This window comes from Chelativorans multitrophicus (genome assembly GCF_011317445.1).
Classification (GTDB): Bacteria; Pseudomonadota; Alphaproteobacteria; order Rhizobiales; family Rhizobiaceae; genus Chelativorans; species Chelativorans multitrophicus.
In genome coordinates this window covers 1,812,672-1,928,014 of sequence record NZ_JAAAPL010000001.1, presented here as the reverse complement: position 1 = coordinate 1,928,014, position 115,343 = coordinate 1,812,672, and the positions used below count along the sequence as shown (strand labels likewise).

84 protein-coding genes and 6 pseudogenes (2 of these 90 cut by a window edge) are annotated in these 115,343 nt (G+C 60.7%); 57 read left to right on the top strand and 33 right to left on the bottom strand.

Annotation, left to right across the window (positions count from 1 at the left end; genetic code table 11):
• The 7 genes in view from GNP00_RS09105 to treY are tightly spaced (at most 29 nt apart) and all read left to right on the top strand, a layout consistent with a single transcriptional unit that may run on beyond the window.
• A protein-coding gene (locus tag GNP00_RS09105) for an alpha-1,4-glucan--maltose-1-phosphate maltosyltransferase (RefSeq protein WP_041544779.1) crosses the window boundary here: on the top strand, positions 1-1,091 show its 3' portion. The gene continues 904 nt to the left of window position 1, outside the view; 1,091 of the gene's 1,995 nt are visible here — the last part of the coding sequence; its start codon lies off the left edge, out of view; the stop codon is at positions 1,089-1,091.
• A 29-nt stretch (positions 1,092-1,120) separates the two neighbouring features.
• Positions 1,121-4,435: a maltose alpha-D-glucosyltransferase gene (gene treS, locus GNP00_RS09100; protein ID WP_041545533.1), complete on the top strand. Its 3,315-nt coding sequence runs from the start codon at positions 1,121-1,123 to the stop codon at positions 4,433-4,435.
• A complete protein-coding gene (gene glgB / locus GNP00_RS09095; RefSeq protein ID WP_011581995.1) occupies positions 4,432-6,648 on the top strand; it encodes a 1,4-alpha-glucan branching protein GlgB in 2,217 nt (738 codons plus the stop codon). Before treS ends, glgB begins: the two co-directional genes overlap by 4 nt.
• A 14-nt stretch (positions 6,649-6,662) precedes the next feature.
• Positions 6,663-8,738 carry a glycogen debranching protein GlgX gene (glgX, locus tag GNP00_RS09090; RefSeq protein ID WP_011581994.1) on the top strand — a complete coding sequence of 692 codons (2,076 nt, stop codon included), beginning with the start codon at positions 6,663-6,665 and terminating at the stop codon, positions 8,736-8,738.
• Positions 8,735-10,558, top strand: a complete 1,824-nt coding sequence (gene treZ, locus GNP00_RS09085; RefSeq protein WP_011581993.1) for a malto-oligosyltrehalose trehalohydrolase — start codon at positions 8,735-8,737, stop codon at positions 10,556-10,558. The genes glgX and treZ overlap by 4 nt, the downstream gene beginning before the upstream one ends.
• On the top strand, positions 10,555-12,378 hold the full coding sequence (gene malQ / locus GNP00_RS09080) for a 4-alpha-glucanotransferase (RefSeq protein WP_011581992.1): 1,824 nt from the start codon (positions 10,555-10,557) through the stop codon (positions 12,376-12,378). The genes treZ and malQ overlap by 4 nt, the downstream gene beginning before the upstream one ends.
• On the top strand, positions 12,375-14,945 hold the full coding sequence (gene treY / locus GNP00_RS09075) for a malto-oligosyltrehalose synthase (RefSeq protein WP_011581991.1): 2,571 nt from the start codon (positions 12,375-12,377) through the stop codon (positions 14,943-14,945). Before malQ ends, treY begins: the two co-directional genes overlap by 4 nt.
• Before the next feature lie 58 nt (positions 14,946-15,003).
• On the opposite strand, the gene GNP00_RS09070 is transcribed toward treY, so the two are convergent.
• Positions 15,004-15,282, bottom strand: a complete 279-nt coding sequence (locus GNP00_RS09070; RefSeq protein WP_011581990.1) for a DUF2934 domain-containing protein — start codon at positions 15,280-15,282, stop codon at positions 15,004-15,006.
• 129 nt (positions 15,283-15,411) lie between these two features.
• Positions 15,412-16,539 carry an S-(hydroxymethyl)glutathione dehydrogenase/class III alcohol dehydrogenase gene (locus GNP00_RS09065; RefSeq protein WP_011581989.1) on the bottom strand — a complete coding sequence of 376 codons (1,128 nt, stop codon included), beginning with the start codon at positions 16,537-16,539 and terminating at the stop codon, positions 15,412-15,414.
• A gap of 290 nt (positions 16,540-16,829) precedes the next feature.
• Between GNP00_RS09065 and GNP00_RS09060 the strand changes: the two genes are divergently transcribed.
• Positions 16,830-18,698: an ABC transporter transmembrane domain-containing protein gene (locus GNP00_RS09060; RefSeq protein WP_011581988.1), complete on the top strand. Its 1,869-nt coding sequence runs from the start codon at positions 16,830-16,832 to the stop codon at positions 18,696-18,698.
• On the top strand, positions 18,698-20,611 hold the full coding sequence (locus GNP00_RS09055) for an ABC transporter ATP-binding protein (RefSeq protein WP_011581987.1): 1,914 nt from the start codon (positions 18,698-18,700) through the stop codon (positions 20,609-20,611). Before GNP00_RS09060 ends, GNP00_RS09055 begins: the two co-directional genes overlap by 1 nt.
• Before the next feature lie 105 nt (positions 20,612-20,716).
• Here the strand turns inward: GNP00_RS09055 and GNP00_RS09050 are convergent, their stop codons facing one another.
• Entirely contained in the window at positions 20,717-22,342 is a 1,626-nt protein-coding gene (locus GNP00_RS09050) for an MFS transporter (RefSeq protein WP_011581986.1), read from the bottom strand.
• 229 nt (positions 22,343-22,571) lie between these two features.
• Between GNP00_RS09050 and GNP00_RS09045 the strand changes: the two genes are divergently transcribed.
• Together GNP00_RS09045 and ilvD are read left to right on the top strand one after the other, a co-directional pair.
• Entirely contained in the window at positions 22,572-25,112 is a 2,541-nt protein-coding gene (locus GNP00_RS09045; protein ID WP_166015944.1) for a heavy metal translocating P-type ATPase, read from the top strand.
• Between the two features lie 347 nt (positions 25,113-25,459).
• Positions 25,460-27,295 carry a dihydroxy-acid dehydratase gene (ilvD, locus tag GNP00_RS09040; protein ID WP_011581984.1) on the top strand — a complete coding sequence of 612 codons (1,836 nt, stop codon included), beginning with the start codon at positions 25,460-25,462 and terminating at the stop codon, positions 27,293-27,295.
• Positions 27,296-27,392: 97 nt separating this feature from the next.
• On the opposite strand, the gene GNP00_RS09035 is transcribed toward ilvD, so the two are convergent.
• Entirely contained in the window at positions 27,393-27,614 is a 222-nt protein-coding gene (locus GNP00_RS09035) for a hypothetical protein (RefSeq protein ID WP_011581983.1), read from the bottom strand.
• Between the two features lie 202 nt (positions 27,615-27,816).
• Here GNP00_RS09035 and hydA point away from each other — a divergent pair, with 202 nt between their 5' ends.
• Positions 27,817-29,274, top strand: a complete 1,458-nt coding sequence (hydA, locus tag GNP00_RS09030) for a dihydropyrimidinase (protein ID WP_011581982.1) — start codon at positions 27,817-27,819, stop codon at positions 29,272-29,274.
• A gap of 273 nt (positions 29,275-29,547) precedes the next feature.
• Here hydA and GNP00_RS09025 read toward each other — a convergent pair whose 3' ends face one another.
• From GNP00_RS09025 to GNP00_RS09015, 3 genes are all read right to left on the bottom strand, one after another.
• Positions 29,548-30,534 carry a LysR family transcriptional regulator gene (locus GNP00_RS09025; protein WP_011581981.1) on the bottom strand — a complete coding sequence of 329 codons (987 nt, stop codon included), beginning with the start codon at positions 30,532-30,534 and terminating at the stop codon, positions 29,548-29,550.
• Between the two features lie 177 nt (positions 30,535-30,711).
• Positions 30,712-31,704 carry a substrate-binding domain-containing protein gene (locus GNP00_RS09020; protein WP_011581980.1) on the bottom strand — a complete coding sequence of 331 codons (993 nt, stop codon included), beginning with the start codon at positions 31,702-31,704 and terminating at the stop codon, positions 30,712-30,714.
• A gap of 127 nt (positions 31,705-31,831) precedes the next feature.
• Positions 31,832-31,996: a hypothetical protein gene (locus GNP00_RS09015; protein WP_157038095.1), complete on the bottom strand. Its 165-nt coding sequence runs from the start codon at positions 31,994-31,996 to the stop codon at positions 31,832-31,834.
• 141 nt (positions 31,997-32,137) lie between these two features.
• On the opposite strand from GNP00_RS09015, the gene GNP00_RS09010 reads away from it, so the two are divergent.
• From GNP00_RS09010 to GNP00_RS08985, 6 genes are all read left to right on the top strand, one after another.
• Positions 32,138-32,923 (top strand): VOC family protein, encoded by a 786-nt coding sequence (locus tag GNP00_RS09010; RefSeq protein WP_011581979.1) that lies wholly within the window; start codon positions 32,138-32,140, stop codon positions 32,921-32,923.
• 133 nt (positions 32,924-33,056) lie between these two features.
• Complete coding sequence (locus tag GNP00_RS09005; protein WP_011581978.1) at positions 33,057-34,823, top strand: ABC transporter permease; 1,767 nt, start codon at positions 33,057-33,059, stop codon at positions 34,821-34,823.
• Positions 34,820-35,944, top strand: coding sequence for an ABC transporter ATP-binding protein (locus tag GNP00_RS09000; RefSeq protein WP_011581977.1), 1,125 nt, complete (start codon positions 34,820-34,822; stop codon positions 35,942-35,944). The genes GNP00_RS09005 and GNP00_RS09000 overlap by 4 nt, the downstream gene beginning before the upstream one ends.
• A gap of 66 nt (positions 35,945-36,010) precedes the next feature.
• Positions 36,011-37,063, top strand: a complete 1,053-nt coding sequence (locus GNP00_RS08995; protein WP_011581976.1) for a substrate-binding domain-containing protein — start codon at positions 36,011-36,013, stop codon at positions 37,061-37,063.
• 69 nt (positions 37,064-37,132) lie between these two features.
• Positions 37,133-38,647 carry an MmgE/PrpD family protein gene (locus GNP00_RS08990; protein ID WP_166015942.1) on the top strand — a complete coding sequence of 505 codons (1,515 nt, stop codon included), beginning with the start codon at positions 37,133-37,135 and terminating at the stop codon, positions 38,645-38,647.
• A 38-nt stretch (positions 38,648-38,685) separates the two neighbouring features.
• Positions 38,686-40,002, top strand: coding sequence for a CapA family protein (locus GNP00_RS08985; protein ID WP_011581974.1), 1,317 nt, complete (start codon positions 38,686-38,688; stop codon positions 40,000-40,002).
• Positions 40,003-40,069: 67 nt separating this feature from the next.
• On the opposite strand, the gene GNP00_RS08980 is transcribed toward GNP00_RS08985, so the two are convergent.
• The 8 genes from GNP00_RS08980 to GNP00_RS08945 form a co-directional block, all read right to left on the bottom strand.
• Positions 40,070-41,014 (bottom strand): 3-hydroxyacyl-CoA dehydrogenase, encoded by a 945-nt coding sequence (locus tag GNP00_RS08980; RefSeq protein ID WP_041545529.1) that lies wholly within the window; start codon positions 41,012-41,014, stop codon positions 40,070-40,072.
• Positions 41,011-41,775: an SDR family NAD(P)-dependent oxidoreductase gene (locus GNP00_RS08975; RefSeq protein ID WP_011581972.1), complete on the bottom strand. Its 765-nt coding sequence runs from the start codon at positions 41,773-41,775 to the stop codon at positions 41,011-41,013. The genes GNP00_RS08980 and GNP00_RS08975 overlap by 4 nt, the downstream gene beginning before the upstream one ends.
• On the bottom strand, positions 41,775-43,019 hold the full coding sequence (locus GNP00_RS08970; RefSeq protein ID WP_011581971.1) for an iron-containing alcohol dehydrogenase: 1,245 nt from the start codon (positions 43,017-43,019) through the stop codon (positions 41,775-41,777). Before GNP00_RS08970 ends, GNP00_RS08975 begins: the two co-directional genes overlap by 1 nt.
• Positions 43,016-44,518 (bottom strand): NAD-dependent succinate-semialdehyde dehydrogenase, encoded by a 1,503-nt coding sequence (locus GNP00_RS08965; RefSeq protein WP_011581970.1) that lies wholly within the window; start codon positions 44,516-44,518, stop codon positions 43,016-43,018. Before GNP00_RS08965 ends, GNP00_RS08970 begins: the two co-directional genes overlap by 4 nt.
• Positions 44,519-44,604: 86 nt before the next feature.
• A complete protein-coding gene (locus tag GNP00_RS08960; protein WP_011581969.1) occupies positions 44,605-46,386 on the bottom strand; it encodes an ABC transporter ATP-binding protein in 1,782 nt (593 codons plus the stop codon).
• Between the two features lie 8 nt (positions 46,387-46,394).
• Positions 46,395-47,267: an ABC transporter permease gene (locus GNP00_RS08955; protein WP_011581968.1), complete on the bottom strand. Its 873-nt coding sequence runs from the start codon at positions 47,265-47,267 to the stop codon at positions 46,395-46,397.
• Positions 47,264-48,184, bottom strand: a complete 921-nt coding sequence (locus GNP00_RS08950) for an ABC transporter permease (protein ID WP_011581967.1) — start codon at positions 48,182-48,184, stop codon at positions 47,264-47,266. The genes GNP00_RS08955 and GNP00_RS08950 overlap by 4 nt, the downstream gene beginning before the upstream one ends.
• 72 nt (positions 48,185-48,256) lie before the next feature.
• Entirely contained in the window at positions 48,257-49,831 is a 1,575-nt protein-coding gene (locus GNP00_RS08945; RefSeq protein WP_011581966.1) for an ABC transporter substrate-binding protein, read from the bottom strand.
• Positions 49,832-50,291: 460 nt separating this feature from the next.
• Here GNP00_RS08945 and GNP00_RS08940 point away from each other — a divergent pair, with 460 nt between their 5' ends.
• The 28 genes from GNP00_RS08940 (at position 50,292) to GNP00_RS08810 (ending at position 86,691) form a co-directional block, all read left to right on the top strand.
• Positions 50,292-52,328: a hydantoinase/oxoprolinase family protein gene (locus GNP00_RS08940; protein WP_011581965.1), complete on the top strand. Its 2,037-nt coding sequence runs from the start codon at positions 50,292-50,294 to the stop codon at positions 52,326-52,328.
• 2 nt (positions 52,329-52,330) lie between these two features.
• Positions 52,331-54,274, top strand: coding sequence for a hydantoinase B/oxoprolinase family protein (locus GNP00_RS08935; protein ID WP_011581964.1), 1,944 nt, complete (start codon positions 52,331-52,333; stop codon positions 54,272-54,274).
• 58 nt (positions 54,275-54,332) lie between these two features.
• Positions 54,333-56,648 carry a molybdopterin guanine dinucleotide-containing S/N-oxide reductase gene (locus tag GNP00_RS08930; protein ID WP_011581963.1) on the top strand — a complete coding sequence of 772 codons (2,316 nt, stop codon included), beginning with the start codon at positions 54,333-54,335 and terminating at the stop codon, positions 56,646-56,648.
• On the top strand, positions 56,632-57,822 hold the full coding sequence (locus tag GNP00_RS08925; RefSeq protein ID WP_011581962.1) for an NAD(P)/FAD-dependent oxidoreductase: 1,191 nt from the start codon (positions 56,632-56,634) through the stop codon (positions 57,820-57,822). The genes GNP00_RS08930 and GNP00_RS08925 overlap by 17 nt, the downstream gene beginning before the upstream one ends.
• 5 nt (positions 57,823-57,827) lie before the next feature.
• Positions 57,828-59,372, top strand: coding sequence for a PatB family C-S lyase (locus tag GNP00_RS08920; RefSeq protein WP_011581961.1), 1,545 nt, complete (start codon positions 57,828-57,830; stop codon positions 59,370-59,372).
• A gap of 29 nt (positions 59,373-59,401) precedes the next feature.
• The gene (locus GNP00_RS08915) at positions 59,402-60,262 is read left to right on the top strand and encodes a sulfurtransferase (protein ID WP_166015941.1); all 861 of its coding nucleotides are present in this window, start codon (positions 59,402-59,404) and stop codon (positions 60,260-60,262) included.
• A 380-nt stretch (positions 60,263-60,642) separates the two neighbouring features.
• Positions 60,643-62,001, top strand: coding sequence for a dihydroorotase (locus GNP00_RS08910; protein WP_011581959.1), 1,359 nt, complete (start codon positions 60,643-60,645; stop codon positions 61,999-62,001).
• A 76-nt stretch (positions 62,002-62,077) separates the two neighbouring features.
• Complete coding sequence (locus GNP00_RS08905) at positions 62,078-63,346, top strand: Zn-dependent hydrolase (RefSeq protein WP_011581958.1); 1,269 nt, start codon at positions 62,078-62,080, stop codon at positions 63,344-63,346.
• On the top strand, positions 63,331-64,416 hold the full coding sequence (locus GNP00_RS08900; protein ID WP_011581957.1) for a thiohydantoin desulfurase: 1,086 nt from the start codon (positions 63,331-63,333) through the stop codon (positions 64,414-64,416). Before GNP00_RS08905 ends, GNP00_RS08900 begins: the two co-directional genes overlap by 16 nt.
• Before the next feature lie 119 nt (positions 64,417-64,535).
• Positions 64,536-66,200, top strand: coding sequence for a thiourocanate hydratase (locus tag GNP00_RS08895; RefSeq protein WP_011581956.1), 1,665 nt, complete (start codon positions 64,536-64,538; stop codon positions 66,198-66,200).
• 269 nt (positions 66,201-66,469) lie between these two features.
• Positions 66,470-67,429, top strand: a complete 960-nt coding sequence (locus GNP00_RS08890; protein ID WP_246259271.1) for an ABC transporter permease — start codon at positions 66,470-66,472, stop codon at positions 67,427-67,429.
• On the top strand, positions 67,429-68,280 hold the full coding sequence (locus tag GNP00_RS08885) for an ABC transporter permease (protein ID WP_166015939.1): 852 nt from the start codon (positions 67,429-67,431) through the stop codon (positions 68,278-68,280). Before GNP00_RS08890 ends, GNP00_RS08885 begins: the two co-directional genes overlap by 1 nt.
• Positions 68,273-69,250: an ABC transporter ATP-binding protein gene (locus GNP00_RS08880; protein ID WP_011581953.1), complete on the top strand. Its 978-nt coding sequence runs from the start codon at positions 68,273-68,275 to the stop codon at positions 69,248-69,250. Before GNP00_RS08885 ends, GNP00_RS08880 begins: the two co-directional genes overlap by 8 nt.
• Positions 69,243-70,187 carry an oligopeptide/dipeptide ABC transporter ATP-binding protein gene (locus GNP00_RS08875; RefSeq protein ID WP_011581952.1) on the top strand — a complete coding sequence of 315 codons (945 nt, stop codon included), beginning with the start codon at positions 69,243-69,245 and terminating at the stop codon, positions 70,185-70,187. The genes GNP00_RS08880 and GNP00_RS08875 overlap by 8 nt, the downstream gene beginning before the upstream one ends.
• Positions 70,188-70,236: 49 nt before the next feature.
• A complete protein-coding gene (locus GNP00_RS08870; RefSeq protein WP_011581951.1) occupies positions 70,237-71,784 on the top strand; it encodes an ABC transporter substrate-binding protein in 1,548 nt (515 codons plus the stop codon).
• A gap of 65 nt (positions 71,785-71,849) precedes the next feature.
• Positions 71,850-73,457, top strand: a complete 1,608-nt coding sequence (locus GNP00_RS08865; protein ID WP_011581950.1) for an aromatic amino acid ammonia-lyase — start codon at positions 71,850-71,852, stop codon at positions 73,455-73,457.
• Entirely contained in the window at positions 73,444-74,700 is a 1,257-nt protein-coding gene (locus GNP00_RS08860) for an NADH:flavin oxidoreductase/NADH oxidase (RefSeq protein ID WP_011581949.1), read from the top strand. Before GNP00_RS08865 ends, GNP00_RS08860 begins: the two co-directional genes overlap by 14 nt.
• Before the next feature lie 24 nt (positions 74,701-74,724).
• A complete protein-coding gene (locus tag GNP00_RS08855; RefSeq protein WP_011581948.1) occupies positions 74,725-75,885 on the top strand; it encodes a LysR family transcriptional regulator in 1,161 nt (386 codons plus the stop codon).
• A 48-nt stretch (positions 75,886-75,933) separates the two neighbouring features.
• Positions 75,934-77,433: an argininosuccinate lyase gene (locus GNP00_RS08850; protein ID WP_011581947.1), complete on the top strand. Its 1,500-nt coding sequence runs from the start codon at positions 75,934-75,936 to the stop codon at positions 77,431-77,433.
• 321 nt (positions 77,434-77,754) lie between these two features.
• A complete protein-coding gene (locus GNP00_RS08845) occupies positions 77,755-79,305 on the top strand; it encodes an aromatic amino acid ammonia-lyase (protein WP_011581946.1) in 1,551 nt (516 codons plus the stop codon).
• A gap of 56 nt (positions 79,306-79,361) precedes the next feature.
• On the top strand, positions 79,362-80,594 hold the full coding sequence (locus GNP00_RS08840) for an MFS transporter (protein WP_011581945.1): 1,233 nt from the start codon (positions 79,362-79,364) through the stop codon (positions 80,592-80,594).
• 249 nt (positions 80,595-80,843) lie between these two features.
• Entirely contained in the window at positions 80,844-81,827 is a 984-nt protein-coding gene (locus GNP00_RS08835; RefSeq protein WP_157038093.1) for an ABC transporter permease, read from the top strand.
• 2 nt (positions 81,828-81,829) lie between these two features.
• On the top strand, positions 81,830-82,696 hold the full coding sequence (locus GNP00_RS08830) for an ABC transporter permease (RefSeq protein ID WP_011581943.1): 867 nt from the start codon (positions 81,830-81,832) through the stop codon (positions 82,694-82,696).
• Positions 82,689-83,219 (top strand): ATP-binding cassette domain-containing protein, encoded by a 531-nt coding sequence (locus GNP00_RS23135; RefSeq protein WP_198139694.1) that lies wholly within the window; start codon positions 82,689-82,691, stop codon positions 83,217-83,219. The genes GNP00_RS08830 and GNP00_RS23135 overlap by 8 nt, the downstream gene beginning before the upstream one ends.
• On the top strand, positions 83,201-83,659 hold the full coding sequence (locus tag GNP00_RS23705) for an ABC transporter ATP-binding protein (protein ID WP_198139693.1): 459 nt from the start codon (positions 83,201-83,203) through the stop codon (positions 83,657-83,659). The genes GNP00_RS23135 and GNP00_RS23705 overlap by 19 nt, the downstream gene beginning before the upstream one ends.
• On the top strand, positions 83,656-84,642 hold the full coding sequence (locus GNP00_RS08820) for an oligopeptide/dipeptide ABC transporter ATP-binding protein (RefSeq protein WP_166015937.1): 987 nt from the start codon (positions 83,656-83,658) through the stop codon (positions 84,640-84,642). Before GNP00_RS23705 ends, GNP00_RS08820 begins: the two co-directional genes overlap by 4 nt.
• 278 nt (positions 84,643-84,920) lie before the next feature.
• Positions 84,921-86,231 carry an ABC transporter substrate-binding protein gene (locus tag GNP00_RS08815; RefSeq protein WP_166015935.1) on the top strand — a complete coding sequence of 437 codons (1,311 nt, stop codon included), beginning with the start codon at positions 84,921-84,923 and terminating at the stop codon, positions 86,229-86,231.
• Positions 86,232-86,313: 82 nt separating this feature from the next.
• Entirely contained in the window at positions 86,314-86,691 is a 378-nt protein-coding gene (locus tag GNP00_RS08810) for a DUF427 domain-containing protein (RefSeq protein WP_011581940.1), read from the top strand.
• On the opposite strand, the gene GNP00_RS08805 is transcribed toward GNP00_RS08810, so the two are convergent.
• A complete protein-coding gene (locus tag GNP00_RS08805) occupies positions 86,686-86,850 on the bottom strand; it encodes a hypothetical protein (protein WP_157038092.1) in 165 nt (54 codons plus the stop codon). The two genes, GNP00_RS08810 and GNP00_RS08805, sit on opposite strands and share 6 nt — an antisense overlap.
• Positions 86,851-87,044: 194 nt before the next feature.
• Entirely contained in the window at positions 87,045-87,542 is a 498-nt protein-coding gene (locus GNP00_RS08800; protein WP_246259273.1) for a TetR/AcrR family transcriptional regulator, read from the bottom strand.
• 166 nt (positions 87,543-87,708) lie between these two features.
• Here GNP00_RS08800 and GNP00_RS08795 point away from each other — a divergent pair, with 166 nt between their 5' ends.
• The 3 genes and pseudogenes from GNP00_RS08795 to GNP00_RS08785 all read left to right on the top strand — a co-directional run bounded on the left by GNP00_RS08795 (position 87,709) and on the right by GNP00_RS08785 (position 92,488).
• Entirely contained in the window at positions 87,709-88,926 is a 1,218-nt protein-coding gene (locus tag GNP00_RS08795) for an efflux RND transporter periplasmic adaptor subunit (RefSeq protein WP_011581938.1), read from the top strand.
• A complete protein-coding gene (locus GNP00_RS08790; RefSeq protein WP_011581937.1) occupies positions 88,923-91,997 on the top strand; it encodes an efflux RND transporter permease subunit in 3,075 nt (1,024 codons plus the stop codon). Before GNP00_RS08795 ends, GNP00_RS08790 begins: the two co-directional genes overlap by 4 nt.
• Positions 91,990-92,488 (top strand): annotated as a pseudogene (locus GNP00_RS08785) (RES family NAD+ phosphorylase). The gene GNP00_RS08790 and the pseudogene GNP00_RS08785 overlap by 8 nt, the downstream one beginning before the upstream one ends.
• A gap of 38 nt (positions 92,489-92,526) precedes the next feature.
• Here the strand turns inward: GNP00_RS08785 and GNP00_RS08780 are convergent.
• Positions 92,527-92,677: pseudogene (locus tag GNP00_RS08780) on the bottom strand (integrase); the annotation flags it as partial.
• Positions 92,678-92,681: 4 nt separating this feature from the next.
• Here GNP00_RS08780 and GNP00_RS23860 point away from each other — a divergent pair.
• Positions 92,682-92,778 (top strand): annotated as a pseudogene (locus GNP00_RS23860) (IS6 family transposase); the annotation flags it as partial.
• Here GNP00_RS23860 and GNP00_RS23855 read toward each other — a convergent pair.
• The 6 genes and pseudogenes from GNP00_RS23855 to GNP00_RS08755 all read right to left on the bottom strand — a co-directional run.
• Positions 92,773-92,862, bottom strand: a pseudogene (locus tag GNP00_RS23855) (IS6 family transposase); the annotation flags it as partial. The pseudogenes GNP00_RS23860 and GNP00_RS23855 overlap by 6 nt on opposite strands.
• 196 nt (positions 92,863-93,058) lie before the next feature.
• Positions 93,059-93,211: a DNA-binding domain-containing protein gene (locus tag GNP00_RS23850; RefSeq protein WP_166015933.1), complete on the bottom strand. Its 153-nt coding sequence runs from the start codon at positions 93,209-93,211 to the stop codon at positions 93,059-93,061.
• A 516-nt stretch (positions 93,212-93,727) separates the two neighbouring features.
• A complete protein-coding gene (locus GNP00_RS08770) occupies positions 93,728-94,540 on the bottom strand; it encodes an ABC transporter permease (RefSeq protein ID WP_011581935.1) in 813 nt (270 codons plus the stop codon).
• Between the two features lie 46 nt (positions 94,541-94,586).
• Positions 94,587-95,837 carry an ABC transporter substrate-binding protein gene (locus GNP00_RS08765; protein ID WP_011581934.1) on the bottom strand — a complete coding sequence of 417 codons (1,251 nt, stop codon included), beginning with the start codon at positions 95,835-95,837 and terminating at the stop codon, positions 94,587-94,589.
• Positions 95,830-96,816, bottom strand: coding sequence for a PQQ-dependent catabolism-associated beta-propeller protein (locus GNP00_RS08760; RefSeq protein ID WP_207634021.1), 987 nt, complete (start codon positions 96,814-96,816; stop codon positions 95,830-95,832). The genes GNP00_RS08765 and GNP00_RS08760 overlap by 8 nt, the downstream gene beginning before the upstream one ends.
• A 28-nt stretch (positions 96,817-96,844) precedes the next feature.
• Positions 96,845-97,273: a cupredoxin domain-containing protein gene (locus GNP00_RS08755; protein ID WP_011581932.1), complete on the bottom strand. Its 429-nt coding sequence runs from the start codon at positions 97,271-97,273 to the stop codon at positions 96,845-96,847.
• Between the two features lie 138 nt (positions 97,274-97,411).
• Between GNP00_RS08755 and GNP00_RS23330 the strand changes: the two are divergent.
• The 3 genes and pseudogenes from GNP00_RS23330 to GNP00_RS08745 form a co-directional block, all read left to right on the top strand.
• A pseudogene (locus tag GNP00_RS23330) lies at positions 97,412-97,857 on the top strand (ATP-binding cassette domain-containing protein); the annotation flags it as partial.
• Between the two features lie 45 nt (positions 97,858-97,902).
• Positions 97,903-98,172, top strand: a complete 270-nt coding sequence (locus GNP00_RS23325; RefSeq protein ID WP_246259314.1) for a hypothetical protein — start codon at positions 97,903-97,905, stop codon at positions 98,170-98,172.
• A 328-nt stretch (positions 98,173-98,500) separates the two neighbouring features.
• Positions 98,501-99,172 (top strand): pentapeptide repeat-containing protein, encoded by a 672-nt coding sequence (locus GNP00_RS08745; protein WP_166015931.1) that lies wholly within the window; start codon positions 98,501-98,503, stop codon positions 99,170-99,172.
• 14 nt (positions 99,173-99,186) lie between these two features.
• On the opposite strand, the gene GNP00_RS08740 is transcribed toward GNP00_RS08745, so the two are convergent.
• From GNP00_RS08740 to GNP00_RS08725, 4 genes are all read right to left on the bottom strand, one after another.
• Positions 99,187-99,885, bottom strand: a complete 699-nt coding sequence (locus GNP00_RS08740; RefSeq protein ID WP_011581930.1) for a hypothetical protein — start codon at positions 99,883-99,885, stop codon at positions 99,187-99,189.
• Positions 99,882-101,516 (bottom strand): pyrroloquinoline quinone-dependent dehydrogenase, encoded by a 1,635-nt coding sequence (locus GNP00_RS08735; RefSeq protein WP_166015930.1) that lies wholly within the window; start codon positions 101,514-101,516, stop codon positions 99,882-99,884. Before GNP00_RS08735 ends, GNP00_RS08740 begins: the two co-directional genes overlap by 4 nt.
• Positions 101,517-101,648: 132 nt before the next feature.
• The gene (locus tag GNP00_RS08730) at positions 101,649-103,529 is read right to left on the bottom strand and encodes a methanol/ethanol family PQQ-dependent dehydrogenase (protein ID WP_157038091.1); all 1,881 of its coding nucleotides are present in this window, start codon (positions 103,527-103,529) and stop codon (positions 101,649-101,651) included.
• 50 nt (positions 103,530-103,579) lie between these two features.
• Complete coding sequence (locus GNP00_RS08725; RefSeq protein ID WP_049764791.1) at positions 103,580-104,179, bottom strand: QcrA and Rieske domain-containing protein; 600 nt, start codon at positions 104,177-104,179, stop codon at positions 103,580-103,582.
• A gap of 319 nt (positions 104,180-104,498) precedes the next feature.
• Here GNP00_RS08725 and GNP00_RS08720 point away from each other — a divergent pair, with 319 nt between their 5' ends.
• The 3 genes and pseudogenes from GNP00_RS08720 to GNP00_RS23320 all read left to right on the top strand — a co-directional run bounded on the left by GNP00_RS08720 (position 104,499) and on the right by GNP00_RS23320 (position 106,400).
• The gene (locus GNP00_RS08720) at positions 104,499-105,494 is read left to right on the top strand and encodes an SMP-30/gluconolactonase/LRE family protein (protein ID WP_011581926.1); all 996 of its coding nucleotides are present in this window, start codon (positions 104,499-104,501) and stop codon (positions 105,492-105,494) included.
• 209 nt (positions 105,495-105,703) lie between these two features.
• A complete protein-coding gene (locus GNP00_RS08715; RefSeq protein WP_246259274.1) occupies positions 105,704-105,907 on the top strand; it encodes an ABC transporter permease subunit in 204 nt (67 codons plus the stop codon).
• A 107-nt stretch (positions 105,908-106,014) separates the two neighbouring features.
• Positions 106,015-106,400: pseudogene (locus GNP00_RS23320) on the top strand (XRE family transcriptional regulator).
• Between the two features lie 77 nt (positions 106,401-106,477).
• Here the strand turns inward: GNP00_RS23320 and GNP00_RS08705 are convergent.
• The 4 genes from GNP00_RS08705 to GNP00_RS08690 form a co-directional block, all read right to left on the bottom strand.
• The gene (locus GNP00_RS08705) at positions 106,478-107,812 is read right to left on the bottom strand and encodes an HlyD family type I secretion periplasmic adaptor subunit (RefSeq protein WP_011581925.1); all 1,335 of its coding nucleotides are present in this window, start codon (positions 107,810-107,812) and stop codon (positions 106,478-106,480) included.
• Positions 107,813-107,820: 8 nt separating this feature from the next.
• Positions 107,821-110,079 (bottom strand): type I secretion system permease/ATPase, encoded by a 2,259-nt coding sequence (locus GNP00_RS08700; protein ID WP_246259275.1) that lies wholly within the window; start codon positions 110,077-110,079, stop codon positions 107,821-107,823.
• A 17-nt stretch (positions 110,080-110,096) separates the two neighbouring features.
• A complete protein-coding gene (locus GNP00_RS08695; RefSeq protein ID WP_157038090.1) occupies positions 110,097-112,064 on the bottom strand; it encodes a hypothetical protein in 1,968 nt (655 codons plus the stop codon).
• Positions 112,065-112,185: 121 nt separating this feature from the next.
• Positions 112,186-113,904: a hypothetical protein gene (locus tag GNP00_RS08690; RefSeq protein WP_011581922.1), complete on the bottom strand. Its 1,719-nt coding sequence runs from the start codon at positions 113,902-113,904 to the stop codon at positions 112,186-112,188.
• Between the two features lie 494 nt (positions 113,905-114,398).
• Between GNP00_RS08690 and GNP00_RS08685 the strand changes: the two genes are divergently transcribed.
• The gene (locus GNP00_RS08685; RefSeq protein WP_011581921.1) at positions 114,399-114,884 is read left to right on the top strand and encodes a hypothetical protein; all 486 of its coding nucleotides are present in this window, start codon (positions 114,399-114,401) and stop codon (positions 114,882-114,884) included.
• 10 nt (positions 114,885-114,894) lie between these two features.
• On the opposite strand, the gene GNP00_RS08680 is transcribed toward GNP00_RS08685, so the two are convergent.
• On the bottom strand, positions 114,895-115,343 hold the final stretch of the coding sequence (locus GNP00_RS08680; protein WP_041544772.1) for a hypothetical protein. Its footprint extends 544 nt past the window's final position; the window shows 449 of its 993 coding nt (coding positions 545-993); its start codon lies beyond the right edge, outside the window — the gene reads right to left on this strand; the stop codon is at positions 114,895-114,897.

Below are 115,343 nucleotides of genomic sequence, written 5' to 3'. Positions count from 1 at the left end.
TGGTTAAGGCCGCAAGCGAGCATGGGCTGGAGATCGCGCTGGACTTTGCCATCCAGTGCTCGCCCGACCACCCGTGGATCAAGGAGCATCCCGAATGGTTCGACTGGCGGCCTGACGGCACCATCAAATTCGCCGAGAATCCGCCAAAGAAATACGAAGATATCGTCAATGTTCATTTCTACCGCGATGCCATCCCCGGCCTCTGGTACGCGCTGCGCGACATTGTCCTGTTCTGGCTGGAAAGGGGCGTGCGGATCTTCCGCGTGGACAACCCGCACACCAAGCCGTTGCCCTTCTGGGAATGGATGATCGAGGAGGTGCGGCAGGTCGACCCCGGCGTGATCTTTCTCGCCGAGGCCTTCACGCGGCCCAAGATGATGAAGCGGCTGGCCAAGGTCGGCTTCAACCAGTCCTATTCCTATTTTACCTGGCGTAACACCAAGTGGGAACTCACCGAATATCTGACCGAGCTCACGCGGGAGGAGTGCCGCTATTACATGCGGCCGAACTTCTTCGTGAACACGCCGGACATCAACCCTCGCTACCTGCAGACGAGCGGCAGGCCGGGTTTTCAGGTGCGGCTCATTCTCGCTGCCACGCTGGGCACGAACTACGGCGTCTATAGCGGCTTTGAGCTGTGCGAAGCCGAGGCTATGCCCGGCAAGGAAGAGTATCTCAACTCCGAGAAATACGAGATCCGCGCCTGGGATTGGGACCGTCCAGGGAACATAAAGACGGACATTCTGTTCGTGAACCGGCTGCGGCGGGAAAATCCGGCGCTACGGCAGTTCACGAACCTGAAATTCTACAACGCCTGGAACGACAATATTCTCTACTACGGCAAGCACACGGACGATCTGACCAGTTTTCTGCTCTTCGCCGTCAATCTCGATCCTCATAACTCGCAGGGCGCCCATTTCGAGGTGCCGCTCTGGGAATTCGGGCTGCCGGATGATGCAATGATCGAGGCGGAAGATCTTGTCACCGGCCAACCTTTCACCTGGACCGGCAAGGTCCAGCACATGCTTCTTGACCCGCACCAGCGCCCCTACATGGCCTGGCGGCTCATCCCTCCAGGAAGTCGCCGATGAACACGATGGAAAAGGTCGCCTCGGAACTCATGTCTCCAGAAGAGGCCGAAGCTGTCCAGGTCGTGCCGCCTGCCGGCCCGCGGCCGCCCGATTGGTATAAGGACGCGGTCATCTATCAGCTCCACATCAAGGCCTTCCACGATTCCAATGGCGATGGAATGGGGGATTTCAATGGCCTGATGCAGCGGCTCGATTATGTCGAACGGCTGGGCGTCAACACCATATGGCTTCTGCCGTTCTATCCCTCACCGCTCCGGGATGACGGTTACGACATCGCGGATTACCGCTCCATCAATCCTTCCTACGGCACCATGCGCGATTTTCGCCGCTTCGTGGCCGAAGCGCACCGGCGCGGCATCCGGGTGATCACGGAACTGGTCATCAACCACACCTCCGACCAGCATCCCTGGTTCCAGCGGGCAAGGCACGCCAAGAAGGGTTCCGCCGCGCGGCAATTCTATGTCTGGAACGACGATGACGAGCGCTATCCCGAGACACGCATCATCTTCCTCGATACGGAAAAATCCAACTGGACCTGGGATCCGGTCGCCGGCCAATTCTTCTGGCACCGCTTCTATTCGCACCAGCCGGATCTCAATTTTGATAATCCCCGGGTGCTCGACGCTGTCATCAGGATCATGCGTTTCTGGCTGGATATGGGGGTGGACGGGCTGAGGCTCGACGCGATTCCGTATCTCGTCGAGCGCGACGGGACGAACAACGAGAACCTGCCCGAGACGCATGAGATCCTGAAGAAAATACGAAAGGCGCTGGACGAGAAATATCCCGACCGGATGCTGCTTGCCGAAGCCAATCAGTGGCCGGAGGACACGCGCCCCTATTTCGGCGAGGGGGACGAGTGCCATATGGCTTTCCACTTCCCGCTAATGCCGCGCATCTATATGGCGCTGGCGCAGGAAGACCGGCATCCGATCTCCGATATCATGCGGCAGACGCCGGAAATCCCGGAATCATGCCAATGGGCGATTTTCCTGCGCAACCACGACGAACTGACGCTTGAAATGGTGACCGACCGCGAGCGCGACTACCTTTGGCGCACCTATGCGGAGGACGTGCGGGCGCGCATCAATCTCGGCATCCGCCGCCGGCTTGCGCCGCTGATGCAGAACGACCGGCGCAAGATCGAGCTGATGAATGCGCTGCTCTTCTCCATGCCTGGCACGCCGATCGTCTATTATGGCGACGAGCTCGGCATGGGCGACAATATCTATCTCGGCGACCGGGACGGGGTGCGCACACCCATGCAGTGGGCGCCCGACCGCAATGGCGGCTTCTCACGCGCCAACCCGCAAATGCTTTACCTGCCGCCCATCATGGACCCGGTCTACGGTTACCAGACCATCAATGTGGAGGCGCAGGAGGCAGATCCATCGTCGCTTCTCAACTGGGTGCGGCGTGTGATCGGCGTGCGCAAGCAACACTCGGCCTTCGGACGTGGCGATTTCACCATGCTCTATCCGAGAAACCGCCGCATCCTTGCCTATACGCGCAGCGATGCAAACGAGACGATCCTGTGCGTGGCCAATCTCTCGCGCTCGCCTCAGGCAGTGGAACTGGATCTTTCGAAATACCGCAATTGCGTGCCGATCGAACTTGTCAGCCAGTCGCCATTCCCGCCGATCGGCGATCTGCCCTACATGCTTACGCTGACGGGTTACGGTACCTTCTGGTTCGTGCTCGCGAGCGAGGCGCAGGCGCCCGAATGGCACAACAATGTGCCGGAGCCTTTGCCTGAATTCATAACGCTTACCATGGTGGACGGGCGCATCGAGCGCGCGCTGGAAGGGCGCGAGCGGCGGCAGCTCGAACAGGATGTTCTGCCGCAATTCATGCAGCGCCAACGCTGGTATGGCGCCAAGGGCGAGGGGATACGCTCCGCCGGGATAAGTGATATCGCCAAACTGGGTGATGAAGGGGGGCTTCTCACCATCGTGGATGTCGATCTGTCCGTCTCGGGCAGGCAGCGCTACCTCCTGCCGCTTACCGTCCTCTGGGGCGAAGAAAACGTGCAGTTCGGGGCGCCCAAACTTTCCGTAACGCTGGCACGTGTGCGCAAAGGTTCGCGTCTCGGCGCCCTGATCGACGGCGCCTATGACGACCGCTTCGCCTCGGAGCTGATGCGGCGGATGCAGGAAAACCAGGAGATGCAGGTGCCAGGCGGGACTCTGCGCTTCTATGGAAATGAACAGCTCACGGCCATGCATTTCGAGGAGACGCCTTCCCCCCTGATGGGAGAGCAGAGCAATGTGTCAGTCGCCTTCGACCGGCAGGTGCTGCTCAAGATTTTCCGCCGGTTGAGGCCGGGCGACCAGCCTGAGGTGGAGGTGGCGCGCTTCCTGACGGAGGTCGCGGGCTTCAGGAATACGCCCGCCTTTCTCGGCATGGTCGAATATGAGGAGCAGGGCGCCCGTACCGTTCTGGCCAGCGTTTCCGGTTTCGTCGAGAATCAGGGCGATGCATGGGGCGTCTTCGTGCACGCGCTGGAGCGGCAGATCGAAGACGAAACCCTTGCACCGCCTGCCCCGGCCGGCGCCACGCCGGCTGAGGGGACCACGGCACAGCTCCTCTATCCGCTCGACCTGCTTCGGCGCCTCGGCGAACGCACGGGCGAAATGCACGCTGCCCTCGCGATTGAAACCGACATGGAGGCTTTCCGGTGCGAGCCGATCCGCCGGGCGGACATCGCAAGCTGGGTCAAGGACCTGAAACAGCAGGCGGCGAGCGCCCGCGCGGCCCTGGAGCGCAACAAGGATCGCCTTCCCCTCAACATAAGGGAAAGCGTGGAGCACCTTCTGTCTCTGAGACAACGGATCGACAGGCGCATCAGCGAGTTCGGAAAAATCACGCCTTCCGGGAAGAAGTCACGCATCCATGGCGACTATCATCTTGGCCAGGTGCTGGTCTCAAAGCAGGACCTCTACATCATCGATTTCGAGGGTGAGCCGCGCCGAAGCCTGGAGGAACGCCGCGGCAAGAGCTCTCCGCTGCGGGATGTGGCGGGAATGCTGCGCTCCTTCGATTATGCCGCATGGACGGCGGTGCGCCAGGTCGCCGCGCGCCTGCCGGACCAGACGCGGGATGGCAGCTCGCTCGCGCGCCAATGGCGAGAGCGGATGAGCGCGGAATTCCTGGAAGGATACCGCGCGGCTGCCTCCGTCGCGCAGAACCAGCCAGCAGACGGAGCCACATGGGAAGCCCTGCTCGAACTTTTCCTGTTGCAGAAGGGTTTCTACGAAATCAACTACGAACTCTCCAACCGGCCGGACTGGGTGGGCATCCCCGTGCAGGGCGTGCTCGACCTGATCGAAAGGAGGAGCGGATGAGCGCGGCGGCCGATGCAGCTCCATGGAGGCTCGACGACCCCCATGTTATCGGCGCGCTGGTGGCGGGCCGGCTTGCAGACCCGTTTGCGATATTGGGGCCGCATCAGACGGCGGCCGGTCTCGTGCTGCGGGTGCTGCGCCCCGAAGCCGATACGGCGGAGGCAATCGATCCTGATTCCGGCAGTAGCTACGGCAAGCTGCTCAAGCGTCATGCGCGGGGCTTCTTCGAGGGCCTGATCTCGAAGAACACAGCCGTTCCGAGATACCGGCTTCGTTTCACCCGCGAGGGTGACACCTGGGACGAAGAGGATGCCTACCGGTTCCCCAGCACCTTCGGGGACCTCGATCTATATCTGCTTGGCGAGGGGCGGCACCAGCGTCTCTATGAAAAGCTCGGCGCGCATCCGATGGCCTGCGATGGGGTGGATGGCACCCGCTTTGCCGTTTGGGCGCCCAATGCGAGCCGCGTCAGCGTGGTCGGCAATTTCAACAATTGGGATGGCCGCCGCCATCAGATGCGGCTTCATCCGGGGATCGGCGTCTGGGAAATCTTCGTGCCGGGCGCAAAACCGGGAAATCTTTACAAATACGAGATCATCGGCCGCAACGGCGAGTTGCTGCCCCCGAAAGCCGATCCGGTGGGTTTTCGTGCGGAGGTGCCGCCGGCGACTGCTTCCGTCGTCAACGGTCTGCCTCAAATGGAATGGGGCGATGGTGAGTGGGTGGAGCACCGCATCGGAAAGAACGATCGGAAAGCCCCGATCTCGATCTATGAGGTGCATCTGGGTTCCTGGCGCCGCCATGAGGATGGCCGTTACCTCTCTTACGATGAACTGGCCGACCGGCTGCTTCCCTATGTGAAGGATCTCGGCTTCACCCACATCGAGTGCATGCCGGTGAGTGAGCATCCCTTTTCCGGTTCGTGGGGGTACCAGCCGGTCGGCCTTTATGCTCCGACAAGTCGCTTCGGCACGCCGGAGGACTTTGCCCGCTTCGTCGATCGCTGCCATCATGAAGGGATCGGAGTCATCATCGATTGGGTGCCGGCGCATTTCCCTTCGGACGCGCACGGGCTTGCCCGTTTCGACGGCACGGCGCTTTACGAGCACGAGGACCCGCGGCTCGGCTTCCATCGTGACTGGAACACGCTCATCTACAATTTCGGGCGACGAGAGGTCGCGAATTTCCTCACCGCTAACGCGCTTTTCTGGCTCGACCGGTACCATGTGGACGGCCTGCGCGTGGATGCGGTCGCCTCGATGCTTTACCTCGACTACAGCCGCCAGCCAGGCGAGTGGATCCCCAACAAACACGGCGGCAACGAGAACCTCGAGGCGATCGCATTCCTCAGGGAAACGAACACGGCGCTTTTCGGCTCCCACCCCGGCACCACATCGATCGCGGAAGAATCGACGGCTTTTCCCGGTGTTTCCCGGCCGGTCTATGCCGGAGGGCTTGGCTTCGGCTTCAAGTGGAACATGGGCTGGATGCACGACACGCTGGATTACATGCAGCACGAGCCGATCCATCGCCAGCATCATCACGACCGCATGACCTTCGGCCTGATTTATGCCTTCTCGGAAAACTTCATCCTGCCGCTCAGCCATGACGAGGTGGTGCACGGCAAGGGGTCCCTGATCGGCCGCATGCCCGGCGACCGGTGGCAGAAATTTGCGAATCTGCGCGCCTATTTCACCTTCATGTGGACTCATCCCGGCAAGAAGCTTCTCTTCATGGGCGGAGAATTCGCCCAGGAGCGCGAGTGGAACCACGACTGGCAGCTCGACTGGCACCATCTGGACGATCCGATGCACCGGGGCGTGCACGATCTCATCCGCGATCTGAACCGGATTTACAGGAGCGAGCCTGCGCTGCATGAGCTCGATTGCGAGCCCGAAGGTTTCGAGTGGATCGATGCCTCGGACCCCAGCATCAGCACCTATGTCTACATGCGAAAGGGGACCGGCGGTGCGCGGCCGGTGGTCGTGGCCTGCAACTTTACGCCGGTCGTGCGCGAGAACTTCCGCATCGGTTTGCCGAACGCAGGCATCTGGCGGGAGATCCTGAACAGCGACGACCGCCGCTATGGAGGCTCGGACGTCACCAACGGAACTGTAACCGCGACCACCGACGAGCCGTGGCACGGCCGGCCTGCTTCAGCGATCCTGAGGCTGCCCCCGCTGGGCAGCGTCGTGCTTGTGGGTGAAGCGTGACAGGAGACCCACACGTGCGTGTAGAAATTGGCCTTCCATACCCGCTCGGCGCGACATGGGACGGGTCGGGCGTCAATGTCGCCGTCTTCTCGGCCCATGCCGAAAAGATCGAGCTTTGCCTTTTCGACGCCCAGGGGCGGCGGGAAATACGCCGCATTCCCTTACCCGAGTACACGCATGAGGTTTGGCACGGATATTTTCCGGACATGCGGCCGGGACAGGTCTACGGACTGCGAGCCTACGGCCCATACGATCCTGCAAACGGCCACCGCTTCAATCCCAACAAGCTTCTGATCGATCCTTACGCGAAACAGCTCTTGGGCGATATCCGCTGGCACGACGCCTGCTTCGGCTACCGCGTGGGAGGCGCGCGGCAGGACCTCGCGATAGACCGTCGCGATTCGGCTTTTGTCATGCCGAAATGCGTGGTGACCGATACGGCGGCCACCTGGGGCAATGATGTGCGCCCGCACCGGCCCTGGGAAGAGACGATCATCTATGAGGCCCATGTGAAGGGCATGACCGCGCTGCATCCGGACGTGCCGGAGCAATTCCGCGGCACGTTCGGCGGCCTGGCCGACTCCCGTGTCATCGATTATCTCGTCAAACTCGGCATAACGGCGATTGAGCTCCTGCCCGTGCAGGCCTTCTTCGACGACCGGTATCTTGTGGAAAAGCGCCTCACGAATTACTGGGGCTACAATACGATCGGCTTTTTCGCGCCGACACCGCGCTACATCTCACCGAGAGGCGGACTGCACGAGTTCAAGCGCATGGTGCGCAAGCTCCACGAAGCGGGCATCGAGGTGATCCTCGACGTGGTTTATAACCATACGGCGGAAGGCAATGAGCTCGGCCCCACGCTTTCCTTCCGCGGGCTCGACAATGCCAGCTACTACATCCTGGGTGACGACCCCCGCTACTACTACGACACCACGGGCTGCGGAAATACGCTCAATCTCAAGCATCCGCGCGTGCTGCAGATGGTGATGGATTCTCTCCGCTATTGGGTCGAGGAGTGCCATGTGGACGGCTTCCGGTTCGACCTTGCAACAGCCCTGGGGCGTGAGCGGGACAATTTCGAGCCGTCCTCGGTCTTCTTCGACACGGTGCGGCAGGATCCCGTCCTTTCGCGCGTGAAGCTCATCGCGGAGCCTTGGGATCTCGGCCCGGACGGCTATCAGCTTGGCAATTTTCCTCCCGGCTGGGGAGAGTGGAACGGCGCCTACCGCGACTGGGTGCGCAGCTTCTGGCGCGGCGACGAGCGGGTGGCGCCGGACCTTGCGAGCGGGCTTCTGGGATCCGCCGCCATGTTCGACCGGCGCGGCCGCAGACCTTGGGCAAGCGTGAACTTCATCACCGCCCATGACGGTTTCACGCTTCACGATCTTTACGCCTATAACGAGCGCCACAACGAAGCGAACCTGGAGGACAACCGCGACGGCCACAGCGACAACAGGAGCTGGAATTGCGGCGCCGAGGGGCCGACGGACGACGAGACCATCAAGGCGCTGAGGGCCAAGATGCGCCGCAATGCGATAGCGACGCTTCTCCTGTCGCAGGGGACTCCCATGGTGCTGATGGGCGATGAGGTTGGCCGCACGCAGAACGGGAATAACAACGCTTACTGCCAGGACAATGAGATAAACTGGCTGGCTTGGGAAAATCGCGATCCCGATGATGAAGCCTTTCTCCAGTTCGTCCGGCGGCTCATTGCCTATCGCCGCGCCCATCCACGGCTTCGGCTCAAAAATTTCCTGCACGGCAATGTCGTTGCGGGGAAATATCGCGACGTTTCGTGGCTGCGGCCGACCGGCGAGCCGATGACCGACGAGGACTGGAGCGATCCGGGCTTCAAAAGCTTCGGCTTGATGCTCTGCGACGAGCGCGGCACCTGTATCCTGATCTTGATCAACGGCTTTCATGAGCCGTTGGGTTTCAGTCTTCCCCGTGAATTGGGCGCTGCCGGCTGGAAGATGATCATGCGTACCGATACCGGCCAATGGCCGGTCTGGGAGGCCATGCGTTCTCCGCACACGCTGGAACTCGCCGACCGTTCGATGGTTGTGCTGGAAGGCCGTGTACGATGACCCACACAACTTTCCAGACACGCTGGGGCGCTCAGCTCCAGGATGACGATACCGCTCTTTTCCGCCTCTGGGCGCCGGCGGCGGACCAACTTCGCCTGCGCTTTGGAGGGGGCGAAGAGCGCGCGATGGAGCGCGGCCAAGGCGGCTGGTTCGAATTGGAAATCGGTGGCCTCGCGGCAGGGACACCGTACCAGTTCGTGCTGCCCGACGGCACTGCGGTGCCGGACCCTGCCTCCCGTGCACAGGCGGGTGACGTGCATGGACCAAGCCTGTTGACGAGCCGCGATTTCAATTGGGGTGTGAAGGATTGGAAGGGGCGGCCCTGGGAAGAGGCGGTCGTTTATGAGCTTCATCCTGGCACATTTTCCCCGGAAGGCGGCTCCGGCGGCATCCGGCGCAAGCTCGATTACCTGGCCGAAGTCGGGTTCACGGCGATCGAGATCATGCCGGTCGCGCAGTTTTCCGGCAATCGCGGCTGGGGCTATGACGGCGTGCTCCCCTATTGCCCGCATTCGGCCTATGGAGGCGTGGCCGGCCTGAAGGAACTCGTTGATGCCGCGCATGAGCGCGGGCTGATGATGATCCTGGATGTGGTCTACAACCACTTTGGCCCTGACGGGAATTATCTCAGCCTCTATGCGCCCGATTTCTTCGATCCCTCGCGGGATACGCCATGGGGACCGGCCATCCGTTTCGAGGAGCCGGCGGTGCGTGCCTTCTTCCTCGACAATCCGATTTACTGGCTGGAGGAGTTCCGCTTCGACGGACTGCGCTTCGATGCGATCGACCAGATAAAGGACAGAAGCGAGACACCCATTCTTCAGGAGATCGCACGCGCAATTCGTTCGCGATATCCGGACCGGCACATTCATCTCATGACAGAGGATGAGCGCAACATCGTGGAACTCCATCCGCGCGACGATGCGAACCGTCCCATCCTCTTCACGGCGGAGTGGAACGATGATTTCCATCATGCCGCGCATTGCGTCGCGACGGGGGAGGATACCGGTTACTATGCCGCCTTCGCCGACGATCCCGCCGGCCACCTCGCGCGGGCGCTGGCGGAAGGTTTCTGCTACCAGGGCGAGCCCTACGCGCCGCGGGAGGGAAAGCCGCGGGGCGTGCCGAGCGCCGGACAACCACCCGCGGCCTTCGTCGATTTCCTGCAAAACCATGATCAGATCGGCAACCGCGCCTTTGGAGAACGGCTGACTGCGCTAGCAGATGCCGATACGGTCGAGCTTCTGACGGCTGTGCTCTTGCTCAATCCGCAGATCCCGCTCGCTTTCATGGGGGAGGAATTCGGCGAGACCAACCCGTTTCTCTTTTTTACCGACTTTCACGGTGATCTTGCGAAGGCAGTGCGGGAGGGGCGCCGGCACGAATTCAAGGATTTCGGGCACTTCAGCGGCGAACAGGCAGAGCAGATCCCCGATCCCAACGCGCTCTCCACCTTCGAGGCCTCCATGCTGGATTGGGACCGGGTGGAAACGGAAGCAGGTCGGAAGCGCCTTGATCTTTTCCGGCGGCTTCTACAGGTCCGCAAAGTCCATCTTCTGCCGCACCTGTCGGACATGACATCCATGCAGGGTCATTCGACACGGCTTGGCGAAAAGGCGTTGTCCGTGCGCTGGCGCATGAGCGATCGCGTATTGGTCATGGCGGCAAATTTCGGCACCGCTGCCGTCGATACCGCTGATGGTTTCGTGGGCTGCAAAGCGATCTACGAGAGCAGGAAGGGCGTTGAGGCAGCGCTGCTCCAGGGAGAATTGCCCGAACGAAGCGTTGCAGTTCTCATTACAGAGGAAGCCGGCACATGAGCGAGGAAGTTGACCGGCTGGCAGCCGCGCACGGTGTCCTGCGCTCCTATCGCGCGCTGGACGGAACCATCTCGCGCGCATCGGATGATGCCGTACAGGCGATCCTGAATATTCTGGGCGTGGAGGAAGGTGCCGCGCCTCAGGCTGCCGCAGCATCCGGCCCGTTTCCTCCGCCGCCTCAGGCTGCCGAAGGCGCCGCGTGTTTTCTTCCCGATTTTCTGCAACAGGGCAGGGCGTGGGGCGTCACCTGCCAGCTCTACGGACTGCGGTCCCACCGCAACTGGGGCATCGGCGATTTTGAGGATCTGGCGCGTCTTGGCGAGCTCGTGGCACGAATGGGAGCCGATTTTCTGGGCGTCAATCCCTTGCATGCGCTCTTCCTGGCAGAACCGCAGAAGGCGAGCCCGTTTTCGCCGAGCGACCGGAATTTTCTAAACCCGCTCTATATCGCCGTCGATCAGGTGGAGGGGTTCGACCCCGGCTTGGATCTGGACGAGAGCGCTCTTGCTTTGTTGAGGGAGAGCAAACTGGTCGATCACAAGGCCGTGGCGGACCACAAGCTTTCGGTGCTGCGCGGGATTTACGAGCGGACGCGAGGGACTGACGGGCAAGGACTCGACGCTTTCAAGGAGCGCGGCGGAGAGGCGCTGTGGCGCTATGGTCTGTTCGAGGCGATCAGCCTGGAAATGGTACGCCGCGGCATCGGTACCGGCTGGCATCCCTGGCCAGAGGCGTTCAAGGATCCCGCTAGCGAGGCGGTGGGACAGTTCGCGCGGGAGCACCAGGGGGAGATCGAGTTTCTTGTCTGGTTGCAGTGGGTGGCGGACCGGCAATTGGAGCAGGCTTCAAAGCGGCTGCAAGCCGCCGGGATGCGCATAGGGCTTTATCTCGACCTTGCCGTGGGCACCGCGCCCGATGGTGCGGCCACATGGAGCGACCGCACGCTGACCGTGGTCGGGGCGGAGATCGGTGCGCCGCCGGATATGTTCAATCCGGAAGGCCAGCGCTGGGGTCTGGCGCCGTGGTCGCCTTCCGAGATCGCTGCTCGGGAATTCCGGCCGGTGCGCCGCTCCTACGAGGCAATCCTGCGGCATGCGGGGGCTCTCAGGATCGACCATGCAATGGGGCTTTACCGGCTTTTCTGGATCCCGGACGGCTTTCCCGCAGGGGAGGGCGCTTACGTGATTTATCCGATGCCGGACGTGGTTCGCGTTCTGGCCGAGGTATCGCAAGGATCGAGAGCGCTTATCATCGGCGAGGATCTGGGGGTGGTGCCGGAGGGTTTTCGCGAGCAGATGGACCGTGCAAACCTGCTGGGCTACCGCATCTTCTATTTCGAGCGGGACGATCATAATTTTGTTCCGCCCGAACGCTGGCCGCGATCGGCCTTGGCCTGCGTCGGGAGCCACGACACCAACACGCTCGCCGGCTGGTGGACAGGCAGCGATATCGATGAGCGCCAGCGGATAGGCCTTTATGACGAGGAAGCAGCGCGTAAGGAGCGCGAGCGCAGGCAGCGGGAAAAAAGCCAGGCGATAGAAATACTGCGCGCCCGCGGCCAACCGGAGATCGGCGAAGAATTCAATGAAAGCGTCGCGGCCGGCATTCATCGGCTGGTGGCGTCTTCGCCTTCGCGCCTCGTTGCCGCCCAGATGGAAGATCTGCTTGGATTGGCGGAGCAGTCGAACATACCTGGAACCGTGGACGAACATCCCAACTGGCGGCGGAAGCTTCCCGTCTTCATCGAGGAACTGGAGAGCGCTTCGATGCTGCGTGCCGTCATCGGCGCAATCCGGGAAGAAAGGCCGCGCGGTACATGACAATCCCGTGCGCCACCTATCGGCTGCAATTCCGTGAAGGAATGACCTTCGAAAGAGCGGCGGAGATCGTGCCCTATCTGGCCGAGCTCGGCGTTAGCCACGTCTATGCCTCGCCCATTTTCACCGCCGCGTCCGGCTCGACACATGGCTATGACGTAGCAGACCACCAGGAGCTCGATCCCGTGCTCGGCGGGGTGGAGGGCTTTGCCTTGCTGGCGAAGGCGTTGAAGGAGCACGGACTCGGGCTGCTCCTGGACATCGTGCCCAACCATATGGCGGTCTCGACGGTCAATCCCTGGTGGCGGGATGTGCTGAAACACGGCCCGGAAAGCCGCTTTGCCAGTCATTTCGACATAAACTGGCAGGCTCCAAAGCTGCTTCTTCCTGTTTTGGGCGAGCCCTATGGCGAGGCGCTGAGAGAGGGAAAGCTCGTGCTCAGGATGGACGAGGAAACCGGCGAGCCGGTCTTTGGCTATTACGACCTCTCGCTCCCCCTTTCGCCGGAAACCCTTTCTCTCCTCTTGCAGGACGGGGATGCCGGCGATGCCGAAGCCCTCGCTCTAACATTGCAAAAAGCGAATGAAGACAAGGACCTCCTGCACCGGGTTCATGAAGCGCAAAGCTGGCGGCTCGCCTATTGGCGCCTGGCGCGCGAGGCGCTCACCTATCGCCGTTTCTTCGAGATAGCGGATCTGATCGGCGTAAGGGTGGAAGATCCGGCGGTCTTCGCCGATGTGCACAAGCTGCCGCTGCGGCTCGTCAAGGAAGGGATCGTCGACGGCCTGCGCATAGATCACATCGACGGGCTTGCCGATCCGAAGGGCTACTTGGCGGCGCTGCGGAAGGCTTCGGGACTCGAATATGTGCTGGTGGAAAAAATCCTCGGACCGGATGAGGACCTGCGGCCAGAGTGGCGCTGCGCCGGAACCACCGGCTACGAGGTGGCGCGGCTGATCACGGCCTTGCAGGTGGAGCCTAGCCAGCGCGAGGCGATGGATAAAGGCTGGAGCCGCTTTACGGGCAATGACGCCCAGTTCTCGAGCCAGGTGCTTGCCGCCAAGCGGCGTATCCTGACCGTCAATCTCGCCGGCGAGCTGGACGGGCTCGTCCGCCTTGCCGAAGCGATTGCCATTGAGGATATCGCCACGCGCGATTTCGGCCGCGATGCCCTGCGGCTTGCGATCGTGGAGCTTGCCTCCGCCATGCCCGTCTACCGGACCTATATCGACAAGGACGGCGCCTCAGAGGAGGATCGGGCGCTGATGGAGAAAGCCGTCAGCCGAGTGGAGCGCGGACGCGAGGTGGAGGACGATCGCGTGATCGCCTTCATCGCCTCGCTGCTTCTCGATCCCACGAAGGGGTCGAAGATGCGAGCGGAATTCATCACCCGGTTCCAGCAGACGACCGGGCCTCTGATGGCGAAGGCGGTCGAGGATACGGTGTTCTATCGGTTCAACCGGCTGATCGCGCTTAACGAAGTGGGGGCGGAGCCGGATGAGTTCGGCCTTGGTCCGGAAACCTTCCACGACGCCATGACCAAACGTGCCGAAAGCTGGCCGCATGCGCTTTCGGCGACTGCCACGCATGATACGAAGCGAGGCGAGGACGCACGCGCCCGGCTTGCCGTCATCAGCGAGATGCCGCAGGAGTGGGCGGCCGCCGTATCGCGCTGGCATGAAGCCGCGGAGGAGTTGCGGATAGAGCTGCCACGCGGGGCAGCGCCGACGCCCGGCACCGAATGGCTGCTTTATCAGGCGCTGGCTGGAGCTTGGCCCGCGGACCTTTCGCTACAGGACGAGGAAGGTCTTCAGGAGTTGGCCGAGCGTCTCGTCGCCTTCATGACCAAAGCCCTGCGGGAGGCCAAACGGCAGACGAGCTGGACCGACCAGAACGAGCCCTACGAGACGGCGGTCGAAAACTACGTGCGCGGAATTTTCGCGCCGGAACGCCGCAGCTTCCTTCGGGAGGTCCGTGCAATCGTCGCGGTCATCGAGCCCGCTGGCATTGTCAACAGCCTGGCGCAGCTGGTGATGAAACTTACCCTGCCAGGGGTGCCGGATATCTATCAGGGATGCGAACTTCTCGACTACAGCATGGTCGATCCCGACAACCGCCGGCCGGTCGACTTCGAACTGCGGCGGATGCTCCTTCATGAGGTGCGGGACATGCCGGCAGCCGAAGCCATGGACCGATGGAGAGAAGGCTTGCCGAAGCTGTGGCTTCTCCATCGCCTGCTGCGGCTTCGGCGCGCGCATGCGGATATTTTCAACCACGGCGGTTACGAACCGGTGGAGATCGCGGGCGATGAAAACATGCACGCCATCGCCTATGCGCGGGTTCTTGAGGGCCGGCGGGTGGTGGTCGCCGTACCACGCATCGTGCTTAGGCATTGCGAGCCCGGCCGCTCGTCCTGGATCAGCAGCGCCTTCGGACGCACAATGCTACAGCTTCCCGCCACTTCTTCGGGACATTACAGGACGTTGACCGGCCAGGCGCTGGACAAGCTTGAATTACCGCTCTCCATGCTCTGGGACGAGCTGCCGGTGGCGGTTCTTGAATCAACCTAGATCATTTCAGCGCTCACGAAGCCCCGAAATTTAAGGGTTTTATTGCGCCCGGAGGCGGCTAAGTTGCTTTCTTGGCGCGCTTGTTTGTTCCGCCGTTATTCTTGCGGTTGCCGTTGTTGCGCCGCGACGGCTCGGAGCCGGCTTCCTCCGCTTGCGGGAAATCCTCGGGCATTGGCGGGATATCGGCATCGTCAGGGGATGCATGCCCCCCTTCTTCGGCCTCGACCTCGCGCGCGGCCTGCACCCAGTGATCCCACTCGCGGCCTTGCGGGCGACCTTCCTGCTCCCACAACTCGTAGGCGCGGCGCCGAATCCTGTCTTCCTTTTCGGATGTCATGATCGTCCCTCCATTTGCCGCAAAACCCAAATGCCCGGCACATGGTTCCGAGGATCACACTTTCTTGCATTGCCCCCGAACCGGCAGATGGCGCGGGGGCAATCCGGGAGGGCCGGCTGCTCTAATCAATCAATAGACGACAACGCTGCGGATGCTCTCGCCGGAATGCATGAGGTCGAAGCCCTTGTTGATCTCGTCAAGCGAAAGAATATGCGTGATCATGGGGTCGATCTCGATCTTGCCGTCCATATACCAGTCGACGATCTTCGGCACGTCGGTGCGCCCACGCGCGCCGCCGAAGGCCGTGCCCTTCCACACGCGCCCGGTGACAAGCTGGAAGGGCCGGGTGGAGATTTCCTGGCCGGCGCCGGCCACCCCGATGATGATCGACTCGCCCCAGCCGCGATGGGCGGCTTCAAGCGCTTGGCGCATGACAGTCACATTGCCCGTGCAGTCGAAGGTGTAATCGGCCCCGCCGATCGTGTCGGCGCCGCGTTTGGTGAGGTTCACGAGATAGGGGACGAGGTCGCCTCCCACCTCCTTCGGATTGACGAAATGCGTCATGCCGAAGCGTTCGCCCCATTCCTTCTTGTCGTTGTTGAGATCGACGCCGATGATCATATCGGCACCGGCGAGCTTCAGCCCCTGGATGACGTTCAGGCCGATGCCTCCGAGCCCGAAGACGATCGCCGTCGATCCGATCTCCACCTTGGCCGTGTTGATGACGGCGCCTATGCCGGTGGTCACGCCGCAGCCGATATAGCAAATCTTGTCGAAAGGAGCGTCGGGATTGACCTTCGCCACCGCTATCTCGGGCAGAACCGTGAAATTGGAGAAGGTGGAGCAGCCCATGTAGTGGTGCACCTTCTCGCCATTGAGCGAAAAGCGCGAGGTGCCGTCGGGCATCAGGCCTTGGCCCTGGGTAGCGCGGATAGCCGTGCAGAGATTGGTCTTGCGTGACAGGCAGGAGGGGCACTGGCGGCACTCTGGCGTGTAGAGCGGGATGACGTGATCGCCCTTCTTGACGCTGGTGACGCCCGGTCCGACATCGACCACCACACCCGCCCCCTCATGGCCGAGGATGGCCGGAAACAGGCCTTCGGGATCGGCGCCGGAGAGGGTGAAGTCATCCGTATGGCAGATGCCGGTTGCCTTCACCTCGACCAGCACCTCCCCTTCGCGCGGGCCGTCGAGATCAACTTCCATGATCTCAAGGGGCTTTCCCGCGGCAACAGCTACGGCGGCGCGTGTTCTCATCGATTTGTTCTCCCTTGGTCTCTTACGGTCTGACGGGCCAGCCTGCAAAATGCGTCGTAAGTGTTTTACATGCTTCAGTCGCTCATTCCAGACAAGTCCTTGGAATTTGCCGGAGTGGGCAACGGCCCCTCGGACCCGAGGATCTTCGCCGGCTGGCGGAAATCGGGCATATATCGAGGGAAAATACTTGAAATACCACGGCATTGCCCTATTCCGAGAAGAACTTCATCGACGGCGAGTCGTCTGGCCCGCCGCCGTCGGATTAGGCACAATCAGTCTGGATTTTCATTGTGAGCAGCGAAGCCATTGGCAGCGCGACGAAGCGTCGAGACGCGCTTGCACATGTGAAGGCGGCGAACTGGGGCAAGGGCCTTAGCACGCTCGCTCGCATAACGCGCATGAACCTGCGGCACCCCTGGCAGGCTGCATTTGCCATTGGCTCGACCATCATCGCGGCGAGCCTGCAGTTGCTTATTCCGCAGCTTCTGGGCCATGCCGTCGACCAGACGCAGACCGCCTTTGCCGGAGGCACCGCCGGACAAGCCGCGGAGCAGGCGCTTTGGACCTCCGCCCTGCTTCTTCTGGTGGTCAGCACGCTGCGCGGCCTGTTCACCATGTCGCAGAACTATTTCGCGGAGGCGGTGGGCCATCATATCGGTTATGAGTTGAGGCTCGCCTGCTACGAGAAGATCCAGCGGCTGTCCTTTTCCTTCCACGATCAGGTGCATTCGGGTGATCTCATCACCATCGGCATGCTCGATCTGGAAGGTGTGCGGATGTACTTCTCCACCGGCCTGGTGCGGGCAGTGCTGCTTTCCATGCTGATCGGCATCGGCGCCTATCTGCTGCTTTCGACGGATCTGGTGCTCGGGCTTTTGGCCCTGAGCTTCGTGCCTTTCGTGGCATGGCGTTCCTCCGTAACGCGGCTCAGGCTTCGGGCCACCTGGCTTGATCTGCAGGAGCGATTGTCGGTGCTCAGCCGCGTGATGGAGGAGAACCTCAGCGGCATCCGCGTGGTGCGCGCTTTTGCGAGCCAGGCCTATGAGATGGTGAAGTTCGATCGCGCTTCGGCGGATGCGCTCGAGCTTGCGCATGAGCGCGTTAATATCCGCGTGCGCAACACCTCGGCCATGACGTTTTCTTTCTTCTTGGCCATGATGCTGGTTCTGCTCTTCGGCGGCAGGAAGGTGATTGCGGGCGAGATCAGCGTCGGCACGCTGACAACGTTTCTCACCTTCATGACGATCCTGCAAATGCCCGTCCGCCAAATCGGCCTGATGGTGAATTCCTTCGCACGCGCTTCCACCTGCGGTTCGCGCCTCTTCGACCTCCTGGACATGGATGTCGCCATCAAGGATGCACCGGATGCGAAGCCGCTGGAAATCACGGAAGGTACGCTGCGGTTCGAGAATGTCTCTTTTGCCTATCCAGCCGCCGAGACCCGGCCGATCCTCAGGAATGTCAGCTTCGAAGCCAGGAAAGGCGAGACGATCGGCATCGTCGGGCCGCCCGGCTCCGGAAAATCGACCATCGCGCATCTCATTCCGCGTTTTTACGACGTGACGGCGGGCCGGGTGATGCTGGACGGGCAAGATGTGCGCAAGGTGACGCTTGGCTCGCTGCGCAAGGAGGTGGCGGTGGTGCAGCAGGACGCGTTCCTGTTCACGACAACCATCGAAAACAACATCGCCTATGGCGATCCATGGGCGCATGAACAGCGCATCGAGCGCGCCAGCGGATATGCCCAGCTCCACAATTACGTGCTCGGACTGCCCGCCGGGTATAAGACTGTGGTCGGCGAGCGCGGTGTTTCCCTTTCGGGCGGGCAGCGCCAGCGGCTCACCATCGCCCGTACCATGATGCTCAGGCCCTCCGTCATCGTCTTCGACGATTCCACCGCCGCGATAGACGCCGCGACCGAGCAGCGTATCCGTTCGGCTATGCGCCAGTTCGCGAAGGACCGGGTGACGATCGTGATTGCCCACAGGCTGAGCTCGCTGATGCACGCCGATCAGATTCTGTTCGTGGAGAATGGGGAAATCGTCGAGCGCGGCACACATGAGGAGCTATTGGCAAAGGGCGGCCGCTACAAAGCGCTCTACGATCTTCAGGTGCGCCCGGGCGACGACGTCTTGAGCGAATACGGGGAGGCGGGCTGATGGCACAGGAGCATGCCGGGGAGCTCGATACCGAAAGCAGCAATATGCGCGAGGATGACCGCCGGCCGCCACGGGCCGTCGTGGGCTCGCATCGCATCGAAGAAGAGATATTCGGAAAGGCCTTCGACAAGAACATCGTCAAGCGAATCTGGGCCTTCGTGGAGCCTTATCGCGGGAAGGTTTTCATCGCGGTGGCGGCGGTTCTGGTCTTCACGGCCATGCAACTCGTCATCCCGCTGATCATTCGTTACGCCATCGACCACGGCATCACGCGGGGCAGCGTCGATCATGCGTCGCTGCTCGCCGCCTGCGGCGTTTTTCTGCTGGCGATCCTGATCAATTATGGCGCGAGCTATACGCAGGAGGTGGTGGTCGGCAAGGTGGCGGAGCATGTGCTTTTCGACATCCGGCGCGCCATGTTCGGGCACCTGCAGAAAGTGTCGCTTTCTTTCATGGACAAGACGGAAGTCGGGCGGCTGATGTCGCGGCTCCAGGGCGATGTCAATTCCATGCAGGAATTCCTGGAGACCTGCGTGCTTTCCATCGGCGATATTGCGCTTCTCTTCGGTATTGTCTTCGTGATGCTGTGGTTCGATTTCCGGCTCGGCCTTCTCACGCTTTCCGTTCTACCCGTCCTCTTTATCGTCCGCCTCTTCTGGCTGCCTCGTGCCCGCAACGCCTTCATGGCCGCTCATGAGACCAATTCGGTCGCCAACGGCGCGCTGGCGGAGGCAATCCACGGCGTGCGTGCCGTGCAGTCCATGGGCCGGCAGCAGGTCAATTTCACGCTCTATGATGACAAGGCCCACGCAAATCTCAGGACGCACCTGACCGCGGCGAGATACGCGCAGGTGATGGTGCCCATTGTTGATTTGCTGACGGGCTTCGCGATGGCCATCGTCATCGTGGTCGGCGGCTCGATGGCGGTGAGCGAGAGCCTGGACATCGGCGTGATGATCGCCTTCCTGTTTTATATCCAGCGCTTCTTCGATCCGATCCGCTCCCTCACGCTGCAATATTCGGTCATGCAGCGGGCCATGGCCTCGGGCAAGCGCCTGACGGACGTGCTCGACGTAAAGGTCGATGTTCAGGACAAGCCGGACGCCAAGGTGCTCTCCTCGGACATGGATGGCTCCGTCGAGTTCAGGAACGTCAGTTTCGGCTATAACCCGAAGCATCCGGTGTTGAGGAACGTGTCATTCCGGGTCAATCCCGGAGAGACGGTGGCTCTGGTGGGGCCGACGGGCTCCGGCAAGTCCAGTTCGATGGCGCTCATTCATCGCTTCTATGACGTGCAGCAGGGCCAGGTTCTGGTGGGCGGGCACGACGTGCGTGATCTGACGCAGGAATCGCTCGGACGGCAGATCGCGATGGTCCTGCAGGAACCATTCCTCTTCACCGGGACCGTGTTTGAGAACATCCGTTACCATAAGGCCGAGGCCACGCGCGAAGATGTGGTCAAAGCCGCCAAGGCAGTCGGCGCGCATGATTTCATCGTGAGCCTTGCCGGCGGTTATGACGCGATGCTGGAGGAGCGCGGCGGCAATCTCTCGCTTGGCCAGCGGCAGTTGATCAGCTTTGCCCGCGCTTTAGTCGCCGACGCAAAGATCCTCGTGCTCGACGAGGCCACCGCCAATATCGACAGCTATACGGAGATGCTGATCCAGAAGGCGCTGGTGAAACTGCTGGAAGGGCGCACCGGTCTCGTGATTGCCCACCGGCTGGCGACGATCCGGGGTGCGGATCGCATTTTAGTATTGCAGAACGGCCAACTGATCGAGACCGGCAATCACGATCAACTGATGGCCACGGGCGGTCTCTACTCCAAGCTCTACAACCTGAATTATGCGTCCTTTGACGATATTCCGGACGATGAACTGCTGGTGTCGGCGCAGAACGGCTCGCAGACATGAGAGAGGCAAGTTAGGCGCTTCTGAATGCCAGTGACTGCTTTTCCGGTTTAGCGGATAGGTTCAGCTCACCAGCGGCAGAATGCTCCAGCCAAGAGCAACATCCCCTCACGGCACCTCCGGATTTTCCTTGATCGGCATGTCATCGCGCAGAGGCACCGTCTGCCGCTCGATCATGCGATGGACCCGCGGAGGGCCCTTGCCGCGATGCAGCTTCCGCAATTCCTCGGAGATCTCCGCATCCGCCTTCGTGCGGCGCAGATTGTGGCGGACATATTCCACCCAGGTCGGCACGTGGTAGGTTTCGGTCCAGATATTCGGGTTTTCCAGATCGCGCAGCAGCCCCCACTGGCGCGCGCCATCGCGAATGCGAATGCGGCGCCGTTCGGCCATCGCCGCCAGGAAAGCAGGCAGATCCTCCTGCGCAATCTCGTAATCCACCATAATCATGATCGGACCGCTGCGCGCCCGTAGATCAAGCCGCAGGGCGGGTTCCTGAAACTCGCCCAACGGGTCGAGATTAAGCCGAGCAAACTCTGGGAGCGCGAAACGCAGGCCGATTGCCGCGCCCAAGACGAGCACAATGGTGGAAGCCATCAGGGCGTTAGCCGGCCCGTAGATCTCCGCCGCTTGCCCCCAGACCCAGCTACCGGCCGCCATGCCGCCAAAGGTGGCCGTCTGATAGATGGAGAGCGCACGTCCCACGACCCAGCGCGGGGTGGAAAGTTGCACCGAGACATTTAAAAGCGAGAGCGCCAGCACCCAGCAAGCGCCGGCGGGCAGCAGGCTGAAGCAGCTCAGCCAAACCTGCCTGCTCAACCCCAGCGTCAGCGCGCATAGGGCAAAGATGACAAATGCGCCCCGCGCGATTGTCTCATTGTTGAACTTTTCGCGGATGCGTGTATTGAGCAGCGCGCCGCCGATGGCGCCAATACCGAAACTGCCAAGCAGCAAGCCGTAGGTAATCGCGCTGCCGCCCACCAGATCGCGCGCGACCAGCGGCAAGAGCGCCAGGATGGCGATGGCTCCCAGGCCGAAGACAAAGCCCCGGAAGATGACCCTGGTCAGGTTCGGCGACATCGCGACATAGCGCAACCCGGCGGAAATGGCGTGCGCGAAAGCCTCGCGCGGCAAGCTCGACGGAAGGCGGCGGTGCTTCCAGCGCATGAGCGCGATGATGAGCGGAATATAGCTCACCGCGTTGAGGGCGAAGGCTGTCGCCGCGCCGGCGACCGCTACGATGAAGCCTCCGATAGCAGGGCCCACGCTGCGCATTATATTGAAGGCCATGCTGTTCAGTGTCACGGCCGCGGGAATATCCTCCTTCGGCACGATGTCGCCCATCGAGGCCTGCCAGGAGGGATTGTGCAGCGCCGTTCCGCAACCGATCAGGAAGGTGAAGGCCAGAAGCAGCCACGGCGTCATCATGCCCGCCATGGCAAAATACGCGAGAACCACTGAAACCAGCATCATGAGCAGTTGCGCCGTGAGCATGATGCGGCGGCGGTCGATGTTGTCGGCAAGCGCGCCCGCGGCAAGGGAGAAGATCATCACGGGCAGGGTCGTGGCCGATTGCACGAGCGCCACCATATCGGCGGAGTCGGCGATCGTTGCCATCAACCATCCCGCGCCCACCGCCTGAACCAAGCCGCCCAGATTGGACACCAGGCTGGCGCTCCACAGAAGCCGGAAATCAATGTTGTGAAAGGGCTTTGCTAGTGGCGATCCGGGCACTTATCTCGACCTTGGAACGTGTTGCTTTGCTATCGGGTTCTGTTTTGCAGCAACGGCGCATCACGATTCACGACTCGCATGCGAAGCGCAATCCCCAATGCAAATAGAGCGCTGGCGGTTGTTGAACCAATAGCCTGTGGCAGCGGCCAAACATGCAGAAGATCTCGAAACTACCTCTTGACCTTCCAGTAACTGGAAGGACTAGGTCTGGTTTCAAAGGAGAATACCGATGAAACATGACCCTCATCACGGGCATGGGGCGCACACCCATGATCACCACAACGATTCCCACACCGGCCAGTGCTGCGGTTCTCACCCGGCGCAGGACCCGGCGACTGAAGTGATCCGCGACCCGGTCTGCGGCATGACCGTGGACCCGAAGGCGGGCAAGCCCACCGCCGAATATGAGGGCCGCAACTTTCATTTTTGCAGCCAGTCCTGCCACGACAAGTTTGTAAAGCAGCCGGAGGAGTATCTTCAGGCAACGGACCCGGTCTGCGGAATGAAAGTGGACAGGGCCAGCGCGAAGCATTTCATGCGGCATGAGGGGCACGGCTATTATTTCTGCTCAGGGAGCTGCAAGGCGAAATTCGAGGCGAAGCCTGAAAGCTATCTTGGCGAGCGGCCTGCGCCGGAGCCCGCGCCGGAGGGCACGCTCTATACCTGCCCCATGCATCCCGAAATCATCCGGGACAAGCCAGGCTCCTGCCCGATCTGCGGCATGGCGCTTGAGCCGATGGGTGTTCCCACCGGCGAGGAGGGGCCGAACCCGGAGCTGGTCGACTTCACGCGCAGGCTGTGGGTGAGCGCGGTGCTTTCCATTCCGCTGCTCCTGCTCGCCATGGGCTCGATGGTCGGGCTTCCCTTCCGCGATTGGATCGGGGAGCGGACGGCTGTCTGGCTTGAGCTTGCCCTTGCCACGCCCGTTGTGGTTTGGGCGGCCATTCCCTTCTTTGAGCGCGGCTACCAATCCATCGTCAATCGCAGCCCGAATATGTGGACGCTGATATCGATCGGCGTGGGAACCGCCTATGTCTACAGCGTGATCGCCACGCTTTTCCCGGGCATCTTCCCGCATCAGTTCCGTGGCCACGGCGGCACGGTGCCGGTCTATTTCGAGACGGCCGCCGTCATCGTTGCGCTCGTTTTCCTCGGGCAGGTGCTGGAGCTTCGGGCGCGCGAGCGCACAGGCTCGGCCATCCGTGCGCTGCTCGACCTCGCGCCGAAGACGGCGCGGCGGCTCAATGATGATGGGTCCGAGACCGATATTCCGCTGGAGGAAGTGCATAGCGGCGACCGCCTGCGCGTCCGCCCCGGCGAAAGCGTGCCGGTGGATGGCACCGTAATCGACGGGCGCTCCTCGGTGGACGAATCTATGATCACCGGCGAGCCCGTGCCGGTTGAGAAGGTGGAAGGCGACCTCCTGACCGGTGGCACGCTCAACAAGAACGGTTCGCTCATAATGCGTGCCGAGAAGGTCGGCAAGGACACGATGCTCTCGCAGATCGTGGAGATGGTCGCGAAGGCACAGCGCTCGCGGGCGCCGATCCAGGGGCTGGCGGATCGGGTCTCCTATTATTTTGTGCCGACCGTGGTGCTCGTCGCCATTATCGCCTTCTTCGTCTGGGCGCTCTTTGGTCCGGCTCCCAGCATGACCTTCGCCATCGTCTCGGCCGTCTCGGTGCTGATCATCGCCTGCCCGTGTGCGCTGGGGCTCGCCACGCCCATGTCCATCATGACGGCAACGGGGCGCGGGGCGCAGGCGGGCGTGCTCATCAAGGATGCGGCGGCGCTGGAACGCTTCGCCAAGGTCGATACGCTCATCATCGACAAGACGGGCACTTTGACCGAAGGCAAGCCGCGGCTGACGGACATGGTCCCCGCCGGGGGCGTGGATCCCACCGAGCTTCTCTCGCTGGCCGCTGGCCTGGAGAAGGGCTCCGAACATCCGCTGGCCGAAGCTATCGTGGAAGGCGCGCGCAAAAAGGGCGCGGCCTTGCCGGACGCCTCGGACTTCGAGGCTGCGACGGGCAAAGGCGTTTCGGGTACGGTTTCCGGCCGCAAGGTGGCGCTCGGCAATCTCTCGATGATGCAGGACCTGTCAGTCGACGTCGCGCCGCTCAGCGCCAGGGCTAACGAGCTGCGCACCGAGGGCAAGACCGTGATGTTCGTGGCGGCCGATGGCAAACTCTTCGGGCTCATCGCGGTGGCCGATCCGATCAAGGAATCGACTGCCGGTGCAATCCGCGCGCTGCATGAGAGCGGGCTGCGGATCATTATGGCGACGGGGGACAACGAGCGCACCGCGAAGGCCGTGGCTCTGAAACTCGGAATCGACGAGGTGCGCGCCGATATGCTGCCAGAGGGCAAGAACAAGCTGGTCGATGAGCTTCGTGCCGGCGGCGCGAAGGTCGCCATGGCCGGCGATGGCGTGAACGACGCGCCCGCACTGGCTGCGGCCGATGTCGGCATCGCCATGGGCACCGGCGCCGACGTGGCGGTGGAAAGCGCCGGCATTACGCTGGTGAAAGGCGATCTCAACGGCATCGTGCGGGCGCGGACATTGGCGCAGGCGACAATCCGCAACATCAAGCAGAACCTGTTCTTCGCCTTCGTCTACAATGCCCTGGGCGTGCCGATTGCCGCTGGCGTGCTCTATCCTCTCTTCGGCATGCTGCTTTCGCCCATGTTTGCGGCGGCGGCGATGAGCCTTTCGTCCGTCTCCGTCATCGCCAACGCGCTGCGGCTGAGAGGGCTCGGGCTGAAATAGTACCCAACGGGGGCGACAATATTTGACCGCTGGTGAGGCGGCAATATTTAGGCATGGATCCTCGGGTCAAGCCCGAGGATGACGAGGTGGAGAGATTTGCGCGGCTCTCCAACGCTGGCGATTGACGGCAGCACTTCTGAAGTCGTCATCCTCGGGCTTTACCCGAGGATCCATGCCTGAACGCTCCCAGAAGGCACAACAGTCAAGCGAGTTGCTTCACTTGGCCGGCATGCTTGCCGGTCAAGCTTGCCTTTCCAGAGCGTGAAGTAGTATCACCGCTTTTCCGGCGGCAGATTACTCCGCCGGTGCCGCACCAGTCCGTTCCCGACCTCAGCTTTGGAAGTACAATGCCCGCTTATCGCTCCCGCACGACAACCCATGGCCGCAATATGGCCGGTGCACGCGGCCTCTGGCGCGCTACCGGCATGAAGGATTCCGATTTCGGCAAGCCGATCATCGCCGTGGTCAATTCCTTCACGCAGTTCGTACCGGGGCACGTGCACCTGAAAGATCTCGGTCAGCTCGTGGCGCACGAGATTGAGGCGGCCGGCGGTGTGGCCAAGGAGTTCAACACGATTGCCGTGGATGATGGCATCGCCATGGGCCATGACGGCATGCTCTATTCGCTGCCCTCGCGCGAACTCATCGCGGACTCGGTCGAATACATGGTGAACGCCCATTGTGCGGACGCCATGGTCTGCATCTCCAATTGCGACAAGATTACGCCGGGCATGCTGATGGCGGCCCTGCGGCTCAATATCCCGGCGGTATTCGTGTCCGGCGGGCCGATGGAGGCGGGCAAGGTTGTCCTTTCCGGTCAGAAACGGGCGCTCGATCTCGTTGACGCCATGGTTGCCGCGGCAGACGACCGCGTGAGCGACGAGGATGTGCAGGTGATCGAACGGTCCGCCTGCCCGACCTGCGGCTCCTGCTCGGGCATGTTCACCGCCAACTCCATGAATTGCCTTACGGAGGCGCTGGGGCTCTCGTTGCCCGGCAACGGCTCGACGCTTGCCACCCATGCCGACCGCCGGCGGCTCTTCGTCGAGGCTGGGCATCTCATCGTCGACCTCGCTCGCCGCTATTACGAACAGGATGACGACAGCGTGCTGCCGCGCAGCATCGCAAGCTTTTCGGCTTTCCAAAATGCGATGACACTCGACATCGCCATGGGCGGCTCCACCAACACCGTGCTTCACCTGCTCGCCGCCGCGCATGAGGCGGAGGTGGACTTCACCATGGAGGAGATAGACCGGCTGTCACGGCGCGTGCCCGTGCTCTGCAAGGTGGCGCCCGCGAAGTCGGACGTGCATATGGAGGACGTGCACCGCGCCGGCGGCATCATGGCGATCCTGGGCGAACTTGACCGGGGAGGCCTCATCAATCGGGACGTGCCGACGGTTCACACGGCAACCCTTGGTCAGGCAATCGAGCATTGGGACATCACACTGACCAAAAGCCAGAAGGTGCGCGACTTCTTCCTTGCTGCGCCGGGCGGCGTGCCCACCCAAGTGGCATTCAGCCAGGATCGGCGGTGGGACGATCTCGACCTCGACCGCCAGAGTGGCGTGATCCGCAGCGCCGAACATCCCTTCTCCAAGGATGGCGGGCTCGCGGTGCTGAAGGGCAATCTCGCCGAGGACGGCTGCATCGTGAAGACGGCCGGGGTTGACGAGTCGATCCTGAAATTTTCCGGTCCGGCGCGCGTGTTCGAGAGCCAGGATTCGGCCGTGCAGGCGATCCTCGCAAACAAGATCAATGCCGGCGACGTGGTCGTGATCCGCTACGAAGGACCGCGTGGTGGGCCGGGCATGCAGGAGATGCTCTATCCCACCAGCTACCTGAAGGCGAAGAGCCTGGGCAAGGATTGCGCGCTGATTACGGACGGGCGTTTCTCGGGCGGCACGTCCGGCCTTTCCATCGGGCACGTCTCTCCTGAGGCCGCCAACGGTGGATTGATCGGGCTGGTGCGTGAGGGCGACCGGATAGAGATCGATATCCCGAACCGGAAGATCCATCTCGCCGTGGACGACGCGGAAATCGCGCGTCGCCGCGCCGCACAGGATGCCAAGGGCTGGAAGCCTGCGGAAAACCGGAAGCGACAGGTCAGCACCGCGCTTAAGGCCTATGCTGCTTTTGCCACAAGCGCGGACAAGGGCGCTGTGCGCAAGCTGCCGGATTGATGAAGGCGCGCCCTGCCAGGGCTACGCCCTGACGGTCTCAGGCCAGCTCCGGATGGAGCTGGCGGCGCGGTAAGTCGCTTTTTGGCGTATGTTCGGTTCAACGCCGATCGGCGGAGGGCGCTTTGCAATCCGCCTCGCCCTTCAAATCCCGCGCCATGCATTCGGCGCGGTCGAAACTCTCGCCGGTGGTTCGAACCGCACTCGCCATCCCTCCCATGCCGCAGCCTGAGAGGGGGATGGCCATCATGGGAAAGAGAACCATCGAGCGGAGAGCAATGCCGCGGGCGTTGCGCGTCTGAAATCTTGCTCCGCCTTTCATTCCTGCACCTGTTTTATGCCTCGTTTCCGATGAGCTAAGGCCATCCCGGCCCGGCTTCAAGCTTAATGCGGGGTGGAAGCGCAGGGTTCTGGCCGTTGGCCCATCAATTCTTCGTTGAGTGTATCCTTCCGCCGGATCTATGATCATCGGTAGCGCCAGAGGGATACCGGCCGGCAGGAACCGGCAAGAAAGAGGAGCGGCCATGTCGATCGTCATCAAAGGTGGAACAATTGTTGCGGCAGATCGCAGCTACGAAGCGGATATCCTCATTGAAGGGGAGACGATAGCCGCAATCGGCAAGGACCTGAAAGGCGACAAGGTGGTTGACGCCGAAGGCGCCTATGTGATGCCGGGCGGCATCGACCCGCACACGCATCTGGAAATGCCGTTCATGGGCACTACCGCCGCCGAGACGTGGGAATCCGGCACCTATGCGGCCATCTCCGGCGGCACGACCATGGTGGTGGACTTTGTCATTCCCGGGCCGGCGGGCATGCTCGCGGCCCTTGATGAGTGGCAGGAGAGGGCGGCGCGCCAGGCCTCGTCCGATTACTCGCTGCATATGTGCGTGACCGGCTGGTCGAAGCAGATTTTCGACGAAATGCCGCTCGTCGTCGAGCGCGGCATCAACACCTTCAAGCACTTCATGGCCTATAAGGGCGCGCTGATGGTGAATGATGACGAGATGTTCGCCTCCTTCCAGCGCTGCGCTGCGCTTGGCGCGCTGCCGCTGGTGCACGCGGAAAACGGCGACATCGTTGCCGCACTCCAGCAGAAGTATCTGCAGGAGGGTATGTCCGGGCCCGAAGCGCACGCCTATTCGCGCCCGCCCGAGGTTGAAGGCGAGGCTACCAACCGCGCCATCATGATCGCGGATGCGGCGGGGGTTCCCGTCTATATCGTGCACACCTCCTGCGAGCAGTCGCACGAGGCGATCCGCCGCGCCCGGCAGAAGGGCATGCGTGTCTATGGCGAGCCTTTGATCCAGCATCTCCTGCTTGATGAATCCGAATACCGCAATCCTGACTGGGAAGAGGCGGCGCGCCGGGTGATGTCGCCGCCCTTCCGTGACAAGCGGCATCAGGACAGCCTTTGGGCTGGACTTGCGGCCGGCTCGCTCCAGGTCGTGGCAACCGATCACGCAGCTTTCACTACGGAGCAGAAGCGTCTGGGTCTCAACGACTTCACCAAGATTCCCAACGGCACCGGCGGGTTGGAGGATCGCATGCCGCTCCTGTGGACGTATGGGGTGAAGACCGGGCGGCTTACGCCCAACGAGTTCGTGGCGGTCACCTCCACCAATATCGCGCAGATTCTCAACATCTATCCGCAGAAGGGCGCGATCCTGCCGGGCTCGGATGCCGACCTCGTGGTGTGGGATCCTTCGAAGTCGAAGACGATCAGCGCTTCGGCGCAGCGTTCGATCATTGACTACAACGTCTTCGAAGGCTTCGAGGTGAACGGTTTGCCGCGCTATACTCTGTCGCGCGGCGAGGTGGTCTATGGCAAGGAGGGCAGCAACGAGCCGCGCCCGGGACGCGGGCGCTATGTTCCCCGCCCTGCTTTCCCGGCCGTCAATAAGGCGCTTTCAACCTGGAAGGAGCTTGTGGCCCCGCGCGCTGTGGAGCGCTCGGCAAAGCATATGCCAATCGGTGTGTAAGCAGTCCTGTTTGCAAGCTGTGCATCCTTGAGAATGCTCTGAGAAGGGCGCGGTTCACCACGATGCGGGGAGGGCCTGGACGGCTTTGACGCGCTCGCCTATCGCTGCCGGCCCCAGTTCTATTCTTGAGGTAAGCGGCTGCCGAAAAATGGTCGGCCCTGGAATTATTGCCGAGAATCCAGTTGGGGTCCGGTCCTTCAGCTTCGATAAAGGCAGGAATCGTGTCTGTGCTTTCGTTGGCGACCAAGCCGGATTACGGGAGTTCCTTCCCGTTTACAGGATTGGCGCTTCCTGAGTGGCGCTTGCATGATGGTTGTCCGTATTCCAGTCCACGCCGCGGAATCTCTTTTCGAGGAAGGACGTAAACGCCTTGACCTTAGGCGTGAGATAGCGCGTGCTTGGATACATGACGTAAATGCCGGCCTCCGGCTGGCTGGTCCAGCCGGGTAACAGGCAGACGAGACCTCCTGACTGAATTCCATCATGGGCGAGATAGCTGGCTATCAGTGCGATACCAAGCCCACCGACGGCAGCCTCGCAGATCGCATCGGAACTGTTGGACACGAAGTTGCCGTTGACTTCGACCACTTCACGCTGTTCGTGCTTCGCAAGCTGCCAATTGCTCCCAGATGACGCGTAATGGCTGAAGCGAAGACAGTTATGATCAGCCAGATCTTGCGGTGTAGCGGGAACACCGTGTTTTGCGATGTACCTCGGCGAGGCTACGAGGACCCGCTTGTTGGAAGCTATTTTCTTGGCAATGAGCCCGGAGCTCGGCAGGGTTCCAGTCCGCACGACGAGATCATAGCCTTCTCCGACGATATCCACGAAACGATCGGAAAAATCCGCTTCGATCTGGAGATTTGGATAAAGATTCAGGAAGGCCGTTATCGTGGAATTGAGGTACAGCCGACCGAGAGCTACCGGCAAACTGACCCGCAGGCAGCCACGGGGCTCGGCATTGAGCGAGCTCACCATCGCATCCATATCCGTCAGATTCTTTAGAAGCGAACGGCATTCCTTCAGATAAAGCTTGCCGGCCTCAGTCAAGGACACGCGACGGGTTGTTCTCGAAAACAGCCTTACTCCGAGAGAATCCTCGAGTTTTGAAACCTGCCTGCTAATGGTGGAGGACTTTAGGTTGAGCTCCTCGGCGGCCTCCGCGAAGCTGAGGTGCTCCGCGACGGAGACGAAGGCGACAATCAGACCAAAGCGATCTGGATCAATCTCATAGCGATGAATAAAGCGGAGTTTCGTCATCGTTCGTCACCTCCATGGTGTTGTGACATGGAGGGAAATTCTTCTATCCAACGATGCTGATCACTCATTAGACACTGCCAATTCGCTATTGGCTCCCCATGCTTCCTGCGTTCCGGTACGATGATCAACACCGAGAGGGCTGCTTTGGGGAGCAAAGAGTTACTGGCAAACTTCTTGTCATGCTGCGATCCTGGACCTTTCGAGCTCGAAAATCTCTTTCACATCAAGCAGTTTGCGGGTCACGCGCTGTTCCGCGCAATAGCGCAGGAAAGTCTTGAGCGGCAGCTGCAGCTCATCGAAGCCGTAAGGCCATATATCCATTCCGAAAATTGACTCAGATTCCTCAACAGCATGGGAAAGAAAGGGCACGGAAGCAAACGGATACAGCGTTTCCCGAATTTCTTCGATTACGATGTTCTTGGCGGCGGTGAAGGCTGCGACGAGCTTGTTGGGGAGGTCTGGATCGCGATCAATTTCGGTGCGCCGCAGAGCGATGACATGCAGCACCGGGAAAATCTTGGTCTCGCGGAAGTACTTTTTTTCCTCCGAAACGTAATCGGGAAAGAGGCGTATGATATCTCGTCGGCTGCGAAAAGCCTCAGGGCGCCTATAGGCCAGAAGCGCATCGATCTCGCCGGCCTGAAGCTTGTCGGACAACGTGTCCTCTGGTGTTGCAATCTCAACATCAAAGGCATCTAGAATATATTTGTTGGGCTTGTGCCAGGAAATGAAGGACTCGTCGACTTTCCCGACAATCCATTTGATCTTGGTCAGGTCAATGCCATACTGATCCTGCAGAAGACCTTTCTGCCAGATGGCGCTGGTCCCGTTGAAATCGGGAAGCCCTATTCTCGCTCCGTTGAGATCTTCCGGAGATTTGATCTTTCCACCTTTTCTCACATAGATCGTTTCGTGGCGAAAAGCCCGAGCGATGGGGATCGGGAGGCCGACATAGTTCCTATAGCCGCTTTCAAGATAGGCACTGAAAAAGCCGAGTCCGACCTCACAGAGCGCAAGCTGACTCCTCGAAAGATAGGAGAACTGATTGTGAATGGAATAATGCCGTGGGGAGCGAAAGGTATAGCCCTCCAACTCCACGCGTCCATCGAGAAGCGGCCTTATGCGGTCGAAGCCGAACGCGCCAATCGATAAGGCTTGCCGCTTTCTCACTGATATCTCCTACTTCAGAATTTCCCACCGTCGGCAGGCATGCGTGGACTCCCAATTAGATTAGACTACTGCCAGCCCTGGTTCCAATAAAGCGGTTCAAGCTGAAATGATTATTGCGCCAGACGAACTAGTCTTTCCAGCTTTCGACCGGGAGAAAAACCGCGTCAGCATCCGCAGTCAAAGATGGGGTGGTGTCGATAACGGCTCGTTGCTTGTGTAACTCGGCCAAGCCATGTTGTGCGGCGGTCACCTGAAGGATTTGGTTGGCTTTTTGAGACTGTCCAAGCGCCAATTGCCATTCCTTGGGCCTATCAGCATCATTCGATTAGTGCTTAATCAGCATCAGTTCGTTCCAGTTCCCAGCCTTAATGATCGCATCCTGGGCATGTTAACGTTCGTAATATGCCGTCTGGTACTTCATGGAAGGTGCTGAATGCTGATCGGTTTTGACCACCTGATACTGGCCGTCAATAATCTGGGACAGGTCGACGCAGATTTTCAGCGGGCCGGCTTTTCCATTACCCAACGCATGGACGCAGGTAAGGGCCCCTCCGAGAACAGGCTGATCGTCTTCGAGGACGGCTCCTATATCGAAATCCTTTTTCTTGCAGATCCGGAATACCGGAAGACGCATCGGCTGGCGCCTTTGCTGGCTGCGGGAGACGGGTGGGGCGATTATTCTCTGCACAGCGATGCGCTGGACAGCGACAAGGCACGGCTGGACGCGGCGGGCATTCCAAGTAACCGCCCGGCGGATTACACCAAATCACTGGCGGACGGACGGCCTTGGACAGTTGCTCTCCTTCAGGCGGGCCGAGGGACCGGCCGGGTCGAGCTGCCTTTTATCGCTGCAGATCTCACCCCGCGCAACATTCGCATTCCCGACGACAACATCCGTCATGCAAATACGGCCAAAGGCATCGTGGGCCTGTCGATCGTGACCGACGACCTTCCGGGGCTTGTCCCAGCCATGGATGCTATTTTCGGTACGGATGGAGCGGAGGCCCTCTCCGACTCCCCGGACATACGGCGTGGGCGGCGCTGGAATTTCAATGGCCGGTTCGTAGACATTGTCGAGCCTGTCGCGGGAAGTTCGGAGCTGAATGCGCATCTGCAGCAAAGGGGGCCGAGCATCTACGAGGTATTCGTGAAGGCATCCAGGCCCAGCGGCTTGCTCGATCTCGCCGCGACACACGGGGCGCGCATCAGACTTATTTAGGGATCGTATCCATAGCCGCGAGCGGCGATAAACGGAGGTTGAAAGGGGCTGACGCAAGGCCCGCTAATGTCCATGACCGAAGCGTCAGGCAACAATAAGCACAAGAGCAGAAGCTCAGCCAGAGGGTGAACATATGACCGGAATGTTCAGAGCATGGGGTACATCCGTGCCGCGTTCGACGAGCGGCTATCTATCCGCTCTGCTGTGGATCATCGCTGCCGTCGTCGTGGTATGGCCGGTCGTCGCGCTGGTCATCGGCACCTTGTGGGACAGCGCGGTTGGAATGGATCCGAACTGGGGGTTCGGAGCCTTCCAACGGGCCGTCAACTCGCCGCGGTTCTTTCCTGCATTGCTGACCACCGCCCTCTTCTGCATTCTGGTCGTGCCGAGCTCCGTCTTTCTGGCCCTCATCCTCGCAACCCTCAGCCAGTTCTCCAACGCAAGACTGCGCTGGCTCATTTCGCCGACATTGATCATCTCCTACACCATTCCGCCGCTCTTCTATTCGGTCGGCTACGCGCTCGTCGGCACCGGGCGCGCAGGCGCAGGCAATGATCTGCTCAGCTATCTTGCGGGAACGTCCTTCACGCCGCTGAATCTGACGAGCTTTGCGGGACTGATCTTCGTATCGATCCTGCGCGCCACCGCCTATGTCTATATTCTCCTGGTCGGCCCGCTTTCCACTGTCGGACAGAGCCAGGACGAAGCGGCGCGCATCGCAGGCGGCGGTTCGTGGGTCCGCTTGACCATGCTGGTCTCGACATTGAAGCCGAGCATCGCGGCGGCGACCGTGCTCGTCACCATCGGCACAGTGCAGGTATTCGACGCCGTCTACATTCTCGGCAGCAACGTCAACATCTATACTTTGTCGACGCTGACCTATGGCCTGCTCCAACAGCAGCAGGCCGATTTTCCTGCCGCGACGGCGATCGGAACCATGCTGCTGGCTTTGGTCGCGGTGCTGATCCTCTTGCAAAACTTTGCCACGAGGAGCGGCCGCTTCACGACGGTTGCCGTCAAGCCCGAAGCGCGGCTCCGCCTTTCGCTCGGGCCCTGGCGTCCCGTCTTCGAAATCTTCATCGTCCTCTATTTCGTCTTTTCGCTGCTGGTGCCCGTCTGCTCGCTGTTGGTGACCTCGGTCATTCCGTTCCCCGGCGTCTACAACAGCTTCACTTTCGCCAATTACACCCGCATCTGGAGCGATACCACCATCCTGCATGCGGCGATGACCACCTTCATTCTCGCCAATTCCGGGGCCGTGGCTGCTGTCGTCTTCGCGATGATGATGATCCGGCTCAGAGCGCGCCAGGCGAGAGAAAGCGGCCGGGTTCTGGTCGATGTGATTATGCTCGCACCGAAGGTCATGCACGGCATCGTCACAGCGCTCGCCTTTATCTGGGCGGTGACGATTTTTTCCGCCACTCGCGGCCTCTACGGGACGGGATTCCTGATGTTCCTGGCCCTGACGGTCAGCGTCGTGCCGGTCTCCTATCTGCTGATAAGCTCCGCCTATGCGCAGGTCGACAGTTCACTCGAACATGCCGCCAGAATTTCGGGCTCGCATCCTCTCCATGCGCAATTGCGCATTCAGGTCCCGCTGTTGGCGCCGACTCTCGCCAATGCCTGGTTCCTGAGCGCGGTGTTCATCGCCGGCTCTCTCGATATCCCGTTGGTCCTCGGCTCGGTCAATCTGCGGGTGATCGCGACGACCGTGTTCGAGCTTTACTCGCTGAGCGGCGATTATGGCGCCGCGGCAGCGCTGCTCGTCAGCATGCTGATTGTCTTCGCCATCACGGCCCTTCTCGTCCGCGGATTCGTTCTGCTCATCCGTGCAGACCTGCGTCCGTGGCGATCGGCCCGAACGCGACCGGCGCTCGCTCAAGGAGGTGTCACGGCATGAATGTTTCATCGATCTCCCGCTACGGCGAAGTCATCAACCCGGAGGTTTACGGTTTGCACGCGATTTCCGATCCACGGCAAGATGAAGGCGCGATCGTCGTAGAAGACCTGGTGAAAAGCTTTAACGGCGTCGAAATTCTCAAGGGTGTTTCGCTGTCGATCCGACCGGGAGATTTCGCGACCATTCTCGGCCCGTCCGGAAGCGGGAAGACGACCATCCTGCGTTGCCTTGCGGGTCTGGAGGATCCGGACCGCGGCCGGATCTACCTTAACGGAAAGCTGGTGTTCGATGCCGAGAAGGGCATCAACAGCCCCACCCATCGCCGGCGGTTGGGGATGATCTTCCAGAACTACGCGCTCTGGCCTCACATGACGGTGCTGCAGCACGTGCTGTTTCCGCTGAAACACCGCGGCGAAGGCAAGAACGTCGAAAAGGCCCGCGAGGCCTTGAAGCTGGTAGACCTCACTGAGCATGCCGACAAATTCCCGCATCAGCTCTCCGGAGGCCAGCAGCAGCGCGTCGCGGTCGCGCGGGCGATCGTGGCGGACCCGAAGGTGCTTCTCATGGACGAGCCGCTGTCCAATCTCGACGTCCAGTTGCGCCGCCAGCTTCGCGATGAGCTGAAGGCCGCCCATCTGCGCTGCGGGGCGACTTCGGTCTTCGTCACGCACGATCAGGCGGAGGCGTTTGCCCTCTCCGATTATCTTATCGTGATGCGCGACGGAAAGATCGAGCAGCAGGACATCGCATCGAACCTGCGGCTGCATCCACGCAATGTCTTCATCGCCGAGTTCCTGGGCTACGAGAACCTGATAAGCGGTCAGGACCTCCGGCGTATCTGCTCCGCCGTGGAAGGCACGGTTGAGCCTGGGGCACACTATGCCGTAGGCGCCACCGCGTTGCGGCCTTCCGACCCGAAGGATGGCGACTGCTTGCGGATCGATGGATGCGTCCTCGACTCGTCCAGCTATGACGGCCTGATCCATACGCACAGCTTCACCATCGGCGACACCCGCCTCGAAGTAAAAGCGCTCGAGGATTTCTACTCCGCGTCGCAGGCAGGGCCGATGTCCCTGTGGCTGAAGCGGTCCGACATCATTCGCATCGAAGCCAACAACTAGATCCGGCAAAGCGCCGGTAGCTACAGGTAGAAAATAAAATCAAAATTCTTGCCAGAGGAGAATGAAATGCAGATGAACCGAAGGGATATTCTAAAATCGACCGCGGGCATTGGTGCCGCGGCCATGATGGGCTTGACTCCGAGGGGGGCGAGTGCGCAGGGCGAAGTGCCATCTTGGCTGGACAAGCTTTACAAGACTGCAATCGCCAACAACGAAAAGACGGTCGTCTATTATCCGACCAGTCCGGGACAGGAACGTATCATCGAGAAGTTCCACCAGTTGTTTCCCGAAGTTCAGGTTCAATACAAATACACGATCGCATCCGAACTGACCGCGATCGTCGATGCCGAATTTGCGAGCGGCAACCGGACGATCGATGTACTTCAAGGTGGACCGACGCTGCAGCTCGGATTGCGCGCTTCGGACCGGCAGGGCAAATTTGAGGTGCCTGCCGACTCCGGTATTCCGTCAAGCGCGATCTTCTTCGATGGCCACATGTTCTCCAACGGCCGCCTGCTTTATGCCCTCGGCTACAATACGGCGCGCGTCAAGCCGGAAGAGATTCCCGACGATCTCAGCGAGTTGCTCGAGGGCGAGTGGCGGAGCCGGGTGGCCATGCAGAAGCCGGTCGGTGCCGGCGGTGGCGACAATGCCATGACCACATTACGAGTCGCAGGTTTCCTTCCGGATGAAATGATCCAGAAGCTCGTGGGACTCCCGACGGAGAACGGGCAGGTGGCGCTTTGCACTGCCGTTGCGCAGGGCAAATACGATGCGGCCCTTTGGACCAGCTCGACGTCGGTCCTCGCCGTTGCCAGCAAGGGCGCGCCGATCAAGCAGCACGTCTTGCCGAAGTATTCCGCGCTCCAGAACGACGTCATAAGCCTGCTCCGTGATCCGCCGCACCCGCATGCCGCGAACCTCTTCCTCGGCTATCTGCTTTCGGAGGTTGGCCAGGAGGAGGCGGGTACGTTCGGTCTCTACAGCATCTACGACTCCATGCCCGCTCCCGAGAGTTTCCCGGACATTTCTGGCATCCAGGTGCCGATGATCGAGTACGAGACTTATTTCGATCAAAGCAAAGCGATGCGCGAGATCACGATCAAATACTGGCCCTGATCCTGCATCCATCGCGGCGACAACAAGAACGCCGGGTTGGCCGGCGTTCTTTTGAGCACGAGCGCATTCATGGTAACGCACAATCTCGCACCGATAAGCCAGAGCGATCCCTCCGCGGGCAATGCGGCCAATTGGTCGCCTGGCGAGGCGGAACGGCGGATAGCCGTTCATTTCCATCAGACCCGCTACGAGGATATTCCGCCAGCGACGCTGGATTTTACGAAATGCCTCATGCTCGATACGATCGGCGCGGCAATCGCTGGCTTCCAGGCCGAGGGGGCGACCGCCGTCGCCGATCTGGTCACCTCCTGGGGCGGCACGCCGCAGGCGCGCATCATCGGACGCGGCGACATGGTCCCGGCTCATCAGGCGGCAATGGCGAATGCCACCATGGCTCGCGCTCTCGAAATCGACGATGTGCACGAGCAGGGAATGCTTCATCCGACCGCGTCCATCGTCCCCTTGGCACTTGCGGTCTCCGAAGCGGCCGGCGGCATTACCGGCCGGCAATTCGCTGAGGCGGTGGTGCTCGGCATCGATCTGGCGATCCGCATCGGCACCGCTCCCCGCGCGGAAGTGGCTGGCGGGCGCACGCAACCAAGGACCCAATCCCACACCTATCATATCGGCATGCTGGCTGGTGCCATGGTCGCCGGAAAGATAATGGACCTGCCTTCGGGGGGACTTCAGAACGCGATGGGGATCGCCTACAGCCAATGTGCCGGAAATCTGCAAGCGGTCGCTGAGGGAGCCCTGAAGGTCCGCGTTCAGCAAGGGCTTTCGGCCTCCGCCGCCATCGTCTCTGCGGAATTGGCCCGGCTCGGCGTGACTGGCGCCATGCAGTCGCTGACCGGTGTTTCGGGTTACTATAATGCCCTTCACGGCGGCCGTTGCGACCGCGCAGTCCTAATCGGGGACCTCGGCCGACGCTATGCGAACGAGGAAGTCAGCATAAAACCCTACCCATGCTGCAAACACATCCACACGGCCGCGGCCGCTGCCGAAAACCTCGTGCGAGAGCAGGGGATCCGGGCCGATGATATCGAACGTGTCGTCATCCACGTCAAAAACCAGGAATATTATGACTTGGTCTGCCGCCCGGAGGGGCGCGAAGAACGCCGCGCATCGATGTTCGGCGAGCGCGGCATGGTGCATGCTCAGATGAGCCTTCCTTTTGTCGTTGCGGTTGCGCTTTGCGATGGCAAAGTCAGCCTCGACCGGTTCGAGGCGGCCGGGCGGACCAGCGACGATGTGCTGTCGATGATGGGGCGGATCGAAACGGTCATGGATGGCGGGCCTGACGACAACGTGCTTCCCACTCCGGGTATTGTCGACGTCTATCTTGCCGGCGCGTCCACTCCGCTGACTTCCGAGGTCCGTTACGTCAAGGGGCATCCGATGAACCGCATGAGCTTTGACGACGTCGCCGGCAAGTTCATGGATATGACGGACTTTTCCGGCGCATGGTTCTCGCGCGACCGCCGCCGGCGGATCATCGAAATGATCCATGCGATCGAAACGCTGCCTGACATGAGCGACCTTGCCGCCTTGCTGGTTGCCGATACCTCCCCCGCCAATTCTTGAGCAATGGGCCGTGCCGCCCAAAAAAATGGAAATACAAGATGATCTACGATGCTGAATCGAGAAATATGACGTTCTCGCTTGCGGGCGATGTAATCCTCAACAGGGCGATCAGCCACTATAAGGAGCCGGCCTTTCTGAAGCTTATCGAGCTTTTGCGCAGCACGGACGCGACGCTCGGCAATCTTGAAAGTCTCTATCACAATTGGGAAATGCCCTACGGCAGCAACTATGTCGGCGCCTATCAGGTCGGCGCTCCGGAAATGCTCGAGGAAATCAAGTGGATGGGCTTCAGCGGCATGAGCGCCGCCATGAACCACGCTTTTGATTGCGGCGAGGCGGGCCTGATGGCGACCTTGGAAAATTGCCGTGCCAGAGGCCTGAAAACCTGTGGCGTTGGCCGCTCCCTGGGTGAAGCGCGCGCTCCCGTCTATGTCGAAACCCCCAAGGGACGCGTTGCCCTTATGTCCGCGAGCACGCTGTTCGGGCTTCCACCGGTCGCCCATGCCGGGCCCGGGCGCCACGACATGCCCGGCAAGCCCGGCGTGGCCATCCTGCGGCACAAGACGCTGCACACCGTTCCAGAAGCGGAATTCCAGAGCCTCGCCAATGTCCATGAGGGCCTTGGCATGCGGTCTCCGATCGATACGGAGGAACTGGTGATCGCGGAACAGCGATACCGCAAGGGAAGGGAATACAAGATCGAGACGAGTTGTGAGCAGGAGGATCTCCAGGATATCCTGCGATATATCCGTGGCGCCAGGAAAACGTCGGATTTCGTAGCCTTTTCGTTGCATTGCCACGAGAATGGGACGACAGGCCGCTATTTCAACGCCGTCCATCGCGCATCCTGCCCGGATTTTCTGATTGAGTTCTGCCATGACGCGATCGATGCGGGGTGCGACCTGATCTTCGTGCATGGCCCGCACGTGCTGCGCGGTATTGAGATCTACAAGGGCAAGCCGATCTTCTACAGCCTCGGGAACTTCGTCTTCAACGTCGAATCCCTTGAAAGAATTCCCGAGCCAGCCTACCGCCGCATGGGCTTCGATCATACGGCGACGGCGGGAGACTGGACCCAGCGGTTCGCCGACGACAGCATCTGGGCATGGTCGAAGGAGCCGGCGTGCTATCAGACGGTTCTGCCGATCTGTGATTTCCGGGGCGGAGAGCTCGCGGAGGTCGTCCTCTATCCCGTCGATCTCGGCTACGGCACGCCGACCAGCCAGCGCGGCCGTCCTGTCCTGGCGGGATCGGACGTCAGCGACGAAATCTTCGAATTCATAAAAGATGTTTCGCAGCCCTTCGGCACGCGGTTTGAAAAGATTGAGGATTGCAAGTTCCGCATCGTCTTGTAAGGCGGATTTCCTGGCATCCAAACGTAAAAGCCGCTGCCGGCGTCGTCGGTAGCGGCAATGCGATTTCTCAGCGATTGAGGTCGCGGGCCAGCTTAGCCTTCAGCAACTGCTCGTCGCGCCAGCGCACCCGCGCTTCCCACTGGTCGAGTGGCATGATTTCGCGCCGCTGTCGCGTTACTTCGTCCACGAGATCCGGTGTCCAGGGATCGTTCTGGCCGCGTTCGGCGCCCATTCTCGCATAGGCAGGTCCCATTTTCTCCGCATGCGAAGCGATCCCTCCTCGCGTGTTCAAGTCGGCCGTTTCGAACGGACCGATGACGGACCAGCGGCGCCCGAGGCCGCTGCGCATCACCTCGTCGATATCGTCCACCGAGGCGATCCCATCGCGCACGAGGCAGTAGGCTTCGCGCAGCACGGCCCCTTGCAGGCGATTGAAGATGAATCCTTCGACCTCCCGTCGGACCAGCACGGGTTTGAGGTGCGAGTTCCGGTAGATTTCGAAGGCACGGTCGATGATCGCCTGCGCCGTTTCGGGCGAGGGGACGACCTCGATGACCGGGATGAGATAAGGAGGATTGCCGGGATGCCCGACGAGGACTCGCCTTCTGATTTCGATATCGGGTGCGATCAGGCTGGCGATCAATGCGGAGCTGGAACTGGCGAGCACCACGTGGTCCGGTGTCAGATCTGCCAGCCACCTAAAGAGGTCGACTTTCAGGTCTATGTTTTCCGGCGCGCATTCTTGCACGAGATCGGCCCCGTCAAGGGCTTCGGCCAGATTCCGATGCCATGAAATGCGGCTGGAGATTTCGTCCGGCGGTTCACTCAGCGCGCTGGCCTTCGCAAGCATTTCAAGCCGCGAACGGAGCTCGTTGGCGGCACGGTCGAAGGCGTCCGGCAGCGCATCCCATATCCGGACGCTGGCGCCCCGGCTTGCGAAGAGGACGGCGAAGGCAACGCCGATCGAGCCGGCGCCGACGATGCTGATGCTCGCATGCGGATGGGAGGTCATGCGCCCGCCCATCCGCCATCGACGATGAGAAGCTGGCCGGTGACATATTCCGCCGCTTCCGAGGCAAGGAAGACGGTGGGCGGTCCGAGCTGTTCGGGCGTGCCGAACTCGCCCATGGGAATGCGGTCGAGAAGCCGCTGGCGCTTTGCCGGATCCTTGAACAGGGCGGCTGTCATCGCCGTTTCCACATAGCCCGGCGATACGCCGTTAAAGCGTATGCCTTTGCTGGACCACTCGCGGCTGAGCGCCCTCACGACACCCATCAAGCCGGACTTCGCCGCATTGTATGCGACGAGATCCGGAAGTCCCAGGATCGAGGTGAGCGAGCAGACGAACACGTGGCTGCCTTTTCTGCCGTGCGCGAGCTGCCGACGGCCGATCTCCTGGCTGAGCAGGAACGGAGCGGTGAGGTTAACCCCGATGACATGGTCCCAGGCGGCTTTCGGGAAGGTTACGGCCGGCTCGCGATGTTGCGCACCTGCGCTGTGCACGACGATATCCAGCGGACCGCGTTCTTCGGCAGCGTCCACCAGTTCCGTGAGCCGTTCCGCCTGCGACAGGTCGCCTTGGACGATTTCGGCGCTTCCGCCGGCATCTGTGATCCGCTTCTGCGTCTCTTCGAGCTGCTCGCGGGAACGGCTGGTGAGAACGATATCCGCCCCGGCATCCGATAGGGCCACGGCGATGGCCTGACCGATCCCTCGCCCGGCGCCGGTGACCAGCGCGCGACGGCCCTGAAGTGAAAATGGATTGTTCTTCATCAGATTTCCCACCAGCTCAGATCGGCCTCATAGCCCTTGGAGAGGATGCCGATGATATTTTCATGAGTAAGTTCGCGAGGATTGTTGGCCGTCAGCCGTGTCGCTTTCATCGCCTGTTCGGCGACGAAGTCGAAATCCTTCGGCAGCAGGCCGAGCGCGCGCAGGTTCGTGGGTGCTCCCGCGCGCTCGAGGATGGCTTCCACACGCCGGATACCCGCACGCGCCTGTTCCATCGGCGGGCCATTGCCGTCGGCGACGCCGAAGATCCTGCCAATCTCTGCAAATTCCTCGACCCGTTCGGGAAGGTTGAAGCGCATCACGTAGGGCAGGAGCGCGGCGACCCCGAAGCCATGAGGCGTGTGCGTCAAGGCTCCGATAGGAGACTGGAGCGCATGGGCGCCCGCTGTCCCGGTCGTGTTGATGGCCATGCCGGCGCAATAGGCGGCCATCATCATGTCCGACCGCGCCGCGAGATCTGACGGATTGGTTACGACCTTTTCCAGTCCGCCGTTGAGCAATTGGAGGCCATGCCTCGCGAATACGTCCGTCAGCAGGTTCTTTCCGACATAGAGATGCTTGGCGATCTGCTCCGCGGTCGGATTCTTGACGCGAGCCGTGAACGCCTCGATGAGGTGCGACAGCGCGTCGGCACCGGTCGCCGCGGTCAGTGCAGGCGGGCAGGTGAGGGTCAATTCGGGATCGATGACCGCCGCATACGGTTCGAGATGTGGGCTGGCGACGCCGACCTTCATCTGGTTCTCGTCGTCATAGACGACGGAGATGCAGGTGACTTCCGCGCCCGTGCCACCGGTCGTCGGCACCGTAATGACTGGCAGGCCCGGACCCGGAACCAAGAATTCGCCGAAATATTCACGGATATCTCCGCCGTTGGCGAGCACGACGGCCGCCACCTTGGCGGCATCGAGGCAGCTTCCGCCTCCGATGCCGAGCACGCAGTCGATATTCTCGCTCCCGAAGCGTTGTACGATTTCCACTATGTTGGAGCGCGGCAGATCGGGCTCCACCTTCGCAAAGATGTGGATCTGGACGCCGCGTTCCGCGACGGCCGACATGATCGCCTTGAACTCCGCGGTTTGCGCCATGCGCGCATCCGTGGCGACGAGCAGGTTGCGCGCAATCGGCGCAATAATATGCGGCAATTGGCTCCGCTGCCCCGGCCCGAAAAGCGTGGTTTTCGGCTGACGCAGGAGGCCTAGCCCAAGATCGCTCTTATGATTGCTCATTGGCTGATCCCCGCAGCTTCGTTGACGGTCAATGCCAGATACTGCGGCTCCAGGAACTCGTAGATGCCGTCATGACCGGCCTCACGCCCGAGGCCGGACGATTTGATTCCGCCAAACGGCGCGGCGGGGTCCGCCATGATGCCGCGGTTGATGCCGACCATGCCGAAGTCCAGCTTTTCGGAAACGGCGATGGCCCTGTCGACATTGCGTGTGAACACATAGGCGGCCAGACCGTAAATCGTGTCGTTGGCGAAGCGGATCGCTTCTGCGACGGAATCGACGCTGTAGATGACCGCTATCGGAGCGAAGAGCTCTTCGTTCCGGCAGGCGGGCGCGCTGCCTTTGATACGCATGACCGTCGGTTCATAGAAATTGCCGGTGACACCTTTGCGCTTGCCGCCGGTGAGCAGTTCCGCGCCTGCGTCTTTCAGCATGGCCACCATGCGGTCCACGCGCTCCAATTGCGGCGAGGAGATTATCGGTCCGACGTCGGTGCCGGGTTCGAAGCCGTCGCCCACCCTCAGCTTGCGTGTCTCGTCGACGAATTTCTGGGTGAATTCGTCCACGACGGCAGCGTGGCAGATGATGCGGTTGGCGGCGACGCAGGCTTGGCCCGCATTCCGGAATTTGCAGATGATCGCCTGGCGTACGGCAAGGTCTATGTCGGCATCCTCAAGGACGACGAAGGGGCCATCGCCGCCCAATTCCATCGAGGCGTTGACGATATTCTGTGCCGCACCGCTCAGAAGTCTGCTTCCGACCTCCGTCGAACCAGTGAAGCTGACCTTGCGCAGGCGCGGATCGGCGAGAAGTGCCTCGGAAATCGAGGCTGAACTGGTCGTGTGGATCAAGTTGACCGTGCCGGCGGGGAAGCCCGCCTCCAGAAGCGTTTGGGCAAACAGGGCTGCGGTGAGCGGCGTTTCGCGGGCGGATTTGACGATGGTCGTGCAGCCGGCCGCAAGCGCGGCTCCGCCCTTTCGGGCGATCATCAAAAGCGGGAAATTCCAGGGCGTCACCAGGAAGCACGGACCGACCGGCCGGTGCGTCGCGATGATGCGGTACCCGCCCGGCGACCCGGACGCGAAAGTGCCGTGCAGGTGAGCGATTTGCTCGGCGTACCAGAGGAAGAAATCGGCGGAAAGGGCGAATTCCGCCTTCGCCTCGGCAAGCGGCTTGCCGCTTTCCAGCGTCATGACCTCTGCAAATGCAGTTGCCCGTTCCAGCATTAACCGGTGAGCTCTGTGGAAGAGATTGGCACGCTGGCGGGGCGCCCATGCCGCCCATGCCTCCTGGCTGGCGGTGGCTGCTTCCAAGGCGCGAAGCGCGTCTTCCGCAGTGCCATCGGACACGCGGGCGATCTCTTCGTTCGTCGCGGGATTCGTGACCGTAAAGCTTTTATCCCTTTCAATCCACTCGCCGGCTATCAGCAAGGCGGTGGGCACCGTGTGCCCACGAAGGCTTTGCTGCCTGTCAGCCTTCCACGTATGGGCTGTCTGCATTGTTTCCTCCATTGCTAAACCGGACTGTGCATAGTCGCGGTCGAGTTGATTGAATTTCCGACGGCGGCCTTCCCGGCGGGGAAGCCTCACGCCATCTCCCATTGCTGGACGACATGACCGGGTGAGACGGTGATCATCCGCCGCACGGGCGGGATAAAATCCTTGGTGCGGATAGGGCTGTGGATCTCATCGACGGTCAGGCTGCGCCGCATGCGCCGTTCGGGATCGGGGACCGGGACAGCCTGAAGAAGACGTCGCGTGTAGGGGTGCTGCGGGTTCTCGAACACGTTCCGGCGCGAACCCATTTCGACGATTTCTCCGAGATACATGACCGCGACGCGATGGCTCAGTCGTTCGACGACCGCCATGTCGTGCGAAATGAAAAGGTAGGAGAGGTCCAACTCCTGCTGGAGTTCGAGCATGAGGTCTATGATCTGCGCCTTGATCGAAACGTCGAGTGCGGAGACCGCCTCGTCGGCAATGAGGAGCGCCGGCTTTACCGAAAGGGCCCGCGCTATGCAGATGCGTTGCCGCTGGCCGCCGGAGAATTCATGCGGGAAGCGTTTGAGCATGTCCGGCGAGAGGCGCACGAGGCGCATCAGTTCCGCAGCCTGCTCCAGCGCGTCGCGCTCGGACACCCCGCGAATGCGCAGTGGCTCGGTCAGGGCGCGACCGATCCGCAGCCGTGGGTCGAGGCTGGCATAGGGGTCCTGAAAAATCATCTGCACGCGCTGCCGCCGCTCTTCGATCGTTCGGCAGAGCGAACCTTCTTTCTCGCCCGCGACACGGATTTCACCGCGTAAGCAGTTGGCGAGCCCGACTAGCGTGCGGCCGATGGTTGATTTGCCCGAGCCGGATTCGCCCACCAGGGCCAGGGTCTCGCCACGCCCGATCGAGAAGGAGACGTTTTCAACGGCGTGGACGCGCGCGGACACCCGCTCGAAGAGGCCGGATCTTACGTCGAAACGGATCGTCAGCCCCTTTACGTCAAGGAGGGGAGCGTCATGCGCCGGACGCGGCGATGGCGGTACCTTGAATGTGCTGGCTTTGAACGCCTCCGGCGCATCTTTGCCTGCCATCGAACCGACGACCGGCACGGCTTCCAGAAGCGTGCGCGTATAGGAAGCGGCAGGCGCCCGGAAGAGTTGCCGAACCTCTGCTTCTTCCACGAGGCTTCCGTTTTGCATGACCATCACCCGGTCGGCAATCTCGGCCACCACCCCCATGTCGTGCGTGATGAACAGGACCGACATATCCTCTTCCTCGCGCAGGTCTCGAAGCAGTTCGAGGATCTGAGCCTGAATGGTGACGTCCAGTGCCGTCGTCGGTTCGTCCGCGATGATCAGTTCGGGCTTGCAGGCCAGCGCCATGGCGATCATGACGCGTTGGCGCATGCCCCCGGAAAACTGGTGCGGTATCTCGCCATAGCGCTTCGCGGCGGAGGGGATGCGCACCTTGTCGAGCATGTCGAGAGCCAAAGCTTTAGCTTCCGCCAGGGAAACGTTACGGTGAAGCATGATCGCCTCTCTGATCTGCTCTCCGACGGGCATTAGTGGGTTCAGGCTCGTCATCGGTTCCTGAAAGATCATTGCGACCCGGTTGCCGCGAATGCCGCGCATTTCCGCTTCCGAACGATCGAGCAGTTCGTCGCCGCCGAGCTTGATCGAGCCTTCAACCCGCGATGTACGGGGCGGAAGAAGACGCATGACGGAAAGCGCCGTCACGCTCTTGCCGGAGCCGGATTCGCCGACGACGGCCAGCGTCTCCCCCCGTTTCACCTGGAAATCGATACCGTGGACGACAGGCGTCCAGTTTCCCGATCGCAGGAAGGATGTCGTCAGTCCTTTGACTTCCAATATGTTCGTCATCGCGGACCTCAGGTATTGCGCAGCTTGGGATCGAACCAGTCGCGAATGCCGTCGCCGAGCAGGTTGAAGCCGATGCTGGTGATGAAGAGGGCGATGCCGGGCAGGATGAGCAATTCCGGCGTCTGCCAGGAAAATTGCCGCGCGTCGGCGATCATCAGACCCCATTCGGGTGAGGGCGGTTGCACGCCGAGTCCGAAGAAGTTGAGTGCCGCCCCTGTCAGGATATTCGATCCGATGCGCAAGGTCGCCACCGCCATGATGGCCGTGGCGATGTTGGGTAGGATGTGAATGAAGACCGCCCTGGTCTTCGATGCGCCGAGAATGATGGCCGCGTTGAAGTAATCGTGCCCGATGACCTGCCTTGTCATCGTGTAGCTCACCCGCGCGAAAATCGGCAGGCTATAAATACCCAGCGCAATAATCAGCGGGCCAAGTCCGCGACCGAAGATGGCGGCGAAGATCACGGCCTGAACGATGCCCGGCAGAGCGAGCAGGGCATCGACGAAGCGCATGACGAGCGTTTCCGCGATTCCTCCGCGCAATGCGGCCACGATTCCCGCGGTTGCGCCGAGGACAAGGCCGAGCGACATGCTGCCGAAGCCAATCAGCAGAGACGTGCGGCCACCCACCATCATGCGGGCCAGGGTGTCGCGGCCCTGATCGTCGGTGCCGAGCGGGTGGGCGGAGCTGAACGCCAGGAAGGAGTCGATGAGGTTCTGTGCATTGGGGTCCACGGTCCAGACGAGAGGGCCGATGAAGACGAAAACGAGCACGATCAGGACGAGGATCGCGCCGACAGTGCCGGAGATGGACTTGCCGAAAGGACCGACAATACGAGACCAGGTGCTCCCTGCGGTTGGATGGGTCGCTGCATCGGTCATTTCTTGCGCAGCCTCGGGTCGATGAGCATGTTGAGGAGATCGGCGAGGAGATTGAAGGTGACCATGGCGACGCCGAAGACGAGGATAAGCGCCTGGATCATCGGATAATCGCGCGCCTGTACCGCCCGTATGAGTAGTCGCCCGACGCCGGGCCAATTGAATATCGTTTCCGTTACGATCGAGCCGGCTAGCACCAGGCCGGTCTGCAATCCGACGACGGTCACGGTCGGGGCGGCGGCATTGACCAGCACGTGCCGCAGCAGAATGCGATAGGGGTGGACGCCCTTGGCCCGGGCCGTGCGCACGTAATCCGCGGTTAGCACCTCGACCACGCTCGCCCGTGTCATACGGGTGATCAATCCAACCTGCGTTGCCGCAAGCACGACGGTCGGAAGGATGTAATTGCGCAGGTCGCCGGTGCCGCCGGAGGGCAGGAGCCGCAGGTTGACTGAAAAGACTTCGATCAGGATCAGCGCCAGCCAGAACGCGGGCAGGGACGTCGATGCCACGGCGATCGAGGTAAGCGATATGTCCGGAAGCCGGTTTCTCTTCACCGCTGCCACGACGCCGGCCGGCACGGCAAAGGCTATGGCGAGCAGCATGGCGGCAGTGACCAGGGAGAACGACCAGGCGAGGGCGGTGAGGATTTCTGCCCCGACTGGCTGACCCGTCTGGATAGACCTGCCGAAATCCCCCTGGGCGACGTTCCTGACGAAGATCAGGAACTGTTCCATCACCGAACGATCGAGACCGAGGCTTTCGCGCAGCGTCTGCACGTCATAATCCGAGGCGCCGGCGCCGCCGAGCAGACGGGCGGGATCGCCGGGCATGATCCGGATCATGAAGAAGACGAAGGTGAACAGCAGAAAAAGGCTGATCACACTATGGGCGAGGGTTTTTAGAACCTGGGTCAGCATAGCTCGACGGTGATGCCATTATACGGGTGTCGAGGAGGGCCGGATGCTCTTCCGGCCCGTTGATGTCACGTGTCAGTTCGCACCGAGTTCGACTTCCCAGAGGAGGTGGTTCTCACCCGCATCCAGTTTGAGATTCTTGACGGTGGAATTGAAGCCCGCGAGCAGGGACGGAACGACCAGGAAGATGGCGGGTGCATCCTCGTAGACCATCTTCGTCGCCTCGGCGATCAATCTGGCGCGTTCAGCCGCATCGAAGGTATTGTCGATCTTGCCGCACGCCTCTCCCACTTTCGGGTTCTCGTAGCCTCCGAAATTCTGAGGCCGTCCCTCTCCATACACCGTGCAAAGGAATGCGGCGCCGTCCATCTGGCCGAAGCCCCAACTCATATGAACGAAGCGGGTACCACGCCCATCCGGCGCCATGGCGGCGGGATAAAAGGTTGCAAACTCATCGATCTGCAAAGTGGTCGGAATGCCGATCTGGTTCAGATAGGCGGCCGTGACCTGCGCGAGACGGGCATCGTTGGGCACACGTCCTCGTCCCGACATGAAGACCAGTGTCGGAAAGGGTTTCCCGTCCTTTTCGAGCACCCCGTTCGCATTCTTCGTCCAGCCCGCCTCCTTGAGGAGGGCGGCAGCCTTGTCGACATCATAGGTATAGATCGGCAGCTTCTCATATCCTGCCACGCCGGGCTGGATGGCCGATAAGGCCGGCTCCGCCACGCCGCCGAAGACGGATTTGACGATCTGGTCGCGGTCGATCGCGTGGTTCAGGGCCCGCCTTACGCGAATATCCTGCAAGGCGTCCACCTTCATCGGCAGATGCACGATGAATTCGCGAATGGAAGCGATCGCTTCGGTGCGAAGGTCTTGCGAGCCCTCCACGCGACCCCGGCTTTCGGCTCCGACGTAAAAATTGGCATCGGCCTCACCGGCAAGGAAGGCGGCCATTCGCGCCTGTTCGTCGGGCCGGCTGATGAAGACCAGCTTTTCGGCATTGCCTGTCTTTCCCCAATAGTTGTCGAACTTCTCGACTTCCAGTTCGTCCGGCAAGGTAAACCGGGCAATCCGGTAGGGCCCGGTTCCCGCAGGAGAGGCGTTGGGATCGTCGAGCAGACCGGCGGCAATGGATTTCGGGCTGACAATGCTGCTGACGGCATGGCCGATCGCCATGGGGAAGCCGCTGAATGGCCGGTTCGTGGTAAAGCGGACGGTGAGGTCGTCGATCGCTTCCACTTCGGTGATCATGTTGATGTTGGAACGGGCCTGAATCGGGACCTTAGGATCGAGCAGTCTTTTCCAGTTGGCCGCCACCGCCGCTGCGTTGAACGGCTCTCCGTCATGAAATACGACGTCGGGCTTGAGTTTCACGATCCATTGCAGGCCCTCCGAATTCGGATCGATTTCCCAGCTCTGCGCCAGCATCGGTGCAACCGAACCGTCCGACTGCACGAAAGTCAGCGTTTGGAAAACTGTCCGGAGGGCATCGCCGGCGAGTCCGGCGATGCTCTTCTGCGGATCCAGTGTCTGGATCGGCAGGGAAATTACCGCCCGGAACGTCTTGGCCTCTTGTGCGAAAGCGGCGGGAGCCGCCAGCAAAGCCGTCGCCAGCAAAAGAGCGCTCAGCCGCTGTCTGGAAAATGCCATTGCCTTCCCCTTTGTCTTATTCTCGATCGAAGCAGGAGGAAGCGGCTTAGTGTTCTTTATTAGGAGCTGCTTTCTCCGCGGTTGCCAGAGTTCATGAGGGACGCCGCAGCATCAATCCATCTTGCTGGCCTACACTATTGCACTTCAGGCAGTAATTAGACGCTTTGATATCGGAGGTTGCCAAAAGCCTCGTGCTTCTTGCGTGTTACTCCGCAATGCGAAGGCTTGGGAACACTGCCGTCTCGGGCCCGCTCCCGAGCTTTTTTTCCCGCCGAAATAAAGTAGTTGGCGTGCCGAAGAAGAAAGTTGGCTCCGTTTATTCGTGAACTGGAAGCATCAATCTTTTGCCTGCCGGACGAATGATCCCTGAAAAAAGGTTGGCTAACGTAAGGCCTGCTTCTTGAAGGTCTGTCGGATCCCTCCGGCTGTCCGTCCTCTCGAATAGTTCAGGATTCTCCGGATGCTCAGAATTGGAATTGATATTGGTGGAACGTTCACGGACTTTGCAATTTGGGACGGCCATGCTTCCGGTTATACCGGCGTCGAAATATTCAAAGTCCCTTCCACGCCGGGCAACTTCCACCTCGGTGTCATCGAAGGGCTGAAGCTGCTGCTCGAACGCGGCCGCATCACGGCCGACCAATCCATCATGATCGTTCACGGCACGACGGTCAGCACCAATGCCGTCATCGAACGGAGCAGCCCGCCCGTTGCGCTGCTCGTCACCAGCGGGTTCCGGGATATTCTCGGCATGGGCCGCCTGAGGATGAACGATCCGATCAACCTGTTCGACCGGCGCGCAGAACCGCTCATCCCGCGCAACATGGTCTTCGAGATCGAAGAACGCATGCTGCAGACCGGCGAGGTGGATATCGAGCTCAATCCCGTACAGCTGATCCGCTCAGCGCGGGCCGCACTGGAGGCCGGAGCGCGGGCGCTGGCCGTCTGCTTCCTGCACTCCTACCGCAACCCGGCGCACGAGCTGGCCGCCCGCGATATTCTCGTGAAGAAATTCGAAGACGTCGAGGTAACCCTCTCGCACGAAATATGGTCCCAGCCTTCTGAATACGAACGGGCCAGCGCCGCGGTTCTGAATGCCTATGCCAGTCTTTCGATGAAAGGTTATCTGGCCGAACTGGAAGGCTTTCTTCGGCAAAATCTGAAGAATGCGCGTCTGTTCATTTCCAAATCGAACGGCGGCGTGATGGCCTCCAACGAAGCGGGGAGGATGCCGATCCACACGCTGCTGTCCGGACCGGCGGCCGGCGTCACCGCAGCATGCGCCCTCGGCAACCTGATCGAGGAACCGCAGCTGCTGACCATGGACATGGGCGGTACGAGCACGGACATCTCCGTCGTCAACAAGGGACAGGCCGTCACGTCCCTTCAGGGCAAGGTGGGCGATTTCCCGCTGATGATGCCGGTGACCGCGGTCGAAGCCATCGGCGCCGGTGGCGGATCTATCGCCTGGGTCGACGGGAAGGTACTGCATGTCGGTCCCCGTTCAGCCGGTGCATTTCCCGGGCCAGCCTGTTACGGGCTCGGCGGCACCCAGCCGACGATTTCCGACGCCTACCTGCTCTGCGGCTATCTTTCGCCCGAACGCCCGCTCGCAGGCCGCCTCAGCTTGAGCGTCGATCTTGCCGCCAAGGCCATGCAACCGATCGCGGATGCGCTCGGCATGGATGTGGTCGCTGCCGCCGAAGCCTGCATCACGGTTGCGACCGCCAATATGCTCGCCAGCGCCTTGCCCTTCATTTCACGTCTCGGGGTTCCCCCGTCCGAACTTACACTGATGTCGTTCGGGGGCGCCGGTGCCATCCATGGCGCGCTGCTCGCAGATGAGATCGACATCGGCCGGGTGGTCCTGCCGCGCATGTCGTCGGTCTTCTGCGCCTATGGATGCCTCGTCTCCGATCTTCTCTTCGACGTCGTGGAAAGCGTGCAGGGACGTGCGCTCGACAATGAAGTGGTCTTCCAGGTCTACAAAGGGTTGGAAAAGGACGCCCGGGCCTGGCTCGACGAGCAGGTCGGCGGAAACTTCCTTCCGACCGTCACCCTCACTTACATAGCCGATGTCCGCTACAAGGGGCAGGCTTTCGACGTGGCGACGGAATTCAGCCTTGAAGGCGATCCGCTTGCTGCGATCAATGCGGCTTTCCATGTCGAGCACGAGCGGCTCTACGGCCACTCCAGTCCGCAGCTTCCGATCGAGATCCTGACGCTGCGTCTGCAGATCCGCGGCGCGCTGGAACGCCCGCGCGGCGCGCCTCTGCCGCTTTCGCCTGCGAAGATCGAGCCGAAGACCCGACGGAAGATCCGGTATGGCGGAAAGAGCTACGACGCGGCCATTTTCGACAAGGCGGCGATGCCGATCGGTTTCCGCACCTCCGGCCCGGCCATCATCGAGCAGGAAACCATCACCGTTCTCGTTCCTCCCGCGTTCGACGTGACGATCGGTCGATACGACGACGTCATTCTTGAAAGAAGGGCATAACAATGGATCCCGTTTTCACCGAAGTGATGAAACACCGTTTTGCAGCGATCGCCGACGAAGCGAGCAATACGGTCTATCGCACGGCGTTCACGACCTTCGTCAAGCAAACGCAGGATTACCAAATCGCGCTTGCGGCAATTGAAGGCGAATTCTTCGCCTTTCCCGTTCAATCGGGAATGATGTCGAACCTCTGCCACAACATTCGGCCGGTCATCGACATGTTCGGCATCGAAAATCTCAAACCGGGCGACGTGATCTTCACCAACGATCCCTTTACCGGGAACGGCCTCGTCACCCACATGATGGATATCCATCTGATCCGGCCGATCTTCTACAAGGACAAGCTCGTCTGCTTTTCCTGGTCGTTCATCCACGCGTCCGACGTCGGCGGATCCGTGCCGGGCAGTATCTCTCCAACGAACTCCGAGATCTTCCAGGAGGGCCTGCGCATCGCTCCAACCTTCCTCTACCGGGAGGGCAAACTAAACAAGGAGCTGTGGAGGATTTTCGAGGACAACACGCGTATCCCGGACCTCATCTGGGGCGATATCGAGGCCATGGTGGCGGGCCATCTGCAGCTGGAGCAGCGCGTCACCGAGCTTTGCAATCGCCTCGGTCTGGAAAAGCTCAATCAAGGAATCAACGACGTCCTAAAGCTGTCGGAGATCAGGGCGCGCGAAATCATCGGCGCCATGACCGACGGCGTCTATGAGTTTCACGACTATCTGGAATCCTATTTCCCCAACGAAGTCATCTTCGTAAACATCAAGATGACGGTGAAGGGCGACGAACTCGAAATAGACTACGAGGGAAGCGATCCGCAATTGCCGCTGGCGATGAATCTCGTTGCGGGCGATGCCAAGGCGCACCCCTTCCTCTGCCATCCGCTCGTCAACTACATCATCACTGCGGCGGACGACATTCCACGCACGGGCGCCATGCTGCGGTCCGTGACCATCAAGGCGCCTAAGGGCACGCTTTGCAATGCCGAATTCCCGGCAGCGGGCGGAAACCGCATGGTGTCGGTCAGCCGCTTCTACGATGTGCTTCTCGGATGCATGAACCAGGCGGTTCCAGGCGGCCTGGTCTCGGCGGGCTATGGTATCGCGGGTATCATCGTCGCCTCTTCGCTCGATCCGAAGACGGGTAAGCGACATGTCAGCACGGTCGAGCCATTCATGGGTGGGGGTGGCGGTCGCTGCAATGGCGACGGCATGGATGCCGTCGACGTGCCGCGTGGCGCTTTGCGAAGCGCGCCGATCGAAACGGTCGAGATCGAGCAGCCCTTCGTCATTCGCCGGTTCGGCGTTGAGAACGATACGCAGGGTGCCGGCAAGTATAGAGGCGGAGGCGCGGCGGTCCTGACGATCGAGAACCGGGGGCCTTCCACCATGGTTACGGTTCGCGGTTTGGACCGCTTCGAATTCCAGCCCTGGGGCTTCGGCGGCGGAAAGTGCGGCCAGAGCGGCTCCGTCATCCTGAATCCGAAGACGGCTGCGGAAAAGGATATCGGAAAGGTCACCGTCCTTGAGCTGGTTCCCGGTGACATTCTTCACATGGTCACGCCGACCGGCGGCGGCTTCGGCGACCCGCTCGATCGTGACGTGGCCATGGTCCTCAAAGACGTGCAGCAGGAATTCGTCTCGGCGGAACGGGCTCGCAGCGATTACGGCGTCGTCGTGGAAGGCGGAGCTGTCAACCTGGCGGCGACGGAGAGCTTGCGCTTGCAGATGAAGAAGGGTCTGCGCGACGACACGTATGCTTATGGAACGAAACGCGTTGAAATCGAAAAGGTATGGGACTCCAAGGCCCGGATCGCCCTTGCCAACGCGGTTTCCCATGTTCCGGCAACATTGCGTCACAAGGCCAAGACCGATCTCGCCAAGAAGGTGGAGGCCTTGGGTCAGCCGATTACGGCCGCGCTTGTGAACAGCGTCGCCGCTTGAGCTTTTTGGCTCCGTCTGACGAGGCGGAGCCAAAATTGCCTATAGCCGGGGTATTACCATGGGTCAGGCGCAGAAGATTCTGCACAGCAGTCACTGGGGGATATTCTTCGCGGTCGTCGAGAACGGCCGGATCGTGGATATCGAACCCTTCAAAGGCGATCCTGCGCCGTCTCCATTGCTGGCTTCGATCCCGGAGTGGACGAATGCCGAAACCCGGGTTCTCCGGCCCATGGTTCGCGAGGGCTGGCTGCGCGCCCACGACGCCGGGCGGCCGCAGGACAACCGCGACCGGCGCGGCAAGGACGAATTCATCGAGGTGTCATGGCCCCAAGCCATTGAATTGATCGCATCCGAGATCAACCGTGTGAGGACGGAACTCGGAAATTCCTCGATTTTTGCCGGCTCTTACGGTTGGACGAGTGCCGGGCGGTTCCACCACGCGGCCTCCCAGATCAAGCGGCTGCTGAATCTCGTCGGCGGTTATACCGGCCACGTGGACACCTACAGCATTGCTGCAGGGCCCGTCCTGCTGCGCTTCGTACTCGGCAACGATTTTGCCTCGGGCGGACGCGGCACGACTCTCGATACCGTCGTGGAGAATACCCAAACCCTACTGGTGTTCGGTGCGCTCTCTCCGCGCACTGCGCAGAACGAGGCGGGTGGCGTTGCCAAGCATAAGCTGGAAGGCTATCTGCGCCAGATCGCGGATCGGGGAATACGGGTGATCCTGATTTCCCCTTGCCGCGACGACGTGCCGGAATTCCTGAACGCCGAGTGGTGGCCGATCCGGCCTGGGACCGATGCGGCACTTCTGCTGGCGCTGACGCGGGAGTTGGTTCGCTCCGGCCGTGCCGATCTCGACTTCCTCAACCGTTATTGCAGCGGCTCGGAGCGGTTCCTGTCCTATCTGGCCGGCGAAACCGACGGACAGGAGAAGACGGCCGAATGGGCCGAAGCGATCACCGGCATTCCCGGCGCGGCCATTCGCGGCTTGGCCCCTACGATTGCCGACACCCGGACGATGATTACCCTCAGCTGGGCCCTGCAGCGTGCCGACCATGGTGAGCAGCCTTATTGGGCGGCCATTGCTCTTGCCGCGGCAGCGGGGCAGATCGGCCTGCCAGGCGGTGGTTTCGGTTTCGGTTTTGGATCGGTTTCCGGGAACGGTTCTCCCTATGGGGTCATTCAGGCACCGGCGCTGCCTCAGTTGAAGAATCCGATCAGGAGCTTCATTCCTGTCGCGCGGATCGCCGACATGCTTCTCAACCCGGGCCAGCCTTTCGATTACTCGGGCGCAAGCTACACCTATCCCGATGCACGCCTGATTTATTGGGCAGGCGGAAATCCGTTCCACCACCATCAGGATCTGAACAGGCTCGATCGGGCGTGGGCGATTCCAGAAACCGTCATCGTACAGGATCCGGTGCGAACGGCGACGGTGGACCGGGCCGATATCGTGCTGCCAGCCTGCACGACGCTGGAGCGATGTGATATCGGCGCCAGCCGCAGGTCCGACTATATCGTGGCCATGAAGAAGGTGGTCGATCCGATCGGCGAGGCACGTTCGGACTATGCGATCGTCTCGGAGATCGCGCGCGCGCTCGGCGTCGAAGCACAGTTCACCGAAGGCCGGGACGAAATGGGCTGGCTGCGCCATCTCTACGAGAACAGCAGGACGGATGCAGCTGAGCGGCTTAATTGGGACATGCCCGCTTTCGACGAGTTCTGGACGCGGGGATGGGTTCAGGTTCCGATGCTTTCCAAGCAGGTCTATCTCGCGGATTTTCGCCAGGATCCCGAAAAGCATCCGCTGGGCACCGGTACCGGACGCATTATCCTTTCGAGCGAAACTCTCGAAACTCATGGTTATGATGACTTCCTGCCGTATCCGGCCTGGATCCCGCCTCGGCCTGAAGTGGGCCAAGGACCTTTGTACCTTCTGACACCTCAGCCCCAGGGGCGGCTCCATAGCCAGCTCGACGGCGGCGTTGCGAGCCTTGCGGAAAAGACGGACGGCCTGGAGCGGCTGCGCATCAATACCACCGATGCGCGCGCGCTGGGGATCGAGAGTGGCGTGACTGTCCTGATCAGAAACGATCGCGGCCGCTGTCTGGCCGCGGCCGATGTGTCCGACGACGTCATGCCGGGTGTGGTGTGCCTGCCCACGGGATCGCGGCTTCAATTCGCCGCCGACGGTTCGGATCTGGAAATTTCGGGCAATCCCAACGTGCTGACGGCGGACATACCCGCCTCCAGCTTCAGCCAGGGCTGTGCCGCCCAAAGCTGCCGCGTTTGGGTGGAGCGCTGGAAGGCGCCTGAACATTCAGGGCTCGAAACGGGCCAAAGGGGGTCGAAGCATGAAAACGAGACATAAGGCCGACGTAGCTATTATCGGCGGAGGTATCATCGGCCTGGCCATCGCTTACGAGCTCAAGATGAGAGGCTGTTCGCCGGTCGTTCTTGAACGGGGCATCATAGGAGCGGAGGCTTCCAGCCGGAACGGCGGTGGCGTTCGGGCGCAAGGCCGCCTTCTGCCGGAGATCCCCGTGGCCATGAAGGCGATCGAAATGTGGCAGGATCTGCATGTGCGTCTCGGCCATCCTACCGGTTATGGGCAGACAGGACATGTCTACATCGCGGAAAGCCAGGCAGATCTCGACATGCTGAACCGCAAGCGCGATCGCGAAATGGCGGTCGGCTTGAAGTCCGAGATGATCGGCCCGGACCGGCTGCTGGAGCTTGCTCCCGGCCTGGAACATGGGTATTTCGGCGCGAAATTCTGCCCCACCGATGGTGCTGCCGACCCCTCCCAGGCGACGCTTGCATTTGCCCGCGCCTATGAAAAGCTGGGGGGCATTATCCTCGACAATGAGCGGGTTCTTGCCATCGGCACCCGGAACCGCCGAGTGACCCATGTGGAAACGGAGGCGAGCATCGTGGAGGCGCCGGCCGTCGTGCTAGCCGCCGGAACCTGGTCCCCGGTGATCGCCCAGACCATCGATCTCTATCTCCCAGTCTATCCCCGCCGCAACAACATGTCGTTCACGGTACCGTTGCCGCTGCAGACGACGGTCTTTACCCAAAGCGCTTCGCTCAACATGGCGATCCGCCAGATGCCGGATGGAACCGTCATGCTCGCATCCGGCGCCGGTCAGCCGGAGGGCAAGACCGCCTTTACCTATCGCAAGGATTATCACGGGCTTGCGCCCGGCGAGACGCCTCGGCCGGCCAAGGCGGACGAGATGTTTCCGGCCGTCCGGGCCGCCCCGATTGCGGGGCGCTGGGCGGGAATTACGGAAAACACGCCTGACAAGATGCCGATCGTCGACCTGATAGATGAGAAGCAGGGTGGAGCGGACGGCTTCTATGTGGCGACCGGCTTCAGCGGACACGGTTTTTGCCTTGGTCCGCTGATCGGCAGGGAGATGGCCGAATGGATTGTGAACGGCCATACGACGATCGACCTTTCGCCCTTTGCCTTCGAGCGCTTCACCAAAGGCAACAGCCCCTGGGACCTCATTAATCACCAGCTGCAGGAAGTGGGATGATGGATATGCCGGATAGCAAAATCGGGATAGTCGAAAAGATCGCCCTCCTCAGTGAGGCAGATTTCAACGCCATCCTAAGGCAAGCCGGTAAACCCGTTGCGGTGTTATTCGGTGCGGCATGGTCGTCGTCGTTCCGCGAGATGCGTCAACGGCTAGGAGAGGTTGCGGACGCTTTGGGAAACTCGGTCAGGATTGCCGCGGTCGACACCGACGAAAACCCCGATCTGACCAAGAGGCTGCGTCTCCGCTCGCTGCCGACAACGGCGCTTTTAGTCGACGGAGTGGAGATCGCCCGTAACGCATCGCCCATGAGCGTTCCGGAGGCGGCAGCATGGATCAGGTCCAAACTGGCCAGCCCTGCTGGGGCGCACAACGCCGAAGAGCATTTCTTCCTGGCGCCAGATTTTCTGCGCAGCCGCGGAAACGTCAAGTGGACGCAGTATGGGCAAGATGTGCTTCCGGCTTTCGTGGCCGAAATGGATTTCGCGATTGCGCCGCCCATCCAGGCCGCCATCAAGCGGATCGTGGAAAACGAGGACTACGGTTACCCGAAGAGAAAGGGCTTCGACCGCCCCGAACACTCGATCTCGCAGGCCTTCGCGGATCGAATGGCGCGGCTGTATGGCTGGAAGATAAACCGAGACGACGTGCAGCCGCTCGCGGATCTCGTACAGGCGACCTATGCGACCATTCAGGCGTTTTCCGACGAAGGTGATGGGGTTCTGCTCCAGACTCCGGCCTATCCGCCGTTTTATGAAGCCATCAAGGATACGAGACGCGTCTTGCTTTCCGTTCCGATGGTCAGCACGGGAACGCGTTTCGAATTCGATTTTGCCAGCCTCGAGGCACAGGCGGGCAAAGCGCGGATGATTGCCCTCTGCAATCCCCACAATCCCGTGGGGCGGGTTTTGACCCGGGAAGAGCTTACGGAGATAGGGCGCATCGCGATCGCCCATAATCTTGTCATCGTTTCCGACGAGATTCATTCCGAACTGATCTACGACGGCGAAAGCCATACGCCGATCGCCTCCATCAGCCCGCAGATCGCAGCGCGGACCGTGACGATCAACTCGCCCACCAAAGCTTTCAACATTCCGGGACTGCGCTGCGCCGTCATGCATTTCGGCTCTTCCGAGCTTCGCGACCGTTTCCTCCGGCGTGTGCCGAAGAAGACATTGGGCCAGGTCAGCGTTATCGGCATCGAGGCCGCGGTGGCCGCATGGCGGGACGGCGACGCTTGGCTCGAGAAGACCGTGGCACACCTGAAGAGGATGCGCGATCTCTGCGCGCGGCAGATCGCCGAGACGATGCCAAAGATAAAATTCATAAAGCCGGAAGCCACCTATCTTGCCTGGCTCGACTGCTCGGCACTCGGCTTGAACAAGCCTGCCGCAGCCTTCTTCGCGGAGCATGCGAAGGTGGGACTAAGCGCGGGAGAGACCTTCGACCCCGAGGCGCACCAGTTCGTCCGGCTGAACTTCGCCGCGTCGGAGCCGGTGCTGCGGGACATTTTGGGTCGCATGGCCGGCGCCGCCGCAAAGCTCGGATAAGGCAGCCGGAGCAAAACAGGGAGGCTGGAATGTCAACAAATCAGAAAGCGCCGCCGGTCGTTTCGGCAGAGTGGCTGCTCGCCCATCTTAACGACGCCGATGTGCAGGTCATCGACGGGACGACGTTCACGCCGGGAACGGGACAGGACGCGCCCACCGCCCATCGGGAGAGACGGATTCCGGGGGCGATCTTCTTCGACATAGACCGGATCTGCGATCCGCGGCCCGGACCTCCGAAAAGGATGCTTCCCGGCCCCGAACTTTTCGCAAGTTTCATGGGCGAACTCGGCCTGCGGGATGACGCGCATCTGGTGGCCTATGACGTCCATGGACTTTATAGCGCTGCCCGGATCTGGTGGATGTTGCGCATATACGGACACGAACGCATCTCCGTCTTGGACGGCGGCCTGCCGGCCTGGACTGCCGCGGGCGGCGCGACCGAATCCGGCGAGCCGAAACGCCTTCCGCCGACCCAGTGGCCGGTGCGTCCTCGCGGCGGCTTGGTTCGCGACTGGCGCCAGATCCTCGACAATATCGATAGCCGGCAGGAAACCGTTGTCGATGTCCGGCCGGCAGAGATGTTCAACGGAGATACCTCCGCCATCTATCCCGGTGTGCGAAGCGGGCATATACCTGGCTCCGTCAATGTCTCGCAGCGCGATCTCCGGTTCGAGAACGGAAAATTCCGGAGTATCCAGGACATGAGTGCCATCATTGCTGCGGCAGGCGTCGATCCCGACGGGCCGATGGTGGCAAGCTGTGGATCGGGCGTCACCGCCTGCGTTTTGTCCCTGGCTATGGAAATCATTCGGGGAGAACCTATTCCGGTATATGACGGTTCGTGGGAGGAATGGGGCAGCAGGCCTGATTTACCCGTCGAGATAAACTGACGTACGGTCATTGGCGGTTTGCCGAAAGCTGCCGTTTGTGCAGCAACTGAGTGCGGCAATACGGGGCCGGAAGCAGCCATTCCGCTTTCGGCTTCAGCGGAGCATTGCCGACTTACGACGCGCATTCGAGAATTGTAATTGACGATTTCAGCTGTGTCGTCGCGCCGGATCATTTTGTGGTCTCGGCCCGGTCCTGAGACAGAGGCAGTACGGACACGCCAATCTTTAGTCCCTGCCAAGTAGAACAGGCACATCTCACCCATTGGAACGGACAGCACGTGTTCGGCTATTGGGATTTCCCTCCGCGATATCTGTCGGCCTAGGGTGGCCGGAAATCAACCTTCCACCCATGCCTGCCGATCTGGGAGCGAAAGCCATAAATGTCCGACTTTGATCTCGTGCTGTCCGGCAGGGTCGTATTGCCTGATGTGGTTGTTGAGAACGGTTACGTAGCGGTTCGCGACGGTAGGGTGGAGCATGTCGGTAAAGGCGATGCGCCATCGGCGCGGGAGCGACACGTTCTTGGTAATGCCCTGATCCTGCCCGGTGCGATCGACGCTCAGGTGCATTCCCTGAGCCAGAAGCATCAGGAGGATTTCATCTGGTCCACCCGCTCCGCAGCCGCGGGCGGCGTCACCACCATTGTCGATATGCCATATGATGAGGGCAATCTGGTCTGTTCCGCCGCGGCCGTTCGCAAGAAGGTCGATCATGCGAGCTCGCAGGCGCGCGTGGACTTCGCCCTATACGGCACGATCGATCCGATGGAGGGCCCGGCACGCATCGCCGAACAGGCCGAAGCTGGTGTGGCCGCATTCAAGTTTTCCACCTTCGGCACCGATCCAGTGCGCTTTCCGCGCATTTCCCCCGCCTTGCTTGAGGAGTGTTTTGTTGCGGTCGCCAAGACCGGTCTGACCGCCGGCGTCCACAACGAAGACGACGAGATGGTGCACCACGCCATGGCCAGGGTGAAGGCTGCGGGCATTTCCGATTATCGCGCCCATGCAATGAGCCGGCCGCCGTTAACCGAGCTTCTTGCCACCCTTCAGATCTACGAGATCGGCGCGCAGACGGGATGCCCCGCTCATGTGGTCCATTGTTCGCTGTCCCGTGGATACGAGATCGCCCGCAGCTATCGCGATCAGGGCTACGCCGCCACCATTGAGGCCTGCATCCATTATCTGACGCTGGACGAGGACAATGACGTCAAGCGTCTTGGCGGCAAGGCCAAGATCAATCCGCCGCTCCGGCCCCGCGCCGAGGTCGAAAAGCTCTGGGAACATGTGCGCCGGGGCAACGTCACCCTCGTCTCCACCGATCATGTGAGCTGGTCGGAAAACCGCAAGAACAATTCGGACATGCTGGCCAATTCATCGGGTGTTCCCGGCCTCGAAGTTATGGTGCCGCTTTTCGTCAAGGGCGCGCTGGCGCGCGACATTCCCCTGACCTGGGCCGCGAAGCTCATGGCCGAGAGCCCGGCGAGGCACTTCCGGATCGATCATGCCAAGGGAGCGCTGACCGCCGGGCGCGATGCCGATATTACCGTGCTGTTCCCGAGACCCAAGATCTATGACGCTGCCGAAAGCGGCCACAACGTCGTCGGCTGGTCTCCCTATAACGGCATCGAACTGCCCTGGACCGTTGGTCTGACCTATCTGCGTGGGCGGCAGGTCTTCGACGGCACCGAAACGGCGGCCCCCGGTACTGGCCGGTTCGTGCGCCCCGAGGCGCGCCACTGATGCCGCGTTTCGCGCCTGCCTTTGCTCGCGCTCCTGGCCTCTCGCTCTTCGTAACGGGGCCGGAGGGCATGCCGGCATGATCCCGAATTCCCCCATTCGCCCCGGTCGGATCAGCGCCGACATTGACGCGCTTGCGGCCATCACGGAGCCCGGCCGTCCCTGGACGCGGCGTGCCTTTACCCCAATGTTTTTGGAAGGCCGCGCCTGGCTCGAACGAGCTATGCAAGCCGCCGGTGCGGTGACGGCGATCGATGCTGCAGGTAACCTTGTCGGCACCATTCCCGGCCGCCGCCCGGAGCTTGGCACAATCATGCTGGGAAGCCACTCCGACACTGTGCCCGAAGGCGGACGCTACGACGGCATCGCCGGCGTGGTCGCCGCAATGGAAGTGGCGCGTGCCCTGGCTGATCAGGGCATAGGAATCGACCATACGCTGCAGGTGGTGGACTTTCTCGCCGAGGAAGTCTCCATTTTCGGCGTTTCCTGCATTGGCAGCCGCGGCATGAGCGGCACGCGGCCGCAAGAATGGCTGGACCGCCAAAGCGAGGGCCTTTCCCTTCGCGAAGGCATCGGCCAGGTAGGGGGCTGCGCGGACCAAGAGGCGGTGCGGACCGACATCAAGGCCTTCCTTGAACTCCATATCGAGCAGGGCCCGGTGCTTGAGGCCCAGCAACTTGATATTGGCATCGTAACGGCCATAGCCGGCATCACGCGGATCGAGATCATCGTCAAAGGCCGCGCCGACCATGCCGGCACCACGCCGATGTCCTTACGGAAGGATGCGCTGAACACTTCCGCTCTGATCACCCTCAAGGTGGAGGAACTTGCCAGGGCCTTGGCTGCCGGCGATGCCCATTTTGCGGCGACCGTCGGGGAATTCGACATGGAGCCGAATGCCGGAAATGTCGTGCCGTCCCGCGTACGAATGCTGGTTGATGCCCGGGCCGAACGGCGGGAAGACATGGAGCGCTTCCTCACCGAATTGCAGCGGGACGTTGATATCATTTCCAAGCGCACCGGCGTGCCGGTGGAGCCTTTGAGCGTCGTATCCGACAACTTGCCGACGCCCTGCGATCGCTGGCTGCAGAATGTGCTCGACGCGGCCTGTGAACGCGTCGGCGCAGCGCGTAGGCGCATGGCATCGGGGGCAGGCCACGATACAGCCTGGATGGCCCGCGTCACCAGGGCGGCAATGCTCTTCATCCCGTGTCGCGATGGCCGCAGCCACGCGCCGGACGAAGCCACGACAGCCGAAGAAATCGCGTTGGGCGCAGCGGTCCTGCTGGACGCCGTGATAGCCCTCGACAAGGCCCTACAAGAGGAAGACCAATGGGACGCATCCTAACCGAAAAAGACGTCGAAGCGGCCGTCAAGGGCGGCTCCGTTTACGCCGCAGGCGGGGGCGGTTGGGCCGACCATGGGCGCCAGCTCGGTTATGCAGCCGTCAGTGTCGGCAGGCCGGAGCTGGTCAGCGTGGAGGAACTCGGGCCTGACGAGTGGATCGCCACCGCAGCAGCCATCGGCGCTCCGGCCTCCACCACGCCCTGGGAAATGCGCGGCGTCGACTATATCAGGGCCGTGCAATTGCTTCAGGAGGCATTAGGCGAAAAGCTCAGCGGGCTCATCGTGGGCCAGAATGGCAAGTCATCGACCCTCAATGGCTGGCTGCCTTCCGCGGTGCTCGGCACCAAGGTCGTCGATGCCGTCGGCGATATCCGTGCCCATCCGACCGGAGACATGGGATCGATCGGCATGGCGGGTTCGCCGGAGCAGATGATCCAGACGGCCGTGGGTGGCAACCGGGCCGAAGATCGCTACATCGAGCTTGTGACGCGCGGCGCTACGGCTAAGGTGTCACCCATTCTGCGCACGGCTGCTGACCAATCGGGCGGCTTCATCGCCTCCTGCCGCAACCCGTTGCGGGCCTCCTATGTCAAGCGGCACGCGGCGCTTGGGGGCATCTCCCTTGCGCTCGAACTGGGCGAGGCGATCATCGCCGCGGAAGGCAAAGGCGGTACGGCCGTAATCGAGACCATCGCTCGAACGACCAAGGGGACCATTTTGTGCGAAGGCAGGATCGCCAAGAAGGACGTCGTCTATACGAAGGACGCCTTTGACATCGGCACCGTTACGCTCGCCGGGGGCGAAGTTCTGCACGTCATGAATGAATATATGGCCGTGGATGGCCGTGATGGCGTACGCACCGCCACCTTCCCGGATGTCATAACCACCTTGTCGGAAGATGCGGAGCCGTTGAGTGTCGGCCAATTGCACGAAGGCATGCAGATCTTCGTACTGCACGTGCCTAAGTCAGTCATACCGCTCAGCGCCTCGGTTCTTGACCCCACCGTCTATCCCTATGTCGAGGCGCAGATGGGCATCGAACTCGCCAGATATGCCCTGGACGGGCAATAGCCCCAGTTCCGCAACAGCTTTGCAGGCCTAGGCGCCCAGCCGCGCCAACGGTCATCTGCGCAGGGACGAGGCCTCATCCCTCGGCAGTATGAGAACGAGGTCTATGGAGATTTTCCATCATGTCGACGCCAAACGCCCGTCACCCGAATTTTCCCATCCCCGGTGGGCCGGAGTTGCGCGCCAAGGGATGGCGCCAAGAAGCTTTGTTGCGCCTCCTCGAAAATGTGCTGAGCGTTGGCGAGAATCCCGATGACTTGGTCGTCTATGCCGCTCTGGGCAAGGCCGCCCGCAACTGGGCCGCACATAAGGGCATCGTGCAATCCCTGCTGAGCATGGATGAGGACCAGACCCTTGTCATCCAGTCCGGCAAGCCCATCGGCCTCCTGAAAACCCACTCCAGGGCGCCGCTGGTGATAATGGCCAATTGTAACCTCGTCGGCCAGTGGGCCAAGTCGGAAGTCTTTTATGAACTGGAGCGAAAGGGGCTGATCTGCTGGGGAGGACTTACGGCCGGCGCCTGGCAATATATCGGCTCGCAGGGGGTGATTCAGGGCACCTACGAAATCTTCATGCGGATTGCCGAAAGCCGTTTTGGCGGTTCGCTCGCCGGACGCTTTATTCTCACCGCGGGCCTTGGTGGTATGGGTGGCGCCCAGCCTCTGGCGGGGCGCATGGCCGGTGCCGCTATTCTCTGCGTCGATGTAGATGCCGAGCGCTGCAGGAAGCGCCAGCAAATCGGCTATCTCGAAGAGATTGCTCCTGACCTGGATACGGCTTTGTCCATGATCGACCGGGCGGTGAAGGAGCGGCGCGCTACCTCCATCGGGCTTGTCGGCAACGCGGCCGAAATTTATCCGGAGATCGCGCGCCGTGCTATCGTGCCGGACATCGTCACCGACCAGACGGCCGCCCATGATCTTGTCTATGGATACGTACCCAGGGGTATGTCGCTTGACGACGTAAAGCGCTTGCGCGTGGACGGACAAGCCCAACTGATGGCCGCAAGCCGCGCATCCATGGTCGATCAGGTGCGGGCCATGCTCGATTTCCAGAAAGCCGGCGCCGAAGTATTCGATAACGGCAATCTCATCCGCACCCATGCCAGGGATGGCGGCGTGGAAAACGCGTTCGACATCAAAATCTTCACCGAGGCCTATCTGCGGCCGCTTTTCGCACGGGGAATTGGTCCGTTTCGCTGGGTGGCGCTGTCGGGCGATCCTGAGGACATCCGCAAGATCGACGACAAATTGCTGGAGATGTTTGCGGATAACAAGATCATCACCAACTGGATCGGCCTGGCGCGCCGGTATGTGCCCTTTGAAGGGCTGCCGGCGCGCATCGCCTGGCTTGGCCATGGCGAGCGCACCGCGCTGGGACGGGCCGTCAATGCCATGGTGGCTGAGGGTGTGCTCGCTGGGCCGGTGGCCTTCAGTCGCGATCACCTCGATGCCGGCGCCATGGCCCATCCCAATATTATGACCGAGCGGATGAAGGATGGCTCCGACGCCGTCGCCGATTGGCCGCTGCTGAATGCCATGCTGCTCTGTTCCTCCATGGCGGATCTGGTCGTCGTCCATTCGGGCGGGGGCGGCTATGCCGGTTACATGACCTCGGCCGGCGTGACGATCGTCGCTGATGGAACGCCGGAGGCCGATGAACGGCTGGAGCATGCGTTGACCAACGATACCGCATTGGGCGTGATGCGGTATGCCGATGCGGGATATGACGAAAGCCACGAAGAAATAGTGGCCAAAGGAATCCACCATATCGCCCTATCGGAATAGCTGACGGCATATAGCCGCAGGCGGACGCCGCGCCCGGATTATTTTCCTCAATCCGGCAATTTCGAGAGCACTGTGGAAATCGGCGGGCGCGGTCGGGTGCAAATTTGTGCCAACGCGCCCGGATTGCACGTTAGCCAATATATCATGTACGGAACTTGGGATATGGGAACCCATTTGGCGGCGGAATAGCATCATTTCGAGAGCATGGCCGCTCAAGCTCTCCCACAACTGTTGTACGGCCGCAAAGAAGCAATTTCCGCTTGCGGAGAATGCGGGACGCGATGATGAGAGATTTCTTGGGCAAAATAGTCACAGCGATTGCCGCTGTGCTGGCAGCAATGCTGCTGATTTTCCTATTGATGAGTGTTGTCCCTGGCGATCCTGCTTCAACGTTACTTGGTCCTCAGGCATCTCCAGAGTTCGTTCGGCAGTATATCCAGCAGATGGGGCTCGATCAGCCCGTCCATGTTCGTCTCATCCGCTTTTTTGAGAATCTTCTAACCGGAAATCTCGGAACGGATGTCGTCTCGGGCAGGCCCGTATGGGACATCATCGTTGAAGCGGTACCTAATACGATGTTGCTGGCCGTGTCCTCTATGGCATTGGCTTGTATCATCGGCATTCCCCTGGGCGTTTTTGGCGTGATGACCAAATCCCCCACGATCGATGCGGTGATTACCTCGCTGTCGATCGTTTTTGTCTCCATGCCGAGTTTCATCGTGGGCATCGCGCTGCTGGTCATCTTCTCCAGTTGGCTGAACTGGCTGCCAGTTCTAGGCGCATCCGCCGATGCAAGTTTGCTGGACAAGTTCCGTGCCATGATCCTGCCGACGACCGCCTTGGCCATAGGCTGGATCGGCATTATCGGCCGGCTGGTACGCAGTTCGATGCTGGAGGCGCTGTCCCAGAACTATGTCCGGACCGCCCGCGCCTACGGTCTGAGAAAGTCGCTGGTATTCTACAAATACGCGCTTCGAAACGCGATCATCCCCACAATAACCGTCGTCGGCATGGGCTTTGCCCGGCTGATCGGCGGTGCGGTTCTGGTTGAAGTGCTATTTGCCCGCCAGGGCCTGGGCACCGTCATCTACGACGCGTTGATATCGAGAAACTTTTCGGTTCTTCAAGGGAGCATTTTTGTCGTCGTGGTCCTGTTCGTCTTCATCAACTTCATAACCGAATATGTCTTCCGGATCGCCGATCCCCGGTTCAGCAAGGATGCCGCCTGATGCAGCGTCTGACCAGGTTCGCTGGGAAGATCGGGACTTCGGGCACCTTCGGCTTCGCCGGAGTAGCGATCCTGCTTCTGACGGCTATCATATCGCCGGCCTTCACGCCCCACGATCCGAATGCGATCGATGTGCTCCACCGCATGGCGCTCCCATCCTGGGAGCATTGGTTCGGCACCGATCATCTGGGTCGCGACCTTTTGAGCCGCCACATGGTAGGGACTTCCGTGGCGATGGCGGTGGCACTGGGAGCGGCGTTCATCGCCTTGACCGGAGGAACCATTCTCGGGCTCCTGGCCGCCTATATGTCCGGCTATGTCGAGCGGGCGATATTGATCGCCTTCGATGCCATCGCCTCCTATCCCAGCGTCATCCTCGCCCTCGCCGCCGTGGCCGTTCTGGGCTCCTCGATGGTTACGATCTCGGCTGTGATTGGCTTTGCGCTGATCCCACACTTCGGGCGCGTTGCCCGCGCCCAAACCCTAGCGATACGCCGCGTGCCTTTTGTCGAGGCGGAGATCGTGGTCGGCGCATCGGAGGCGCGGATCCTGATGCACCACATCCTGCCCAATATTGCAGGCCCGCTGATCGTGCTCGCTTCCTTGGATATTCCTATCATCATCGCGATCGAGGCCGGCATGTCCTTCCTGGGCCTGGGCATCCGCCCGCCAAGCGCCAGTTGGGGCGTGCTGCTCCAGGACGGCTATCAAAACCTGTCGGAGTCCATGTCTCCGGTTCTGATCTCGTGTGGAGTGCTGGCCGTCGCCACCCTGGCATTCACCTTGTTGGGCGAGACCTTGCGTAAGCTGGGAGACCCGCGCGCAGTAAGTAATAGTGCCCGATATGCATAATCCGTTGCTGTCGATAAAGGACGTGCGCCTCAGCGTACGCGGGAACGGGGAGCACGAGATTCTCTGCGGCGTGGATCTGAATCTCCCCAGGGGGAAAATCCTGGGACTTGTAGGGGAATCCGGTTCCGGCAAATCCAGCCTGGCCAACTGCATCACCGGCCTTGTTGCCGACACTTTGGCAATCGAGGGCAGCATCAAGGTCGATGGCGTTGAACTGCTGCCAATAGATGAAGAGCGTATGCGCTTGATGCTTGGCGACCAGATCGCCATGATCTTTCAGGACCCGCTGACCAGCCTTAATCCCGTCCTTACGATCGGCGTACAGCTTCGCGATGTGGCGCGGCGGCGATATCCTGACATGCCGGAGAAGGCGATCACCGACATGATCGTCGAGGCTTTGTCCAAGGTCGGGCTGCCCGATCCGGTCCAGAAGCTGACGGCCTATCCCGGCCAGTTTTCAGGGGGCATGAGGCAGCGAGTCGTCATCGCGATGGCCTTACTGGTCAAGCCCAGCCTGCTGATCGCGGACGAGCCCACCACGGCGCTGGACGCGACGATTGAAGCTCAGGTCGTCCAGCTTCTCGCCGATTTGAGATCCGAGTTTACCGGGTCCATCATTTTCATCTCTCATCATTTGGGCGTTGTGTCACAGCTCTGTGACGATGTTTGCGTGATGTATGCCGGGAGCATCGTCGAATATGGCCCCAAGCGCGACGTGCTGTTTAATTCCACCCATCCCTATACCCAGGCGCTGATCGCTTGCGAGGTCGATGACGCGCCCGAGGGGACTCCGCTGAAATTCATTCCGGGTGCGGCCCCGCGTATCGACGATGCCAAGGAGGGCTGCCGCTTTGCGCCGCGATGCAGTTTTTGTGTCGAGGCCTGCCGTACGGCCCTGCCGCCATTGCTGGAAGTCGCCCCGGGCCATTTCACGCGCTGCATCCGGGCGGAGGAGATTCGCAATGGCTGATGATGTCGTGAGCATCGAAGGCGCGTCCGTCTTGTTTAACAGGCGGGTGCATGCGCTTGACGACGTTTCGTTGCGGCTCAAGCAGGGTGACAATGTGGGGGTCGTCGGAGAGTCCGGATCGGGTAAGACCACGCTCAGCCGGCTCGTCATCGGCTTGACCAGGCCGACATCCGGTCGGGTGAGCGTGCTAGGTCAGGACCTGAGTTCAAGCAGGATTCCACGCGAATTCCGCAAGCGGGCGCAATTCCTGATGCAGGATGCCGTCGCCGCGCTGTCGCCACGCAAGACCGTCGCGGCCCTTTTGACCGAGCCCGCCAAGATATTCCGCATGGACCGTGGCGAGTTCGATACGCGGCTGGACCTGCTGCTTGAGCGGTTGAAGCTCACGCCGGCGCTCCTCGACCGATATCCGCACCAGCTTTCGGGCGGCCAAGCCAGGCGCGTGGGTGTTGCCCGCGCGCTGCTGCTGGAACCCGAACTTCTGATTGCGGACGAGCCGACTGCGGGCCTGGATGTCTCGGTGCAGGGCGAAATGCTCAATCTGCTCCAGGAACTGCGCGCGTCGCTGAACCTGACCTTCATGATGGTCAGTCACAACCTGCATGTGGTCCGGCGCGTCACCAACCGCACCGTCATCATGTATCTGGGCCAGGTGGTAGAGGACGCTCCTACCCGTCGGCTGTTCTCCCGCCCGGCCCATCCCTATACCGCCGCGCTGTTCTCCGCGAATCCGATGCTGAGCCCGGACGTGACCTCGCCGCCAATACTGTTGGCCGGTGAAATACCGAGCAATGTCAACGTGCCGAAGGGGTGCCGCTTCGCGTCGCGTTGCCCGGTCGCCCAGCCTGTCTGTTCCGAGCGACCGCCCCAGCTGGGGGCGATCGACCAGGAGCACGCGGTTCGATGCCATTTTCCATTTTCGCTGTCCGCCCAATAGGTCTGGGACAACGCCAGCGGACAGCCAAAGCGAGGGACAGGAGAAACTAATGGGACCAAAGCTTTCACGCAGGCATTTCGTAGGAGGAGCGGCCGCACTTTCCGCGCTTGCTCCGCTTGGCATCGTGCCGGCCTTTTCGCAGGAGCATCAGTCGTTCATCGCGCGCGTCGATCGTGACGTTGAAAATCTCGATCCGGCATTCCGCACCAGCCTAACCGACTCCAATGTCATCAGGGTGGTCTATCAGCGCCTCATCGACTACAACGTGGGCGCCTATGGCTGGCAGCTGGACGCTGCCGAAGCGATCGAGCAAAAGTCTGATCTGGAAATCACCTTTAGGCTCAAGCAGGGCATCATGTTCACCGGCGGCTATGGTGAAATGACCGCCGACGACGTGAAGTTCTCCTTGGAGCGCTTTGCTTTCCCTGACGCCGAGGGGCGCGTTTCGAGCTACCGCCAGGATTGGGCCGATCTCAAAGAGGTGGTGGTCCACGATAAATATTCCGGCAGCATCATTTTCGAAAGGCCTGCCCCCAACATCTGGCAATCGGCCTTGCCGCATGCGTCTGGCGCAATCGTATCGCGCAAGGCGGTGGAAAAATTCGGTGCCCAGTTCGGCCGCAACCCAGTGGGCTCGGGACGTTATGAGGTCGTTTCGTTCAGCGCCCAGGACGGCGTGGTCCTCAAGCGCAATCCGCTTTTCCTGGATACGCCGGGCGAATTCGAGAGCTTTACCGTCAGGTTCATATCGAACGTCAAGACGGCCCAGCTTGCCGTCGAGGCCGGTGAAATTGACTTCACTCAGGTTCCCCTGACCACCGTGCCGGAGCTCGAGCGCTCGGGTCGGGTTGCGGTAAGCGTCATCCCCACGCAGAAGTTCATCTGGCTCGGTCTTAATACGGAGTCGCCCAAGCTGGCCGATATCAAGGTCCGGCAAGCCATTCGCGCGGCAGTGAATATCGACGAGGTGCTGCTGGGAGCCTATCAGGGTAAGGCGCCGCGTCTCAACACTCTGCTTCCCGCTGGCCTTGCCGGCCACTGGGCTGAGGCGCCCGTCTACACTCAGGATCTCCAGCAAGCACAGGCATTGCTCGCCGAAGCCAATGTGTCCGGTCCCTTGAAGGTCAAGCTGACGGTTTTGAACGAGCCGGTGTTCAATACCATAGCTCTCATCGTCCAGGCGCAGCTTGCTGCCGCGGGCATAGAGGTGGAAATCGATCAGCGGGAAGGCGGTAGCTTCTGGTCGGCGGGCAAGGACGAATCGGGCGAGAACATGGAGCTCTACATCACGAGCTTCAATACCTCGGTTGCCCCGGTCGCCAATACGCGCTGGTTCCTGCCCAACCAGATCGGCGACTGGAACTGGAGCCGCTGGAACAGCCCCGAATTCGAAGAACTCTACGACAGCATCAGCGTGGATTTCGATATCGATTCCCGCTCCGCGAAGTTGATCGAAATGCAGCGGCTGATGGACGAGTCGGCTGCCTTTATCTGGCTGACCAGCGATGTCGTGGCCTATGCGCATCAGACCTGGCTCGTACCCATGATTCTTCCCAATGGCGTCGACTGCCAATACGCCTATTTCAGGCGCGCCTAACAATCACTGCCACCAAGCTGCCGGGGCTTCACGTCTGAAGAGCACCGGCCAAGAACCGGATCAATATGTCGAGTTCTGACAAAGACCTAGTTCTGGGCACAGGCGCGCTGAAGCCCGAGGACGTTGCCGCGGCGGCGGCAACGTCCTGCAAGGTACTGCCAAGCCCGCAGGGCATGGAAAGGGCAGACCTCTCCAGAAGTGCCCTGGCATGGGCGGCACGCGCCGACATTCCGATCTATGGTGTGAACCGCGGCGTGGGCATGGCACGCCAGGTCAGGATAGATGACTATCGGGAATTCGCCGCTCTTGACGAAGAGGAGCGCAGCCGGCAGTTCAATCGCAATCTGCTGCTCTCCCATTGTCGGGCGATCGGCCAGCCCATTGATCGTGTGGAAGTCCGGGCGGCCATGATCGTGCGGCTCAACACGCTGCTTGCTGGTGGTTCGGGCATTAGCGCCGAGGCGATCCAGCTCTTGCTGGCGATGGTCAATAGGAGCCTTTCGCCCATTGTCCCCGGAACGGGGTCGGTGGGCGTCGGCGACCTCTCCAGCCTTTCCTATATCGGCGCCGCGATGATGGGCGTGGGGCACATCCAAATAGAGGACGGCACTGTTCTTCCCGCAGATGAGGCGCTGCGCAGGGCCAGTCTTCCCATTCTGCGTCCAGTTGGTCGAGATGCCATGGCGCTCATGTCGTCCAACGCTTTGTCTGCTGGCCAGGGGTGCCTGCTGCTGGAGGCAGCCCGGACAGTATTGGCAGCGGGCAACATTACCTATGCCATGAGCCTTGAGGCGCTGAATGGCAATGTGGCTCCGCTGCTTGAAATCGCAGGCATTACCCGGCCGTTCATGCATTATACCGACATCCTGGCGCAGCTTCGCGACATTCTCGATGGCAGCTATTTGTGGCGTCCATCCCCGGAGCGATATCTTCAGGATCCCCTGAGCTTTCGCACAGCACCGCTGATGCATGCAGTATGTGCCGAAAGCATCGATCGGCTAGGAAAAAATCTGTCGGTGCAGATCAATAGCATCGAAGACAATCCCAGCATTGTGACATGCCGGGCTGACGATGTTTCCGAGCATCTGCGCCCCTATTTCGGCGGGGGTGACGATCATCTGTTCGGTGGCGCGATACCCACCGCTTATTTCGATCCGTTGCCTTGGGTGCTCGACATACAGTCTATGGCCGTCGCCTTTGCCCATCTCTCCAATGCGTCCATGCAGCGCGCCGGTCGCCTGATCAACACGCATTTCACCAAGATTGACATGCTGGCGCGGCAGCCGACGGCAAGCGCCTTCGGCTTCGCCAAAATCTGCAATGTCCTGCAGGCTCAGATCGCGGCTTCCCTTCAGCCGCTATCCACCCTTGTTCAGCCATCCGCCGGCGATATCGAAGACGTCGGCAACCATGCGCCCACCATTGTCCGCCGCGCGGCCCAGGCCATGGACGACGTTCTGCGAATGCTGTCGGTCGAACTGGTCGTGGCCGACAGCCTGATAACCGCAAGGCGCGACGACCAGCCGGGGCTCTCACTCGGCCGCGGCTCGGCAGAGCTCCACCAATCGATACGAGATCTTCTTTCAAAATCACCCGATCCGAGGCCCGGGACCGCCATCGATCGCATCTATGATGCCCTTAAAGCCGGGAAGTTGGATAATGCGCAACACTAGCCAGGCAAGCATCGATCCTGCCACGCCCCTTCTGTTTTCTCCCCTGAGCCTTCGTTCGGTTCATCTTAAGAACCGTATCGTTGTCGCGCCAATGTGCCAGTACCGATCGGTAGCGGGCGGGCCCACCGATTGGCACCTCGTCCATTTGGGAAAGTTCGCGGTGGGCGGAGCCGGCATCGTCTTCACGGAGGAAACGGCCGTCGAGGAACGCGGACGGAAGACCTACGCCTGTGCCGGACTCTACAATGACGACCATGTGAAATCCTATCGCAGAATCACCGACTTCATCAGATCTCAAGGTGCCGTACCGGCCGTCCAACTGGGCCATGCCGGCCGCCAGGCATCGTGTCACGGGGCAGAGTTGGGATGGAAGCCTCTCACCGAGGAGGATGCCCGGGCGGGACTGCCCCCTTGGCAGGGGGTGGCGCCGAGCCCTTTCGCCTGGTGCCCCGATGCCTCCGTTCCCCATGAACTGTCGCATGCCGATATCAAGGACATGTTGGCCATATGGAAGGAGTCCACCCTCAGGGCCGTGGATTCGGGTTTCGACATCTGTGAAATCCATGGTGGCCATGGCTATTTGCTGCACCAGTTCCTGTCCCCGCTGGCCAATAAGAGAACCGACGCCTATGGCGGCGATCGCTCCGGGCGCATGCGGTTCGTGCTGGAGGTCACGGAGGCCGTCCGCTCGGCGTGGCCGGCGGACAAGCCGTTGTTTTTCCGCATGTCGGTGGTCGATGGGCGTGGCGGCCAATGGTTTGTGGAGGACAGCATTGCGCTTGCAGCCGAGCTCCGCGAAATCGGCGTGGACCTTATAGACTGCTCGTCCGGCGGTATGAATGGCGATGGCGTCTTTCCACCCGTGCCGCGCGTCCCCGAATTCCAGGTCGAATATTCCAAAGCCCTGCGGCACGGCGCCAGAATGCCGACCCTTGCCGTTGGCCTGATCACCAGCCCCCGCCGTGCCGAGGCCATTTTGCAGGCCGGCGAAGCCGATCTCATTGCCATCGCTCGCGGCGCCATATGGGACCCGAATTGGCCGGCACATGCTGCGGCCGAGCTGGGCAAGCATGAGCCATATGCGGTCTTGCCCGGCGATATGGCGTTCAGATTGCGCGATCGGGACAGCCACCGCGATAGCTATCCCTATGGCACAAAGGTAGACATTCCGCTCTCCCCGGACCGCAGCATTCCCTATTCCTGGCCGGAACGTGGAGAATACTGGCCACCGGTCAGGGAATAACTGGCAGCTCGGACACGCCGCAAGATGGACCTACCCACACTCACTATGGTGCACGCCGTCTTCGAAACAGGGTCCATACGCCATGCCGGTCGGCTGATAGACAAGTCGCCATCCACGGTCAGCGGCGCGCTTGTGCGGTTTGAGAACGCTGTCGGCATACCCATGGTGCGCCGAGAAGGCCGGGCTCTTTCCCTCACGTTGGAGGCGGAGCGCCGGGCGCCGGCCTTGGCGCTGATCGATGCCGAGGTGCGCCGGCTGTGCAGTCTGGCCTCGCAAGATGGGGTCATCCCGCCGATCGGTATCGAGGCCCTACGCCGGATAACCATCGTGGCGCACCGCGGCAGCATCCGAAAGGCGGCCAAGGTCATCGCAATGGGGCAGCCCCAGCTCACGCGGCAAATCGGTGATGTCGAGCGCCATCTGGGGCTCGAGATATTCAAGCGAAGCCGGCATGGCGTGGTGTGCACCGAAAATGGAGCCATTGTATTGGCTATCGCCGGTCGAATTCTTGATGCTTGGGACAGGCTTTCATTCGCTGCCGCCGAGCATTTTCGGCGGGCCGTATCCACGTGGAGCCTGGGCACCATCATGCCACTCGGCCACGAGAGCTTCGTGGCGGAAATGCTCGCGCGGCTCTCGGCGCGATGGGCGGACGAACGGCCGCGTCAGCCTCTTTCGATAATCGGCCTTACCGCTGATGAGCTGATGCTCGGCCTCAAATCGCGCCGCTTCGACGCGGTGCTGCTCGATCATCTCAATATTCCGCTGGAATATGAGAAAGAGGTTCTTTCCGAATCCAGGCTTTGCGTCGTCGGCAGCAATGCGGCTGCGCCGCCGCTGCCGGATTTCAAAGCCCTGTTCCGCAGCCGGAAAATAGCTTTGCTCAGCAAGAAGAGCGGCCTCAGGCAGGTCTGCGACAGGTTCATGTCGGACGTCGTCAGCAAGGACGAGTTCTACAGCCTCGACATCCTCGAGTCCGATTCCATACCGGTGATCGTCCGGCTGGTTTCGGACTACGGCTATATCACGGTGCTGCAAAGGTCGGTTGTCGGCCATCTGCCGTATGATTTGTGGCAAATGCCGATACCGGACGAATACACCCAGGCTCTGCTCCTGGCGTGGCGAAAAAACGCGCTTCCCGAGCAGGTGCGGACGTCGCTGATAAGGCATTTGCGGGGCAGGTGACCCCATGGCGTGCCGTTACCCATTCCAACTCGCCCCACAGGTAGGATCATGACTGAGAATACAGCCACCCTCATACGCACCGCTAACGGCCGGCTGACCGAGCCCATGGTCGGCGGATTGGACCGGTATGATTCACGGACGGTCGAGACCAAGCTGGAGGCGGTTCACGCATTCGACAAGGCCCATCTCGTCATGCTGGTCGAGCAAGGGCTTGTGGGGCGGCAGGACGGCGCACTTATGCTGAGCGCGCTCCGTCATATGGAAAAGGAAGGTGCCGTCGCCACCAGGATGCGCGTGGGTGGGGCGCTGCATTCGGGCGAATATTACCTGACTGAGCGGCTGGGCCCCAAACTGGGTGGCACTATCCATCTTGGCAGGAGTTCGGCCGATCTTGCCGGTGTGAGCAGGAGAATAGTTCTCAGAACGGCTGTACTTTCCATGGCAAGGCAACTGATTGACGTGCAGTTGACCATTCTCAATACAGCGCCCGACCATCTCGATTGCATCATACCTGCTTACACCCATGGACAGCCCGCGCAGCCCACCACCTATGCACATTGGCTGATGATGTGGGCAAACGTGTTTCACCGGGATACGCAGCGGCTGCTGGGCGGTCTCGACCGGCTTAACTTGTCGCCTGCCGGCGCCGCTGTGGCGACCGGCACTGACTTTGCCATCGATCGGAGCCGTGTCGCGACATTGCTCGGATTTGACGGCATCCTCGTCAATACGATGGATGCCACATTGAGCAACGACGTGTTTGCCGAATATGTGTCGATCTTTTCCTTGCTCTGCGCGAATATGGGCCGCTTGGCGGAGGATTTGCTGTTCTGGTCCACCCAGGAAGCAGGCATAGCCGTTATTCCAGACCGCTTCTGCGACACCAGTTCGATCATGTCACAGAAGAGGAATCCGAGCTTTCTGCATGAATTGCGCGCCATGGGCGCTGAAGCGGCCTCCACTTTGCTGTTGGTAAGCGGAACAGAGTTCGGAACCACCGGGCAGTCAGTGCACGCGCGAAAGACGGCAGAAAACGCCGTCTGGGCACTCGTCGGCAAAATCATCAAGCGCTTGCCACAGATGGCCGATCTCATCGCCAGCACCGAAATCGATCCACAACGCGCCATGCGCCTTACGGAAAACAGCTGGAGCCAGGCGACCGATGTCGCGAGTGCCTTGGTGCGGCATCTCGGGCTGAACTGGCGTGAAGCCCACCATGTCGTTTCGATCCTCGTTCGACTTGCGACCGAGCGGCGCCTGCCGCCCGACCAAGTGGATCTCGCTTTGTTGCGAACAGCGCTGGCAGAAGCGCAAATTGCCGCCGAGGACCTCGACGGCTTTGACATTGCCGATGCTGTCGATGTGCGCGCCTTTGTGGAGCGCAGGACGAACGAAGGAAGTCCTGCTCCCTCCGCCGTGACGAGCAGCGCCGCCTGTCTCCTGGGCATCACGACTGCGCAGCAGGCAAAGGTGGAAGCTGCGGAGCGCACCGTTGCCGAGGCGTCGAAAGCGCTCGAAAGCGCCATCGATTCGATCGTGAATGACTAAATGGATATAAAGAAGGGGAAAGGTTGAGCGAACTTCCCCCGGAGAAGTGGCCATCATCAATCCCTGATGTGGAGAGGGGGCCAGCTTGGATGTCGCTCAGCCAGCCTCTTAACACGCTGCAGAAAGGATCTGGCGCCGGCCTTGTGGTAGACATCGTGGGATTGATGCAGGACTTGCCGTGCCGCCGCTGAACAAAGAGCGTCGGCCCCTGTCCTGTCGGCCCGGTTCCGCTAGCAACATCTCCCGTTCCGAATTTAGGATATCACCGGTGTGAGGCCAATCCAGTAGTGCTGGGTCATCATTGGGGATGGCTTCTGGGCAATGCTGGCGTCGCGCACCGTTCTCGAACTAAAGGGCAAGCCGTTCAGCTTTGCCCAATTGGCGAGCATAGCAGCCGGCAAGGTCGAGCTGACCGCCGATGACGAGGCGATGCGGCGAGTGCGCGCGGCGCGACGGGTCCTCGAAGACCATATCGCGGCCGGCCACCCGGTTTATGGTGCGACAACAGGCGTCGGCGCGATGAAGGATGTGTCCTGGACCGCTGCCGATCAGGACCTGTTCAATTTCAGCCTTGTCCACGCGCATAGTTTCGGGACCGGCGAGACCTTTTCGCCAGCGGTTATCCGCAGCGCTATGGCGATCCGCATCAATATGGCCCTGAACGGGCATGTCGGTGTCTCCGGCGAATTGGTCGATATCTATCTGGCCATGATGCGTGCCGATCTGGTGCCCGTGGTGCGGCGCACCGGTTCGATCGGCTGCGCCGATATCGGGCTTATGGGCCAGATTGGCGCAGTGCTGACCGGGGCAGGGGAGGTGTATGCCCGCGGCCATCGCATGCCGGCAGAGCTGGCGCTGTCCCAGGCGGGCATCGTACCCATGATCTTTGCGCCACGCGACAGCCTCGCCTCCATTTCCACCAATGCTATCGCCTATGCCGCAGCCGCTCATGCCATACGCGAGGCGGCCGGCGTGTTCCGCATGGCGCTGGCTGTCGGGCTGACCTCGGCGGGGGCTCTGGGCGCCTCACGCGACCCCTGGCTGGCCGCTAGCCAGCTGGATGGGGCGTGCAAGGCAATTGTGGGAGCCTGGCTCTACGACAATGCGGAAGTTTGGGGATGGTCCGAAGCCACCCATGTGCAGGACCCGTTGAGCCTGCGCATGATGGCGCAGGTGTTCGGGGCGGCTTTTGATGGGCTCGTTGCGGCCGGGCGCACCATCTTGGCGGCAACCGGCCGTACCGACGACAATCCGGTAGTGGTCAATGGCCGGGTTCTGACTTCGGGCGGATCGCTGCCGCTCGATGTCACGCTTTTCCTGCAAACGGCGCAACTGGCTATCGCTCATGTGGCGCGCAACGGCTTCAACCGTTGCGTGCTGCTGGGCAATGGCGGGCGGCGCGGCCTGCCGGTCAATCTGGTGCCACATGGCGAGATTGCCACCGGCATGGGACCGGTCATCAAGTTGGCGGGCGCATTGTTCGCGCGAGTTCTGTCGCTGGCCTCGCCAGTTTCCGCCCAGATCATGGTGCTGGCGGACGGGCAGGAGGACGAAGCGACATTCCTGCCGCTGGTGGTGGAGCGCCTCGAACAGCAGGTGTCGGCCTTGCGCCAACTTGCGGCGCTCGAAGGCGTGCTCACCGCGCAGGCCATCGACATTACCGGGGACGCGCCAAAGGGTGTTGCCAAGCTGATCTATGACCTGGTGCGCACCCGCGCTGGCTTCCAGCGCGCGGACCGGCCGCTATCGCAGGAAATCGAGGCCATCGAGAGCGGTCTGGCTGCGGAGGCGAGCATGGCGGGATTGCTGAGCCTTGCGAGCCTCCCGGAGATCGACGGCTTCTTCGCTCTCGATCCTAGTCTGTCGTCGTAAGGAGCGAGCCGCGGGAAACCGACCCTGGGTTGGGACCCGCAACTGGGAGGAATTGGGTGCCGGACGACGTGGAGAGCCAGGGCGCCCGTTGGGCACGAATCAGCCGCGCGTTGCGCAATCCCGATTATAAGCGCTATTTCCTCGCTCAGATTCCGCTGCTGATCGGCACTTGGATACATTCCATCGCAATGGGTTGGCTGATGTGGCGGCTGAGCGGTTCGCCCTGGATGCTCGGCGTATTGGCCGTGTGCGACATGGGTCCGACCTTCCTGCTGAGTCCGGTCGCCGGGACGATCATCGACCGGATGAACCTTCGCAAATTGCTGATCCTGCTGCAGGCCGGCTATGTCGTGCTGGTCACGATCCTGACCATTGCAACTCTGACCGGGACAGTCACCGTTCACCTGCTGGTGGTGACGACGCTGGGGCTGGGCATCCTGGCCGCCTTCGACAATCCCGCGCGGCAGGTATTCGTAGCGGAACTGGTCGGAATTGACGACCTGCGCAATGCCATTGTGCTCAATTCCATGCTGTTCAACATGGCGCGACTGATCGGTCCGGCGGTCGGGGGCGCAGTGGTGGCCATGGCCGGCGAGGGCTGGTGCTTCGTACTCAAGGGGCTGGCCTATCTACCCATGATCTTCGTGCTGAGCCGAATACGCCCGCCGCAACGCATTCCCGTCGCGCGTAAGGGCTTCTTTGGGGATATGTCCGAGGGCTTTGCCTTTGTGCGGGCACGCCCGGAAATCGGGCGGCTGCTGGTGCTGGTTGCAACCTGCAGCTTCTGTTCGGTGCCCTATTTCTACTTCCTGCCCGTGCTGGTCCGCGACATGCTGGGGCGGGATGCCGATGCGGCAGGAATGCTGATGAGCCTGACTGGGGTGGGGGCCATGCTCGCGGTGCTTGCCCTGACCGTCCGTGATCGCATCGAGCAGCTCAATGTCTTTCCTGCCTGGTCGACCGTGGCGCTGGGGCTGGTGCTGATCGGCATGGGCTTTTCGGGCCTTTACTGGGTAACCGCGCTGCTGGCACTACCGCTCGGCCTGTCGATCCTATCCCAGAATCTGTCGTCCAATACGCTGCTGCAGCATTTTGCGCCACCGGCCCTGCGCGGCAGGATCATGGCGATGTATTCCATGATGCTGCTTGGCATCGTGCCGCTCGGCTCGCTTATTGTGGGTGCGACAGGCGACTGGCTCGGCATGCCCGGCACTTTTATTGCCGGTGGGGCACTCTGTTCTACGGTCGGCATAGTGCTTGCCCTGCGGCCTTGCACGGCCCGAGGCTAGTTCAGCCGCATGCCGATGCTTCCGCCGGCTCCCTGAGTGCTGTCCTATGAAGGGCGTAATCCCCGGCATGCTTTGTGGTTGTCATCATAAACCATTGATATTGCTGGATATCGTCAGACAATTCAGGGTGGGTAAGATAGAGTGTTCCGAATTTGGGATATTATGTGATGCGAGTGTCACGATATCATCCCCCTCAAGCCGCCACGCTGAGATGGCGGGTGGAAAAATGCGCGCTCTGTTTCTCGCATCATGCGCTGCAAACGTGAGGGGAATTGCTTGCGGCTATTTGAAAGTTACGTCTTCAATCGCGTTCTGACCGCCGTAATGTCGGTTTTCGGCGCAATGTTGGTCATTGTCATGCTGCTCAACGTGGTGCCGGGCGATCCCGCCACCGCGCTGCTTGGACCTATGGCCACGCCGGAATATGCCCGCCAGTTTATCGCTGAAATGGGGCTCGACCAGCCAATCTATGTGCGCCTGTGGCGCTTTTTCACCCAGGTTGCCGCGGGCAATCTCGGTACCGACGTGATTTCCGGACGCAGTGTTAATGCCATCGTCTGGGCTGCACTGCCGCACACCTTCGCGCTGGCCCTCGGCTCGATGGCGTTGGCCTGCCTGATCGGCATTCCGGCGGGCGTTTATGGCGCGGTGCACAAAGGTTCGGTCGCCGACACGCTGATGGCCATGATTTCAGTCGTCGTTGTGTCGGTTCCCAGCTTCATTCTAGGCATTTTCCTGCTCATCGTCTTTTCGATCTGGCTTAACTGGCTGCCCGTGCTGGGCGTCTCCGATTCTGCGGATCTGGGCGATCAACTGGCCCGGATGGTCCTGCCGACGGTCGCGCTGGCGCTGGGGTGGATCGGGCTGATCGCCCGGCTCGTGCGCACCTCGATGCTGGAAGCGCTGGGGCAGAACTATGTCCGCACCGCCCGGGCCTATGGCCTGCGCGAAAACATGATCCACTATAAATACGCCCTCAAGAACGCCATTATTCCCACGCTGGCAATTATCGGCATGGGCATCGGGCGGCTGCTGGGCGGCGCGGTGCTGATCGAAATCATCTTCGCGCGCCAGGGACTGGGAAGCGTGCTTTACGCTGCCTTGCAGGCGCGCAACTTTTCCGTGCTGCAGGGCTCGGTTTTCATCGTCGTTGTCATTTTCGTCGCCATCAATCTGCTGACTGAACTCAGCTATTCGTTCTTCGACCCTCGTATCCGATACAACCGGCGGTGAGTATGACGAGAAACATCTCCATTCTTCTCAATACGCTGCGCCGGACGGCGCAGTATCCAAGCGGCGCCATCGGCCTGGCGCTAGTGACGACAATCCTTTTGGTGGCGCTCTTCGCGCCGTTGCTGGCGCCCTACGATCCGAACAAGCTTGACCTCGTCAATCGTCTGTCCGGTGTGTCGGCCGAGCATTGGTTGGGAACCGACCAGCTTGGACGCGACCTGCTGAGCCGCCACATCTATGGCACGCAGGTAGCCGTCGTGGTGGCGCTTTCGGTGATCGCGATCGCCCTGGCCATTGGTATGACGCTCGGCATTCTGTCGGCCTATGTACCAGGCCCCATCGAGCGCTTCATCCTGATCTCCTTCGATTCGGTGTCGTCCTTTCCCAGCGTGATCCTGGCCATGGCCGCCGTCGCCGTGCTCGGTTCATCGATGCCAATGCTGATCATCGTCATAGCCACCAGCCTTGTGCCCCATTATGGGCGCGTTGCGCGGGCGCAGGTGCTCTCGGTCAAAAACGAGCCCTATATTGAAGCCGAAACGGTGTTCGGCGCCTCCGAGCTGCGCATCCTGTTCTTTCATATCGTGCCCAATATCCTGGCGCCGCTGATCGTCATCGCTTCCCTCGATATCCCGATCGTCATCGCCATCGAAGCCAGCCTGTCCTTTCTGGGCCTGGGCCTGCGTCCGCCGCTGGCGAGCTGGGGCGGGCTGCTGCAGGACGGCTATCAAAATATCTCCAAGTCGGTGCTGCCGGTGCTGATCTCCAGCACGGCCCTGGCGATCGCCACCCTGGCCTTCACCATGTTCGGGGAAGCCCTGCGCCATGCCATCGACCCACGTTCGCAGCGTGGAGGCAAGAATGACTGAGCCGTTTTTGTCCATTACCGATCTGCGCCTGACGGCCAAGACCGATAGGGGCACTGCTTCAATCCTGCGCGGCATCAATCTCTCGGTCGAGCGCGGCCGGATTCTGGGCATTGTGGGAGAATCGGGTTCGGGCAAGTCCAGCCTTGTCAGCACCATCATGGGTCTTCTGGCTCCCGGGCTGAATGCCGAGGGAAGCGTCATGCTCGATGGCGTCGATTTGCTCACGCTGAGCAGCGCCAATATGCAGAGCGTCCGCGGCAACAAGCTCGCCATGATCTTCCAGGACCCGATGACGGCGCTGAACCCGGTATTCCGCGTCGGCACGCAATTGGTCGATGTGGTGCAGAACCGCTACCCCGGCACCTCACAGGAAGACGCTGTCAAGCGGGCGAGTGCGGCCTTGGCCAAGGTTGGCCTTACTGATGCCGAGCGCCGTATGAAGGACTATCCCGGACAGCTGTCCGGCGGCATGCGCCAGCGAGTCATGATCGCCATGGCGCTGTTGTGCCAGCCCGATATCTGATCGCCGATGAGCCGACCACGGCGCTAGATGCCACTATCGAGGCCCAGATTATCGATTTGCTGCGGCGCCTGCGCAATGAGTTTTCGGGATCGATCATCTTCATCTCGCACAACCTGGGCACCGTGCTGCAGCTCTGCGACGAGGTCGCGGTGATGTATGGCGGCCATCTCGTCGAGCTTGGCGCCGTGCGCGATGTGCTGGCAAAGCCGCTGCACCCTTATTCCCGTGCGCTGATCGGCTGCGAAATCGACGACCAACCGCGGAACGTGCCACTGGCCTTTATTCCCGGAAAGGTGCCCGAGCCGGTGGACACGCCCCCCGGCTGCATCTTTGCGCCACGTTGCAGCTACGCCGTCGAGAAGTGCGAGCGCGCCATGCCGGCTCTGCGGCCGTTCAAGGGGCAATTGGCCGCCTGCGCCCGGCTTGAGGATATCACATGACGACCGGCACCTCCGTCCGCCTGGACAGGACAAGCGTAATCTATCTCAACTCCATACGGGCGCTCGATGGGGTGTCGCTGGAGATCGATGACGGCGAGACCGTTGGCATCGTCGGCGAATCCGGCTCCGGTAAGAGCACGCTTTGCCGCCTGCTGGTCGGGCTGATACGGGCCACCTACGGCGATGTTCAAGTGGTCGGCCAGTCGGTGCAGCAAGCACTGAAAGCCGACTCCTGGGCATTCCGCCGCCAGATCCAGATGCTGATGCAGGATGCGGTCGCGACGCTCTCGCCGCGTATGACAATCGGCGGGCTGATGCGGGAAGCGGTCGCCATTCATGGTCTCGACCGGCGGGAAACCGAGGCGCGCATTCACACCTTGCTGGAGCGGCTGCGCCTGCCGGCATCGATCCTCGAACGCTATCCGCACGAGATTTCCGGCGGTCAGGCGCGCCGCGTTGGTGTGATCCGCGCACTGCTGTTGCGCCCCTCGGTCCTGGTGGCCGATGAGCCGACCGCCGGCCTCGACGTGTCAGTGCAGGGCGAACTGCTCAACCTGCTTCTGGAATTCCAGCGCGAGATGAATCTGACCTTCATCATGGTCAGCCATAATCTGCATGTGATCAAGCGAGTGACGCAGCGCACCATCGTGATGTATCTCGGCCAGATCGTCGAGGATGCGCCAACGGAGACGCTGTTCGAGCGGCCGGCCCACCCCTATTCCACCACGCTACTATCGACCAATCCGCTGCTGTCGGCAGGCGGGGCCGCCAATGCGATTATCCTGCAGGGCGAGATGCCCAGCAATGCCAGGCCGCCATCGGGCTGCCGCTTCCATACCCGCTGCCCGGTGGCGCAACCTGCCTGCGCCCAAACCGTACCGGAGCTGACCAGAACGGAAACCGGCTCGCTGGTGCGGTGCCTTTTTCCCTATTCCCTGGAGCTTTCTGGTGCGCACCGGAAAGCCGAAGTTCCTGCCGAGTAGACCACGATATCAAACAGATCACCGAGGCGTAGGACATGTTAACAAGTACGAACTTTACCCGCCGATCCATTCTCGCTGGCATTGCTGGCCTCTCCGGCACGGCAGCGCTGCCCGCTGGTTTCGCATGGGCGCAGGATCAGCGGACCCTTTCCATCCGCATCAGCCGCGAAATTCAGAACCTTGACCCCCCGTTCATGGCGGGCACCACCGACAGCAATATCATCCGCGCCGTATTCCAGCGCTTGGTGAGCTATATTCCCAACTCCTACGAATATGAGTTGGACGCGGCCGAGAGCATCGAGCAGGTCTCCCCACTCCAGATCGATTTTACCCTGAAAAAGGGCCAGATGTTCACCGATGGCTACGGCGAAATGACAGCCGATGACGTCAAATTCTCCTTCGAGCGATATATCACCCCCGATGCGGACGGCAGAGTGTCGAGCTACAAAGAGGACTGGTCGGCGCTGGTGGAAGTGCAGGTGCACGACACCTATTCGGGCAGCATCATCCTGTCTAAGCCCTCGCCGAGCATCTGGGGGGTCATTTTCACCGGCTCGTCCGGTGCGATCCAGTCGCGCAAGGCCGTCGCCGCGTTAGGCAAGGAGCACAGCCGCAAGCCGATCGGCTCGGGCCCCTATATGGTGTCGGCTTATGAGGACCATCGCGGCGTGACCCTGGTGCGCAATCCAGAATTCACGGCCTATACGCCCGATTTCGAAACCTGCAACCTGGTCTATATAGCCAACCAGAAGACGGCAGAGGTGGCGCTACGGGCCGGCGAAATCCAGTTCACCGAATTGTCGGTCGATTCCGCGGACGAGATGGCCGGCATCGACGGCGTTGTGGTGGATAAGCGCCCCGGCCAGCGCTTCATCTGGCTGGGCATGAACATGCAGAAGGCGCCGTTGGACAAACTGGCCGTCCGCCAGGCGATCCGCGCCGCTATCGACGTCGAGCAGATGGTGCTGGCGGGCTATCAGGGCAATGCCCAGCGTCTCAACGCCATGATCCCGCCCGGCCTGCTCGGCCACTGGGCCGATGCGCCGGTCTATCAGCGTAATGTCGATGAGGCCCGCCAATTGCTGGCCTCGGCCGGCGTAGCGCTGCCGCTGACGCTCAAGCTGACCATTCTCAATGAGCCTGCCTTCCAGAACATGGGGCTGGTGGCGCAGGCCCTGCTGCAGGAAGTCGGTATCAATATCGAAATCGATCAGCGCGAAGCCGGCACCTTCTGGTCTTCGGGCAAAGGGGAATCGGGCGAGCAACTCGAACTGTTCATCCTTCGCTTCAACGCCAATCCGGACCCCACTTACAATGCCCGCTGGTTTCTGCCGAACCAGATCGGCGACTGGAACTGGCAGCGTTGGGATAGCCCGGAATTTGCCCGCATCCAGGAAGAAAGTGGTCGTAATCTCGACCGCGAAAGCCGTGTCAAGCAGATCATCGAATTGCAAAAGCTTATGGATGAAACAGCGTCGATGGTCTGGTTGACCAATGACGTATTCGCCTTGGGCTATCAGGCATCGGTGCAGCCAGCCGTCCTGCCCGACGGCAATAACTGGCAGTTCAACTACTTCAAGGCGGTCTAGCCGCACCACTACCTGCTCCCGCCGACAGCTACGGCGGGAGCATTTTGTTGCCATTAACAGGCGCCGCATTTAGGAGCAAGAAATGACCGAAAAGCCGGTGAAAATCCCAGGGCCAGATCACCCGATCGACATCGAACACAACCCGCATCGCGTCGTGGTGATGCTCGGCGGAGTGGTGATTGCCGATACGCGTGATGCGGTGACGCTATACGAAAGCAACCGCCCCCCGGTGCATTATATTCCGCGTCAGGATGTCAGGATGGACCTGCTGGAGCGCACTACACACACAACCTACTGTGCCTATAAGGGCGATGCCAGCTATTACAGCATTCCAATGGGCGGCGAGCGTTCGGTCAATGCGATCTGGAGCTATGAGACGCCTCATGAGGCCGTGGCACCAATCAAAGGCCGCCTGGCTTTTTATCCGGACCGAGTCGATTCCATTACCGTCGAATCATAGAGCGTTCCGCGCCCGAGTATCGAGGAGCAGGCACGGTCGATCCGGCGTCTGCTTGGCGCGTGGGTAGAGCACCAGCGGCGTGATCGTATCGCGAATGGGCCGTTCGCCCGTTTTAGCTACCCAGCGCTGCGGCGTCCGTGGTTCAGGTGCGAGATCCATCGCTCATGTTCACTCCAGCCCAATGCATATCTTTGCCTGCATAACGCGCCAGGGCATCCGCCAGCCGGCATAGGTCGGCCCGGACTGTCCTGGATCACATTCCATGTTCGTCTCGAATCTCAGAGCCTTTGATGGCTCAAGTTCGGCACCGCGGTGAGGATCGATGACAAATCGGCCGGTATTTCCAGAACCGGTCAGCCTCGTTGCAGCATGTCACGAAGGCTCTTCAGCACGATTTCGTACTCGGACTTTTCCAGAATCTCGGTGCCGAACATTTTCTCGCAGCGCAGGCCTTCCAACACCAAGAAGACGATCAGGACGGATTTGCCATCGCATTCCGAACTCATCCGGTCGAGCATCTCGCGCTTGAACGTCCTGATTGGAGCCATCAGTTCAGGATCTTCCGCCAGTGCAGCAAGCAGCCCTGAAGGCGGCGGTGTTGTTTGCTGTAGCTCTTCCTTGATTAGATCAAGATACTCCAATGCGAGTGGCTTCTTTGTGTCCCTCAACTTTTCTTCAAGCGCGATTTTGAAATCATCTATATATTGCTGAACGAGCGCCTTAAGCAGTGCCGACTTGGTGGGGAAGTTGTAGAGCAACCCTCCCTTGGAAATGCCCGCGCGGGCGGCAACTGCATCCAGAGATAGATGCGCCGAGCCTTCCATCTTGGCGAGCTCGGTCGCCGCATTCAATATCTTCTGCCTGGTGTTCTTACCGGGTGCCATGCCAATTTCCGAGGGGCCTGTTGACAGAACCGTCCAGACGGTACAGTAACTCAACGATTTTCACAACTTGCCGCTTGGACGCGGGGAACCAAGTCTCCCAACAAGCAAGAGTTCCGCGGACGGAAACCTACCAATGGTCAAACGCTTCATCATCGCTTTCGTGCTCGTCGCCTTGGTTGCAGGAGCACTTGTTGGCTTCAATATCTTTCGCGATCGCGCGATCCAGCAGATTTTCGCGACGATGCAGGCGCCGACATTGACGGTGTCCACCTCAACGGTGGAGCCATCCACCTGGAGGCCCAGTATCGAGGCGATCGGTACGATGGCGGCCGCCAATGGCGTGGATCTCACCGTCGAGACGAACGGTATCGTCGAGGAAATCCTGTTCAAGGCGAATGACCGCGTAAATGCCGGCGACGTTCTCATGCGGCTGGACGATGAGGCGCAGAAGGCAGATCTCGCCGCCGCGCAAACCCAAGCAGCCTTGGATCAGCAGACATTGGAGCGCGCCCGCGCCCTACAGCAGCGTGGCGTTGGCTCCCAATCAAGCCTCGACGAGGCAGAAGCGGCCGCCGCAGCTTCCGCCGCGCGCGTGCAAAGCCTGCAGGCGGCATTGAACCAGAAGGTGCTGATCGCACCTTTCAATGGCACGATCGGCATTCCTCGGATCGACCTTGGTCAGTATCTGACGCCGGGCACCACGGTCACCACGCTGCAGGATCTGGAAACGATGCGGGTGGATTTCACGGTTCCCGAGCAGCGCTTCGAAGAACTTAAGATCGGGCAGCCGGTGAGGCTTGGATTGACCGAGGATGACATGCCTTTTGCGGGCAAGGTCATCGGCATCGATCCGAAAATCGATCCCTCCACGCGCCTTGTTTCGGTGCGAGCGGAGGTCACAAACCCTGAGGGCAGGCTCAATCCAGGCCAATTCGTGCGGGTGAGGGTCGAGCTTCCGGCAGAAGAAAATATCATTGCCGTTCCGCAAACCGCCTTGGTGACAAGCCTTTATGGCGACTACGTGTACCGGCTTCGTCCGGCGGAAAATCAGAATACGGAAGGGTCTGCCAATCAGACCCCCGCGGCAGGGCAGCAGCAGGAAGGAGCGGCGGAGAATACCGGTGCAAATTCCGGCGAAGCGGGCGGCCAAGCCGGTGAAAGCGAGATCTTCGTTATTGACCAGGTCTTCGTCAAAACCGGGCGCCGCGCCAACGGCTCCGTCGAGATTGCCGAAGGTCTCAACGCCGGAGACGTAGTGGTAAATGCAGGTCAGAACCGTTTGACGAACGGCGCACGGGTCACGATCGACAACACGGTGCAGCCCATGCAGATCGGGAGCAGCAACCAATGAATGTCTCGGCCCTTTTCATAAGGCGGCCCGTGCTTTCCACGGTGCTCGCCCTCCTTATTCTGCTCCTGGGTATCCAAGGCCTCTTCAATCTCTCGGTTCGTGAATATCCGGAGGTCGAGGAGACGGTCATCACGGTGACGACCACCTATCCCGGTGCAAGTCCAGATCTCATCCAGGGCTTTATCACCTCGCCGATCGCGGCCGCCGTCTCGACCACGGAGAATATCGATTACGTGTCGTCGCAGAGCCGCCCTTCAACGAGCGTGGTGACGGTGCAGATGCAGCTGGGCTCCGATTCGGACGCTGCCCTGACAGAGGTGATGTCGAAGGTCCAGCAGGTGCGCGGGCAGCTTCCCTCAGACGCGGACGATCCGACCATCGTCAAGGGAACGGGCATGCAATTCGCGATCATGTACATCGCGTTGCAGAACCCGAACATGACGCCGGAGCAGCTGACCGAATATATCGAAAGAGTGATCCGGCCGCGTGTGTCGACCATTCAGGGTGTGGCCGAAGTCCAGATCATCGGCGCGCAGAACTACGCGATGCGCATCTGGATCGATCCCATCCGGCTTGCCGCGCGCGGCGTCACGGCCGGGGAGGTGGTCAGCGCCGTCAACGCATCCAACTTCCTTTCCGCTCCGGGCAAGACGAAGAACGAGTATGTTGCCTATCCGATTACCACCGAGACAACGCTGCAAACGCCGGATGCCTTTGCCGCGCTGCCGCTCAAATCGGAGGGTGACGAGGTGGTGCGGCTGCGCGACGTGGCCGATGTGGAGCTTGCGGCCGAAAGCACCGAAACCATCGTGAATTTCAACGGCCGGCCGGGCACCTTCATCGGAATCTTTCCGACGCCCTCCGCCAATCCATTGGACACCGCCGACGCTGTCATCGCGGAAATGCCGGCAATCCAGGCCACGCTTCCAGAAGGCATGAACATGGAAGTGGTCTATGATGCGACCGAGTCGATCAGCGCCTCGATCGAGGAGGTGTTCAAGACGATCGGCGAAGCGGTCGCCATTGTGGTGATCGTCATTCTTCTGTTCCTCGGGTCTTTCCGGTCGGTGCTGATGCCGATCGTCACAATACCCCTGTCGCTCATCGGCGTTTGCTTTCTGCTCTTCCTCGCTGGCTTCTCGATCAACCTTTTGTCGCTTCTGGCAATGGTGCTGGCCATCGGTCTTGTCGTCGACGACGCCATCGTGGTGGTGGAGAACATCCATCGCCACATGGAAGAGGGCATGAGCCCGTTCCAGGCCGCCTTCACCGGCATGAAGGAGATTTCCAGTGCCGTCGTCGCGATGACGATCACGCTGGCTGCGGTTTTCGCGCCTCTCGCCTTCACCGGCGGCCTGACTGGTTCGCTATTCCGGGAGTTCGCCTTCACGCTCGCGGGTGCGGTTGTCATCTCCGGTATCGTGGCGCTCACCATCACGCCGATGATGAGCGCGCGCATTCTCAAGTCCGGTTCCCACAGCCGGTTCCAAAGCTTTGTTGACCGCACGTTCACGCGGCTGGAAAACCGGTATGAAAGGCTGGTCTCCGGCTCGCTTAAATACCGGCCTGTGACACTGATGATCGTCATAGCGCTTGTGAGCCTCACCGGATTTCTCTTCTTCAAGACGTCGAGCGAGCTGGCGCCGGAGGAGGATGTCGGGGCGCTTTTCTCTATCGTCAACGCGCCGCGCTATGCCACATCGGAGTACACCAATCTCTACACCACGCAGATGCGCGATCTGACGGAAGACCTGCCCGAGCTTAGGGTGGATTTCTCCATCGTCGGCTTCGGCGGTTCGACGAATAGCGCCATCGCCCTTTGGGCGTTCAAGGATTGGGCTGACCGGAACCGCTCGCAGAAGGAAATCCAACAGGACATTCAGCAGCGCATCTCCAAAGTGGCCGGGGTGGAGGCGTTCGTCTTCGCGCCGCCTACGCTGCCCGGCACTGGCGGTGGCCTGCCGATTTCGGTGGTGATCCAGACGACGGGCGATCCAAGCCAGGTCTATGAGATCGCCGAGGAGATCAAGAACAAGGCTCAGCAAAGCGGCCGCTTCATCGTCGTGCAGAACTCGATGGCGTTCGACGCGCCCCAGGTCACCGTTTCGGTAGATCGAGAGCGCGCCGCCGCTCTTAACATCCCTGCGAGCGAGATTGGTCGGACTCTCGGTGCTCTGGTCGGCGGCGGCTCCATGGCGCAGTTCGACCGGGATTCGAACAGTTACGATATCATCACGCAAGTGCCGGAGGCCTACCGTTCAAACCCGGAAAGCCTCGGAGGGTACTTCGTGCGAAGCGCGACTGGAGGCATGGTGCCGCTCTCGGCGGTGGTGTCCATTAAGACGAATGCATCTCCAGCCGCGATCGAGCAGTTCAATCAGCTCAACTCGGCCACCATATCGGCGCTGCCGCGCCCGGACGTCACCACAGGTACCGGCCTTCAGACCATCGAAGAGGTCGCCAGGACGACGCTGCCGGAAGGCTTCTTCCTGGATTATTCGGGGCAGTCGCGCCTGGAAAAGGAGCAGGGCAACACCATCCTTGTTGCCTTCATTCTGGCGGTGGTGGTGATTTACCTGGTGCTCGCCGCCCAATTCGAGAGCTTCCGCGATCCGCTGATCATCATGATGTCGGTGCCGCTCTCGATCTTCGGCGCGATCGTGCCGCTGAACCTGGGCCTCGGCACGCTCAACATCTACACGCAAGTGGGGCTTATCACGCTGATCGGCCTCATCACGAAGCATGGCATCCTGCTTGTGGAGTTTGCAAACCAGCAGCGCGAGGTGCATGGGCTCTCTCGGCGGGAGGCGATCGTCGCCTCCGCCAGGGTGCGCCTGCGCCCGATCCTGATGACCACGGCAGCAATGGCGCTTGGCGTCGTGCCGTTGATCCTGGCGCAGGGTGCAGGTGCGGCGGCGCGTTATTCCATGGGCCTCGTCATCTTCTCGGGAATCCTGATAGGCACCATGTTCACGCTGTTCGTGGTGCCCATGTTCTATACCTTCATTTCGAGCCGGGATATCCACGTGCGCGGCCAAGTGCCTGAGGACGCGGCACCAGCGCATGCCTGAACCGAAGGGATGTAGATGCAAGGGGTCTAAGCCAATTTCGGGCGATGGCGCAGCCATCAGAGGGGGCGCTTCAACCCAAAGGGAGCCCCGGCACTCTATTTGGCTTTGGGCATCATGACGGCGGTCGAGGAAGCCAACCAGGGTTTTGCCCATCGGATTGATCCGTGCGTTCTGTGCTCCTATGAAATCGACTGTGAGGATGTCGCTGATCTGACCACTGAGCAGGAACGAAAACAACATGCGGTAGGTGAAGAGATGGCCTATTCATGGGCGGCGCCCATGGCCATTGGTGATCGCCCGGCCTCGTGGTCGATATATGACCGGCTCACGCCAAGGGGTATCACAGGCATTCTCGTACCAAGTTTCGCGCCGGGCACTGAACGGACGATCGGAACCTTGTGCTTTGGAAATGGGGAGCAGATCTGCCACACAAGGTGACGGTGTTCGATCCAAGCGGCCGACTCCCCAAGGACCAGCTATCCTGGCGCTGACCTCTCCTTAGGAGGCGCGCGGGGGAGGGGCCTTCAGAGCCTGCCGCCTTTGTGAGATTGATGCGGAATCGGTCGCGGCGGCGCTGGTATTTTTCGCGTCATCTCGGCGCTGGCGTGACCGAGCTAACTCTGCACATGGCGTTCATCGACCTCGGCCGAGGAGGCGAGGCCGATGCACAGGGAATGGCCGTTACTGAATGATGTCTGGTATCTGGCGAAGTCGTCGTCGCCATCGCTGGCACAAATACCGGCTGTGGCGCGCGGTCGATCAGGATGGCTATGTGCTCGATCATTCGTTTCCGTTTTCGCAGCGGCACATTCCAATTCTCGGCGCGGTTATTCAAGCCTTTATGGGATGCGGCAGGCTGCGCAGGATCGCCGTCACAAGTTCTTGGAACTCCTCATCTGCCTTCCATCTCGGCAGCACAAATTGATCCAGACGCTTCAGACACGCCAAGGCAGAGGAGCGAGGCTTTGATCTCGTTACTGAGATAAAAGGCGTTCGGTTTGGCGACAGTGAACTGACCAGGGCTCGGCGTTGAAGCGGCTTCAATCTCGCGTTCCCCCCGTTTACGGGCCGCTGAAATCGGTCAGTTCCGATACTCTTCGCTGCACAGTGCTACCGTGAGGAACAGATAAGCCTTCTGTCAGACATGCTTCCTGAATACGTCGCAAGAGTGCGGCAAAGACCGGCTTTTCCTTTTTGAGCCAGAAACCTTCCACTTGTTCGGCAATGACGCGCTCGGTTCTCGGGTCCAGCCTGACCGCGCCTACTTGTGTGCCGCGTTTCCTGGGGCAGAGACTTGTGGTACGATGCGTCTTCTAAACCGTGCAGCAAGCCGAAACAGTTGATCGAGGGATGCCAAATTTTTAACGCGCTGCCGCGACGACCTCAGCGGTTACTTTCCCACCTGTACGGCGGAGCAGACATCGAAGGAACTCCTCCTGGCTGTCATCGTCGGCATGCTGATCGTGGTCGGAGTAATCTTGGGATGAGATCATGCGCGACACTACGGTCGATTGGCCGGTCGATCAATCTCATTTTGAGTGTACCGAATGCCCGCTTTGGGTCTCATTTGAACCGCAAGGCGTTACACTTCAGTCCCGCACAAATCATTGAAATTACTCAGTGCCTGAGTCCCAGTTTCAAACATAAATCGACAACATGGGCAGTGACATCAGCGGCCGCGGATCTCAACGCGTTTGTGTGCAGACAACCTGAAATCATCCACAAAAGGTCTAAACCTCCGCAGCTCCACGTCGTCTGATGAAACCGCGTTGCGGATCGTAACCGGCCACGGCAAACAGAAAACAGACAATGCTTATTGCTAAGATTACGATCAGGGCTATGCCGTTTAACTGGCCATAGGCCGCGAAGCGGATCAGTTCCACTGCATGGGTGAACGGGTTGGCGAGAGCGATCTGGTAAAGATATTCCGCTCCGCTTTCCTGCAGTTTCCAGAGTGGGTAAAGCGCGGACGAGATAAAGAACATCGGAAAAATGACAAAATTCATCGTCCCGGCGAAGTTCTCAAGCTGTCTTACGTACACTGAGAGGAGCAAACCAATCGCTCCCAGCATCAGGGCCGCCGCGACAAGCGCGGGAAATGCCAGCAGATATCCCCAGTCGGGAAGTCGAACGCCGAACAGCCAGGCAACGAGCAGAAACGCATAGGCTTGAAGCGTGGAAAGGGCAGCGCCGCCGATCAGCTTGCACAGAAGCAGGTACCACCGCGGCAGAGGCGCGGTCAAAAGCAGCCGCATCGTCCCCATTTCCCGGTCATAGACGAGCGAAAGCGACGACTGCATGCTGTTGAAAAGCAGCACCATGCCCAGAAGCCCGGGGATCATGTATTCCTGATAGGTGATGTAAGTCCTGTAGGGCGGGATGATGGACACGCCGAGGAGATTGTGAAAGCCCGCAGCGAAGGCGATCAGCCACAAAGCGGGACGAACCAGTGCGGAAAGCAGACGGGCATATTGATGGGTGAACTTGATGACCTCCCGCCGCACGATAGCGCGGAGCGCAGAAAAGGCGTGGGCGCCTTTCATTGGCCCTTACCCACACTGTCCGACCCGAAGCGGCAAGACCGCTTAGCTAGAATTGACATGCGGTCTCCGGGGCATCCATTCCGAGCGTGTCTAGGTCGTTGGTCTGGTGCAAGAACCCTTCCAGCGGTGCCCGTTCGATGACGGCATTGCCCGTGCTCAGCAGGATGGGCTGGCGAATCTGGTGGTCCCAACTGCGTACGCTGAGGGGGTTCCCCTTGAAACCGTCCAGATTTAGCCGCTCGCCGAGGAGGTAATCCCTCACTGGCTGGAATTCGGTCGACTTGCTGCGCAGAACGGATTGGACCACAGCCTTAATTGCGGTCCATGCCGCCCAGTCCTCACTGCCCATGCGCCTTCCGGCGGCCCTTTCGAAGCGGCTATTGAGCTGCGGGGCGCCATGCCGCTCCCAGCTCCAGTGCCACGCGGAGGGGACCAGCCCTGCTGCACCGACCACCGGGCGTGGGAACTGCGTTGCAAAGGGAACATAACGCGCAAACTCGCCATCCGTGTCGGCCACAAGGACAACGTCGTAATCCGCATTCGCCGTTACGAGCGCCACATTGCTCTGCTCGCGCCGGCGCGGATCGTTCGTGAGTTGGAAGGGGCGGACTTCGACAATCCGGGCGCCGAATCGTTGCGCCGCCCTCTGGACGACCGCCACCATTTGAGCATCGCCATCCAAGGGGCCCTGCAGCACGAGAATGTTGCGCCAGTTCCGGAACGACAGATACTGGACCAGTGCATCTGCCACCATGGCATAGCTTGGAATGACGTGAACCAGATTCGCCCGGCAGTTTTCGCCCCGCAGTGCGTCTTCGCGTGCCGCGAGGTTGAAAATCATGACGTCCTTGTCGCGCAGCGCATCGGCTAACTGAAGGAGCTGAGCAGCCGGCAAGTCGGCGAGAACGAACCCAATTCCCTGGTCGGACCAGCCCTGGACCGTGGTGACCAACTCTTCTACGTTTTCGCCCGCCTTGCGCTCCACCGCGAAATCGACGCCGATCACCTTCCCGATCTGCGCCGCATCTGCAATGCCCACGGCGGTTGCGTCGAACGGACGTCCGAGCGGTCTCACCGGCACCTGTGCATAGGCATAATCCTCGTCATAGCGAGGGTCGTCGGCGAGTTCCACATAGCCCATCAGCATCTTTGTCGCCTGAGCTGGTTCCTGCGGGGAAGCTGACTTCTGACCGGCGGAAGGCGCGGCCTCCTGGGAGAAGGAGGGTAGCGCAACGGCCAGGGCAAGCGAGCCGGCGAGAAGGGCGGGGAGAAGCGCCTGTTTGCCTTTTCTACTCATCTATTCGCACCGTATGCGGCACACGCCCCACCTGCACCGATTGAAGCACCTTCATCGACGCCACATCGATGATGGAGACATCGTCGCTCAAACCATTCGTCACGAATATGGTCGTTTCATCCGGGCTGAGCGCTATCCCCCACGCGCGGCTGCCGACCAGGACATATTCCTTGATCTCCTTCGTGGCGGCATCCACGCTGGCAATGTGGTTTGCCCGTCCAAGCGTTACATAGACGGTCGATCCATCCTTGCTGATCTCCATGCCCACCGGCGTGACATCGACCTGGCGGAACCCTGGAGGAAGGAATTGAAGGGTATGCGATATTTCGTTCGTGGCCCTGTCGATGATCGAGACCTCTCCCGACAGTTCGTCCGAAACCCAGAGTTCCTTCCCGTCGGGAGTCAGAACGAAGCGGCGCGGACGCGTTCCCACGATGATATTGTCCGTCAGCGTATGCGTCTCGGCATCGATCACGTGAACCATGTCGGAGACCTCAGACGTCACGTAGACTATCTTGCCATCCTCGCTCACCACCACGCCCTCGGGCTCCGCTCCAGTGGCGACTTCATCAATGATGACCCTCTGCGCGACATCGATGATCTGCAGGGTCGAATTCTCTTCGTTGGAGACGTAGATGAGGCTGTCGTCAGGGCTGAAATAGAACACCTCGGGGCTCGGGCCTGTCGGAATATGGTCGACCACCTCCAAAGTGTCCACGTCGATGACGTCGATCACATCGTCATCGCCACAGGCAACATAAAGCAGCGTGTTGTCATTATTGAAACGCATGTCACGCGGCCGGCGCGACGTCTCGATCCACTTGACGATGCTGTAATCCTTCGGATCGAGAACGGTGATGTTATGAGTCTTCTCATTGCTGACGAAGACCAGTCCAGTGCCCGCGGACAATGCCGGGACAGGCAGGCAAAGCGCGGCAAAAAGAAGAGCCGCGCCAACTCGGCGAAAATCGAAAATCAAGATCTCACTCCCCGAAAACAATGGGCGATTAGCGGACGACGAATTTTCCCAGCATGCCGCGTTCTTCGAAACCGTCGGCGTAAAATTCGAAATCCCCGGGAACGATCGGGACGAACCAGACATCCGCGGTGCCTTCGTCATCGAACTCTACGCCATAGATCCCTCCACCGACCGGCTTGACTTCTATGTCGTTGATAACCACTTGGTTCACCCAAGAATTACGGAAGAGTTCCGGCGCCTTGACCAGAAACTCCTCGCCGCCCTGGCTCTGGATCTGCCAACGGTAATATTTGCCCGTTTCGAGTGTGTATTCCTTCACGGAAAAAGAAAGATCGGCGCCCAGCACCAGCGGCTCAAGCCGCTCCGGTTTTGAGGCCAAATTCCCCTCGGCATTGCCGCTTGCCGTCATGCCCATGAGCGCGGCGGCGCAGACGAACAATGCAGTTGAAATTCTCATTTCAAAACACCTCCTCGTTTATCAGTGAGAAATCATTGCTGAATTACCAATGCCGTGCAAGTCTCCGGCACGACATAGAGTGTAGCAAGGTTTCACTTGAGCTTGCGTACCGGGCGGCTGCCGAAACTCGGGGGTGATGTGCGGGAATCTGATGAACGAATAGCTGTTCTTGCCGTGGATAGTCTACGGAAGTCCTACGGATCCATCTTGGCGCTCGACCGGGTGACGCTTGACGTCCGCGAAGGAGAATTCGTGGCCCTTCTCGGGCCGAACGGAGCAGGAAAGTCGACGCTTCTGCAGCTTCTCACGGGACTTTTCGCTCCGGATGAAGGCACGATCCGGATACTCGGGCAGGATATCCGCCTTCACCTGACAAGCGCCCTGGCACAGCTTGGTGTCGTGTTTCAACAGCCGACCCTCGACCTGGAACTGACCGTCGAGGCAAATTTGCGATATCACGCTGATCTTCACGGCCTCCCGCGCGGCCCGGCACGCAAGAGAATAGAGGAGCTGCTGGAGCGTTCGAGCTCCTCGACCGCCGCCGTGACCGCGCTCGGACCTTGAGCGGAGGCAACCGCAGGCGTGTCGAGCTTGCCCGCTCCCTGCTGCACGAGCCGAGATTGCTCCTGATGGACGAAGCGACCGTCGGACTCGATCCGGCAAGCCGGAAGGACATCCTGAATCGCATTCTGCAGATGAAGAACGACGGGGAACTTGGCGTCCTTTGGACGACCCATCTGGTGGATGAGGTGGAAGAGGCCGATCGCGTCGTCGTGCTTCACCGCGGCCGCATCCTTTTTCAGGGCTCGCCGGCTCAATTCAGGAAAGAAGGCGAAGCGGAGACAGTCAGCGAGGCCTTTCTCAAACTGACGGGAGCCCGCACCATCACATTTAACTGACCTGGGTGTACCGGGGGTGGTGCGTGGATGGGGGATCTGGCGGTGGGCGGATGGATCTCTAACGATCTGCTGATATCGTCCGAGGCTTTTCAAGCACAAAGCGAGTTGTCGCCGCTGGCTTGGACCGCCCCAGAAACTCAGATAAGATGCGATGTACTGAGAGGCGCAAACTATTTTGACCCGTTTAATCCTCACCGTATTGGCTTTGATCGCCGCTTGCATGTCTGCTTTTGCTCAGAGTGGCGGCAGGATCTGCCATCCGGTCATATCGCGGCCATTCACCTCCCTGCCCTCGATAGACCGTTCAAAGCCGCTCCCGGTCGGGGATGTGCAAGCGTTTCTCGCCGGCGAGACAAAGGACTGCCCTGGCTGTGACCTGAAAGGGGCACAATTGCAACGACGCGAACTCTCAGGCGCGGATCTTCGCGGCGCGGACCTGTCAGGTGCGTCGCTGCATCGTGCGTCGCTCGCGGGAGCACGTCTCGACGCCGCAAACCTTTCTGGCGCCAATCTGAACCTGACGGATCTCAAGAACGCCTCGCTGATTGAAGCAAACCTCAATCAGGCGCTGCTCTATAGTGCCGATCTGAGTCGCGCGGTCCTCACGCGCGCGGATCTCACTTGGGCCCGCCTGCAGCATGCTCGCCTGACACAGGCGCAATTACAGGAAACCAAACTCGTCCACGCCATGGCGATGCAAGCAAATTTCACCGGTGCTGACCTGCGAAAGGCCGATCTGCAGCTATCCAACCTGCAAGGTGCCAATCTCCAGCGGACGGACATGCGAAGCGCGGTGCTGACGAATGGAGGGTTCATCGAGGTGAATTTCACGTCAGCTGACCTCAGCCTCGTCAACGCTTTCAATGCTGATTTCATGTCCGCCAATTTTACCGATACCCGGATGGTCAACGCGGACCTTCGAGGTATGCGGCAGGACGGCGCCACATTTGCTTGCGTGCGGATTGAAAACGCACTTATGGGCCCAGCGACGGCAAACTGATCCCTCCAGCCCACTTAGGGCTGCTGCTTTAACTCGAACCGCGTCTGGCTAACAAAGAGGCCGGGCTGCACATTGCCATACTCATCCGTGAAGGACTGTCCCGCGCGATGATAATATTCGCTTTGGACAGAAAGCTCAGCCCCCTCCACTGATTTGTTACAGCGCTCCCTCAGCTTGAAGCTCGCGGCCGGTTTTTCTCCGGGAACCTCCGGCAGGTCCTCGCACACCCAGCCTTCTGCACCGTAACGGCGCTTGAGCATCCCGCCCAGCGCCCATGCGTTGCTCCGGTCCGCTGGCTCCACGCCGCGCGGATCGGTTACCACGCGAAGCCCCCTCACCACGCCATCCCCATCCACAAGCACCGTGGGAATGACGGGGAACCCAAAGATCTTCGTGCCCTCGCAAAGCGCAATCGCCCGCGACTGTTCAAGGGCGCGAGCTATGAACTCCTGCTCGTCATCATAGCGGAAGGCCACCTCGTAAAATCCGTCTCCCTCCGGCTTGCATTGGTTGAACGCCTCGAAACCTGACAACAGCTTTCCGGGAGGGCCGCCATTGCTTCCGCAGGCATGGTCGGTAAAGCCGCCGGGCAAATCCTCAACGGTCGAACCCAGTTCAATGTCCCAAATGCTCGGCCCACCCTGACAAGCAAGCACTGGCGAAGCTGCAAGCAAAAACACAAGGCACGTGCCTGTGAGCTGAAACCGCCTCATGGCCGCAGCCCCAGGACAGCCAGCACGAAAAGCGGCTCCGAAAGCCCCATCTCCGGCGGACGGTAGGATAGAGTGCTGGTGTAGCTGTTTCCGCCAACCACAACGGCGATAAACTGCTCGCCGTCAACCTCGAAGGTGATCGGCGGTACATCCGTCAGCGAACCGAATTTTGTGCTCCATACCGTTTCGAGCGTTTCATCATTCAGGGCATGGAGCCTGCCTTCGGCGGTCGTCGTAAAAATCAGCCCCCCTGCCGTCGCTAGGGCACCCGCATGCAACGGAAAGTCAAACAGGCGCTGCGCTTTGATAGTGCCGGTTTGCGGCTCTATGGCCGTCAGCATGCCCATATCCGCCGCCGCCCCGGAATAATAGGCGCCGAGCCAGCCAAGCGCCGATTCCGTATGGATGGCCGGGATATTTTCGGTGAGACACCCATCGGCTCCGGAACCATAGGCAAGCCCGGTTCGAGGGCTGTAGGCGGAAGCGAATGATGACGCGCCCTTGACGTTTGGACAGTCCGGGCGGTCTTGCCATGCACCCGATTTGTAAGGCTGAACGTTCGCGCCGGTTTTATACTCTGCCGGACGTCCTGTTTCATCGATGCCGGCGGTCCATTCGAGCCCCACAACATGGGGGGTGGCCACTTCGAATTCGCCTTCCTTGCCACTCAGCCCGTAGAAATACCCGTTATTGGCAAAATGGGCGACGAACGGTTCACCCGTGCCGTCCGCGGGATACACCAGCTGATGCGTTCCGTCTTCCGAGAAGCCGTTAATATCTCCCGGCGTGTACTGAAAGTGCCACCGCAGCTCGCCGGTCTCCGCGTCGATGGCGAGCACGCTGTTGGTGTGAAGGTTCTCTCCCGGGCGGGTCTCGGGCCTATAACGGGGATTGGGATGACCTGTACCCCAGATCGTCAGACCAGTCTTCGGGTCGAAGACCCCGGTCTGGGAGATCGCTCCACCCCCTAGAGCATTTGTCGTGGTGTCGACGCGCCATAGCGGAGAGCCTGACTTTGCGTCCAGTGCATCGATCCGACCGATGGCGCCCCGCTCCGCACCTCCTCCACCAACGATGATGCGGTCTCCAACCACCAGCGGAGACGCTTGTATCGTATATCCCTGCTTCGGATCCCCCACTTGAACAGACCGGACAATTTTTCCGGTATCCTTATCGAGCCAATGGATATGACCGTCCGAGGAGGCGGCAATGACGAAATTTCCATAAAGGGCCAGTCCACGACCGGCCACGAACCAGCTATCGAGATCCGCTTGCAGATCACTGTTCTGCCAAACGACATCGCCCTTTTTTCGCGCATCCAGCTTGGAAACCTGCCCCCAGCCATCGACGATGTAGATGAACCCATCTTCCACCAGCGGGCTCATCGGCAACGCGTTTCGGAAATTGCCACTTCCCTCGATCAGCCCTCCAAGAGGAACGCTGTATCGGACAACGAGGTTCGAAGCGTTCTCGCGATTGATGCCGGCGAGGCTGGAGTAACGGCTACCATCATAGGCGCCAAGATTCATCAGCCAGTTCTGGGGTTCCTCAGCCGCGTTGAGGAGGCGCTGAGGCGTCACCTCAGCCGCGATCGTGCCGGCCGCACTGCAAAGCGCAAAACCGATCCCCATTATGCATGCAGGGACAAAAATCGACTTCATGGTGCCTAACATTCGCGACGGCGATACGAGTATGCCCGTACCGCCGTCAGAAGGAGCTCATCGAGCCTGAAACCCGCCTCGGCAAGCGAGGCGGGTTGCTGATCAGTTCTCTTCCGGAAGCGCGAAGACCCAGATCACGCCGCCCGTCGGAACGGTCGGGCCGGGCTTGAACTTATCCGGATAGGAAGTCGCAAGGCGGCTCTGCATGGAGGCCGCATCGATACCCCAACCAGCCTGGACGGAGACATACTGCTTGCCATCTACCTCGAAGGAAGAAGGCACGCCGATGACGCTCGAGTTGAGCTTCATCTCCCAGACGATGTCGCCCGACTTGGCATCGAATGCACGGAACATGTTGTCATTCGTTCCGCCGCCGAACACGAGACCGCCAGCCGTCGTCATAAGCGGGCCCCAGTTCGCCGAATTGGGGAACTCATGCGTCCACACCTTCTCGCCCGTCGACAGATCCCAAGCCTGAACCTCGCCGATGTGATCAGCGCCTTCGGCAAGATAGAGATCGGAGCGATCACCCTGCGTGCCACGTGTGAAGCTGGCGCCCGGACGGTACTCGACCACCGTGCCACCCTGCATCTTGGTGCAGAGATTCTCGTTCGCCGGAATGAAGACATAGTTTGTCTCCGGGTCATAGGCGATGGGAGGCCAATCCTTACCGCCCCAGAACGAGGGGCAGAAATCGCCAAGGATGCCCGTACCCGGCTTGGTTCCCTCGGCATACTCTACGCGCCCGGTCTCCGGATCCATGCTCTTGATCCAGTTTTCCTTCACGTAGGGAGTGCCCTTGATGAAGCCGATCTCGCCATCCGGCTTCCGCTCCAGCTCCCAAAGCACGCCGTTACGGGCGGCATGCACCAGGCCCGGCACGGTCTCGCCATCCTTGTTCGGCAGATCGACGAGAATCGGTGCCGCCACTTCGTCCCAATCGAACGAGTCGTTCGGATGGTATTGGAAGTGCCCCTTGATCTCACCGCTTTCCGGATCGAGGGCAATCACCGATGTGACATACAGATTGTCGCCTGGACGTTGATCGCCCATCCAGGGGCCACCATTACCGACGCCCCAATAGATCAGCTTGTTCTCAGGATCGTAGTGACCGGTGATCCAGGTTGAGCCGGCACCCGTCTTCCACGCCTCGTTGTCCGGCCACGTCTCCGAACCGGGCTCGCCCGGAGCGGGGATGGTATAGGTGCGCCATACTTCCTTACCATCGTCGGCGTTGAAGGCGGCGACGAAGCCACGGATACCACGCTCGCCGCCCGAAGTGCCAACGATGACCTTACCGTCGATCACAAGCGGAGCGAGGTTCGCGTAATAGCCATTCTTATAGTCGTCGATCGGGGCGGTCCACACTTCGGCGCCGCTCTTGGCGTCGAGTGCCACCAAAACCGCATCGCGTGAGGTGAAGAAGATCTTGTCGCCCCAGAAACCCACACCGCGATTTGTCGGATGCGAGCTGTGCATGTCTTCCGGAAGCGCACGCTGATAGCGCCAGAGGATTTCACCGGTGTCAGCCTTGATGGCCATTACCTGGTTGCTCGTCGTCGTGGCCTGGGTGACGAACATGATGCCGTTGATCACCATCGGCGGCGATTCATGTCCTTCGGCTGCTCCGGTGGAGATCATCCAGACCGGCTCCATGTCAGCCACGTTGTCCGTGGTAATCTGGTTCAGCGGACTGTAGCCCCAGCCGTCATAGGTGCGCCGATAGTTCGGCCAGTCACCATCAGCGGGTGTTGTCAGCATTTCCTGGGTCACGGACTTGTAATCCGGAATCACGACGGGTGCGGCGGGGGTTGTCGGAGCTCCTGCGGCAGCAGGGGGCGCGCCCGGCCCGGCCGGCGGAGCCGTCGGTCCAGCGGGGGGCGTAGTCGGTCCAGCAGGCGCCTGCTGGGCAAGCGACGTGGACACCATGAGCAGAGCCAGCCCTGCGCCGAGTAAACTCGAAGAAGCTAATTTGCGCGACATAATTCCCTCCCTAAAGAAGCGATTGAAAGTAAGAAGACGGCCGACGGAGGTCACCCTCCGACGCGCCCGTCGAGGCCAGCAGCCACGACAATTCTGTCCCCGTCGAGCTTGAGGGCAAGAGCCGGCAGCTTACGGGTGGCGGGACCTTGCATCACGGCACCGTTTTGCCGGGGATCGAAGCGAGACAGATGGCATGGGCATTCCATCAGAAAGTTCTCTGGTATCCAGCTAGTAACCTCGCAGCCTTCATGCGTGCAGATTGCGCTTTGTGCGACAACGCCACCTGCCGCGTACTTCTGCCCCTCGGGGCTGAGAACCGCAGGATCCCATCGGGTCAGCACAAGCAGATTCTGCCAGTTGTCACTGCGGACCGTCTGTGTTGCCGAGTCTGCCGGCCATGCCTGGAGCGGGGCCGAGTTCGGCACAATGTCCTCCGGTGTAAGTGGAGTGGTCTGGTCATCGCCACTGGCGCGGACCAGATAGTCGCCCGGCTGGGGAGGAGCGGAAGCTGCGTCCGCGTTCTGGCTATCGCCCTGGGCCAATGCAGGCGAGGCTGCGATGCCCACAATGCCGCCAACGACAAGGCGGCGGTTTATATTCGCCCGACAGCATCCCGCTGCCGGCTCCTGGTTTTCTGATTCACTTTTCAATGGATGTTTCAACAGATGATGTCCCTGAACTTGTTCCTGGGCACCTGGCCTATCCAATACCGCATCGGAGATTCAGTGAAAACTTGACATCGCCTAGGCGATGGACCCTCCTGGATGGCCTAGGGGACCTCCTCACGTCATTACGATATAAAGAGGAGAAGGTGACTGCAAGTAATAAAGTTGCAAATAAGTCTATCAATGCCCCCCTTTTAAATGGCACCATGGTGTGTCTGCAGCGAATCGTTGCGTGAATGACAGGAGGTGAACGGGTTTCCGTTCCCATTGCTCCCCGCCTACTTCACGATAGGAGGTATTTATAATGAAATATCTGATTCCGATCGCACTTGGTCTGATCCTTACTAGTTCAACGCTCGTGCACGCACAAAGCGCCGCGAACCAAAGCGAACAGCCATTCGAAGCAGGACAGCCTCTTGGCGTGATGGTGGACGGCAACCATACGCCTATATCGGAAAACGTCAAAGTCTACGGCGCAATCGTGAATGCCGAGAGCTGCTCATATGACGAATCACGAGACATGATCGTCGCTGTTAATAGAGGGGCGAATCAGGACGAGGCGCCAAATGACGGCTTCATCTCGCTGATCAACCATGACGGCTCCGTTCACACCGCGCGTTGGATCGGCCTCAATCGCAACGGGCTCGTGTTGAACCAGCCATTCGGAAGCGACATTCATGACGGTAAGCTTTATGTAGCCGACCGGGATGGCGGAACGGACGAGAACACGCCGACGGTTTCCGTGATTCGGATGTTCGACATGGAGACCGGGGCTCCCGCCGGGGAAATCAAGACGGAAGACTCGCCTGGCTTCAACGACATTGAGGTGGCATCCGACGGTACTGTCTACGCTACACAGACCTCCACCGGCGGACCGAACCCAGATCCTTCCGCATTCCGAGTTTTCAAAGTTACCCCGGACGGAACCTCGACGGTTCTGATCGAGGGTGATCCGCTAAACCTGCCAAATGGGATCGCCATCGACAATGACGGGAACCTCGTGGTTGTAAATATCGGGGACAACAAAGTGCTGACCTTCTCGCCCGATGGCGAGTTGCTCAAGACCGAAGAGGCCGCGCAAGCCGGGAGCGACGGAATTGTTATCATGGAGGACGGGACGAAATACGTCAGCAGCGTAAGGGAGGGAGGCATTTCCCGTATCTCGCCGGATGGCACAGCGGAACTCATTGCCACCGGTATCCCGAGCGCAGCATCTATGTGCCACGACGCGGGCGCGAACCAGCTCGTCATCCCGATGAACCCCAACAACGCCCTCGCTTTCGTTCCCTTGGGAAACTGATCGAACGGCGCCGCTTGAGAACGCCCCCCGGCCCGAAAATTCCGGGGGGCAAAGGCAGCCCACTGAATTACGGGCGCCTGCTCGAAATATGCCGATGTCCGTTCGGAGCCCTCGTCCCAACCTTCATCCACGTGACCTTGCGCATCCTTAGGCCAGGCCTCCTAATCAGTGCGCTCTTTGCCTTCATTCAGTCTTTCGGCGAAACGGTGGTGGCGATCTTCATCTCTAGCAGGGATGCCGAAACGCTACCCAGAAAAATGCTCGACAGTATCAGGCAGGAGGCCGACCCGGTTATCGCGGTTGTCTCTACGCTGCTCTACGCCGCCGTGCTGCTTTACGTGTCTGAGCCCCTCGCCCGGCGAGGCATTCGCAGCCGTTGCAAGATCGGCGCTGTGCGCTCCCTGGTGCGTTGATCTTGCTTTCCCGAGCCTACTTTTCGTGGATCTAAGGGGTGCCACTTGCTAAATCGTGCCATATATCCTGCATAGGAAATATGCGGATGGATATGGCAATAGCGACTATGGCCGAGGCTACCAAGGTTCCGATGCAGAACGTTCCTTGGTTCTGTCGTTCATGGACAGGGCAGGAAAGATTGCGATTGGTCAGCTGGCTGACGGATTTGGTATGTCCAAGACCCAGCTTGCCGAACAGCAGGGCTTGCGCGTGAGACTCTCTATCGGGCCGAGCGCAGCCGCGCCCCGAGGACGCAGGTCCGCCTCCGTGAAATGCTGGAGATCATCAGCCGCGTGACGGAATGGGGCCGGTGGAAAGGCCAGGGATGGCCTGGTATCGTGCGCAGCCCTTACCGGCGTTCGGCGGGCGAACAGCTGAGGCGCTGGTAAACAGGGCAAGGCTGCCGCTGTTTGGGACTATCTCGATCATATGGCGCTCGGCGGCTTTGCGTGAGGTTTGTAGGGACATCTTACCGGGCGCATGATCCGCGATGGGCGTTTATGCCTACGGGACCCCTTCTTTTTTATGGTCTAGTGCTCCGTGAAGGCGCGCGACATGCTGTCCGTGATCGGCTTCGTCAGATAGCTGAAGAATGTCCGTTCCGCCGTCTGGATAAGGATTTCGGCCGGCATGCCCGGAGTCGGGGTGAAGCCGGATACCCGTGCAATCTCAGTTGCAGGAAGGCGGATGCGTGCCAGATAGAAGTCCTGCGGGGCGTTCGGCTCGCCTTTGAGGGCGTCAGCGGATATATAGAAAACCTCGCCATTGAGGACGGGCGTGGTGCGCTGATTGAGTGAAATCAGGCGTATGGTTGCTTCCTGGCCCACCTTCACATCATCGATCTCGTTTCGGGGCACATGCGCTTCGATAATGAGGGGTGCGTCCGAGGGCAGGATTTCCATGATTCCCTTGCCGCTTTCGATGACCCCGCCCGATGTATGATAGTTGAGGCGCACCACGGTGCCCGTGACTGGCGCGTTGATCGTTGCCCGCTGGAGAACGTTTTTAGCTGCCCGCGACTGCTCGCGCACGGAATCGAGCTCTGCTTGAATCCTCTGCAATTCATCGAGTACCGCTTCTCGATAGGCCGTTTTCGTTTGGATGATCTGCTGTTCCTCTTTATTCACCTGGGAATGCGTTTCCGAGACCTCGGCCGCAAGGCGCGCGATCTCGCCCTCGGCTTCCGCAATTGCGCGCTGAATGGCCTTCATCTCAGTTTTGCGGATAAGCCCCTGCTTTAGCAGAACCTCTTTCCCCTCAGCTTCCTCCTTTAACAGACCGAGTTGAATAATCGTCGCTTCCCGCTGCTTCGCGTACCCCTCGGCCCGATAGCCCAGCGCCATGATATTCTGCTCCACAAGCGCGACTTCGCTCCCGAGCTTTGTTTTCCATGCTTCGAAATTGAGTTTTTGGGCCTCCAGGATGGGGGCTACTTCGGGATCCATCCTGTTGTCCGCAAGGATCGCAGGAAGTTCGATTTCATCCTTGCCTCCCAGCTGAGCGTAGAGGCGCGCGGATATGGCCTCCAGCCGTACTTGACGCAGGAACAGCTCCCGCTCCTTCGCGAGGGCGGCCGTTTCGTCGAGCAAGATGAGCGGCTGGTCGGACTTCACCTGATCCCCTTCGTTCACCAGGATTTCCTTGATGATCCCGCCCTCGAAATGCTGCACGATCTTATTCTGCCCAGTGGCGACGAAGCTGCCCTGCGCGATCACTGCCGCCGCAAGTGGGGCGGTAAGCGCCCAGCCGCCGAAGCCGCCGAAGGTGACGCCAAGCAGGATAATGCCGAAGGTCGTCTGCTTCCTGATGGAGCGTGGGACCTCCGAAAACCACTCGATGTCATGGACTTTTGCGATATCGGACATGAAGAGCCCTAGTGAAGTTGATGATGACCGAAGGCTCCGCCCTCGATGGTGACGCCGCGCGAGGTAAGTGCCTGTAGGACGTCCTTGCGCGTGCCGAACAGCGCTACGGTCCCGTTTACAAGCAGCAGGATCTTGTCGACCATATCGAGAAGGGAAGGTCGCTGTGTGATCGTGATTACGGTGATCTTGTTTTCCTTCGCGTGCTGGAGGGCGCGCAGCAGAGCGGCATCTCCAGCGCTGTCCAGGTTCGAATTGGGTTCGTCGAGAACAACCAGGCGCGGATTGCCGAAGAAGGCGCGGGCGAGCGCGATGCGCTGCTTTTGCCCGCCGGAGAGCGGCGATCCGTCCGCCGCCACAACGGTTTCGTAGCCGTGCGGCAGGTTCGCGATCATCTCATGCACGTCCGCAAGTTTTGCCGCTTCGTAGATCTGCTCGTCGGTCGCATCATCGCGCATGCGGGCGATATTGGCCTTGATGCTGCCCGGGAAGAGCTGAACGTCCTGCGGGAGATAGCCTATACTCTCGCCGAACTGCCGCTGGTCCCAGTTGCGCAGGTCCATAAGATCGAGCCGCACGCTGCCCGATGTGGGCAATATGGAGCCGACCAAGGTTTTGCCGAGCGTCGTCTTTCCCGCGCCGGAATTGCCGATCACGGCCAGCGAGTCACCGGGCGCTAGCGCGAAGGAAATGCCGTTAAGGACGACGCGCTTTGTCCCTTGAGGCACATATAGAAGCCGCTCAACATCGAGCCGGCCTTCTGGCCGAGGCAGGTTGAGGCGCTCAAGGTTAAGGGGCGACGACTTCAGGAGCGTCGAAATTCGTTCGAAAGCAGAACGTGACTGGCTGTACTGGCTCCAGCCCTCGATCGCGCCCTCGATCGGCGCAAGCGCACGGCCGGCGATGATGGAAGCCGCGATCACCATGCCGCCAGTGATCTCACCTTCTATGGCAAGATACGCACCCCAGCCGAGCATGCCGACCTGGGTGAGAAGCCGCGAAGCTTTCGATAGCGCGGCGAATACAATGTTGCGATCCTGCGCGATGACCTGGGCCTTGAGCGAACCTGCGGTGTCGCGGCCCCAAATCTGCACCGCCTCGGGGATCATAGCCAGCGCGTTGATGATCTGCGAGTTGCGCGACATGGACTCCAGATGAAGATTGGCCTTGACCTGGGAGGCGTTGGCTTCGCCGAAGGGCTTTACCGTCGCGCGCTGATTGAGCAGGGTGAAGGCTAGAAGCAGAAGGCCCGTCAGAACGACAATAAAGCCCAGATGCGGGTGGATCAGGAACACTGCAAGGACGAAGAGCGGCGCGATCGGTGCGTCAAGAAAGGCCAGCAGCGTGCGCGAGACAAGGAAGGAACGAACCTGCTGCAGGTCACCCAGGGTCTGGTACTCGCGACCATTGCTGTAGAGGGAAGCGCGTGCCGCGGCGCTCAGGATGGGCGCGCCGAGCTGGGCGGCAAATTCCACCGCAGTTCGCATCAGAATGAAGCGCCTGATGGCATCGAACACCGCCTGCAGGATTACGGCGGCGACGATCACGACGGTCAGCATCACAAGCGTATCCAGCGACCGGCTTGTCATGACACGATCGGAAATCTGGAAGAGATATATCGGGATGGCCAGAACAAGGACGTTGGTGGCCACCGTGAAAAGCATCACGATGGCCAGATTCTTGCGGACCGCGTTAAGGCCTGCCTTCAGGCAGGCGGCGAAATCGATCGGGCCAAGGCGCTTGTGAAAGACGCCGTCACCGCCGCCGGCAGGCTGGCTCCTCGGTCCGCCGCCGGCCGTAGCCGCCGGTTCGGCGGGAGTGCGCTTTCTTGCCTCGACAGGAACCCCGTCTTCATCCATCGGGACCATTCCTTTAAGGCGCGATCCTTCGTTGCTTTCCTTCCGGGCCGGTTCTTCAATTAGCACCTCTTCCTGCCTCTCAAAGGGTTTTTGGGGCTCATCGGCGCCGGACAACTGGTCCTCCTCCGGCTTTAGATCTGTCTCGGTGCTCGCTGGGATGGCATTCACATTTACCGCGTTCGGGCTTTCCTGAGCCTCGACAACGCTGTGTTCCCGCCTTTCGTTATCGACGGTGGTGAAAACCTCCAGCACCAATTGGTCAATCAGCGCCTCGGTCACGGCAAGCCGTCCCGGGTGCGAAAGCCGGTCGCGGCCGGCCGAATAGCCGTCGCCTTGATTGGCCGGCCGGGAGAGACCATCGCTCTGCTGCCATTGCCACATGGGTGTAGATGCAGGGATGATTTCCGACATTACGGGTTCTCGACCAGTCATCCTAGCAATGTGCTGTCGGAGTGGAGGTAATCTGCCTCGCCGTGATGCGTCGGAACGTGTTCGGAATGTCCCGCCACCTCGTCATCCAGAAAGGCGATGGCTTCATTGACCAGAATGTCCGGGTTTTGGCCGCCGAGGTCCGAGCCGGTGCCAATGATCTCCGCTTGAATCAGGACATCGGTCGAATATTGCCCGGCGCCCACATAGGTTTTGCCGAGGGCGTCGAGATCCATAATCGCAGCATTGTTCGCCAGGACGTTTTTGCCGGTCGTGACGGACCATTCGGCATCCGGGTGCGATTTGATGGCGTTCATCGCTAAGGCGAGCTGATCGCTGTCGCCTAGGATGTTGGTCTGCTTGATGTATTGCAGGTTAAGCAGATCGCCGCTGATATAGAGCACACGGAGCGCGCCGGTACCTGCAAAGGCGGGGTCAGACAGGATGCCATCGCTCACGTAATCCTCGCCGGCCGCAAGCTTTTCTGCCGTCTGGCGATAGGCCTCGGGCATCTGCTCGAACCGGTTTGCGCCGCCCACATTGTAGATGTGAGCCTGGTTCCAGAGCAGGTTATCAGAGGTCGATAACGAACCTTTGCCGGTGGTTTCGAAGCCCTCGACGGCGCCGATCAAATCGTTATCGCAGAGGATGTTCATCTGTTGAATGATGCTGGCGTCATAGACATTGCCGCCGATGATGATGAGGTCGTAGCCGAAGCCGATCTCATTCAGCGAAATATCGTTATAGGCGGTGTTGTTACCGGAATAGATCCGGCTGGTGACGCCTGAGGAGGAGGCGATACCGATATCATTATCGCTCATGAACGTGAACTGTTGCAGCCAGTTCATGATCATGAGATCGCCTTCGATCCGGGTGACCACCCAATGTTGCGGAAAATCGGGTTCGGGACTCGAGACCTCGTTTTGCTTCCCAAAGTCGTCGAACCGCTCGAACGTGGCGATATTGAAAGACTGCGTCGGGTCAGGCTGGCGAATCCAGTCGCCAACAGCGGAGGTGACATAGTCGTTATCGCACCAGGCATTGATCTGGATGATCGCGTTGACCTCGATATGCTCACCCATAACCGCAGTGACGGGCGCGGCGGTCCAGAAACTCTTCAGAATCGCATTGTTAATAAGAATATTGCCGCCGGCCTCGACGCTAACCGACACGTCGATCTCGATGCCATTCTCCGTAATCCTGGCATTGCCGCTGCTATTGGAATTGTCAGTCTCGTCCTCGAAGCTGTGATAGTCCTCGAATCTCGGTATGTCCCCATCAACCCTCTCGCCATTTACGAAGGAACCTTCGATCTGTTCCTCTTGGGCGACGGTGACATTGTCCTGCTGATCCTCCGGCACGCCCTCAAGGATGTTGGCGGCGGTCTTGACGAAGCCCGCGATCTCTTCCGCCGTCCTGGGCATTTCAAGCTGGTCGAGATGCATGAACTCGGAAGCTTGCTCCGCAAGCTCGATGAGTGCGGCATCACTTACGGGATGGGGGGCGAAAACCAGTCCATTGCCGCCGACGCTGAAATAGTCGTCATCGGAAAGACCGATGCCCTGGTGAAAATAGTTCGCCACGGAGCCGACCGGCTCGATCTCCGGCAGGTGAACACGATAGGAAGCGGCGTAAACCACCGTCGCGGCCGCGGAGGAAAACTCGCCGGATATAGCGCTATCGGGGGGGCCGGAAAGCGGCACCTCGGGCCGGGAAAAGGTGAGCTTGTGAACTGCTTCGATTGGAACGATCGGCTGTGGGGGCGCCTGGTAGGCAAGCCCGGGCTCGTAGCCTAAAAGCTGATAAGGCGCCTCGAAGGAAAGGCGCGTGTCAGGCAGGTCGGGATGAGGAGCGTTCAGAGCTTTCCCGGCCTTGAACTCCTGGTAAGCCTCTCTTAAGCGCGCTTCCTCGACCGTGAGGTCGAAGAACCCGATGAAATGGGCAATGGCTTCAGTGATCCGATCCATGTGCATGAGTGCCATCTCCTCTCAAGATCGGCTGATCGCATGGCCATTAAGACTGCGCGGGAAAGCCCGCGCAGTCCCAGTTTCATCGGCTTGCGGAGGCGAAGCCGACAAAACGCCCCCCTTAGGTGGTTGCGTCGTCGAAGTCTTCGCCTGCCACGGTGCTCGTGAGATCACCACCTACAACGGTCATGTCGATCGCGTTTTGTTGCAGGTTGGCACCCATCACGATTTCCTGGTTGAAGGCGCTTGTGCTAACGGCAGAATCGGCACTGGCCGTGCTGTGTCCGTAGACATAGCCATCGTCCCCATTGCCCGTCCCCCAGCTTCCGCCATCGCCGCCTGCGCCGCCCGCGCCCGTGAGGGCCGTGCCGCCCATGCCGCCTGCGCCGCCGCCTCCGGCTGACGCCCAGCCGCCAAGTCCGTCACCGCCATCACCACTTACCCAGGCGCCGCTCAACGCGCCGCCACCTACACCACCGCCGGCTGTTGCATCGCCAGCTGTGGAATCGCCACCCGTCGCCGCGCCGCTAACGGCTGCGCCGCCGGTGCCTGCGCCGCCGGCGCCACCAGCGCCGCCGGTTCCGAAGCCGCTACCGGTGCCGGTACCGTCACCAGTGCCGGTTCCAGTCGCCGCGCCACCAGCTCCACCGGCGCCACCCGGGCCGGCTGCTCCGCCGGCACCGCCAGCCCCACCAGTGGTGGTGCCGCCCGTACCCGCGGTATTGGTTCCGCCTGCGCCGGCATCTCCGGTATCGCCGCCGAAGTTCAGGATCGGGATTATAGCATCGATAGCATCGACCCCGTCGCCGGCGGTAGCGTCGCCACCGTTGGCATCTTCCGTGTCCCCACCGTTAGCGTCTCCGCTTGACCCGCCGTCGCCGCCGTCGCCACCATCGGTGTCGCCGCCGTCATCGCCGTCGCCTGCTAAAGCTGCGCCGATGCCAAGGCCAAGCCCGAGCCCCAGGCCGGTGCCTGTGCCGATACCGCCGTCGCCGCCGCGACCGCCGTCACCGCGCCCGCCATCGGCCCGGCCGCTGTCGCCGTTGCCTCCAGTGGAACTGCCACCAGTCGCAGCGCCACCCGCGGCGTCGCCGCCGGCTGCGCCGCTGACTGCGGTTCCGCTGCCATTGCCGCCCGTGCCGCCAGTTGCCCCGGCTATACCGCCGAAGCCGCCATCACCACCGTCAGCGTCGGCATCCGAGCCGCCGTCTCCTCCGCCGCCGCCGGCCGAAATGCCGTCGTCAGCCTTGGCAAAGCCGCCGTGGGATTCGATTTCCTGGCCGAAATAGTCGTCGTTCCTGACCTCGGCATTGTTGAGGGTGTCATCGTCAGAAATATTGGCTGCCTGGCTGATGACATTGGCGACGTCGTTGCCGGCTCCGTCGAGCGCTTCGTTCAGGATGTTCTCGAAATTGATGTTGAACATGCCCTCGATCGTGCTGTTGTCGATATCGGCAAAGTCGTCGTCCGAAGGCTCATAGCCGGTCAGGTCGACACCGACATCGACCGTGACCGTCGTGGTGCTGTTCGTGTTGCTCGTGACGGTGTTGTCGTTTGTGGTGGTGTTCAGATTGCCGTTGAGGTTTCCGTTCAGATTGCCGTTGCCATTCAGATTGGTGTTGTCACCAGTACTGGTGGCGCTGCTCGCGGCATTTGCACCCGCGGTGCTGTCTGACGTGCTGTCCGACGTGCTATCCGTCGTATTCGTGTTGTTGTTGGTGTTCGTGCTAGACTGCGTTTGCTGCTGCTGTTGCTGCTCACGCTGCTGCTGTTGTTGCTGCTGTTCCTGTTCCTGCGAAGGATCGAGCCAGCCGAAAATGTGGTTGTTGTTGTTACCCATTTGTCGTGTCCTCAAGCGAGGCCGCGACAGCTTGACCGCTATTCATCTTCTTAGGGCCTTCGCTGTGCGGGCCGTTGAAAATAGATCAATCAGACGGCCGAGCGCGCATCGGCGCGCGGCGGACGCCGTTTCGTGACGGTGTTCTCTGCAGTCCTCCCTTTTGCTCCTGAGCGAAAATTGAGCGGAGGCTCGCTGGACGCATGACAACGAAGTTCCAGGGGCGATTCCGCTCCAACGCCGAAAGTGTCACGCTGCTGCGGCTTCAAAAGAAGACGGCAGTTCGACCTAAAGGTTCTAAAAAGAGGCGGATGACGGACTAGGGGTTCCCCCCACGCGGGAATGAGCTGCCTTATCAAAATCGACGCCGGCCTGCCGCAAGACGCCCCCCATAAGAGCTAAAAGGCCGGGCGACTACGCCAATCGATGGATTTCGCCGGTGCCTCGATCCGCTACACTTGGCTGTTCCGCCCTGGGCGGCAATGCGGGGGATGCCAATGCCCAAACTCCAGGAAATCCTTCTTCTCGTCGGGCAGCTCAACTATACGTGGACCAATACCGAAAGCCTGCTCATCTATCTCATCGGCGGGCTCGCAGGGGTGGACAAGGAAACGGCGATCGTCGTTTTCCTGACGCTCAACACGACGCGCGCGCGCATCGACCTTGTCGAACGCTTGGCGAAAATGCAGAAGACGCCGCCGGAATGCCGGGCGGATATCCTGCAAGTCACAGGCCGTCTTTCGAAGGAAGCGGTGCTCCGCAACAAGTTCAACCACTGCATCTATTCGTTCGACCCGGAAAGCGGGCGCGGCATCACGCAGCTGATGCGCATTTTCGAGAGCAGAGACGAAATAAAATACGGGAAGGTGGAAAGCCTTGATGAGCGGGAATTGGCGAGGATCAGGAAAAGCATCGCTTCCCTGATCGAGCTCAACAAGACTATCTGGGCAGTCGCCCGGAAGTACGAATTTCCAATATCCTGACGGTCAGACTCTAGGGACCCTCCGGTGCCGCCTCGTCGCCATTAAGCCGCTGTGCGAGCCCTTCAGGATCAAGCGGCTGTCCGGCAAGCACCAGTTCCGCCGCCTTGAAAGCTCCGGCAGTCAGGCGAAGCATGGGCTCGGGGCCGAGCATCTCCAGCGGCATCCCCATCTGACCTTTGCCAGGGCTGCGCGGCGGCCAAACCTTGAGACCAAAGTAGCGCGCGGCTTTTCGGTCAATGTCGCCCCAATACTGGATGATGGCGACGCCGGCGGACGCCTTTGCGAGCTTACCCAGGGCGCCGATGTCAAGGCGCGCCTTATCTGCCGGACGCTGCGCGAGCACGATGGCGTCCCAAGGATGCGTGAAAACAACGTCTGGGCTCTGGAACACTACGACCTGCGCTCCGGCCTCCCTGAGCCCGCGCTGGAGATGGTAAGCCAGAGGATTGTCGCAAATGA

Bases quoted from the DNA above. Each gene is read 5' to 3' on its own strand.
- treS (WP_041545533.1), top strand. From the start codon at position 1,121: ATGTCTCCAGAAGAGGCCGAAGCTGTCCAGGTCGTGCCGCCTGCCGGC.
- glgB (WP_011581995.1), top strand. From the start codon at position 4,432: ATGAGCGCGGCGGCCGATGCAGCTCCATGGAGGCTCGACGACCCCCAT.
- treZ (WP_011581993.1), top strand. From the start codon at position 8,735: ATGACCCACACAACTTTCCAGACACGCTGGGGCGCTCAGCTCCAGGAT.
- malQ (WP_011581992.1), top strand. From the start codon at position 10,555: ATGAGCGAGGAAGTTGACCGGCTGGCAGCCGCGCACGGTGTCCTGCGC.
- treY (WP_011581991.1), top strand. From the start codon at position 12,375: ATGACAATCCCGTGCGCCACCTATCGGCTGCAATTCCGTGAAGGAATG.
- GNP00_RS09070 (WP_011581990.1), bottom strand. From the start codon at position 15,282: ATGACATCCGAAAAGGAAGACAGGATTCGGCGCCGCGCCTACGAGTTG.
- GNP00_RS09065 (WP_011581989.1), bottom strand. From the start codon at position 16,539: ATGAGAACACGCGCCGCCGTAGCTGTTGCCGCGGGAAAGCCCCTTGAG.
- GNP00_RS09055 (WP_011581987.1), top strand. From the start codon at position 18,698: ATGGCACAGGAGCATGCCGGGGAGCTCGATACCGAAAGCAGCAATATG.
- GNP00_RS09045 (WP_166015944.1), top strand. From the start codon at position 22,572: ATGAAACATGACCCTCATCACGGGCATGGGGCGCACACCCATGATCAC.
- ilvD (WP_011581984.1), top strand. From the start codon at position 25,460: ATGCCCGCTTATCGCTCCCGCACGACAACCCATGGCCGCAATATGGCC.
- GNP00_RS09035 (WP_011581983.1), bottom strand. From the start codon at position 27,614: ATGAAAGGCGGAGCAAGATTTCAGACGCGCAACGCCCGCGGCATTGCT.
- hydA (WP_011581982.1), top strand. From the start codon at position 27,817: ATGTCGATCGTCATCAAAGGTGGAACAATTGTTGCGGCAGATCGCAGC.
- GNP00_RS09025 (WP_011581981.1), bottom strand. From the start codon at position 30,534: ATGACGAAACTCCGCTTTATTCATCGCTATGAGATTGATCCAGATCGC.
- GNP00_RS09010 (WP_011581979.1), top strand. From the start codon at position 32,138: ATGCTGATCGGTTTTGACCACCTGATACTGGCCGTCAATAATCTGGGA.
- GNP00_RS09005 (WP_011581978.1), top strand. From the start codon at position 33,057: ATGACCGGAATGTTCAGAGCATGGGGTACATCCGTGCCGCGTTCGACG.
- GNP00_RS09000 (WP_011581977.1), top strand. From the start codon at position 34,820: ATGAATGTTTCATCGATCTCCCGCTACGGCGAAGTCATCAACCCGGAG.
- GNP00_RS08995 (WP_011581976.1), top strand. From the start codon at position 36,011: ATGCAGATGAACCGAAGGGATATTCTAAAATCGACCGCGGGCATTGGT.
- GNP00_RS08990 (WP_166015942.1), top strand. From the start codon at position 37,133: ATGGTAACGCACAATCTCGCACCGATAAGCCAGAGCGATCCCTCCGCG.
- GNP00_RS08985 (WP_011581974.1), top strand. From the start codon at position 38,686: ATGATCTACGATGCTGAATCGAGAAATATGACGTTCTCGCTTGCGGGC.
- GNP00_RS08980 (WP_041545529.1), bottom strand. From the start codon at position 41,014: ATGACCTCCCATCCGCATGCGAGCATCAGCATCGTCGGCGCCGGCTCG.
- GNP00_RS08975 (WP_011581972.1), bottom strand. From the start codon at position 41,775: ATGAAGAACAATCCATTTTCACTTCAGGGCCGTCGCGCGCTGGTCACC.
- GNP00_RS08970 (WP_011581971.1), bottom strand. From the start codon at position 43,019: ATGAGCAATCATAAGAGCGATCTTGGGCTAGGCCTCCTGCGTCAGCCG.
- GNP00_RS08965 (WP_011581970.1), bottom strand. From the start codon at position 44,518: ATGCAGACAGCCCATACGTGGAAGGCTGACAGGCAGCAAAGCCTTCGT.
- GNP00_RS08960 (WP_011581969.1), bottom strand. From the start codon at position 46,386: ATGACGAACATATTGGAAGTCAAAGGACTGACGACATCCTTCCTGCGA.
- GNP00_RS08955 (WP_011581968.1), bottom strand. From the start codon at position 47,267: ATGACCGATGCAGCGACCCATCCAACCGCAGGGAGCACCTGGTCTCGT.
- GNP00_RS08950 (WP_011581967.1), bottom strand. From the start codon at position 48,184: ATGCTGACCCAGGTTCTAAAAACCCTCGCCCATAGTGTGATCAGCCTT.
- GNP00_RS08945 (WP_011581966.1), bottom strand. From the start codon at position 49,831: ATGGCATTTTCCAGACAGCGGCTGAGCGCTCTTTTGCTGGCGACGGCT.
- GNP00_RS08940 (WP_011581965.1), top strand. From the start codon at position 50,292: ATGCTCAGAATTGGAATTGATATTGGTGGAACGTTCACGGACTTTGCA.
- GNP00_RS08935 (WP_011581964.1), top strand. From the start codon at position 52,331: ATGGATCCCGTTTTCACCGAAGTGATGAAACACCGTTTTGCAGCGATC.
- GNP00_RS08930 (WP_011581963.1), top strand. From the start codon at position 54,333: ATGGGTCAGGCGCAGAAGATTCTGCACAGCAGTCACTGGGGGATATTC.
- GNP00_RS08925 (WP_011581962.1), top strand. From the start codon at position 56,632: ATGAAAACGAGACATAAGGCCGACGTAGCTATTATCGGCGGAGGTATC.
- GNP00_RS08920 (WP_011581961.1), top strand. From the start codon at position 57,828: ATGCCGGATAGCAAAATCGGGATAGTCGAAAAGATCGCCCTCCTCAGT.
- GNP00_RS08915 (WP_166015941.1), top strand. From the start codon at position 59,402: ATGTCAACAAATCAGAAAGCGCCGCCGGTCGTTTCGGCAGAGTGGCTG.
- GNP00_RS08910 (WP_011581959.1), top strand. From the start codon at position 60,643: ATGTCCGACTTTGATCTCGTGCTGTCCGGCAGGGTCGTATTGCCTGAT.
- GNP00_RS08905 (WP_011581958.1), top strand. From the start codon at position 62,078: ATGATCCCGAATTCCCCCATTCGCCCCGGTCGGATCAGCGCCGACATT.
- GNP00_RS08900 (WP_011581957.1), top strand. From the start codon at position 63,331: ATGGGACGCATCCTAACCGAAAAAGACGTCGAAGCGGCCGTCAAGGGC.
- GNP00_RS08895 (WP_011581956.1), top strand. From the start codon at position 64,536: ATGTCGACGCCAAACGCCCGTCACCCGAATTTTCCCATCCCCGGTGGG.
- GNP00_RS08890 (WP_246259271.1), top strand. From the start codon at position 66,470: ATGCGGGACGCGATGATGAGAGATTTCTTGGGCAAAATAGTCACAGCG.
- GNP00_RS08885 (WP_166015939.1), top strand. From the start codon at position 67,429: ATGCAGCGTCTGACCAGGTTCGCTGGGAAGATCGGGACTTCGGGCACC.
- GNP00_RS08880 (WP_011581953.1), top strand. From the start codon at position 68,273: ATGCATAATCCGTTGCTGTCGATAAAGGACGTGCGCCTCAGCGTACGC.
- GNP00_RS08875 (WP_011581952.1), top strand. From the start codon at position 69,243: ATGGCTGATGATGTCGTGAGCATCGAAGGCGCGTCCGTCTTGTTTAAC.
- GNP00_RS08870 (WP_011581951.1), top strand. From the start codon at position 70,237: ATGGGACCAAAGCTTTCACGCAGGCATTTCGTAGGAGGAGCGGCCGCA.
- GNP00_RS08865 (WP_011581950.1), top strand. From the start codon at position 71,850: ATGTCGAGTTCTGACAAAGACCTAGTTCTGGGCACAGGCGCGCTGAAG.
- GNP00_RS08860 (WP_011581949.1), top strand. From the start codon at position 73,444: ATGCGCAACACTAGCCAGGCAAGCATCGATCCTGCCACGCCCCTTCTG.
- GNP00_RS08855 (WP_011581948.1), top strand. From the start codon at position 74,725: ATGGACCTACCCACACTCACTATGGTGCACGCCGTCTTCGAAACAGGG.
- GNP00_RS08850 (WP_011581947.1), top strand. From the start codon at position 75,934: ATGACTGAGAATACAGCCACCCTCATACGCACCGCTAACGGCCGGCTG.
- GNP00_RS08845 (WP_011581946.1), top strand. From the start codon at position 77,755: ATGCTGGCGTCGCGCACCGTTCTCGAACTAAAGGGCAAGCCGTTCAGC.
- GNP00_RS08835 (WP_157038093.1), top strand. From the start codon at position 80,844: ATGCGCTGCAAACGTGAGGGGAATTGCTTGCGGCTATTTGAAAGTTAC.
- GNP00_RS08830 (WP_011581943.1), top strand. From the start codon at position 81,830: ATGACGAGAAACATCTCCATTCTTCTCAATACGCTGCGCCGGACGGCG.
- GNP00_RS23135 (WP_198139694.1), top strand. From the start codon at position 82,689: ATGACTGAGCCGTTTTTGTCCATTACCGATCTGCGCCTGACGGCCAAG.
- GNP00_RS08820 (WP_166015937.1), top strand. From the start codon at position 83,656: ATGACGACCGGCACCTCCGTCCGCCTGGACAGGACAAGCGTAATCTAT.
- GNP00_RS08810 (WP_011581940.1), top strand. From the start codon at position 86,314: ATGACCGAAAAGCCGGTGAAAATCCCAGGGCCAGATCACCCGATCGAC.
- GNP00_RS08805 (WP_157038092.1), bottom strand. From the start codon at position 86,850: ATGGATCTCGCACCTGAACCACGGACGCCGCAGCGCTGGGTAGCTAAA.
- GNP00_RS08795 (WP_011581938.1), top strand. From the start codon at position 87,709: ATGGTCAAACGCTTCATCATCGCTTTCGTGCTCGTCGCCTTGGTTGCA.
- GNP00_RS08790 (WP_011581937.1), top strand. From the start codon at position 88,923: ATGAATGTCTCGGCCCTTTTCATAAGGCGGCCCGTGCTTTCCACGGTG.
- GNP00_RS08770 (WP_011581935.1), bottom strand. From the start codon at position 94,540: ATGAAAGGCGCCCACGCCTTTTCTGCGCTCCGCGCTATCGTGCGGCGG.
- GNP00_RS08765 (WP_011581934.1), bottom strand. From the start codon at position 95,837: ATGAGTAGAAAAGGCAAACAGGCGCTTCTCCCCGCCCTTCTCGCCGGC.
- GNP00_RS08755 (WP_011581932.1), bottom strand. From the start codon at position 97,273: ATGAGAATTTCAACTGCATTGTTCGTCTGCGCCGCCGCGCTCATGGGC.
- GNP00_RS23325 (WP_246259314.1), top strand. From the start codon at position 97,903: ATGGACGAAGCGACCGTCGGACTCGATCCGGCAAGCCGGAAGGACATC.
- GNP00_RS08740 (WP_011581930.1), bottom strand. From the start codon at position 99,885: ATGAGGCGGTTTCAGCTCACAGGCACGTGCCTTGTGTTTTTGCTTGCA.
- GNP00_RS08735 (WP_166015930.1), bottom strand. From the start codon at position 101,516: ATGGGGATCGGTTTTGCGCTTTGCAGTGCGGCCGGCACGATCGCGGCT.
- GNP00_RS08730 (WP_157038091.1), bottom strand. From the start codon at position 103,529: ATGTCGCGCAAATTAGCTTCTTCGAGTTTACTCGGCGCAGGGCTGGCT.
- GNP00_RS08720 (WP_011581926.1), top strand. From the start codon at position 104,499: ATGAAATATCTGATTCCGATCGCACTTGGTCTGATCCTTACTAGTTCA.
- GNP00_RS08705 (WP_011581925.1), bottom strand. From the start codon at position 107,812: ATGTCCGATATCGCAAAAGTCCATGACATCGAGTGGTTTTCGGAGGTC.
- GNP00_RS08700 (WP_246259275.1), bottom strand. From the start codon at position 110,079: ATGTCGGAAATCATCCCTGCATCTACACCCATGTGGCAATGGCAGCAG.
- GNP00_RS08695 (WP_157038090.1), bottom strand. From the start codon at position 112,064: ATGGATCGGATCACTGAAGCCATTGCCCATTTCATCGGGTTCTTCGAC.
- GNP00_RS08690 (WP_011581922.1), bottom strand. From the start codon at position 113,904: ATGGGTAACAACAACAACCACATTTTCGGCTGGCTCGATCCTTCGCAG.
- GNP00_RS08685 (WP_011581921.1), top strand. From the start codon at position 114,399: ATGCCCAAACTCCAGGAAATCCTTCTTCTCGTCGGGCAGCTCAACTAT.